The organism is Paenibacillus sp. MER 180 (assembly GCF_023713665.1).
In the GTDB taxonomy this organism is placed as follows: Bacteria; Bacillota; Bacilli; order Paenibacillales; family Paenibacillaceae; genus Paenibacillus_B; species Paenibacillus_B suaedae.
Window position 1 is genome coordinate 1 of the sequence record NZ_JAMAVT010000013.1, and the last position, 115,343, is coordinate 115,343.

102 protein-coding genes and 3 pseudogenes (1 of these 105 running past the window's edge) are annotated in these 115,343 nt (G+C 44.0%); 44 read left to right on the forward strand and 61 right to left on the reverse strand.

Annotated features, from left to right (window positions below; all coding sequences use genetic code 11):
• Positions 1 to 204: 204 nt before the first annotated feature.
• Positions 205 to 927: a tRNA (guanosine(46)-N7)-methyltransferase TrmB gene (gene trmB, locus M3661_RS20125; protein WP_065290378.1), complete on the reverse strand. Its 723-nt coding sequence runs from the start codon at positions 925 to 927 to the stop codon at positions 205 to 207.
• Positions 928 to 1,159: 232 nt separating this feature from the next.
• Here trmB and mnmL point away from each other — a divergent pair, with 232 nt between their 5' ends.
• The 5 genes and pseudogenes from mnmL (at position 1,160) to M3661_RS20150 (ending at position 4,575) form a co-directional block, all read left to right on the forward strand.
• The gene (mnmL, locus tag M3661_RS20130) at positions 1,160 to 2,128 is read left to right on the forward strand and encodes a tRNA modification radical SAM protein MnmL/YtqA (RefSeq protein WP_251487973.1); all 969 of its coding nucleotides are present in this window, start codon (positions 1,160 to 1,162) and stop codon (positions 2,126 to 2,128) included.
• Between the two features lies 1 nt (position 2,129).
• The gene (gene mnmM, locus M3661_RS20135) at positions 2,130 to 2,717 is read left to right on the forward strand and encodes a tRNA 5-(aminomethyl)-2-thiouridylate-methyltransferase MnmM (RefSeq protein WP_065290376.1); all 588 of its coding nucleotides are present in this window, start codon (positions 2,130 to 2,132) and stop codon (positions 2,715 to 2,717) included.
• Positions 2,705 to 2,935: pseudogene (locus M3661_RS20140) on the forward strand (VOC family protein); the annotation flags it as partial. The gene mnmM and the pseudogene M3661_RS20140, both read left to right, overlap by 13 nt.
• A gap of 21 nt (positions 2,936 to 2,956) precedes the next feature.
• Positions 2,957 to 3,925 carry a type I phosphomannose isomerase catalytic subunit gene (locus M3661_RS20145; RefSeq protein ID WP_251487977.1) on the forward strand — a complete coding sequence of 323 codons (969 nt, stop codon included), beginning with the start codon at positions 2,957 to 2,959 and terminating at the stop codon, positions 3,923 to 3,925.
• 137 nt (positions 3,926 to 4,062) lie between these two features.
• Positions 4,063 to 4,575 (forward strand): aminoacyl-tRNA deacylase, encoded by a 513-nt coding sequence (locus M3661_RS20150; RefSeq protein WP_251487980.1) that lies wholly within the window; start codon positions 4,063 to 4,065, stop codon positions 4,573 to 4,575.
• A gap of 55 nt (positions 4,576 to 4,630) precedes the next feature.
• On the opposite strand, the gene M3661_RS20155 is transcribed toward M3661_RS20150, so the two are convergent.
• The gene (locus M3661_RS20155) at positions 4,631 to 6,484 is read right to left on the reverse strand and encodes a helix-turn-helix transcriptional regulator (protein WP_251487983.1); all 1,854 of its coding nucleotides are present in this window, start codon (positions 6,482 to 6,484) and stop codon (positions 4,631 to 4,633) included.
• Positions 6,485 to 6,670: 186 nt separating this feature from the next.
• On the opposite strand from M3661_RS20155, the gene M3661_RS20160 reads away from it, so the two are divergent.
• On the forward strand, positions 6,671 to 7,501 hold the full coding sequence (locus M3661_RS20160; RefSeq protein WP_065290372.1) for a type II CAAX endopeptidase family protein: 831 nt from the start codon (positions 6,671 to 6,673) through the stop codon (positions 7,499 to 7,501).
• Positions 7,502 to 7,695: 194 nt separating this feature from the next.
• Here M3661_RS20160 and M3661_RS20165 read toward each other — a convergent pair whose 3' ends face one another.
• A complete protein-coding gene (locus M3661_RS20165; protein WP_065290371.1) occupies positions 7,696 to 8,004 on the reverse strand; it encodes an ArsR/SmtB family transcription factor in 309 nt (102 codons plus the stop codon).
• A gap of 207 nt (positions 8,005 to 8,211) precedes the next feature.
• Between M3661_RS20165 and M3661_RS20170 the strand changes: the two genes are divergently transcribed.
• From M3661_RS20170 to M3661_RS20195, 6 genes are all read left to right on the forward strand, one after another.
• On the forward strand, positions 8,212 to 9,438 hold the full coding sequence (locus M3661_RS20170; RefSeq protein WP_065290370.1) for an MFS transporter: 1,227 nt from the start codon (positions 8,212 to 8,214) through the stop codon (positions 9,436 to 9,438).
• A gap of 162 nt (positions 9,439 to 9,600) precedes the next feature.
• Complete coding sequence (locus M3661_RS20175) at positions 9,601 to 10,275, forward strand: response regulator transcription factor (RefSeq protein WP_065290369.1); 675 nt, start codon at positions 9,601 to 9,603, stop codon at positions 10,273 to 10,275.
• Complete coding sequence (locus M3661_RS20180) at positions 10,272 to 11,690, forward strand: sensor histidine kinase (RefSeq protein WP_251487986.1); 1,419 nt, start codon at positions 10,272 to 10,274, stop codon at positions 11,688 to 11,690. Before M3661_RS20175 ends, M3661_RS20180 begins: the two co-directional genes overlap by 4 nt.
• A 319-nt stretch (positions 11,691 to 12,009) precedes the next feature.
• Positions 12,010 to 12,921 (forward strand): ABC transporter ATP-binding protein, encoded by a 912-nt coding sequence (locus tag M3661_RS20185; protein ID WP_251487988.1) that lies wholly within the window; start codon positions 12,010 to 12,012, stop codon positions 12,919 to 12,921.
• Positions 12,921 to 13,634 (forward strand): ABC transporter permease, encoded by a 714-nt coding sequence (locus tag M3661_RS20190; RefSeq protein WP_251487991.1) that lies wholly within the window; start codon positions 12,921 to 12,923, stop codon positions 13,632 to 13,634. The genes M3661_RS20185 and M3661_RS20190 overlap by 1 nt, the downstream gene beginning before the upstream one ends.
• Position 13,635: 1 nt before the next feature.
• Entirely contained in the window at positions 13,636 to 14,367 is a 732-nt protein-coding gene (locus M3661_RS20195; RefSeq protein WP_251487994.1) for an ABC transporter permease, read from the forward strand.
• 111 nt (positions 14,368 to 14,478) lie between these two features.
• Here the strand turns inward: M3661_RS20195 and M3661_RS20200 are convergent, their stop codons facing one another.
• The 5 genes from M3661_RS20200 to recQ all read right to left on the reverse strand — a co-directional run bounded on the left by M3661_RS20200 (position 14,479) and on the right by recQ (position 20,168).
• Entirely contained in the window at positions 14,479 to 15,423 is a 945-nt protein-coding gene (locus M3661_RS20200) for a DUF2167 domain-containing protein (protein WP_251488271.1), read from the reverse strand.
• A gap of 257 nt (positions 15,424 to 15,680) precedes the next feature.
• Positions 15,681 to 17,489, reverse strand: a complete 1,809-nt coding sequence (locus M3661_RS20205; protein ID WP_065290365.1) for a B12-binding domain-containing radical SAM protein — start codon at positions 17,487 to 17,489, stop codon at positions 15,681 to 15,683.
• 200 nt (positions 17,490 to 17,689) lie between these two features.
• Complete coding sequence (locus tag M3661_RS20210) at positions 17,690 to 17,881, reverse strand: hypothetical protein (RefSeq protein ID WP_251487997.1); 192 nt, start codon at positions 17,879 to 17,881, stop codon at positions 17,690 to 17,692.
• A 29-nt stretch (positions 17,882 to 17,910) separates the two neighbouring features.
• Positions 17,911 to 18,273 (reverse strand): chaperone CsaA, encoded by a 363-nt coding sequence (gene csaA / locus M3661_RS20215; protein WP_251488273.1) that lies wholly within the window; start codon positions 18,271 to 18,273, stop codon positions 17,911 to 17,913.
• A 77-nt stretch (positions 18,274 to 18,350) separates the two neighbouring features.
• Complete coding sequence (gene recQ, locus M3661_RS20220) at positions 18,351 to 20,168, reverse strand: DNA helicase RecQ (RefSeq protein ID WP_251488000.1); 1,818 nt, start codon at positions 20,166 to 20,168, stop codon at positions 18,351 to 18,353.
• A gap of 270 nt (positions 20,169 to 20,438) precedes the next feature.
• Between recQ and M3661_RS20225 the strand changes: the two genes are divergently transcribed.
• The gene (locus M3661_RS20225) at positions 20,439 to 21,467 is read left to right on the forward strand and encodes an RluA family pseudouridine synthase (RefSeq protein ID WP_251488003.1); all 1,029 of its coding nucleotides are present in this window, start codon (positions 20,439 to 20,441) and stop codon (positions 21,465 to 21,467) included.
• A 256-nt stretch (positions 21,468 to 21,723) separates the two neighbouring features.
• On the opposite strand, the gene M3661_RS20230 is transcribed toward M3661_RS20225, so the two are convergent.
• Positions 21,724 to 22,194: a GNAT family N-acetyltransferase gene (locus M3661_RS20230; RefSeq protein WP_251488005.1), complete on the reverse strand. Its 471-nt coding sequence runs from the start codon at positions 22,192 to 22,194 to the stop codon at positions 21,724 to 21,726.
• A gap of 167 nt (positions 22,195 to 22,361) precedes the next feature.
• Between M3661_RS20230 and M3661_RS20235 the strand changes: the two genes are divergently transcribed.
• The 6 genes from M3661_RS20235 to M3661_RS20260 all read left to right on the forward strand — a co-directional run bounded on the left by M3661_RS20235 (position 22,362) and on the right by M3661_RS20260 (position 28,604).
• Positions 22,362 to 23,405 carry a hypothetical protein gene (locus tag M3661_RS20235; protein WP_251488008.1) on the forward strand — a complete coding sequence of 348 codons (1,044 nt, stop codon included), beginning with the start codon at positions 22,362 to 22,364 and terminating at the stop codon, positions 23,403 to 23,405.
• 94 nt (positions 23,406 to 23,499) lie between these two features.
• A complete protein-coding gene (locus M3661_RS20240) occupies positions 23,500 to 24,033 on the forward strand; it encodes an RNA polymerase sigma factor (protein WP_021254433.1) in 534 nt (177 codons plus the stop codon).
• Positions 24,033 to 25,442, forward strand: coding sequence for a DUF4179 domain-containing protein (locus M3661_RS20245; RefSeq protein ID WP_251488011.1), 1,410 nt, complete (start codon positions 24,033 to 24,035; stop codon positions 25,440 to 25,442). The genes M3661_RS20240 and M3661_RS20245 overlap by 1 nt, the downstream gene beginning before the upstream one ends.
• Positions 25,443 to 25,572: 130 nt before the next feature.
• The gene (locus M3661_RS20250) at positions 25,573 to 25,785 is read left to right on the forward strand and encodes a hypothetical protein (RefSeq protein ID WP_021254431.1); all 213 of its coding nucleotides are present in this window, start codon (positions 25,573 to 25,575) and stop codon (positions 25,783 to 25,785) included.
• Between the two features lie 176 nt (positions 25,786 to 25,961).
• Positions 25,962 to 27,194 carry an aminopeptidase gene (locus M3661_RS20255; protein WP_251488013.1) on the forward strand — a complete coding sequence of 411 codons (1,233 nt, stop codon included), beginning with the start codon at positions 25,962 to 25,964 and terminating at the stop codon, positions 27,192 to 27,194.
• A gap of 231 nt (positions 27,195 to 27,425) precedes the next feature.
• The gene (locus tag M3661_RS20260; RefSeq protein WP_251488016.1) at positions 27,426 to 28,604 is read left to right on the forward strand and encodes an MFS transporter; all 1,179 of its coding nucleotides are present in this window, start codon (positions 27,426 to 27,428) and stop codon (positions 28,602 to 28,604) included.
• 157 nt (positions 28,605 to 28,761) lie between these two features.
• On the opposite strand, the pseudogene M3661_RS20265 reads toward M3661_RS20260, so the two are convergent.
• From M3661_RS20265 to M3661_RS20285, 5 genes and pseudogenes are all read right to left on the reverse strand, one after another.
• A pseudogene (locus M3661_RS20265) lies at positions 28,762 to 29,318 on the reverse strand (MarR family winged helix-turn-helix transcriptional regulator).
• Between the two features lie 60 nt (positions 29,319 to 29,378).
• Positions 29,379 to 30,518 (reverse strand): toxic anion resistance protein, encoded by a 1,140-nt coding sequence (locus M3661_RS20270; protein WP_065290356.1) that lies wholly within the window; start codon positions 30,516 to 30,518, stop codon positions 29,379 to 29,381.
• Positions 30,519 to 30,541: 23 nt separating this feature from the next.
• Positions 30,542 to 32,227: a vWA domain-containing protein gene (locus M3661_RS20275; protein WP_251488019.1), complete on the reverse strand. Its 1,686-nt coding sequence runs from the start codon at positions 32,225 to 32,227 to the stop codon at positions 30,542 to 30,544.
• A gap of 12 nt (positions 32,228 to 32,239) precedes the next feature.
• Positions 32,240 to 32,980 (reverse strand): hypothetical protein, encoded by a 741-nt coding sequence (locus M3661_RS20280; protein ID WP_251488022.1) that lies wholly within the window; start codon positions 32,978 to 32,980, stop codon positions 32,240 to 32,242.
• Positions 32,981 to 33,032: 52 nt separating this feature from the next.
• Positions 33,033 to 33,617, reverse strand: coding sequence for a helix-turn-helix domain-containing protein (locus M3661_RS20285; protein ID WP_072727265.1), 585 nt, complete (start codon positions 33,615 to 33,617; stop codon positions 33,033 to 33,035).
• Positions 33,618 to 33,897: 280 nt separating this feature from the next.
• On the opposite strand from M3661_RS20285, the gene M3661_RS20290 reads away from it, so the two are divergent.
• Positions 33,898 to 34,719, forward strand: coding sequence for an AraC family transcriptional regulator (locus M3661_RS20290; RefSeq protein WP_251488024.1), 822 nt, complete (start codon positions 33,898 to 33,900; stop codon positions 34,717 to 34,719).
• On the opposite strand, the gene M3661_RS20295 is transcribed toward M3661_RS20290, so the two are convergent.
• Both M3661_RS20295 and M3661_RS20300 read right to left on the reverse strand, forming a co-directional pair.
• On the reverse strand, positions 34,660 to 35,901 hold the full coding sequence (locus M3661_RS20295; RefSeq protein WP_251488027.1) for an MFS transporter: 1,242 nt from the start codon (positions 35,899 to 35,901) through the stop codon (positions 34,660 to 34,662). The two genes, M3661_RS20290 and M3661_RS20295, sit on opposite strands and share 60 nt — an antisense overlap.
• A gap of 201 nt (positions 35,902 to 36,102) precedes the next feature.
• The gene (locus M3661_RS20300; protein ID WP_251488030.1) at positions 36,103 to 38,394 is read right to left on the reverse strand and encodes a hypothetical protein; all 2,292 of its coding nucleotides are present in this window, start codon (positions 38,392 to 38,394) and stop codon (positions 36,103 to 36,105) included.
• A gap of 345 nt (positions 38,395 to 38,739) precedes the next feature.
• Between M3661_RS20300 and M3661_RS20305 the strand changes: the two genes are divergently transcribed.
• The 5 genes from M3661_RS20305 (at position 38,740) to M3661_RS20325 (ending at position 42,030) form a co-directional block, all read left to right on the forward strand.
• Positions 38,740 to 39,009: a YciI family protein gene (locus tag M3661_RS20305; RefSeq protein WP_251488033.1), complete on the forward strand. Its 270-nt coding sequence runs from the start codon at positions 38,740 to 38,742 to the stop codon at positions 39,007 to 39,009.
• A 98-nt stretch (positions 39,010 to 39,107) separates the two neighbouring features.
• A complete protein-coding gene (locus tag M3661_RS20310) occupies positions 39,108 to 39,737 on the forward strand; it encodes a DJ-1/PfpI family protein (RefSeq protein WP_251488035.1) in 630 nt (209 codons plus the stop codon).
• The gene (locus tag M3661_RS20315; protein WP_251488037.1) at positions 39,734 to 40,672 is read left to right on the forward strand and encodes a helix-turn-helix transcriptional regulator; all 939 of its coding nucleotides are present in this window, start codon (positions 39,734 to 39,736) and stop codon (positions 40,670 to 40,672) included. Before M3661_RS20310 ends, M3661_RS20315 begins: the two co-directional genes overlap by 4 nt.
• Positions 40,673 to 40,747: 75 nt before the next feature.
• Entirely contained in the window at positions 40,748 to 41,512 is a 765-nt protein-coding gene (locus M3661_RS20320; protein WP_251488039.1) for an effector binding domain-containing protein, read from the forward strand.
• Positions 41,513 to 41,550: 38 nt separating this feature from the next.
• Positions 41,551 to 42,030, forward strand: a complete 480-nt coding sequence (locus tag M3661_RS20325) for a DinB family protein (protein ID WP_251488041.1) — start codon at positions 41,551 to 41,553, stop codon at positions 42,028 to 42,030.
• 92 nt (positions 42,031 to 42,122) lie between these two features.
• Here the strand turns inward: M3661_RS20325 and M3661_RS20330 are convergent, their stop codons facing one another.
• Both M3661_RS20330 and M3661_RS20335 read right to left on the reverse strand, forming a co-directional pair.
• Positions 42,123 to 43,613 carry an erythromycin esterase family protein gene (locus tag M3661_RS20330; protein ID WP_251488043.1) on the reverse strand — a complete coding sequence of 497 codons (1,491 nt, stop codon included), beginning with the start codon at positions 43,611 to 43,613 and terminating at the stop codon, positions 42,123 to 42,125.
• Positions 43,614 to 43,959: 346 nt separating this feature from the next.
• Positions 43,960 to 44,271 carry an HflX GTPase family protein gene (locus M3661_RS20335; RefSeq protein ID WP_251488045.1) on the reverse strand — a complete coding sequence of 104 codons (312 nt, stop codon included), beginning with the start codon at positions 44,269 to 44,271 and terminating at the stop codon, positions 43,960 to 43,962.
• 341 nt (positions 44,272 to 44,612) lie between these two features.
• Between M3661_RS20335 and M3661_RS20340 the strand changes: the two genes are divergently transcribed.
• The 6 genes from M3661_RS20340 (at position 44,613) to M3661_RS20365 (ending at position 50,306) form a co-directional block, all read left to right on the forward strand.
• Positions 44,613 to 45,014 carry a gluzincin family metallopeptidase gene (locus M3661_RS20340; protein ID WP_065294398.1) on the forward strand — a complete coding sequence of 134 codons (402 nt, stop codon included), beginning with the start codon at positions 44,613 to 44,615 and terminating at the stop codon, positions 45,012 to 45,014.
• Positions 45,015 to 45,074: 60 nt separating this feature from the next.
• Positions 45,075 to 46,031: a hypothetical protein gene (locus tag M3661_RS20345; protein ID WP_251488047.1), complete on the forward strand. Its 957-nt coding sequence runs from the start codon at positions 45,075 to 45,077 to the stop codon at positions 46,029 to 46,031.
• A gap of 5 nt (positions 46,032 to 46,036) precedes the next feature.
• On the forward strand, positions 46,037 to 47,155 hold the full coding sequence (locus tag M3661_RS20350; protein ID WP_251488050.1) for an ABC transporter permease: 1,119 nt from the start codon (positions 46,037 to 46,039) through the stop codon (positions 47,153 to 47,155).
• Positions 47,156 to 47,355: 200 nt separating this feature from the next.
• A complete protein-coding gene (locus M3661_RS20355; RefSeq protein ID WP_251488053.1) occupies positions 47,356 to 48,315 on the forward strand; it encodes an ABC transporter permease family protein in 960 nt (319 codons plus the stop codon).
• Between the two features lies 1 nt (position 48,316).
• Positions 48,317 to 48,985, forward strand: a complete 669-nt coding sequence (locus M3661_RS20360; protein WP_065294423.1) for an ABC transporter ATP-binding protein — start codon at positions 48,317 to 48,319, stop codon at positions 48,983 to 48,985.
• Between the two features lie 7 nt (positions 48,986 to 48,992).
• Positions 48,993 to 50,306 (forward strand): ABC transporter substrate-binding protein, encoded by a 1,314-nt coding sequence (locus M3661_RS20365; RefSeq protein WP_251488055.1) that lies wholly within the window; start codon positions 48,993 to 48,995, stop codon positions 50,304 to 50,306.
• Between the two features lie 78 nt (positions 50,307 to 50,384).
• Here M3661_RS20365 and hflX read toward each other — a convergent pair whose 3' ends face one another.
• The 4 genes from hflX to M3661_RS20385 all read right to left on the reverse strand — a co-directional run bounded on the left by hflX (position 50,385) and on the right by M3661_RS20385 (position 54,321).
• Entirely contained in the window at positions 50,385 to 51,656 is a 1,272-nt protein-coding gene (hflX, locus tag M3661_RS20370) for a GTPase HflX (protein WP_251488058.1), read from the reverse strand.
• Between the two features lie 729 nt (positions 51,657 to 52,385).
• Positions 52,386 to 52,844 carry a hypothetical protein gene (locus M3661_RS20375; RefSeq protein ID WP_251488060.1) on the reverse strand — a complete coding sequence of 153 codons (459 nt, stop codon included), beginning with the start codon at positions 52,842 to 52,844 and terminating at the stop codon, positions 52,386 to 52,388.
• A gap of 216 nt (positions 52,845 to 53,060) precedes the next feature.
• Positions 53,061 to 53,645: a TetR/AcrR family transcriptional regulator gene (locus M3661_RS20380; protein WP_251488062.1), complete on the reverse strand. Its 585-nt coding sequence runs from the start codon at positions 53,643 to 53,645 to the stop codon at positions 53,061 to 53,063.
• 52 nt (positions 53,646 to 53,697) lie between these two features.
• The gene (locus tag M3661_RS20385; RefSeq protein ID WP_251488064.1) at positions 53,698 to 54,321 is read right to left on the reverse strand and encodes a hypothetical protein; all 624 of its coding nucleotides are present in this window, start codon (positions 54,319 to 54,321) and stop codon (positions 53,698 to 53,700) included.
• A gap of 272 nt (positions 54,322 to 54,593) precedes the next feature.
• On the opposite strand from M3661_RS20385, the gene M3661_RS20390 reads away from it, so the two are divergent.
• On the forward strand, positions 54,594 to 55,565 hold the full coding sequence (locus M3661_RS20390) for a hypothetical protein (RefSeq protein WP_251488065.1): 972 nt from the start codon (positions 54,594 to 54,596) through the stop codon (positions 55,563 to 55,565).
• A 90-nt stretch (positions 55,566 to 55,655) separates the two neighbouring features.
• On the opposite strand, the gene M3661_RS20395 is transcribed toward M3661_RS20390, so the two are convergent.
• The 5 genes from M3661_RS20395 to M3661_RS20415 all read right to left on the reverse strand — a co-directional run bounded on the left by M3661_RS20395 (position 55,656) and on the right by M3661_RS20415 (position 61,865).
• Positions 55,656 to 55,907 carry a transposase gene (locus tag M3661_RS20395; protein WP_251488076.1) on the reverse strand — a complete coding sequence of 84 codons (252 nt, stop codon included), beginning with the start codon at positions 55,905 to 55,907 and terminating at the stop codon, positions 55,656 to 55,658.
• Between the two features lie 43 nt (positions 55,908 to 55,950).
• Positions 55,951 to 56,850 (reverse strand): DUF6531 domain-containing protein, encoded by a 900-nt coding sequence (locus M3661_RS20400; protein ID WP_251488088.1) that lies wholly within the window; start codon positions 56,848 to 56,850, stop codon positions 55,951 to 55,953.
• Positions 56,851 to 56,930: 80 nt separating this feature from the next.
• Positions 56,931 to 58,568, reverse strand: coding sequence for a hypothetical protein (locus M3661_RS20405; protein WP_251488095.1), 1,638 nt, complete (start codon positions 58,566 to 58,568; stop codon positions 56,931 to 56,933).
• Positions 58,569 to 58,796: 228 nt separating this feature from the next.
• Positions 58,797 to 60,104, reverse strand: a complete 1,308-nt coding sequence (locus M3661_RS20410) for a hypothetical protein (protein ID WP_251488097.1) — start codon at positions 60,102 to 60,104, stop codon at positions 58,797 to 58,799.
• 204 nt (positions 60,105 to 60,308) lie between these two features.
• Positions 60,309 to 61,865, reverse strand: coding sequence for a carbohydrate binding domain-containing protein (locus M3661_RS20415; protein ID WP_251488100.1), 1,557 nt, complete (start codon positions 61,863 to 61,865; stop codon positions 60,309 to 60,311).
• 186 nt (positions 61,866 to 62,051) lie between these two features.
• Here M3661_RS20415 and M3661_RS20420 point away from each other — a divergent pair, with 186 nt between their 5' ends.
• Positions 62,052 to 63,479, forward strand: a complete 1,428-nt coding sequence (locus M3661_RS20420) for an NBR1-Ig-like domain-containing protein (protein ID WP_251488104.1) — start codon at positions 62,052 to 62,054, stop codon at positions 63,477 to 63,479.
• A 229-nt stretch (positions 63,480 to 63,708) separates the two neighbouring features.
• On the opposite strand, the gene M3661_RS20425 is transcribed toward M3661_RS20420, so the two are convergent.
• From M3661_RS20425 to M3661_RS20465, 9 genes and pseudogenes are all read right to left on the reverse strand, one after another.
• On the reverse strand, positions 63,709 to 64,716 hold the full coding sequence (locus tag M3661_RS20425) for a hypothetical protein (RefSeq protein ID WP_251488107.1): 1,008 nt from the start codon (positions 64,714 to 64,716) through the stop codon (positions 63,709 to 63,711).
• Positions 64,664 to 65,392 carry an RHS repeat domain-containing protein gene (locus M3661_RS20430; RefSeq protein ID WP_251488110.1) on the reverse strand — a complete coding sequence of 243 codons (729 nt, stop codon included), beginning with the start codon at positions 65,390 to 65,392 and terminating at the stop codon, positions 64,664 to 64,666. Before M3661_RS20430 ends, M3661_RS20425 begins: the two co-directional genes overlap by 53 nt.
• Positions 65,393 to 65,765: 373 nt before the next feature.
• Positions 65,766 to 66,596 (reverse strand): RHS repeat domain-containing protein, encoded by an 831-nt coding sequence (locus tag M3661_RS20435; RefSeq protein WP_251488114.1) that lies wholly within the window; start codon positions 66,594 to 66,596, stop codon positions 65,766 to 65,768.
• Positions 66,597 to 66,822: 226 nt separating this feature from the next.
• Entirely contained in the window at positions 66,823 to 67,698 is an 876-nt protein-coding gene (locus M3661_RS20440) for a hypothetical protein (RefSeq protein ID WP_251488117.1), read from the reverse strand.
• 715 nt (positions 67,699 to 68,413) lie between these two features.
• Positions 68,414 to 68,686 carry an RHS repeat protein gene (locus M3661_RS20445; RefSeq protein ID WP_028531764.1) on the reverse strand — a complete coding sequence of 91 codons (273 nt, stop codon included), beginning with the start codon at positions 68,684 to 68,686 and terminating at the stop codon, positions 68,414 to 68,416.
• A gap of 561 nt (positions 68,687 to 69,247) precedes the next feature.
• Positions 69,248 to 69,787: a hypothetical protein gene (locus tag M3661_RS20450; RefSeq protein WP_028531763.1), complete on the reverse strand. Its 540-nt coding sequence runs from the start codon at positions 69,785 to 69,787 to the stop codon at positions 69,248 to 69,250.
• 6 nt (positions 69,788 to 69,793) lie between these two features.
• A pseudogene (locus tag M3661_RS20455) lies at positions 69,794 to 70,825 on the reverse strand (polymorphic toxin-type HINT domain-containing protein); the annotation flags it as partial.
• 75 nt (positions 70,826 to 70,900) lie between these two features.
• Positions 70,901 to 72,136, reverse strand: coding sequence for an IS110 family RNA-guided transposase (locus tag M3661_RS20460; RefSeq protein WP_251488120.1), 1,236 nt, complete (start codon positions 72,134 to 72,136; stop codon positions 70,901 to 70,903).
• 233 nt (positions 72,137 to 72,369) lie between these two features.
• Positions 72,370 to 73,146 carry a recombinase family protein gene (locus tag M3661_RS20465; RefSeq protein ID WP_251488123.1) on the reverse strand — a complete coding sequence of 259 codons (777 nt, stop codon included), beginning with the start codon at positions 73,144 to 73,146 and terminating at the stop codon, positions 72,370 to 72,372.
• Positions 73,147 to 73,304: 158 nt separating this feature from the next.
• On the opposite strand from M3661_RS20465, the gene M3661_RS20470 reads away from it, so the two are divergent.
• A complete protein-coding gene (locus M3661_RS20470) occupies positions 73,305 to 73,508 on the forward strand; it encodes a helix-turn-helix domain-containing protein (RefSeq protein ID WP_171420091.1) in 204 nt (67 codons plus the stop codon).
• 10 nt (positions 73,509 to 73,518) lie between these two features.
• On the opposite strand, the gene M3661_RS20475 is transcribed toward M3661_RS20470, so the two are convergent.
• The 4 genes from M3661_RS20475 to M3661_RS20490 form a co-directional block, all read right to left on the reverse strand.
• The gene (locus M3661_RS20475; RefSeq protein ID WP_251488125.1) at positions 73,519 to 74,364 is read right to left on the reverse strand and encodes a replication initiation factor family protein; all 846 of its coding nucleotides are present in this window, start codon (positions 74,362 to 74,364) and stop codon (positions 73,519 to 73,521) included.
• 1,082 nt (positions 74,365 to 75,446) lie between these two features.
• A complete protein-coding gene (locus M3661_RS20480) occupies positions 75,447 to 76,127 on the reverse strand; it encodes an RHS repeat-associated core domain-containing protein (RefSeq protein WP_251488127.1) in 681 nt (226 codons plus the stop codon).
• Positions 76,128 to 76,235: 108 nt separating this feature from the next.
• Positions 76,236 to 77,471 carry an IS110 family RNA-guided transposase gene (locus M3661_RS20485; protein ID WP_251488129.1) on the reverse strand — a complete coding sequence of 412 codons (1,236 nt, stop codon included), beginning with the start codon at positions 77,469 to 77,471 and terminating at the stop codon, positions 76,236 to 76,238.
• A gap of 228 nt (positions 77,472 to 77,699) precedes the next feature.
• Positions 77,700 to 78,476, reverse strand: coding sequence for a recombinase family protein (locus tag M3661_RS20490; protein ID WP_251488131.1), 777 nt, complete (start codon positions 78,474 to 78,476; stop codon positions 77,700 to 77,702).
• Positions 78,477 to 78,662: 186 nt separating this feature from the next.
• Here M3661_RS20490 and M3661_RS20495 point away from each other — a divergent pair, with 186 nt between their 5' ends.
• Positions 78,663 to 78,872 (forward strand): helix-turn-helix domain-containing protein, encoded by a 210-nt coding sequence (locus M3661_RS20495; RefSeq protein WP_021259370.1) that lies wholly within the window; start codon positions 78,663 to 78,665, stop codon positions 78,870 to 78,872.
• Between the two features lie 253 nt (positions 78,873 to 79,125).
• On the opposite strand, the gene M3661_RS20500 is transcribed toward M3661_RS20495, so the two are convergent.
• The 6 genes from M3661_RS20500 to M3661_RS20525 form a co-directional block, all read right to left on the reverse strand.
• Positions 79,126 to 80,031 carry a hypothetical protein gene (locus tag M3661_RS20500; protein WP_251488133.1) on the reverse strand — a complete coding sequence of 302 codons (906 nt, stop codon included), beginning with the start codon at positions 80,029 to 80,031 and terminating at the stop codon, positions 79,126 to 79,128.
• Positions 80,032 to 80,106: 75 nt separating this feature from the next.
• Positions 80,107 to 80,730 (reverse strand): helix-turn-helix domain-containing protein, encoded by a 624-nt coding sequence (locus M3661_RS20505; protein ID WP_251488136.1) that lies wholly within the window; start codon positions 80,728 to 80,730, stop codon positions 80,107 to 80,109.
• Between the two features lie 174 nt (positions 80,731 to 80,904).
• Complete coding sequence (locus M3661_RS20510) at positions 80,905 to 81,390, reverse strand: hypothetical protein (RefSeq protein ID WP_251488138.1); 486 nt, start codon at positions 81,388 to 81,390, stop codon at positions 80,905 to 80,907.
• 4 nt (positions 81,391 to 81,394) lie between these two features.
• Complete coding sequence (locus M3661_RS20515) at positions 81,395 to 82,015, reverse strand: M91 family zinc metallopeptidase (RefSeq protein WP_251488141.1); 621 nt, start codon at positions 82,013 to 82,015, stop codon at positions 81,395 to 81,397.
• A gap of 179 nt (positions 82,016 to 82,194) precedes the next feature.
• On the reverse strand, positions 82,195 to 83,430 hold the full coding sequence (locus M3661_RS20520) for an IS110 family RNA-guided transposase (RefSeq protein ID WP_251488144.1): 1,236 nt from the start codon (positions 83,428 to 83,430) through the stop codon (positions 82,195 to 82,197).
• 232 nt (positions 83,431 to 83,662) lie between these two features.
• A complete protein-coding gene (locus tag M3661_RS20525) occupies positions 83,663 to 84,439 on the reverse strand; it encodes a recombinase family protein (RefSeq protein WP_251488147.1) in 777 nt (258 codons plus the stop codon).
• A 168-nt stretch (positions 84,440 to 84,607) separates the two neighbouring features.
• On the opposite strand from M3661_RS20525, the gene M3661_RS20530 reads away from it, so the two are divergent.
• A complete protein-coding gene (locus tag M3661_RS20530; RefSeq protein ID WP_251488151.1) occupies positions 84,608 to 84,823 on the forward strand; it encodes a helix-turn-helix domain-containing protein in 216 nt (71 codons plus the stop codon).
• Positions 84,824 to 84,829: 6 nt separating this feature from the next.
• Here the strand turns inward: M3661_RS20530 and M3661_RS20535 are convergent, their stop codons facing one another.
• From M3661_RS20535 to M3661_RS20555, 5 genes are all read right to left on the reverse strand, one after another.
• Positions 84,830 to 85,675: a replication initiation factor family protein gene (locus M3661_RS20535; protein WP_251488154.1), complete on the reverse strand. Its 846-nt coding sequence runs from the start codon at positions 85,673 to 85,675 to the stop codon at positions 84,830 to 84,832.
• 817 nt (positions 85,676 to 86,492) lie between these two features.
• Entirely contained in the window at positions 86,493 to 91,550 is a 5,058-nt protein-coding gene (locus M3661_RS20540) for an RHS repeat domain-containing protein (protein WP_251488155.1), read from the reverse strand.
• 255 nt (positions 91,551 to 91,805) lie between these two features.
• Positions 91,806 to 92,048, reverse strand: coding sequence for a hypothetical protein (locus tag M3661_RS20545; protein ID WP_251488159.1), 243 nt, complete (start codon positions 92,046 to 92,048; stop codon positions 91,806 to 91,808).
• Between the two features lie 262 nt (positions 92,049 to 92,310).
• Positions 92,311 to 93,369 (reverse strand): LamG domain-containing protein, encoded by a 1,059-nt coding sequence (locus M3661_RS30530; RefSeq protein ID WP_311279602.1) that lies wholly within the window; start codon positions 93,367 to 93,369, stop codon positions 92,311 to 92,313.
• A 242-nt stretch (positions 93,370 to 93,611) separates the two neighbouring features.
• Entirely contained in the window at positions 93,612 to 94,922 is a 1,311-nt protein-coding gene (locus tag M3661_RS20555) for a GBS Bsp-like repeat-containing protein (RefSeq protein ID WP_251488162.1), read from the reverse strand.
• Between the two features lie 324 nt (positions 94,923 to 95,246).
• On the opposite strand from M3661_RS20555, the gene M3661_RS20560 reads away from it, so the two are divergent.
• Entirely contained in the window at positions 95,247 to 96,905 is a 1,659-nt protein-coding gene (locus tag M3661_RS20560; protein WP_251488165.1) for a hypothetical protein, read from the forward strand.
• A 482-nt stretch (positions 96,906 to 97,387) separates the two neighbouring features.
• Here M3661_RS20560 and M3661_RS20565 read toward each other — a convergent pair whose 3' ends face one another.
• A complete protein-coding gene (locus tag M3661_RS20565) occupies positions 97,388 to 97,933 on the reverse strand; it encodes a hypothetical protein (RefSeq protein WP_251488169.1) in 546 nt (181 codons plus the stop codon).
• A gap of 286 nt (positions 97,934 to 98,219) precedes the next feature.
• Between M3661_RS20565 and M3661_RS20570 the strand changes: the two genes are divergently transcribed.
• Together M3661_RS20570 and M3661_RS20575 are read left to right on the forward strand one after the other, a co-directional pair.
• Positions 98,220 to 99,134 carry a polysaccharide deacetylase family protein gene (locus tag M3661_RS20570; RefSeq protein ID WP_065293957.1) on the forward strand — a complete coding sequence of 305 codons (915 nt, stop codon included), beginning with the start codon at positions 98,220 to 98,222 and terminating at the stop codon, positions 99,132 to 99,134.
• A gap of 22 nt (positions 99,135 to 99,156) precedes the next feature.
• On the forward strand, positions 99,157 to 100,443 hold the full coding sequence (locus M3661_RS20575) for an MFS transporter (protein WP_251488172.1): 1,287 nt from the start codon (positions 99,157 to 99,159) through the stop codon (positions 100,441 to 100,443).
• Between the two features lie 130 nt (positions 100,444 to 100,573).
• On the opposite strand, the gene M3661_RS20580 is transcribed toward M3661_RS20575, so the two are convergent.
• The gene (locus M3661_RS20580; RefSeq protein ID WP_021257581.1) at positions 100,574 to 100,891 is read right to left on the reverse strand and encodes a MazG nucleotide pyrophosphohydrolase domain-containing protein; all 318 of its coding nucleotides are present in this window, start codon (positions 100,889 to 100,891) and stop codon (positions 100,574 to 100,576) included.
• 73 nt (positions 100,892 to 100,964) lie between these two features.
• Here M3661_RS20580 and M3661_RS20585 point away from each other — a divergent pair, with 73 nt between their 5' ends.
• From M3661_RS20585 to M3661_RS20600, 4 genes are all read left to right on the forward strand, one after another.
• Positions 100,965 to 101,558, forward strand: a complete 594-nt coding sequence (locus tag M3661_RS20585; RefSeq protein WP_044355891.1) for an LOG family protein — start codon at positions 100,965 to 100,967, stop codon at positions 101,556 to 101,558.
• Between the two features lie 337 nt (positions 101,559 to 101,895).
• A complete protein-coding gene (locus tag M3661_RS20590) occupies positions 101,896 to 102,306 on the forward strand; it encodes a YjdF family protein (protein ID WP_065293955.1) in 411 nt (136 codons plus the stop codon).
• Between the two features lie 218 nt (positions 102,307 to 102,524).
• Positions 102,525 to 103,094: an RNA polymerase sigma factor gene (locus M3661_RS20595; RefSeq protein ID WP_065293954.1), complete on the forward strand. Its 570-nt coding sequence runs from the start codon at positions 102,525 to 102,527 to the stop codon at positions 103,092 to 103,094.
• Positions 103,069 to 104,712 carry a DUF4179 domain-containing protein gene (locus M3661_RS20600; protein WP_251488175.1) on the forward strand — a complete coding sequence of 548 codons (1,644 nt, stop codon included), beginning with the start codon at positions 103,069 to 103,071 and terminating at the stop codon, positions 104,710 to 104,712. The genes M3661_RS20595 and M3661_RS20600 overlap by 26 nt, the downstream gene beginning before the upstream one ends.
• Before the next feature lie 279 nt (positions 104,713 to 104,991).
• On the opposite strand, the gene M3661_RS20605 is transcribed toward M3661_RS20600, so the two are convergent.
• The gene (locus tag M3661_RS20605; protein ID WP_285853150.1) at positions 104,992 to 106,740 is read right to left on the reverse strand and encodes a protoglobin domain-containing protein; all 1,749 of its coding nucleotides are present in this window, start codon (positions 106,738 to 106,740) and stop codon (positions 104,992 to 104,994) included.
• Between the two features lie 209 nt (positions 106,741 to 106,949).
• Between M3661_RS20605 and M3661_RS20610 the strand changes: the two genes are divergently transcribed.
• On the forward strand, positions 106,950 to 108,575 hold the full coding sequence (locus M3661_RS20610) for a gluzincin family metallopeptidase (RefSeq protein WP_251488179.1): 1,626 nt from the start codon (positions 106,950 to 106,952) through the stop codon (positions 108,573 to 108,575).
• Between the two features lie 173 nt (positions 108,576 to 108,748).
• On the opposite strand, the gene M3661_RS20615 is transcribed toward M3661_RS20610, so the two are convergent.
• The 7 genes from M3661_RS20615 to M3661_RS20645 form a co-directional block, all read right to left on the reverse strand.
• Entirely contained in the window at positions 108,749 to 109,825 is a 1,077-nt protein-coding gene (locus tag M3661_RS20615) for a hypothetical protein (protein ID WP_251488182.1), read from the reverse strand.
• A 77-nt stretch (positions 109,826 to 109,902) separates the two neighbouring features.
• A complete protein-coding gene (locus M3661_RS20620) occupies positions 109,903 to 110,742 on the reverse strand; it encodes an ABC transporter permease (protein ID WP_251488184.1) in 840 nt (279 codons plus the stop codon).
• Between the two features lie 7 nt (positions 110,743 to 110,749).
• Positions 110,750 to 111,736 carry an ABC transporter permease gene (locus tag M3661_RS20625; RefSeq protein WP_251488187.1) on the reverse strand — a complete coding sequence of 329 codons (987 nt, stop codon included), beginning with the start codon at positions 111,734 to 111,736 and terminating at the stop codon, positions 110,750 to 110,752.
• Positions 111,693 to 112,748, reverse strand: coding sequence for an ABC transporter ATP-binding protein (locus M3661_RS20630; protein ID WP_065292387.1), 1,056 nt, complete (start codon positions 112,746 to 112,748; stop codon positions 111,693 to 111,695). Before M3661_RS20630 ends, M3661_RS20625 begins: the two co-directional genes overlap by 44 nt.
• Before the next feature lie 27 nt (positions 112,749 to 112,775).
• On the reverse strand, positions 112,776 to 113,951 hold the full coding sequence (locus M3661_RS20635) for a radical SAM protein (RefSeq protein ID WP_065292386.1): 1,176 nt from the start codon (positions 113,949 to 113,951) through the stop codon (positions 112,776 to 112,778).
• Positions 113,948 to 115,141, reverse strand: coding sequence for a hypothetical protein (locus tag M3661_RS20640; RefSeq protein WP_397376538.1), 1,194 nt, complete (start codon positions 115,139 to 115,141; stop codon positions 113,948 to 113,950). Before M3661_RS20640 ends, M3661_RS20635 begins: the two co-directional genes overlap by 4 nt.
• A gap of 31 nt (positions 115,142 to 115,172) precedes the next feature.
• On the reverse strand, positions 115,173 to 115,343 hold the end of the coding sequence (locus tag M3661_RS20645) for an ATP-grasp domain-containing protein (protein ID WP_251488190.1). The gene runs 1,290 nt beyond the window's last position; the window shows 171 of its 1,461 coding nt (coding positions 1,291-1,461); the start codon falls outside the window, past its right edge; it ends in the stop codon at positions 115,173 to 115,175.

A 115,343-nucleotide genomic window follows, 5' to 3' on the forward strand; every position in this document is an offset into this window, starting at 1 on the left:
GCTATTGCATCACATTTACGCTATCTTGAATAGAGGCCAGCCTTACCAAACATAAAACTTATTCAATTCTAAAAAACTCCACGGCAATGGAGTTTTTTTGCCATGCTTAAAAACCAGTATATCAGTAGTTCATTAAATAACCAAGGGATAGCTTGACAAACATTAGCTGGTTTTTGATCTTCCATATATGATTTCGACCCGGAATTAACGGGATGCGTAAGGCTCTTTGTGAGACAAGGAAGAGCGGTACTGCTTGTACGCCTGATCCCCAACGAGCACCTCGACACGATGAATATTCATGCCTTTGCCCATAAATTTCTCTTCGTACTCTGTCATAACATGCTCTTCATTGATGCCATCACGATGCAGGTTCAAGGAGATATTCCGCATTTGAAGCCCCATCTCTGCGAAGGAGTTCAAGGAAAACTCGAACAAGGTCTCTGAATCCGTTTTGAAATGGATCTCACCTGTCTTGCTCAATGCATAACGATACTTCTCAACAAGACGCGAATGAGTCAAGCGACGGCGTGCGTGCTTCTTCTTCGGCCACGGATCACTGAAGTTCAAGTATACGCGCTCAAGTTCGCCTTCTGCAAAAATTTGCTCCAAAAATTCGACATTCGCGCGCACCAGTCTCAGGTTGGACGCTTCCTGCATTCCTGCTTCTTCTCGAAATAAGCGAGCCTTCTCACATCCGCGAGCGATCAACTCATCGTACATATCCACACCGATGAAGTTGATGTCTGGGTACTTCAAGCTCATCTTACTGATGAACTGCCCTTTTCCCATTCCCAGCTCAACATATATGGGGCGGTCATTTCCGAACGCCTCACTCCATTTGCCCTTCAACTGCTCCGGCTCAAGCACGACCAAGTCGGTTTGCTCTGCAAGCAGCTCTTTTGCTCCTCTTTTGCCACGTAAGCGCATGTGTGCTTTCCTCCATACTGATTATGCTCCAAGCCCTTATTGTGCATGACAAGCGATAAAAAGTAAAGACGGCGATGCAGGCAAATAAGAACAACAGAGCTTGCCCGCTGTCTTCGCTTTTACGGCCAAATCTGCTACAATAATACAACGGGATTGTTATCGATAAGCATCCGTTATGGATGGTTCACGTTTTGCATAACAATCAACTTACACTGCAATTGAAAGGGCTTGTATGCCATTGGACGGCTTAATACACACACAATCGACTTCCCCCCTCTTGTGGGGAGACAAGCGGTTTCATACATGGAATTATGAGATGCGCGAGCAATTCGGAGAAAAGGTATTCAAAGTGATGCTCGACGCTGGGTTTACCTGTCCGAATCGGGACGGAAGCATTGCGATCGGCGGCTGTACGTTCTGCAGCTCGCGTGGTTCTGGAGATTTCGCTGGTCGTCGGCGCGACGATCTGGTCACTCAATTCAACACCATTCGAGATAGACAACATGCGAAATGGCCAAATGCCAAATATATCGGCTATTTTCAAGCTTATACGAATACGTATGCACCAGTGGACGTATTGCGAGATTACTTCGAAGTCATTCTTGAGCAGCCTGGTGTCGTCGGCTTGTCCATTGCGACACGGCCTGACTGTTTGCCGGACGATGTTGTCGAATACTTGGCAGAGCTTAATAAGCGCACGTATTTATGGATCGAGATGGGACTTCAGACGATTCATGAATCGACGTCTCAACTTATTAACCGCGCACATGATACAGCATGCTACATCGAAGCCGTAGAGAAGCTCCGCAAGCATAATATTCGCGTCTGCACCCACATCATCTACGGACTACCGCAAGAGACGCACAGTATGATGCTCGAGACGGCCCAAGCTGTCGCTCAGATGAATGTGCAAGGCATTAAGCTTCATCTGCTTCATCTCATGCGCAAGACCCCGATGGTGAAGCAATATGAAGCTGGATTGCTGCGCTTCCTGGAGATGGATGAGTATATCAAGCTTATCGTCGATTCGCTTGAAATGCTTCCTCCGGAGATGATCGTCCACCGCGTGACAGGTGACGCACCGGGGGACTTAATAATTGGACCGATGTGGAGCATGAGAAAATGGGAAGTGCTCAATGGCATCGATGCGGAGCTGAAACGGCGCAACACATGGCAGGGCAAGTATTGGAGGGAGTCATAAGATGGGATTTCTTTCCGTACTCGGCTATGCACAGCAAGTGGTGAAGGAGCGCGTGCAGCCCGGTGAACGCGTCATTGATGCAACGATGGGAACAGGTGTAGATACCTTATTTCTCGCCCGCCTAACTGGATCGCGCGGCTCAGTAGCCGCCTTCGATGTCCAGGAAGAAGCGCTTGAGCTGACTCGTAAGCGGCTTCATCGTGAGCTGGGCGAAGACGAATACGCACATGTCAGCTTGCTTCAGGCAAGCCATCATGCCATGAATGAAGTGCTAGGCGAAGAATGGTTCGGTACAACCGCTGCCATCATGTTCAATCTTGGGTATCTGCCTACGAATGAGGCAGACAAGCGCATTATGACCGTCCCTGAGACGACACTTACAGCACTCGACAACGGTTTATCTATGCTGCGTCCTGGCGGAGTGCTTAGTATTGTACTCTATCCCGGACATAGCGGCGGCGATGATGAGGCCGAGCAAGTGCGAGCTTGGGCGGAGTCTCTTCCAGCTCGTCTTGGGCAAGCCGTTATTTATCGAATGCTGCAGCGTCCAGATGCACCTTATGTCATTGCGGTAGAGAAACGAAAATAACAGAAGGTTATTCTGGAAGCTTAACGGAAGAAGGCAGGGTTCACCATATCGCCTTCACTGTTGACGATATAGGGGCTGAGTTGGCTCGAATGAAGAGCCTGCCTCAAGTTGAGCTTATTGATGAAGAACTGGTTACCTTGCCGAACGGCAGCCGCTATTTTTTCTTTAAGGGTCCGGACGGCGAGAGACTTGAGTTTTTCCAATCAACTAGATACTAGACAACTCGGGAGTGAGAGAACATGACAAGACCTTATCCATTGAAGTTTCAGCCAGAATTTAAAGAACGCGTATGGGGCGGCCGTGCTCTGACGCAATTCGGATTGGATTTGCCAGAAGGACATATCGGTGAAGGTTGGATGATCGGTGATCATCCGAACGGTACGACGAAGGTCGTAAACGGTGAACTGGCTGGACTTGGCTTGGACGAAGTACGTGAACAATACGGCAAGGAATGGTTCGGCTCCAAGGGCTTCTCTGAGAAGAACGGCCGATTCCCACTGCTTATCAAGCTGTTGGACTGCAATGATGATCTCTCTGTTCAGGTACACCCTACTGACACGTATGAAGGTCTGCCGCAAGGCGAACTGGGCAAGACAGAGATGTGGTATGTGCTGGACGCGAAGCCAGGTGCGAAAATCATTTACGGCTTGAAGGAAGGCATTGATCGCGCAGCAATGGCAGAAGCGATCGAAGATGGCCGCATTATGGAGGTTCTCCAAGAAGTATCCGTACAGGCCGGAGATACCTTCTACATTCCAGCTGGTACTGTTCATGCATTGTGTGCAGGTGTTGTAGTCGCTGAGATCCAACAGAACTCCGATACGACTTATCGCTTGTACGACTACAATCGTCCAGGTCTCGACGGCAAGCCGCGTGAGCTGCACATTGAGGATTCCTTGAATGTCATCGCGTACGAAGGTGCGGGCGCAACTCGCATGTCTACAAATGGCGCTGTCGCTAACGAGTGGCTGGTGCTCGCGGAGTCTCCGTACTTCCGTGTAGAAAAAGGCATCGTTGAGAAGCCATGGGCACTCGCAACAACAGAAGAGAGCTTCGTCATTCTTGTTATATGCGAAGGAACAGGCACACTTACAACTGCTGACGAGCAGATCGCTTTCAAAGCAGGCGAATGCTTCCTGCTTCCTGCCAACCTTGGTGAATATACGCTTGATGGCAACTGCACTGTATTGCGCTCTGTTGCTCCTTAATGCGCGCATGATTGACTCGGCATCCGATTCCTTTCGGGAAGACCGGATGCCTTTTTATTAGCAAGCAACCTACACCTAGACTTACACGTTCGCTTGCATTTATACGAGCTCTTTTTCTTTTGAATGGAGGGACAGAGATGAATACGAACAAGGAATATCTAGAAAATCAGCAACCACCGCAGTCAACAGATGAATATGATAACAAGCTTATTTCCTATCTCCGCGCGAATCAAATGGCTGCTGAACATCTGCGTCTACATACACTGTGCCATTCCGTTGAGGATGCTGCTCAAGCGGTGCAAGCCGATAAAGCTGATTTTGTTAAAAATGTCTGCATGATCGATGGTGAAGGTCACTTACTTGTAGCCATCGTCAAGGGCGAAGACCGTGCAAGCACCAGCAGAGTTGGCAAGGCACTGCTTATTCCTCCTCCACGCTTGGCGCTCGAGCAAGAAATGCTTCAGCTTGCTGGATATCCTGCCGGCGGGATTCCTTCCTTTGGCTTCACAGCCACATTTCTTATCGATCCGAAAGTTCTGGAACAGGAATTCGTATATACCGGCGGGGGCTCCCCCTATTCACTGACGCGAATCTCTGTTCAAGAAATGATGCGTGTCAATCAAGCCATTGTAGCAAGAGTACGGAAATAACCGTGCCAATACACAAATAAGCGCCTAGTGTGTTCACTAAGCGCTTTCTCTCTATTCATACAAGACGTGCTTTCCGTGCTGCATTCGCGGCAGACATTCGATCGTTTACTCCCATCTTGGCATATAGGCTTGAGATATGATTGCGGATCGTTCCTTCGGACAAATAGAGAATCTGAGCAATTTCACGGTATTTCTTTCCTTGCGCCAAATAATAGAGCACCTGCTTCTCACGTTCAGTTAAGCCGAATGGATCTTCACTGCTTTCCATGCATGGCCCCATACTCCCTGCCACTTCACTTCGGGCCTCAGCGTGATCCATTTGCAATAATTGATCGGTCATCAATCGTGCGATCGGCTGCGCTAGGAGCGTTCCCCCTTGATGTACAAGACGGACGCTGGCAAGCAGCTCCTTCGGATGCATGGACTTTAGCAGATACGCTTCCGCTCCCGCATCAATCGCTTGTACGGCATAATCTGATTCCTCAATCGTTGTCAGCAGAATGATCTTCACATCCGGCCATCGCTCCTTAATCACACGAACAGCAGCCAAGCCATCCATTCGCGGCATTCGAATATCCATGAGCACGACATCAGGATGCTCGCGCTCCATATATTCAACCGCTTCCTTCCCATCCACTGCTGCACCTATGACATAGACATCATCTTCTTGGCTAAATAAATAGCACAAACTCTCACAAAAGAGCTGCTCATCATCAGCAATGAGCAAGCGGATCGGCTGATCGCCCTCTATTGGCAACTTACGCGGAACCTTGCATACAATTTCCATGCCGTTCCCTAATGAAGTACGCACCATTAAGTGCCCACCATAAGCATGCAGGCGATCCTGCATTGATGACAGGCCATAGCCAAAGGTTAGCTTCTCATTGCCTAACCCATTGTCCCGAATCGATAAGCATACTTCTGTCTCGTCATAGACAAGGTTAACCTCGATAGATGATGCTCTACCATGACGCACTGCATTTGTAGCGGCTTCCTGCACACAACGCTCTAATACCATACGGTGTGCATAAGGAACAGAATAGTTGATGCCTTCTGTTTTGAGATTACATGCAATACCAGTTTGATTGCAAAGCGTGTCCAGCAAGTGCTTCAATACCTCATCCAAGGTTCGCTCCACTTCTTCAGAAGGAGCGATATCATGAATGTGATGTCGGATTTTTTCAAAGCTGCTCCGTGCGTGTACAATCACACTCTCAAGCCTATTCTTTGCTTGTTCAGGATCATCCTCCATCAGAACCTTAACAGATTCCAACCCCATAACAATCGATGCATGGGAATGGCCTAATGTATCATGCAATTCGCCAGCTACGCGATTGCGCTCCTCCTGAACGGTAAGCCGCTCCACTTGCTCCGCATATTGACGAATAATATTGAATTGATGCTCATTCTCTTGAAGCAGCTGCTTCATTCTTCGTTGCGAATGCAGGAACACATGAAAGCCAACACCGATCCCGAACAATATTACATGATTAACAGACGAGTCCAAAGACTGAAGCCAAGTTAATTTGCCGCTCCATAAGCCAATGAAGGGAAAAAGTCCGACGATCGAACCTCCCCACCATACATTCTTCCTTGACGTCATAAATCCAATGAGAAGTGCGGGCAGCACCATATTGTCGAGATACACAGGCATCGACAAATGCATGGAAATGTTAATGCCTCCCGACAAAATTATTTCCGAGGCAATAAATTTCGACGGGTGAATGCTGCCAGGTCTCCAGAACCACAAAGGCAGCGCAGAACACAATATAAACGGTACGATTGTACGTCCGGTATGAACCGTACTAAAGTCCGGTGATATGGCAATATAAACTGCCCCTGATACAATCCAGAGAATGTATAAGCCCATCAGAGCTGCGTCGATCCAATGCCATTGTCGTTTCTCCATTCACTTGCCTCTTTCCATGTAAGCAACATACTTCTCTAATCGCTCAGCCAGATATATTTATGGCATCTTCTACATCCAAGATAGGATATTCATATGACGGTATTTTCAGATGTTCCTCACTGGGAGCACCATCCTTATTGTAATATGATAGGCCCGTGAAAAAAAGCGAAACCGGAGGAATGCAGCATGTTTTCTAATTTACACAGCCATACAAAAGCACTGATTTACACAGCAATCGTCTTCATTCTTGCTATAGGCGTCAGTATCGTTCCGAACACCAATTCCTTACTGTATATGCTGACTCCAACTGCGGCTGCCTTAATTATGCTCCTATTAGTAACGAGGGATGGTCGATCGCGTTCCGGTTGGGCCGCGCTTGGATTACGAAAATGCGGGTTCAAATGGTGGTTCCTATGTACCACTGTTCCAGCTGTTATTGTAGCCCTAAGCTATGGATTCGCCTGGGGAGTTGGTGCCCTAGTCATTGATGTCCCCCCCACCTATGCAGGCTATGATTGGACGGCCTTCCCGATCGTTGTCGCGATACAATTTGTCAGCGCAGTAGTTACGAGCTCACTTGGTGAAGAACTTGGCTGGAGAGGTTATTTGCTTCCGCTTCTTGTAAACTGCTTGGGAGAGAGAAGTGCGTTATTCGCCACCGGCCTGATTCATGGTCTATGGCATATCCCGATTATATTGATGTCTCCCATCTACCACCAAGATCAAAATCCGTTTCTCGCATGCCTATTCATTGTGGTATCCTGCCTGTTCCTAGGCCCTGTCATCGGATATATTCGATTGCGTTCATCCAGCGTATGGTCAGCTTCTATATTCCATTCGGCACATAATGTAATGTGGAGTGTTCTGCGCGGCATTGCGGTTCCGACTTCAGGCATTGCTCTATATGTAGCAGGAGACAACAGCATCGTTGTCATTCTCTGTTATATGCTGCTTACGGTATGGGGCATGAAGCGCTTTCGCCACCAAGATGCCGATGTTCGACCCATAAACACATAAAAAACTGAACATTGATGTTCCAAGAGAGTAGTAACAAGAGAGTTCGTCTGACAGATAAGCAAAGACGCCTCCAGAACCACAGTAATTGTGGGGATGGAAGCGTCTTTTTTTTCGCATTTGCATACCCATGCGGAGCTCCGTTCTTCAACTTTGACACTTTACAAGGCCCTTCCTCTGTTTGCCGAACTATGACGTCATATCTCCTTGGTTTGGGTCAGGATTACTTGCATTAAACCAGGAAAGCGCGCTTCGAGCTCATCCTTGCGCAAACAGATGAATCGCTGTGTTCCCTCCATTCTAGTTCGAATAATACCAGCTTCACGCAGTACTTTGAAATGATGGGACATGGTAGACTTGGACAGTGATAAATCGAATCCTCCGCAGGTTTGCTCTGGAATGCTCATCAATTGCAGCACGATACTCATTCGAATCGGCTCGCTGAGCGCATAGAACACTTGCGAAAGTTCAATATGTTCGATATCGGGATGAAATAATGTTCTCATGTCATTATTGTACCGAAATGATTGACATCATTCAATAGTTCGATTACACTCGAACTATTGAACAAAGGTGCGCACCTTCATAATCAGTGAATCTTGCCTATATTCACTATCATTTGTAACCTATGAATCATCTCGTTTAAAGACGATCCCTTGTGTCTGTGTCATTGCCGCATGAGATCGCGTATTCATTACAGGAGGCCAGTTACAATGAGCAACACGATGAATCAACCACATGCCGCATCATCATCCCGTACTATTATGTCTTTATTCTTTGCCACGATGTTCATCATTGGTACAGATACCTTTATCGTATCTCCTATGCTGCCAACACTACGAGAAGTTCTGCATATCTCTGTCGTACAATCAGGATGGCTTATTTCTGCTTATGCACTCGGATACGCCCTTTTCGCCCTAATCGCCGGACCGCTATCCGACAGACTGGATCGCAAGTCTTGTCTCCTCGGAGGGATGCTGGGATTCTCTCTGTTCACAGCACTATGTGGTTCAACAACAAGCTTCTCCCTCTTATTCACCTACCGCGCCTTGGCGGGAATTAGCGCGGCAATCGCCTCGCCGCAAATATGGGCATCCATCCCTCAATTAGTAGCACCGCACAAGATCGTAAAAGCGATGGGCGCCGCAACTGCTGGCCTAGCCGTCTCGCAATGTCTCGGCGTACCTCTTGGCAGCCTGCTTGCCGCGAGCAGTTGGAGACTGCCCTTCTATGCCATCGGAGTAACTGCGCTGCTCATTACCATCATATTGGCGCTAAAGCTCCCTTCTATCCCACCAGCGACGAAACAACGAAGTTCACTGAGCTCTCTTGGACGACAATATCGCGCTCTTTTCTCGCGCCGCAGCACCACCTTTGCTTTTCTCGGGTATTTTCTATATCAGCTAGGTACTTTTTCTACCTTCTCCTATCTGGGAAATTGGCTCGCTGATGACTTTTCTCTTACTGTACAGCAAACGGGACTATTCATCCTTGGCTTTGGGATCGGCAATTTGTTCGGCAGTATTCTCGTCTCGAAGGTGGAACGTACGCTCGGCATTCGACGAACCGTTACATATTCACTCCTTGGCATGATTGCGATGTATGTGATCGTCATGACCAGCCATCTTCTTGCATTCATTAGTATCGCTTATACGCTTATCGCCTTGTGCGGCGGCATGCTGTTCCCTCTCTTAATGGGAACTCTTCAGAAGGATCAACCGAATGCACGTGGAACCGTATCCGCGCTTGCAAACAGCACAATGTATTTTGCAACGATGCTTGGATCCGTTCTAGCTGGTGTCCTCTATGCACGCGTCGCGGGGTTTGCTTCCATCGTAGTTGTTACGATGCTGTGCTATACAGCATCCCTGTTCATCTTCCGCAGCCTGCTGCACAGCCCGCCACCGATCAATAGTCAGGCGGCCATTCAGCAGAAGTAGATTCGGCCGGCCACCTATTCGGTACTAGCAGCGAGGGCTGATGTAATCTAGTATGAACTACACGGCTATCGTCCAACTATTGCATTCTTTCTCTATCATCTGGTTTCATATGAGCTATAATGTTCAATGACACGAAGACACGATAGGGAGAGATCGTTCATAATGAGTCAACGGCTATTATACATAGAAGATGACAAAGAAATAGGAACATGGACCAGCAGTTATTTGCAAGATAAAGGCTATCAGGTAATGTGGCTGCTGTCCGGTGAACATGCACTGGTGCACGCACCTGATAGCGATCTGATCATACTTGATGTGATGCTTCCAGGATTGGACGGCTTTACGGTGGGACAGCGTCTGAAACGCGAATACCCAAGTACGCCCATCTTGCTGCTGTCAGCCCGCACGTCTATTGACGACAAGCTGCAGGGGCTGCAATTCGCCGATGACTACGTAACGAAGCCTTTCCATCCGGATGAGCTTGCTGCAAGAGTGGAGGTACTGCTGCGGCGCTTCGAGAAGCAGTCCCCTGCTTCCATCGAGTTGAAGCATCTGCGCATATCCCTGCACGATAATCACATTGTGCATGCCTTGACCGGTGAAGAAATCACACTTACCGGCAAGCAGCATCATATATTTGCCTTCATGCTGCGTCATGCCAATCAGATCTTAACGAAGGAACAAATTTATGAAAGCGTCTGGGGCGAACCCTACATGGAGGGCGATAAGACACTCATGGTTCATATTCGGCATCTGCGGGAGAAAATCGAAAACGATCCTAGCCAGCCGGAAATTATTGAGACGATTCGCGGCATCGGATATCGGGTGAAGCTATGAATTCCCGTATTCCACTGCGCAAATCACTGCTGATCCGGTATTTGACGCTTGTATTTGTCGCTCTCATGATCTGGCCGATTATTTTTCCATTAACCTCTACGATTCTGTATTATGTATCTCTCTTGCAGAATGGAGGGGAACCCGTCGAGAATCGTTATGCGGTAGCGGCTAAGTTAGAAGAGCGGTGGCACCAAGAAGCTGCTCAATTCAAGCAAGCCGATCGGGCTGCGATTGAACAGAGACTGCATGAGCTGAAGAAAGAGTACCCGGAGGCCAAATTATTCTGGGTCGATAACAGCGGTACTACTCGCCTTCAGCTTCCTGTACAGCCCAGCCTGCCAGCACAATGGAATGCTGGTGATGCCATTACCTTTATGAAGAAGAGCTACGATGGAGATCCGTTCACCGTCGTAGCTTTTATCGGGCAGGATCCGAAGCAGGGATTCATGGTTATGCAAATTGCTCGAAATTTGATGGTATCGGATAGACAGGGATACAGCACAACACACGCTCTTATCATCATCGCCCTCGTGTTTGTACTATTTACAGTTGCCTCTTGGTGGTTCTTCTATAGACTTCGGGGTCGGCTTGTGCGGTTAGGCAAGGCGATGGTTCCCGATAACGCCAATGGCTTGCCTTCGCCAATTGAGATAACGAAGTGGGATGAAATTGGTCAATTGGAGCATACCTTCAACCAAATGATCAAGCAGCTCACCTCCAGCCGTCAACGGGAACAAGAGGAAGAAACTCTGCGCAAGGAACTGATCGCTAATTTGTCCCATGATCTTCGAACACCGCTAACCACGATTCGAGGACATGCCCATTCACTCCAACGAGAGCCATTGTCTGAGCAAGGTCAACAGTCGCTTGTTCTTATCGATAAGAAGGTCAATGATTTGGGACAGCTTGTTGATAATTTATTGGCGTACACGCTGCTGTCTGCTCACAAGTATTCGCTGAAGATGGAAGCAACGGATATGCTGCGGCTTGTCCGAACTTCTGCGGCGAGCTGGTACCCGATTTGGGAGAAAGAAGGCTTTGTGATTCATATTGAGCTCCCGGAGCAGCCCGTTACTTGGAGGGTCGATTCACAGTGGATGACGCGCATCCTCGATAATTTATTTCAAAATATTGTGCGCCATGCCGCAGAAGGGCGATATATCGGGATTGCGATTCATGCGCATGGAGAGAAGACTGCAATTGTGATTGAGGATCACGGACCCGGTATGAGCGCTGCGTCCACAAGTAAAGGCGTTGGCCTTGGGCTGACGATTGTCGAGTTGATGACCGCAGAAATGCAGCTACAATGGCAAGTAACGAGCAGCCCAGAAGGGACAAGGATGAGGATAGAGCCGATGAAGGCAATAGCGTATCAAACTAAAGGACAAACTAAAGGGAACTCAATGAAATTATGAAATCCAATGACAATGAATTCATTGAAATCAATATACTATAAATTCTATAAACTCAATAAATCCTAGGAACCATAAGAATCAAATGAACCCAACACGTTAACGAAGACCATATTAAAGACTCCCACTGCGGAAAGCCGAACTAACCGAAAGTATCCTTATGAATAAATGTACATCCCCTACTACGCCCATGGACGCAAACATGTTCATGGGCTTCATCTTCTCCTTTTTTAAACAGATCCTTTCTTAAACAGAATTTAAACAAGCAGACGCTTTTGTTTTAACCTTCGACCTGTATCGTTAACTGACGAGGTGATATACATTGAGTGAAACAATCATTCAAACCGAAGGGTTGACGAAAACATATGGCGACCGCCGAGCAGTTGATCAGCTTCGGCTTACGATTAAACGCGGGGATATATACGGCTTCCTTGGCCCGAACGGCGCAGGCAAGACAACGACGATCCGCATGCTGCTTGGACTTATTCGCCCCACGAAGGGCAACATTCAAATATTCAACAAGAACTTGCACTCCCATCGGCTGGAAATCTTGCGCAAGGTCGGATCGCTGGTTGAATATCCATCGTACTATGCTCATCTGACTGGTCGGGACAACCTAGAGGCCATACGCAGAATTATCGATGTGCCGAAGTCGCGGATCGATGAAGTGCTTACCATCGTTCGTCTCACAAACGATGCCAATCGCCCAGTTAAGGGGTATTCGCTTGGCATGAAGCAGCGGCTTGGCATCGCCGCAGCTATGCTGGGCAGTCCAGAGCTGCTCATCTTGGATGAGCCGACCAATGGCCTTGATCCCTCTGGGATTCTGGAAATTAGAGAGCTGATTAAGAGCCTTCCCCATCAGCACGGCATTACGGTTCTTGTATCCAGCCATCTATTGAGTGAGATTGAACAGATGGCTACGCGCGTAGGCATTATTCAGCATGGACGTATGGTCTTTCAGGATTCCATCAGCGTATTGCAGGATCAGGCGCAGCATCGTATTCGATTCGCGGTCTCGAATCCTGTCAAGGCAGCGAATCTGCTCGCTGCATCTGGATGTGCTGTAGAGCAGCAGGAAGGAAGCGTCTTGATGAACTACATGCCAGACAGTCAGGTCGCCTCCCTCGTTGATCTGCTCGTCCATAACCAACTGTCCGTGTATCGAGTAGAAGAACAGCGGCAGTCGCTGGAAGAGATCTTCCTCTCAATGACTGGAGAGGGGAACAATTGATGATCGGGAAGCTGCTTTCATCTGACTTTGTAAAAATACGCCATACGTGGATATGGCTGCTCATTGTCCTAGGGCCTGTCGGCGTCATCAGCCTTCAGGCGATCAATTACAGCTTGCGCTACGACTACCTCGTATCGAAGCTGAAGGATCAAGTATGGATCGGCCTACTCAGCGACATTAAAATGCTGGCGGTTCTCGCCCTATTATTTGGCGTTACACTCGTGACATCCTTGATCGCAAGTATCGAGCATCGCCAGCGATCATGGAAGCAGCTGCTTGCGCTTCCCGTGTCTCGATTCAGTGTATTCTCATCCAAATATATTCTGAGCTTGTTCATGATGTTCACTGCATCGCTGCTGCTTGCTGTCGGATCAGTTCTGCTCGGTCTGCTTCTCGGCTTCGGTACAGACATCCCTTGGTTCCTGCTGCTCAAGAACAGCTTCTATCCGTTCTTAGCGGCTATGCCCATACTCGCACTGCAGCTATGGTTATCTACCGTTATCAGCAACCAAGCCATTCCACTTACTTGCGGAATTCTAGGCACGATCGTATCCGTGTATTCGATTAGAATGCCGGATTGGATGCCGTACAAGTGGCCGCTGCTTGTAAATGAAGCCAATATTCCAGAGTACTCCGTCATCGCAGGTATCTTGATCGGCTTCGTCGTCTTTCTGTTCAGCCTTGTTCACTTCATTAGAAGGGATGTGGATTGATGTGGCAACATGGCTGCGATTATTTCAATCTGAACGTTTAAAGTTGGGCAAGTCCCATATTGGACTGCTTACCCTGATCAGTCCTCTACTGGCCATGCTCGTCGGCCTATTCATTTCTGAGCAGCAGCCGCCCGAAATCCAGTGGCTCTATTTATGGTCGACGATGTCAATCGCGCACGCGATGTTGTTCTTACCGCTGTTGGCTGGCGTGTTCTCTGCATTTATATGCCGGTACGAGCACGCGGGAGGCGGTTGGAAACAAATGCTTTCCTTGCCTGTGTCCCGCTCCAGCCTATACTTGGCGAAATTCGCCCATGTTACACTGCTGCTGGGACTAACACAAGTACTGTTCCTGCTAGGTGCAATTGCTGTCGGCTTATTAAAAGGATATACAGCACCTATCCCTTGGACTGAACTTCTGAGAGCCTTCTCCAATGGCTGGCTGGCTACATTGCCTGTTGCCGCGCTTCAGCTGTTCGTGTCCGTATCATGGTCAAGCTTCGCGGCTCCGCTTGCTATTAACGTGATGCTGACACTGCCGAATATGCTCATCGTCAATTCGGAAAAGTACGGCCCATGGTATCCTTGGGCACAGCCTGCACTCGCGATGAACGGCGTGGAGAAATACGGGGCATTCAATGTCTCGCTCGGCACTCTTTTGTTCGTCATTGTCGGTGGATTCCTGCTCTTTCTACTTAGTGGTCTTATTTATTTCAACCGCAAAGACATGTAGCTTTATGAAGACATCCTGCATCTTGTAAATACGTAGAAAAAAAGAGGCAGATAGACATCATTGTCTAGTCTGCCTCTTTCCATATAGGATACGGTCCTGTTCATTTTGAATTTATGACATTGGCGGCTGTTGAGATGGAGGCTGCTGCGAGGACTGCTGAGAAGCCGATTGTTCATCACCTGCAGCAGATTGCACTTCCTCTTCTTCCTGCTCCTTGTTGCGCTTCTTGCCTGTTAAGAGCTTCCACAAGCCAGCAATGACAGCCACAATAACGATCCAGGACTTTTTGAACAAGCCGAGCGCCAATGCGATTAATCCAACTTTTTTGGCAACGGCAACACCCGCTCCGCCAAGGATAAGTCCAGCCAAGCCATACTCCGCCACCTTATCCGTCGATTCATTGAAATCCTCATAGCGCTTGCCTTCTTTGATTTTCAGCGTAGACAAGACCAGATCATTCATTTCCTTACGCGATGCTTCTACCTTTTTGGGATCACAGACCAAGATCGCCGACACATAACCCTCTCGCGTCAATATACGCTCGTTATAATTGACCATTGAGGCATTGTCTTTATCATGCAATAATAGCGACCATACAACTCTACGTGCTGTTTCATCATATTTAGGAGCTACGTCCCAACCATCCACGAACAGATGATTTTCAGGGGTCATTTCTTTATTTGCTTCTTCTTGTCCGTCTTTATAACTTTGCAGCAGTTCATCTGCATCGATCTCATTTTTGTCACTATCTTTGATATGTCCCGAATCGGAATACTCAAAATACAAAACCCAGCGGCCGTCTTCTGGCATGACTGTACCAATTTCAGATCCGGAAGGCTTGCCTCCGTTTCTCGTAATCATGGCTTTTGTTTGTGAGCCATTTATGTATTCCATTCCTTTTTTCAAAGTCACGGTCGCAATGCCTTGATCAAGCTCTACCGCCTGTCCCGCACCAACAATGTAGTTCGCAGTTCCCTCAGCATGCGCTGGCATCGATCCCGTCATAAGAAGTGCAGCACATCCCATTATGACAGCTGTTTTTTTGAACCATTTCATCACAATCTTTTACCTCCTAGAATATCTCTCTATTTTTCTCTCGACAAACTATACCGGAAGAAGGAATGTATGAAAATAAGTACATATGCCCACATTTTGATTATACAAAGTGACAACCCGTAATTTTCATGAGACTTTTGGTATGTTTTTCATTTCCAAATCCTACCCCATCCTATTTTATTTTTGCTGATAGGACTAGACGAGAAGAGATAAAAAAAGCAATCTTAGGTCTAATACCTAAGATTGCTACTAAAGTCCTATTCAACAATAACCATCATAGATTGGTTCACCGTAAACAGCAACGGTTTTTCATCATCTGTCTGCTGATACAAGAAAATGCCGTACACTTCATCTGTTAACCCCTCATCGGTTGTCTCGAAACCATGTTCCGTATGTTGGAACATTCCGAGTGAACGGCTGCGAACAACTGCCTCAAGCGGGATCATCTCTACAACAGCGTGCTTATGAAGCTCCTTCTCCGAAAGACCTAGAGCTGCGAATTGCTCAGTCACAAGCTCAGCCTGTCCTGCCGCCCATTGCAGAACGCGCGAAGCCTCCTCTTTCTGAAGCTGTTTGTTCCACCATACTTTGCGCGGCTTATACTTCTGGTTCATGAAGTAGTCGAGCTTCATTAATCCCAATGCCACATGCGGCTTTTTGAGTCCGTGCGCAGTTAAAAAGGCATGCAGTCTTACGAACAAATCCTCTAATTGATGTCCAATCTTCTGCCAGCCATTTGCTTCCCAGAAGTCGCCGAATGCTTGGAAGAAATCAAACGGTGAGTCGAATTCGGTATGCATCAAATACTCCATCGTCCGATCCATGCGATGTGCGTTCCAGTACTTTTCCAGTACGTCTTCCAGACGCTTCAATCGCACGACATCACGGAACGGGAGCGCATCATTCGACAGCATTTCGTATGGTGCATGATCCATGAAGACATAGCCGTACTTCTCAGCATCCAGACGAAGTCCTGTACCACGCAGCATCTTCAAGAATCCGAGCTGCAACTCCTCCGGACGCAGTGCAAATACATCGTTGAATGTTTTGCGGAATGTATCGTAATCCTCAAGCGGCAGCCCTGCAATCAGATCCAAGTGCTGATCGATCTTGCCGCTGTCCTTCACCTTCATTACGGTTCGGGTCAGCTTCGTGAAGTTCTGGCGCCGCTTCACAAGCTCATTCGTTGGATCGTTCGTCGATTGGACGCCGATCTCAAAGCGGAATACGCCGGGTGGTGCATGCTCAGCCAAGTAATCAAGCACCTCTGGGCGCATAATGTCCGCCGTGATCTCAAATTGGAATACACAGCCGCGATGGTTCTCAATGAGGAACTGGAACATCTCCATTGCGTAATCGCGCTTGATGTTGAACGTCCGATCGACGAACTTAATGAGCTTCGCCCCATTATCGATCAAGTACAAGATATCTGCCTTCGTTCGTTCAATATCGAAATAGCGAACGCCAACCTCGATACTGGATAAGCAAAATTGGCAGCTGAACGGACAACCGCGGCTTGTCTCGAAGTAGACAACACGCTTGCCGAGGCTCGGAATGTCTTCCGCAAAGCGGTGGGGGGATGGAATTTCATTCAAGTCCAGCTTCGGCCGTGGCGGATTGATAACGACCTCGCCCTGCTTGTTCCGATACGCCACCCCGAATACGAAATGATACTTCCCTTCGCCTTCGATCTCCCGCAGCAAATGAAGCAGCGTCTCTTCTCCCTCACCCATAACGATGAAGTCAACATCCGACAGCCGCTCCATCCATTCCTTCGTGTCATAGGACACCTCGGGGCCACCAAGTACGATGCGGATCTCCGGCCGCACCTTGCGCAGCATGTTGACGACCTTAATCGTTTCCTCAATGTTCCATATATAACAGGAGAACCCGATCACATCCGGCTCTCGCTGGTACAGATCCGAGACGATATTCATCACCGGATCCTTAATTGTATATTCGGCAATGTCGACATCGAACTCGCCTTCGCAATGCGCCTTCAAGCAGCGTATTGCCAGCGAGGTATGAATATATTTAGCATTTAATGTTGCAAGTACGACTTTCATCTAAACCTTCCTCTCATCAGACACTACCTTAAAGCGACCGAGCTGCTCGATCAGCCTCTACCATTATAACCAAAGTAAAGGCAGATCTCGACACGCATCCAAGAAACCACCTTGAACAGAAAAGCAAGCTGCGGGCAGCTTGCTTTATTCTGTGTCAATGCAATCGAAAACGGATTATCGAATCATGCCGCCACTATAGCTCAGCTCGTAAACTCTACGATCTCCCTTGGCCAAAGGAAATATCCCGATATACGTAGGTCCCCACTGCGGCATTCCAACTGCACGGAGCCAGGTAATATCGGTTGTACAGATGTGTTATTGTCCGCTGCAGCATACGTGCGCTGCTTTGCATCTACTAAAAAGTGCGCAAGCTCTTGATCATTACTCAACATCGTGTACCTCTTCCTCGTAATCAATCACACTATGCAATTGGTGTGCCGTTTGGAATGATCTCATCTGTATTTAGTAGAACAACATCGCCTTCTCCAGGCACACCACCTAATACGAGCACTTCAGAATCGAAGCCGGCGATACGGCGCGGCGGGAAATTCACAATAGCAACGATCTGTCTTCCTAACAACTTGTCCGGCGTATAACGAGCCGTGATTTGCGCGCTTGAGCGCTTCGTTCCGAGCGGCCCGAAATCGATTGACAGCTTAATCGCGGGCTTGCGCGCCTTATCAAACGGTTCCGCCTCCACGATCGTTCCAACACGTATATCAAGTTTCATAAAGTCCTGAATGCTTGCTTCATCCTTGATTTGTTCCAAATTCAACTCGTGCATCATGCTTCAGCTCCTTATTCATCGCTACCCATTCGTCGTTCCCATAGCCCATTCGTCTATATCTGCAATCCCTAACCCTATTCCATATCGTAGCGACCCGCTTCTTCTTCCCGCTGCTGGAAAAATTCAAGGAACGGCATGCCGAACTGCTTCAGCTTCGTTTCCCCTACCCCTTTAATACGGAGCATGCCCGCTTCGGTCGTCGGCTGCAACTCCGCCAATTCCCGCAGCGTGCTGTCATTAAACACAATGTAAGGTGGTACTCCAGCTTGGCTTGCCAATTCGCGCCGAATGAGACGCAGCTGCTCAAATATCGTCTCATCAATGGCAGTGCCCGCCTTCGGTTTCAACGACTTCGCTACCCGCTGTTCAACAGTCCGCTTGCCCTTCAATACATCCGCTGCCAGCGGCAGCAGCCGCACGACCGGATACTGCCCTTCGCTAAGCTGCAAGTACCCCTCGGCTATAAGAACATAGATGAGATCCGAAATTTCCTTCTCCGCCAAATGCCGCATTTCGCCATGCGTAGGCAGCTTCTCAAATCCATACTGCATGACCTTCTTGTTGCGCGACCCCTTCAGTACGGAAGCGACCATAGATACGCCGAACCGCTCACGCATCCGATAAATGCAAGAGAAGATTTTCTGCGCTTCAATCGTGATGTCAATCGATTCACGCTCGTCCTTGCAGTTGCCGCATACGCCGCATGGCTGCTCGCCTTCTTCTCCAAAATAACGAACCATATAATTTTGCAGACAGCCGGTCGTATAGCAATAATCGATCATGACTTGCAGCTTCTTATATTCATGCGCCTTCCGTTCTGGAGTCGCCTCGCTTTGTTCGATGAAGAACTTCTGCGTCAATATATCCTGCGGATGGAACAATAGCACACATTCGCTCGGCTCGCTATCGCGTCCCGCGCGTCCTGCCTCCTGCACATAGGCTTCCATATGCTTCGGCATGTTGTAATGCAGCACGTACCGTACGTTGGATTTGTCGATGCCCATACCGAACGCGTTCGTCGCTGCAATGACACGCACATCATCATAGAGGAAGGCTTCCTGCATCTTCGCCCGCTCCTCATCTTCAAGTCCAGCATGATAGCGGCCAGCGGCAATACCTGCACGTCTCAGCATGTCATAGATGTCCTCGACTTCCTTCCGCGTCGACGCATAAATAATGCCTGATTCGCTCGACCGCTGCCGGACATAATCAAGCGTGAACGCCTTCCGCTCCTCGCCGCGCAGCACCGTAAACGCCAAGTTATCCCGCTTGAATCCCGTAACGACAAGCTCGGGTTCCAGCAGTTCCAAGGAATGAATGAGATCCTCCGTTACTTCCGGCGTCGCGGTTGCGGTAAATGCCGCCACAATCGGACGTTCGCGGCCACTCTGCACAAGTTCCTGAATGAAAGGTGCGATTGTCCGATAGCTTGGACGAAAATCATGTCCCCATTGCGAGACGCAGTGGGCTTCATCTACCGCAACCATCGATATCGGAATGGATTTCGCGCGTTCCCGGAACCATTCTGTCTCTAACCGCTCCGGCGCTACATAGAGCAGCTTAATGCGTCCTTCCTGCGCCTGCCACATGAGACGGCCCGCTTCCCCCATCTCAAGCGTGCTATTGATGAATCCAGCCTTGACCCCCAAGCTGTGCAGCGCATCCACCTGATCCTTCATTAATGAAATAAGCGGCGAGATCACCAGCGTTACCCCAGGCAGCAGCATTGCTGGAATCTGATAACAAATTGACTTTCCCCCGCCGGTTGGCATAATTCCCACCGTGTCCTTGCCTTCGGCAAGATGTTCAATAATTTTCCGTTGTCCATCGCGGAAGCCATCGTAGCCATATACTCGCTGTAATGCGCTTCGCGCTTGGTCCATTGTAAACATGTACGTAGACTCCTTTTCCCCGTTCCCTTGCGGCAACCCGTTGTTCCTGTCCTTCATTATAACATGAGCTTTTCCTATGAGGTAATAGCTTCCACTTCACGGTTACCTGCCCATATGTACGCCGTTTCGCCTATTCTGAATAGAATCTGCCCGAACTTTCTGCTATAGTGATAGCATTCCATATAACATGTCCTACAGCGCGCCATCAGCGCCATTTATGAAGCGCACTGTTCTGTATAGAGTTGTCACTCAATCAAGGAGGTCTTACGAATGCGTAAGCGAGAGAACCATAAACCGAGAAAAGGCCCGCAGAAGAATCAACCGGCGAAAGCTTACCAATCCGCCAAACCAGTCAAACCAACTAAGCCAACTAAACCGACCCATCATACACCGCCGAAGGCTCGCGAATATACGGTTCAGGAACCGGCCGAATTGCTCAGCTTCTTATTAAATACGGTGGAAAATATGGGGCGAAACTCCATCAAATCCGCACTTGCCCGCGGTCAAGTTTCTGTCAACGGACAAGCCGTAACAGCCTATAATCATCCGCTCCAGCCTGGACAAGTTGTAAGCTTGTCGAAGGAGAAAATCGTTGAAGCTCCTCCATTTGTAGGTTTGTCGATACTTCATGAGGACGACGATATCATCGTCATTCATAAGGAGGCCGGATTGTTGTCTATTGCCTCCGAGCATGAGAAGGAATTGACTGCCTACCACCAGTTGACGACGCATGTCCGCTTGCAGCATCCGAGCAACCGGATATTTGTCGTACATCGTCTCGATCGGGATACGTCCGGCGTCATGATGTTCGCTAAGAAGGAAGACATCAAGCAGCAACTGCAAAATAATTGGAAAGAAATCGTACAGGAACGATCCTATGTTGCGCTAGTTGAAGGCAAGGTTCGCCAGCCGGAAGGTACAATTTCCTCCTGGCTGAAGGAAATGAAAACATTAAAAATGTATTCCAGTCCGTATCAGAACGATGGCCAGCATGCGGTTACGCACTATAAAACATTGGAAGCCAACAGCGCTTACTCCCTGCTGGAGGTTCATCTCGAAACGGGGCGCAAAAATCAGATTCGCGTTCACATGGAGGATCTCGGTCATCCGATCGTAGGTGACAAGAAGTACGGCGCCAAATCAAGAGGATTGGGACGACTAGGTCTGCATGCGCGCATCCTGGCATTCACTCATCCAACTTCAGGCAAGCCAATGCGATTCGATACAGGCATTCCGAAGCCATTTTCCCGCTTATTGCAACAGGACGGCTCTGGTCCAGTCAGAAAAGATCGCCGCTAAATTTTCTCAAATTAGATTACGATACGATATCGCAGACGAACAAACACAAATAGCCGTTCTCCTTACATATAAGGGATCGGCTATTTTCTTTCCTATATAGTCGGAGCCCCCAATCTCTAACCCTTCAGCAGCGCGTCTCATACCTCACCATGCCTTATGCCTGCACATTGCGGCCCCTACCATAACAACCTTCTGAGCGACATAAGAACAGTCAGAAGATTGGGCATCAGGCTTTCTTCTCTTCTGTTGACCTGATTTACAATCGCTTGCTCATCTTGTAATTCACCAAGTCAACCCCTCTGCGCTGCACCGTCTGAGCTTGAAGGATGCAGAACCCGTGCCGCTTAAAGAAGGGAACGGCCGTAATACTTGCATCTGTTCTCATTTCGGACAGCCCCAGTCTCCTCGCTTCCTGCTCCAGCTTGGACAACAATGCCGTTGCAACACCTTGCTTCTGAACATCCTTATGAACATAGAGCCGATCCAAATACCCGCCAGCATCCATATCGCTAAATCCGACCAATTCACCGTCCCGAATCGCTACATACGTCATATGCTGGCTTAACGACTCTGCCCAGAGAGCCAGCTTCTCTTCCTGTTCATCGTCAGGCGCCCAGGCTTGTAACTGTGCAGCGGTATAATCTTTTGCGTTCACGGTATGTACCGTATCGAAAAATAAGTCGACAATCTGCGCGATATCCTCTATTTCAAATGATCGTATATGCATAATATTCCTGCCCCCTTCCGTTACAAGTCTACCAAAAATAAACGCACCCATTCGTTCATCTATATTCTATTATAAAATCATTTTTTTATTTCTCGTGAACCTCCTCTCCACTTCGAGCCATCTAATGGGTACATCAACCAAAACCAATCGATTTAGGAGGATTCAATATGAAATCTCATAAACTCATGCTCGCTGCTATCACTGCAAGCTTGCTCATCACAAGCCTTCCAGCTAACTTCACGCTTCATACCGCATATGCGGCGGAACAGCAAACAAACAAAGCTCCAAAAAAAGCGGCAATCGAAGCATCGGCCTTGGACAAGCTTGATCCCGCAATGCACGAAAAAGCAAAGAAGGCTCTGCAGGAGCTAGCTCCAAAAAGAACGATGGAACTAGCTGCTTTGCACAACGGTACCGAGGCTGGCTATGAATATCTTGGAGAGGATAGGCTGTTAATCGAAGACAAAGACAATCGGGCGCGCGTCATGATCGGCAAGGCAAAGGGCGATATTTTAGCATGCGAAATCAACTTCACATGGCAAGAGCTCGATACTTCGCTTCAGTCCGTTATCCAAAAAGCAATGAAAAGTTTGGATGCACAACAGAAATTCAAGATTACGCAAATTACTCGTGTTAAAACCGATACAGACATGAACCATTGGACATTCAACGGCAGCAATATTTCAGGCGTGATTGATGCAGTCACAGGCAAAGCAACGTACGTGTCAACGGATTATGACTTGGCGAAAATCGATTCAAAGTGGAGCGCGTTAGCCAAGAAAACAATTCAATCCCTGTCAGCAGACAAAAACAAGCAGCTTCGCAATTTCGTCCAAGTATACATAGGCATGGAAGCAGAAAACCAAAAAACAGCCTCTTTCTCCGATGAAAGCGGCCGTTATCTGGTCAAAGTCAATGCTGCTACAGGCAAGCTGACGTCCTTTGTCAACTATAAGGATTTTATCCATTATGCCTCAGAAGAAGCGCGCAAGAAGGCATTCGCCAAGCCTTTTTATACGAGTGACAAAGCCATTGCTGCGGCTGCTCCAATGGTCAAGCAATATTTCGGCCTAGACTTGAAAGGCTACCAGGTTCACGTCAAGCAAGAACAGTATACATTCACGAAACAAGGAAAGCCGAGCGTCTATGGTAAGATCAATGGAAAAGGAAAGTTCTGGAGCATGTCCCTTACTGCTCCAACAGCATCCTGAACAAATGAATTAAGCATAGGGATTGCGTCTCGGCCTCTATCGCACACCATGATACGGGTCTTGGCGCCCACTATAAATAAAGGAGATCACCACTGTGCAGCAGCCAGAACAACTCGCAGCACGAGCTTGCAAGGGGGACAAGGAAGCATTTGGCACACTTATTCGCGCCTATGAAGCCCCCCTATACAGAGTGGCCAAGTCAATTGTACATTCCGATGAAGATTGTGCAGATGCCATACAAGAAGCCGTGCTTAAAGCATATCGTTCCATCCATTCGCTGCGCGAGCCGAAATATTTCAAAACCTGGCTCGTTCGCATCCTTGTGAATGAATGCCGAACATTGCTGCGAAAGAAAAAACAAACCGTACCCTTCGTTGAACTGCAGCACTCGAAGGCCGAAGCTAGCGAGTACGAACATATCGAAACACTGGAAGTCGTCAACGCGTTGGAAGAAGACCTGCGAATCGTTGTAACACTGTTCTATATTGAGGATTTGCCGCTTAAGGAGGTAGCCGATATGCTGGATCAGCCTGTTGGCACCGTGAAGTCTCGCCTGTTCCGCGCCAGAAACAAGCTGGCGGACATGCTTCATATCTCACGTGAGAATGGAAAGGAGCTAATGATTTAATGGATTCGAATATCGACAAACAAATCCGTACGCACCTAACCGGCAATCTCAGCTCTGAAATCCCTGAGCTCGTGAAATCGCGATTAGAGCAAACACTGCAATTGCTGGAGACGGAACCCATGCCGATACAGCATCGGACTCATTCCCGCCATCGGAAAGCTTGGTTCGTTGCGGCCGCAGTCGTGCTCGCAATCGGGGGAACATTAGCTTCCGGATTCATTTCACCCGCTATGGCTGAAACGCTCAGAAAGGTGCCGTTCATCGGACAAATCTTTGAGGCACTCGGCGATAACGCCTTGCAGGATGCGAATCGGAAAGGATTGTCCCTTCCCGTCAATCTGAGCGCAACGGATCAAGGCATTACGCTGACCATTACCGAGGTGTTGTATGACGGCATGGAAATTAAGCTTGGCATACAGGAAAGCTCGACGAGCAAGCTTCCTATTATTTTGGATCGGTCGGACAGATATGAAATTGTGAAGAGCAAGACTCAGGAGGATCCAGCACATGCGCTGGATATTTGGCACCATGCTGGGTCAAATGTGCGCTCGGAAACCTCCACGCAAAACATCGGAATATTATCGTTCGAATCGATGCTCGGTACGGAACCGGATCGAGACGCCAAAATATCGAAAGAATTCCCGCTGCCGATCACGATTAAGAAGGTCGGAGATGTGGAAGGAAACTGGAAGTTCCAAATTCCCGTCAAATGGAATGCGTCCCTGACGAAAAAAATTCCTATTAATAAGACCAACAAGGCGCCTGACGGCATTGGCTCCATCACGCTTCAGTCCGTCGTTACTTCGCCGCTAGGAACCGAGATTCGATTCAAGGCCGCAGAAGCCTCCCCATCGACTTCTTCTAGCTGGAGCGGATTCAACAGCGACTATATGGTTGTGGATGAGAACGGATATATTATTTCATCTGCAGGCGGTCATGGCGGGCCAGGCAATCAAATGCAATCGAATATTGTAGAAATGAAACATACGAAAAAGTATGATCCAATACCCGAGCGCTCCAAGACGCTCATATTCAAGCCCTATAAATCGGGAAGACGGTATGGCGATACAGCGATCACGCTGAATCCAAGTGCGCTTCCACTGACGCTGCAGCAGGGAGAGGTTGGCTCCGTTACGGTGAACAGCATGGCATTCGAAGAGGACAGAGTCATTATTCAATATGATGTGAACGGCAACGACCCTGTAGGCCAGAAACTTGCCATGGAGTTCATCCAAGACGGAAAACGAGTATTTAGCGACAATTCCAAGCTGCTGCGTGTGAACAACAGCGTATATTCGTACGTTGGCGAATATCCGTTCCAAAAAGACATGCCCATTAAGCTGTATTCAAGCAAGCTGCGCAAAGCGACCTTTTATAAGGAGCTTGAATTCCAAGTCCCGTTACGGTAAAATCCGATAAAGTACAATTGAGAAGTAAGTTTCGACAACTCCTACTGTTCATTTCAGCATGAATCGTTCATAATGAGGATGAGATGGAGTCAACATCTTACCGATCTATTTGCCGCACGGGGGTGATACGATGACTGAGCACATGGAGAACCAGGGTAATGCTGAAGCAACGGAGAGCAAGAAAGTAAGCTTGGCGGATGCCGCGAAGCGCATGCTGCAGCAGAAGAAGCAAGCCCAAGGGAAATCGCAAGGCGTGCACAAGCATCAGGAATCTGGCCAACCAACAATGAAGAGCCAGAATACGAAGAAGATTAACAATCAACGCAAGCGTATGGGTGTGTAAGCCTATAGAGGGGGGAATCTCAGAATTCATGTTCTGAGGTTCAGCCCCTTTTTCATGCTACAGCCTACTGGCTATTGCGCCAGAAACTTTGCTGCAACCCCTCCAATAATGGTATATTGAGAACATACTGAGGAATGACTTCAGATTTTGAATTCAAGGAACAGAGGTGGCTACCCATGGTAAATTTCGAGCAACAATTAGAAAAGTATGCTGAACTTATCGTAAAGGTCGGCGTCAACGTACAAAAGGATCAGGATGTATTCGTTAACAGTTCTATCGAAGTCGCTCCACTTGCCCGCCTCGTTGCCAGCAAGGCATATGAAGCAGGCGCACGCAACGTACATATCGATTGGTCGGATGAGGCTACAACTCGCTTGAAATTCGAGAAGGCATCAGACGACGTGTTCACTCAATTCCCGGAATGGGAAGCATTGAAGCGCAATACCTTCGTGGATAAAGGTGCTGCATTCATCTCTATCGTCTCCTCCAGCCCAGACTTGCTGAAGGGTGTGGATCCACAGCGGATCGGCAATAACCAAAAGGCATCTGGACAAGCACTGGAGCACTTCCGCCGCTGCGTTCAAGCGAACAAAGTAAGCTGGACAGTTGTTGCAGCTTCTTCCCGCGATTGGGCAGCCAAAGTATTCCCTGGCGTTGCTGTAGAAGAAGCAGTTGAGAAGCTGTGGGAAGCGATCTTCCAATCCATCCGTCTGAACTCCGACAACCCGGTTCAAGCTTGGACGGAACATAACGAAACATTGCATAAGAAAGTTGAAGTATTGAACAGCAAGCATTTCCACAAGCTGCACTACACAGCTCCTGGAACGGACTTGACAATCGAATTGCCTGAGAAACATCTGTGGGTAGGCGCAGGCAGCGTCAACGAGAAAGACGTGCCATTCATGGCGAATATGCCAACAGAAGAAGTATTCACGGTGCCTCATAAGCTGGGCGTAAACGGCTATGTATCCAGCACGAAGCCACTTAGCTATGGCGGCAACCTGATCGACAACTTCAAGATCACGTTCGAAAATGGCCGTATCGTGAAGGTAGAGGCTGAACAAGGACAAGAAATCCTGCAGCAGCTCGTCGACACAGACGAAGGCTCGCACTTCTTGGGTGAAGTGGCGCTTGTGCCGCATCAATCCCCAATCTCGGAATCGAACATCTTGTTCTACAACACGTTGTTCGATGAGAATGCATCCAACCACTTGGCTATCGGAAGCGGCTATGCATTCAACGTAGAAGGCGGAACGAAGATGTCTCAGGAAGAGCTGGAAGAGAGCGGCGTTAACCGCAGTATTACGCACGTGGACTTCATGATCGGCTCTGCGGATATGGACATTGACGGCATTCAAAAGGATGGCACAACAGAGCCAATCTTCCGCAAGGGTAACTGGGCAATCTAAATGTCTGCTTAGGCAGCCGTGCAACGATACGTGAAGCAAAAATGTATATCCAATATACACAGAGCAGTAGAAGCATCCCGCTTCTACCGCTCTTTTTTATCGCAATAACGTATTGCTCTCCCCGCTCTACTGCTCCATAATGGGAGAATAAGACAGAAGCAAGAGCGGAAGCGCGCAAGCCCCCTCCTCTCTCGCTCTGAATCTATTTCAGAATCCGTGGTGTCCTCCTCCATGCGCATATGGCACGATTTCAAGCTATTCCTGCGAATAAAAGGCGCTCTGCATCTCGTCCTTACCTTGTTCCTGTACGGCATTGGCATGGGTATTCTAGCCCCCATGAACGCGATTTATTTGCGGGAATCATTAGGGCTTGGCAAGGTAGAGATTGCGTCTATTTTTGCAATATCCCTATTTCTGAATATGGTGCTTACGATTGGTGTCGGCATTGTTAGCGATTCCATGAAACACAAGAAGACGATTCCTCTGCTCGCGTCTGTCGTCTGTATGATCGGCCTCGTCATCTATATGAATGCAGACAGCTATGCACAGGCGCTGATCGGGATGGCTCTCGCCACTGCTCCTTCCGGCATGATTATGGGACAGCTGTTCGCGATGGCTCGGAATCATGTCACACGGCTTGCTCCCGATATTGTAGAGATGGCGCAAATCTGGATGCGCGCCACGTACAGCGTCGGATTCTTTACCGGGCTGCTCGTCGGAGCCAACCTGTACTTGCTGGCGACCTTCCACGGTGTACTGTGGGGCAATCTTGCAGGATACGCCTCCTTGTTCCTGCTGCTCTTGTTCTATAAGGAGATTACGCTCGATTCGTCAATTGCATCCGCCAAAGCAGGCGAGCCCTTCTCCCTCATCATGCTCTTTGCCATTCTGCTCCTATCGTGTGCGGATGCCATACGCGGCTTGTATTTGCCGCTTGTGGTGAACGAGCAATTCGGCGATCCGCGATTGATGTCCTTCATATGGAGCATACAAGCCGTATTCGAGCTCCTGTTCATGACCATGGCAGGCTATTGGGCAGCCAAGTATGGCAGCAAACCCATTATCATGCTCGGGGGCTTATTCGCTCTCATCACCTATATTGCTTACAGCACGAGCGATTCCTTGACGGTGTTTTTCCTCATGCAGCCTTTATACTCTTTCTTCGTTTCGGTTCTGTACGGCGTAGCAATGGGCTACGTACAGCGCATGTTTATACATAAAGCAGGCTTTGGCGCAAGTTTGTACGTATTCATTTCGCAAACAGCCTCCTTAATCGGCTATTTCCTGCCGCTCTTCATAGATGGTGTCACGCCGCAAATCTTCTGGATTCCGGCTGCGCTTATCGTTGCTTCCATGGGATTGATGACAAGAGCGCTATACGTGGGGAGGCAGCAACAGCTGTCTGCTTAAGCGGAAGGAAATTGAAGAAGCTTGGCATCATTGATACTATTTTCCATCACTATATAAATAAAAACCGGAAATAAAAATGAATATTGGTAAGAGAAGATACGATAAGAGATTAACGGAATGAATTGTAATTAGATTATCTAACTATATGAATAAAAAATTATCTTCCTGCTCCTAGTCGCTTTTCCATGTTTGTATTAAGCTTAACGAGCACTTTTTTAACAACGCCTGCTCCTCTTTATCTAGTTCTTCAACAAGAGATGCACAAGTAGACCAAAATGTAGGCAGCACTTCCTTCACAAACCTACTCCCTTCGGAGCTGATACGAACGTGGGTCATGCGCCCGTCCTTGGCATAGGGTTCCCGAATGATCCAATTTCTTTTTTCCAACCAGTTCAATAATGCCGTAACGGAGGATCGGCGAATCCCTAATCGATCGGCAAGGGATGAAGGCGTGACGAGATCCTGCCCTTCATGCAGTGATAATAGTAATAACAGATCCAGCTTGCTTTCGGTAATGTCGAAAGCGGATAATTGAATATCCATCAGATCCAAGGTATTATCTCCGAGCCAAAGCATAATAAGTCCTAAAGACGCTGATTCCCGATCCGTATCGGGAGAAGCTGTACGATCCATTAATTCTAAATAAGGTGAAGTTCCAAGCCTGGGCAACTGTTGTTCTGTCGGATACTCCTTGGCGGGCTTTCTGTTCGGCAACACAAAAAGACTGCCTACCGGCAGTCTTTCGTATTTGCATCATCACTTATATATGCATAATTACAAGCCGAGCTTCTGTCCACGTTCCCAGCGCTGAATCTGTTTCTCGCCGTTGTCAGCAAGCTCCCGGAACTGGTCGATTGTATCGCGCATCTTAGGCAGGGCTTCCTGCTTGTAGGAGCTAATCGAATCCAAAGCAGACAGAACATCCGTAAAAGCCTGCTTCAAAGTTTCCGCAGAAATATTCGTTTGCAGCGACTGCTTATGAATTTGAACGCCTTGGTCTTTCAGCATGCGAGAAGTACCCGCAATCAACTCGTTTGTCGTTTGATTCAACAATTCAATTTTCTGTAGCACAATCTTCTGATTATACAAGGCACTGGCTACGGTAACCGCAATCTTCAGTGCAGAGATCGTAACGTTCTTCGCCCGGTCGACACCGCGAATCAACTCTTTATTATTGCGGATAACAACCTCCATCGCCATAATCCCCTGTTGGTTGACGACCATCATCTGCTGCATATCCATGACACGCTGACGAAGCGGGAACAGAACTTCTTCCGTAATGAACCGAATCTTCTCCGGATCTTCATTGCGGGATTGCGCTGCTTCAATCTGTGATTGAATCGAGTCATCCATCAAGGAGCCCAGCTCGATTTCTTTCTTCAGCTTCTTAGTCAAATCACGCAAGGCAAGCTGTTCAATTTCGAGGGTCGTGTTGTCATTTTTCAAGGTAACTTTCCCTTTATCCAATGAAGTTACGATTTCCGCAATCATGGTATCTGCCTTCTGATACTTCAAGAAATACGTACGAAGCGGATTGAACAGCTTCCCTAGAAACCCAGTTTTCGTAAAGTCAATGACGCTCGGATCGAGATCCTTCAGCTGCTGATGCAGCTCGACCAATCCCTTCGCAACCGGGCCCCCTTCGTCCCCTTTTTTCGATAAATCGCCTACGGAAACCTGCAAGGCATTGTTCTTCGTCGAAGAGGAACGCATAGTGTTCATGCCGAAACTGTCTATCGATTGCAGAATATCCTTTCGATTCTCTAAGGAATCCAGATCTAAATTCATAATTGCTGCCACATTCGAATCCGCTTGTGCTTGAAGCTTCGCAACTTCCTCAGGAACTGGTTTTACCTCTTGCTCAATTTCCTTTTGAATTTCTTCCGGACTTGCAACTTCCATCGTAAATGACATTGGAATCCCCCTTTAGACTCATGCTACATTTGCACGTTGAACAGGTTTGCGATTTTATAGACTACATCATCGGTATCTGCATTAATGCTCGCTGCCTCGTTAATGCTGGAGATGCTCTGCAGCGCTTGAATATCCGCATTATAGCCGATAGTGTAAATCGGAACTTTAAACGTTTCGATAAGCTCCTTAATGTCCTTAAGCGAGTGGCCGCGATTCGTCTCGCCATCACTCAGCACGAAGATCATCGGCTTGATGTTCGGATTGACGGCCTTCTCTTCTTGCAGCATTTTCAAGGCAACAATAATCCCGTCGAAGGTAGCCGTGCCGCCATCTGCTTGAAGGCTGTTGACCGCACCAACGAACAAGGAGCGCTGCGTGGTGTCGTACTTCTTGATCGGCAAATTAATCGTGACATCATTCGAATAGGATACGAGACCGATACTGTTGTCTTTCCCTAAATTCTTTTGTCCTTTAAGCAGCGATTCCTTCAGTCGATTCAACGGTTCCCCCGCCATGCTTCCCGATACGTCTGTAACAAAGACAGCCGCGATTGGCTTGCCCCCATTTTTCTTGTCTTTCCACAATTTCTGTGCGGAGGCCAACAAGCTGCCTTTCACAACGGGCATTTCCGATTTATAATTATAGAGCTCATTGAAACCTTTTTGTTGAGCCTTCTTCTGATATTTCTCCTGCAACGCGAATTCTGCGAACTTCTTGACGATGTCCAATTTCCCTTTCGGCAGGTTCCCAATCGCATACAACGGATTGTCATGTCTAATTCCGAATGGTGTGAACACGTACTCATTTTTCAGCTCATCCGTATTGATGTACGTTTGATACTCCAGTACAAACCCATCCAGCACACCCGACTTCGCTGCATCACGCATTTGCGTCGTTGTCGAAGCGAGAAACGGGATATTTTCTTGGAATTTCTCAAATCCTTGAACTGCTTTATCACTTAACAAATTCGACTTATCGAATGTACTGAGTGCCGTTACTAGAAAATTAATTCCTGTAGAACTGGAGAATGGATCCGTATATCCCATACTGAACTCATTGTTCGAGATGGCTTCCGTCACCGTTTTGACATTTACCGCTCCGTATGAAGAGATGAGTGCATCATGCTTGGATTTTGAGATCACAATGCCTGGAACATTGCCCGCGAGTCGCTTGCTGATAAGCTCCGTCTTTACGCCGCTTGCTTTGATCATCTCGCCAAACAGCTCATTTGAAGGTGTATAGGCATCAGGCATATATTTGCCGGATCGGATATAATCCGCAGCTGTACCGGAAGCAATATTGCGAATCTTCACAGAGGCAGGCTTCCCGTTCACTTGGATCTTCGCATTATTGAACTCGGTTGCCACATCCGCCAGCCAGCTGTCCATGCCTGTGCCGCCTTTTTCCGTTGACGTGAAGATCTCAACAAATTGATTCGTCGTATTCTTCACTGTAATCGGGAACTTCGATATATCCGGCAGGGTATCGCCCACATCGGCTGGACTAATATCGATCTGACCTTTTACCGGAGCTTCGGTCGACACAGATACGTTCGCATAGAGTTTATTCAACTGCTTGGCCGCATCTTCTGTTGTAACCTGTGATTTGCTTTTCCCTAGGTTGGAGGTCAATGTCACCCCTACATAGATGAGGATAAATACGAAAATTAAAGCAAAGACAGATATCACTAACTTCTTCTTTCCCGCCATTCGCTGCACCTCTCACGCTTTATAGTATTTGGTTTGCTTGATTAATGCGTCCAATTCCTGCATGCATGCTAATTGTTCAATATCCTCAGGCTCCACATTGTCCAAGCTGGATATCTCAAGCAGAAGCCGATCCAACTTGACTAAGATCTCTTCATTATTCGTAAGAGCGTTTTTCATAGATGTGAGGTAATCGTTATATACTTTTGCTTTCTTCTGGGATAGTTCAATAGATAGGCCCGACATCTTGCGATTGACAACCCGGTCGAATTCAGTCTCGTCAAATACACTAAGTATGTTCAGGATATTTCGAATGTTTTGGTAGAATAAGTTCTCCACATCAAGTGCAACGGACGCGAACTTAGAGAAGCTTATTTCCGACTCGTTAAATCTCTGCTTCAGTACTTGGAAAAACGTACTCTTCCGCTTCTGCATCCGTTCCATCTGTTCCAGCCCAATGCGGATCTCTTCTTCAATACCCTTGGTTTCTCGATATTGGGACAGGCGTTCTACATACTCTTCATGCGTTCTAATTTCTTTCACAGGTATGACAACAGGCTTCTTGAACAAGAACTGATAGATTCCATTAATGAGAATCCATGCACTGGCTACAAGCAAGGTAATCCCCGTTGCTGTGGAGAGAGCGCTCGCTCCGATCTGCACGCCTAAGAAGCCTGGTGAGAGTACGAGGATATTTACAGCAGCTACCACTAGCATTAGACCTAGTAGCTTGATCACATTTGTGTTGGACAACATTCCATCCTCCTCTGCAAATCGTATAGGAACAAGTTACGTGTACGCTGGTGTATTAGATTTCAAATGCCTTACGATGGCGCCGTGCAATAGTCGATAAGGAGTTGTGATGTGTGTCATGAATGTCATCAGATTGTTCTAGAATGATTCCTTCTTGAACGAAATACGTATGGATCTCCATCCACTGGTTTTTCATCACTGCATTGTATCTACGTTGCATTCCAGAAAAAGTAACAAGCAAAATGCCATCCGATTTGCGAATCTCGTGTGGATAGAACTCGCCGCGTTCCAAGGCTTTGCGAATGGTCGCTCCCCCGCCATCAATCCCCCACAGCCGAGCTGCTTCCGATAATCCGAATACTTCATTGACACTGATCCCATTCGGCGAGTAAGAAGAAAGAGGCCCTTGAATCATCGCAAGTCCGGCTGCATCAAAACGCTGCTTATGCCTATGCAGGCATTCCCCATGATCATCATATGCCGTTACGGAAATGACTACTTCCCCATCATGTTCTAAGAATCTGCGAACCATGTGCAATTCCGTTAATGCTGTGTGCTGATCTCCAGCAGGAAATATGGATGCAGGCCACAGTCTTTCTCCATTCGGCAAAATGACCTGAAAACATGTTAGTTGCCCCATACATTCCTCCACGAATGTTCCAAGTTATGGTTCAATATTAAGAAAATAATACCATCGTCACGAGGTCGTGACAATGCAAATATTGGATGACAATGGCCTATAAGGAAGAAGTGCTTACCTATTTAATATATGAATCTAAGACTAAAGTCAGCATATCTTACTCAAGAAAGAACAAAACCCTCTACGAATAATAATCGTAGAAGGTTCGCTATTTGAAACCATAATCGGATTTGACATGGTAAACTATAATGTAAATTTCAGTATAGTGATGGTGATGTAATTGTCTATCATTTTACAAGCTACACAGGGTTTGTTACTGTCCACAAATCAAAAAAAATGCGAAAGCAAATGGCGAAATGACTGTTCTTATAAGCTTATCTATTCTATAAAAGGATCTATGTATTACCAGACCGAGAGAAGCGACATTTTCTTATCTAAAAATGAATTTATTCTTTTTAACCCGAATGAGTTGCATAGGCAAATTTCAGTGGATAATCATAAATTTTTAATAGAACTTGATCCACAATTTTTCAATCAACTGACGTCTGATATTTCATGTATTAAAGACAATATTTCTTTTGCTCTTACTGTTCAAAAACATCCATTAATCCAGAAATGGGTCCATTTTATAAATGATTATGTACAAATAGAAGAAGGTAACGAAAGTCATTCAGTAGAGTTATTTTTAGACCATAGCTTCACTCAGTTAGCATTAATAATATGTAAAGTTATGGTTGGTACACATTCGTCTGACATTAACATACAGCCATTTAAAGAAATTCACCCTGCACTATACAAAACAATGAACGTTATAAAAGAAGACTTCCAACATGCCTGGAGCCTAGATGAAATGGCAGGAATTTTAGATATAAGCAAATTTCAATTTGCCCATCTTTTTAAGGAGTACATTGGAATTTCGCCCTTTTCGTGGCTTCAACTATATCGCATTATCAGAAGTCAAGACATGCTTATCCATACCAAGAAATCGATTGTAGATATTTCATATAGTTGTGGATTTTCTTCCATCTCTGTTTATAATCAGCTATTTAAACGTCTCTACGGAATCACGCCTAGTTTTTTTCGAAGGAAATATGCGAAATAAATAGACAAACGAGCCGATAACCATCATACTTCCACAAAAAACAAAAATATACCGAATTTCCACAAGAGAGGATAGTGCGCCAAACAAGCTCAACGAGAGCACATTAGAACCATATAAGAGAACTGCATTGAAACTAAACGCTCTGCCTAATTTATTGACTGGTATCCATGTTTGAATAAGATAAACCCGTGCTAAACCAGAAATAGGAAGCCCAATAGCTGCGATCAGTATACCAATAAAATAGGTTGACAGATGAGTTGCAAATCCGAATACAAGGATACCAACACCCCATACAATAGAACCGATTAGATAAGTCGTGAGGGTCAGCTTTTTCCAAAGAAAAGGGATGACGATATTAACTGTAATCACACCAGCACCATACCACCCCATTAGAAGAGTGTAAAGCTGCTCACCATTATTTTGGGTTTCCAGTAGTTGTAACAATAATCCGACCTGCCATACCCAAGTATGAAAGAACACAATCAAAAAAGTTACAAACAACAATGTTCTGATCGTATATTCACCTTTTACCCAGTTAAAGAAATCTTTTATAGAGTTAAAAATACCATCAGTTTTATTCAACAAGTTGTCTGCAGCATCGTTATTATCTTTCCAATGAAGTTTTAAGATGAAAAATGCACTGATTAAATACGTTAAGGCATCAATTGTGAAGAAATGAATGATTTGTCCTGAATGTAACAGACCAATACTAAATATTGGCCCAAGCATTTGTACACCTCTTGTCACAATATCAAATAAGCTATTTGTAGCTGTTCGATCTTCTACAGAAGTAATGAGAGGCAACACAGCTCTGTAAGCTGGATTATAAAAGCATCCTAGACTTTGAATTAGGAAACTCACAACGATTAAATGCCAAAATCCTAAGAGATTCATTTGATAAATAAAGACCAATGAAAGAATAATAGGTACTCGTATAATGTCTATCCACAGTAATAAACGTTTTTTGTTTACGGAGTCAGCAATTACTCCGCCAGCTAGTCCGAATAAAAGGTATGGAGCAGCTTGTGTAATAGCCATAACTGTGGTCAGAATGCTGGATTGTGTTCGTTCATACGATAAAAAAAGGAAAGCAAGTCCTGTAATAACATTTCCTAATTGAGAAATCCCTGCTCCCGCCAAATAGAACAAAATCATTCGATTCTTCAGTACACTGCTATACACTGTCATCACCTCATTTAAAAAGTTACAGTGTATCCTTCTCTTCTTCTATCTTCATCTTGCTGCATTTTCTGTCAATATTCACTTACCTCAGCAATAAAATATAGTACGAGCAGATACGTTCTACCCTGGATGCTAGATATAAAAACAGATAAAAAAGGTCAACCAGAAATATCTGGCTGACCATATATTAAGCTACATAAATCAATTCGCCTTGGCATGTGCAATGATTTGATCTTGATTATTCCACAAGAGGTGACGCAAATTGGATTTGGATCCCTCGATGAAATAGAACGGAATCTGGTTCTGCTTCGCGATCTCCACACAGTCCCAGTATGCTTGATGCGAAGTTGCCGTAAGCAATAAGAACAGTGCGGACGAACGCTTCAGATCATGGAATATCCGCTTCGGATTTTTCCCATTCTCATGTACGAGAGTAGCCCCCGTCTCCGCCACTACCTCTTCGAACCATTTCTTCAATCCACCGACAATCGTAATCTGGTGGCCTTCTAGGAATGGCTCTGGCTTCTCATATTCCTTCTTCGCTTGTGCCTTCGCAGCACGTGCGACACTCTGAACTGCTGCGCCGCTGCTCGCTGTACGCTTCGCTTCCAGTTCGGAGATGGGCTGCGCCCGATATAAGCGGGACAGGCGCGCTACTTGCTTCCCAATCTCTACGTTAAATGAGCAAGGGTCCCCATCCTTCGGTGTACGAATGGCCACATCCCGTTCATGCAGCGGGAAGCGGTGCTGCGGGTCATTCAGATCGACGCAATACCAGGTAAAATGCTCTCCAAGGTGCACATAGCCATCATATTGAACAATGGAGCTGTTACTGTCATCCCCTTGAAGCAGCAGTTCAATCTCGTATTGCGTTGGATCATGCTGCTTCGGACGGCACAATACTCCTGCTTCGTGCTGCAATTGATGCTGCAGGACAAGACTTTCGGTAATATTAAACGTCTGTCCCGTCTCCAATACAATATACCCGCCATGATCACGACGGAAGAACGTCCCATTCAGCCCGCCCTCGTCAGTTACAGACAAGCCATCAGGGTAGGAGCCTTCTTCCAATGCCGCAAAGGGTTCTGCATACTCGCTGCCTTCACTTCGCTCCAGAACCGCAGTGCCGCTGCTTTCTAATGCGCAAGCCGATTCTGCGTACGGCATTGAATCATGGTGCTGCCGTGCATGTACACTTGCAGAACGCTCCTCGCATTCTTCCTGCTGAGCCAATTCCGAATGTTCACGAATGGAACCGCTTCGTTCAGCAGGATGCTCATTCCGTCTCTCGATGAATTGCTCAAGCTCATCAATGAGCGCAAGAGACTCTCGTATCTTCTGTCTTCCATCCTTGCCGGATTGGACGACCGTATTGCGAGCCGCATGAACGGTGTCTTCCACATCGGTATACAGCAATTGAATGATATCCTGAATAGAGGAAGTTAACGACTTGGGACGAAGTACCTCAACTGTCGCAGCAGCAGCGGATTTCTTGGCTTGTACAACCTGCCTGTTCAATTCATCGTTGTCCGCCCTTAGCGCGTTCACCTGTCTGCGCAGTTGGTTCAGCTTCTCCTCATGTCCAAGCAGCTCACTGCGTACGGACTGCATCTGTTCTTCTCTCGCGGCTAGCTCCTGCTGCATCAGCTCGGATTCCTTCTGCAGCTTGCTGCGCTCCTGACGAATCACTCGTAGCTCTTCGTTGCGCTGCGCAAGAATTGATTCCAGCTCTTGAATATGTAAGTCCTTATCCTGCTGTACTTGTCCGCTCTCCTGCTGAACAAGCTGAAGCTGAGCATCGATATCAGTCAATTGGCGATTCAGCCGATGAATCTGCTTCTCCGTCTTCCCCAGCGACAGTTCAGCCTGCTTGCGCAAATGCGTCTCATGGTTCAATTTCTTCTTCAATTCAATGATTCGCTGCTCCAATTCAAGTGAAGGTTCTGTGGATTCCACAGACGGCTCCACTTCTGCAGGCAATGAGGTGGACTCATCTGTCAAATGCAGGACGGTATTGCTGGAGCCTTCCGAGCTTCTACCCTCGCTCTCCAGTTCCTCCATGGACTGCTTCCACAACGCTTCCTGCTCTGTACGGCCTGGATGGAAATAAAGCGACCAATAATAATGCCAAAATCCATGTTCAGCAATAATTGCTTCACGACGTGCAAGGAACGATTCAAGAGTATTCTCCTCTTCCTCTTCTAGAACGATCATAAGCTGCTTTATCAACGAGGTAATCAGTGTATATTTACGATTAAAATGATCTTGTCTGGATTTTACGTATTTGCGTATCTCTTTAATAAATAAAATAGTGGGCATGCTTTTTGAGGTGCGAACCGAGGGTAAATGCAAATCTACCGCCATTTCTCGCCTTGCCGCACCCGACATTTCCTTAAACAGAGCTACTAACTTATCCATTGATATAGTCTGTGTCAGCTCTTCTTCTATAAAGTCTTTGTACTTTTGTACTTCTTCTGCTATTTCAGTTCGCATTGAAAACCCTCCCATGGATAAAAATCAAGATGTCTATCATCTGCCGTTCATTGAACTCGATGCAGTCCCTAAGAAGAGTTGTCATTTAAATTAGGATCTCTTAGAATACAGGTACTATTACTATAATTTATATCATAGAGAACATAGATTTCAACTGCTCTCACAAGAAAAGTAATCGCCCTTTTCCGCACTGCAACCGCCTTTTTCATCACATGCTGTCGATTTGTATTCCTTGACGTCAATTGAATGGTTTTTTCGTCGAAATATAGAAACTCTTCCGCGTGCTCGTCCATTTGATATAATGGATTCAAGAACGACTAAGGGACTAGGAGAGGAGTAACTAACATGGCTTATTTTGCAGCAATCTTGGAAATGCAGGATGAGAGTAAAAACTTGACGTATCGTCCACATCACTTGGAGTACTTGGAACAGCTCGGCAACGAGGGAAAGGTATTCGCCAAGGGGCCGTTCGGAGATGGCTCTGGGGGTATGGTCATTTATATTGCAGACAATGTGGAAGAAGCTAAGCAATTGGCTGAGAATGATCCCTATGTGCAAGAAGGCGTACGCAAGCTGGATTTGCGCGAATGGAAGCTGCAGCTCGTTCAGGCATAAACCGCTTCAGGATTCGCTTGCTGTACGAATCGCAATCATGCCCCACTGGGTTGTCCCGGTCGGGCATGTTCTTCTATAAGGGAAGGAGATGAACCCAAATGAATCAACAATGGAATGTAGGAATTGTATTATTCGATGATGTTGAGGTGCTGGACTTCGCAGGCCCTTTCGAGGTGCTGTCAGTTACAACCTATCCCGATCAAAATCCTGATACGACTGCGTTGAAGCCATTTCAAGTACGCACGGTATCGGCGCATGGCACTATGATTACCGCACGCAACGGACTGAAGGTCATTCCTGACTTCAGCTTCTCCAATGCGCCGCATTTTGATATTGTCATCGTCCCCGGAGGGCTGGGAGCAAGAAAACGGGAACTCCATAATCCCCATATGATCAAATGGATTCAGGATCGAATGCAGGCTGTCGATTTTATGACCTCGGTATGCACAGGAGCGCTGCTGCTTGCAGAGGCAGGTCTTCTGGATGGCAAGCGAGCTACGACGCACTGGGCCAGTTATGATTGGTTAGCGGATCAGTATCCAGCGGTTGAAGTCGTGCGAGACGTGAAGTATGTTGCAGATGGCTCCATCGTGTCATCCGGCGGGATTTCCGCTGGCATCCATATGGCGTTCTCCCTTGTCCAGCAGCTTCTTGGAGTAGAAGTCGCCCGAACAACTGCAAAAGTTATGGAATACGACATTCAGTTCGAGCCAAGCAGCGCAACATGAAGATCGACCGTTTACTATCTATTGTCATTCTCCTCATCAACCGCAAGATGGTACAGGCCAAGGATTTGGCTGACCGCTTCGAGGTATCGGTGAGGACGATCTATCGAGACATCGATACCATCAATCAGGCCGGCATTCCAGTCGTCACCTATCAGGGAGCAGGAGGAGGCATTGGCCTAGCAGAAGGCTACCGCCTCGATCGGAACCTGTTGACCAACGATGAGCTGGTCGCCATTGTTACTGCGCTCCAGAGCATCTCCTCCACCCATCCAAGCAGCGACAATGAGCTGCTGGTGGAGAAGCTGAGCAGTATCGTACCACCTGCCGATTCGGCACAGTTCCAATTGAGGACGCAGCAATTCATCGTCGACTTCTCCAATTGGGGCAGCAACGGTGTTCAGGAGCAGAAGCTGATGGTGCTGAAGGATGCGATTGAGCAGCAGCAGGCGGTTACCTTCACGTATTGCAATGCAGGCGGGAAGGTATCCTGCCGAACGGTAGAGCCCTATACGCTGGTGCTGAAGCACAAGCGTTGGTACCTGTATGCGTACTGTACGCTGCGTGCCCAATTTCGCTTGTTCAAGCTGTTCCGAATGAAGGATTTGCTGGTTGAAGACAAGTTTTTCGTCCGCCAAGAGGTCTCGATTCACGATCTCCCATGGGAGCAGGAATGGCATGCGCCGGAACGAACCGAGAGAATCGTCCTGCGCTTCGATCCAGAGGTACGCCATTTGGCCGAAGAATGGTTTGGCGTAGAGGATCTGCAAGAGGATGAAGCAGGGGCGCTTGTCGCATCCGTTCCATTTCCCGTAGATAATTGGCTGTATGGCTTTATTTTAAGCTTTGGGCAGCATGTCGAAGTGCTTGAACCGCTTCACATTCGTAACCAGATTGAACAGATTGCTTCTCGTATTGTTGAAAAATATAAAAAGTAAACTGGGAACCTGACAGAGAGTTGTCAGGTTCTCCTCTTTATAATGAGGCTATCAACGATACAGGAGTGATCAATAATGAGTCAATTGATATGCCAAAGCTGTGGAATGCCGTTAGCACAAGAGAACCAGTTCGGAACAGATAAGAACAATAAGCTTGTACAAGAGTATTGTATTCATTGCTATAAGGACGGGGCGTTCACGAATCCAGATCTCACCCTCGAAGAGATGATCGACATCTGCGTACCATTTATGGTACAGGACGGAATGGAAGAAGCCGCTGCCCGCAATATGATGCAGCAATTCCTGCCGAACTTGAAGCGCTGGAGCATCGCGAACGGGGATGAAGCAGCTTCTTACCAGCCGATCCGAATCGTAGAACTGGATACGATGAAGCTCGCCGGTATTGCTGCGCGTACGACGAATGCTAATGAAATGAGCGGCAATGGCAAGCTGGGTCCACTGTGGGGACAGTTCTGGTCAGAGCAGATTGCTGCACAGATTCCGAATTCTACAGATCCTGGAACAATATACGGCTGCTACAGTGACTATGAGAATGGGGCTATGGGCGAGTACACGACGCTGATCGGAGCTGCAATCGATCGGGATGCAGAGGTTCCTAGCGGATTGGAAGTTGTTGAAGTACCGGCAGCCAAATATGCCGTATTCACGACTGAACGCGGCCCTGTTACTGAGGTTGTTGCCCGTGCATGGCAGTCTATCTGGAAATGGTCACTTACCTCTGGCGAAGAGCGCACCTTTACTGGAGATTTCGAGCGTTATGATGAGCGTTGCACCAATCCAGAGGATGCACAGGTTGATATCTATATTGCGATCCGTTAAGGTTCGGCCTATCAAATCGATAACTGGAGGCTTCGATTATGATCACGTTAAATGAACAAACGCTTCTACGATATAAGCAATTTACAGATTGGACGGATACCTTGTATCACATCGATGAGCGCATCTGGTCACAACCAATTGCAGAGGGGAAAGCAACCGTAGCAGAGATCATCTCGCATCTAATAAATTGGGACAAGCACCTGCTATTTACCGTCATCCCTGCGATCCGGAATGGAGAAGGAATGGTCTTTCCTGATTTTGACCCATTTAACAAGATTGCTTATGATTATGCGAATTCAGGAGTTCCCCAAGCACAGCTTCTCGACGAATTCAAGCAATCTCGTCATCAACTCGTTGAAGCCCTATTAGCTGATCCTGACCTGACTGCCAAGCAGGTTGCCGCGAACGGTGCAGCAACCTGTCCATATACAGGCATCCCTTACTCTTTGCTGTATGTCATTCATGAATTCAACGATCACGACAATCATCACAAGAAACAAATTGAAGCGGTATTATGACAAATACAGCATGACACTTCCGGATTGTAACAATGCAGTAAGATGACAAAACGCCCATTCAATGGGCGTTTTCGTTTGATTACATAACCGTTCTAGGGTTGAACTGTACTTGGCAAATAGGTGGGCATCTTTACTTGCTTGATCATCAGCACGCCATCGAAATGTCGTCTAAGTTCCAATGGCATCGGCATCATCACCTGATAAGATGCAATCGACCTCTCGAACATCCATGAATTTCCCCGCTCATTTTCCCGATATCGCAAATCCATGAATACATATGGCTGTCCGGCAGCTGTAAGAATATCCTCCATCGATCCAGGAATCATCGGTGTCAAGTGAATCGGCTCCCTCGTATTCTCGGCTGCTTGCCCTTTGCCCATAAATAGACCGATAATATAGCTCTCCTTTTTCAGTGCTTCAGGCATAAGCTCACCCATACTCTTCGGCATCGAGTAGATAAGAGACTGGGCCTTGCTGATATGACCGTTATGTCCCCATACGATGATTTTTTCTTCCGGATATATATCAGTAGCCAACCATGCCAAATTGCTAGCCATGGCCCGATCCCGCCATTCCATAATGGACTGTGTTCCGCTATAATCGCCTTGCTCCGTTAATCGATTAGACTCGATGCTTAGTTCATTGAACTCCTGAATAACCCGAATGCGATCCTGAAGTGCGCGCTGCATCAGCTTGACGATATGCAGCTCATTGGGATACTCCCGCTGCAATGCGTCTGCATTGTCCGCTACAGCTTGCAGCAGTTCTTCGTACACCTTCATTAACACCGGCTTCGCCTTGCGATACCCGTTCAGATCCGTACTCATTCTCCATTTCTGAAGCTCTTGCTCCGCTTGTGACGCCCTATTCTTCAATGACTTGTTCGGTATCCAATCTGCATCCTGAAATAGCGAAGACTGCACCTGAATATCGAAGCCCGCAAGCCGCAGCGGAGCATCGTTTGCGTGTGTTGCCTTCATATAGTCGAACAGCGGCTTCGTCTCTTCCGTCCACCATACGCCAAATATAGATCGCTTCATCGTCTGCTGTGCCGCATTCTTATTCACTTGTCCCTGAGCAATTGCAGCATCGCCCAACCCACTCTCAAAGGCAACGATATTGTACCCAAGCGTCTGATGCAAATATTGAATCATTCGCGTTTTGGCCAAACTGAATTCAGCAACTCCATGCGAATTTTCGCCCAAATATACGATGCGCTTGTCAGCCAGCAGCGGAATTAGCATATCAAGATCGCTCATTTTATCTTGTACAATAGCCCCACCGTTCGGAGACCATTGTTCCGGTTGTATAGTGTTCCAAGCATAAGCATGATCTGCTGCCCAGCACTTCCATTCAGATAGTGCGGCTTGATAATTTCTTGCCGTCTCTTCTTGCTGTTTATGCACCGTCTCCACCGCAGTCCCTTTTATCGATAGGGAAGTATGTATCTCCGCTTTCTCCGCTTCTCCATGTACAGGCCCCTCCGCCATCACTACCGGATCATATGCAGACGAAAGCACCGTCAAGGTAATCAGTAAACCGAAGAAGCGTCGACGCCTTAAGTTATATTCGTGTCTCTTCACGGACTTCAGCTCCTTCCAATCCTCATGAAATCAATTCTCTGCTTGTGCTAATCATACTGAATCCGTTCCCTGACTTCTTGACAATTTGTGCTCTCTTTCCAATATTTCAAGGGGATATCAAACATAATTATGAGCCTGAAGTTCGGAAAAATTATGATTGTATATATCGGTTTGTAAAAGGAATCTACACGAAGCAGACAGGCGAACCTACCGTTTTCCCCACAAAAAATCCCCTCCGGTCTCCAACGTTTAAGTCCATCTTACTAGATGTCTTTTTTACGTTGTCTACCATGAGGGGATAATACCACAATAGTTGTCTGTGAGGCGGCTGCCCTTCCTGATTTAGTTAGGATTGCTGGACATATTGAGCGAACTTCTGATAATCGCTCTGCTTGCATTCCAGAACAAGCTTCGTGCCCTGCTCCTCATATTCAGTCGCAAGTACATGTGCATGCTCGTTCAAGTAAGAAACATGCTGTCCTTTGTGATAGGGAATGAGCATCTCACACTTCACGTAATTGCGGAACACCTTGCCGCGAATCGCCGTGACAAGCTCATCCAGCCCCTGCGTGCCCTTGGCCGAAATATACAGGGAATTGTCCTGCGATTCTGGGATTTCGCCATTCTTCAAATCGATCTTGTTGTAAGCATAAATCATCGGAATCTCCTCGATCCCAATTGGTTCTTTTCATAACAAACTTATTTTCTTCTGGATAGCGACAAAATATCAACCTCTTAAACCGGTAGCATTAGTACAAGAATAGAACAAAGAAAATATAGAGAAACTCCTGAACATTATTTGTTATCAATTTTCTCTTAATATTTCAAGCGTCTTCACGAATATTTATCTTAATAGTAGTATATGGTAAATTATTAAACACAAAAAACTAGTAACAGGAGTTGACACCCTCAACATAGTATATTATCCTAATATTTGGAATTCATTAATTATTTTCTCACCCTAGACTCCAATTAGAAATCAATAAGGAGATGTATAGGATGAACAAGAAATTAGTTACCGTATTAACTTCAGTATTTTGTTTTTCACTGATGTCAGTGACTGCTTTTGCAGACACAACAACTCAAAGCTCTCTCGGAAAGTACACTGTAAAGGGTGAATTGAGTGTATCAAATCCAATTTACGCAAATCCATCAGCTTATGCAAAAACCTGGGTTCATGAAGGAGTCTCCTTGTACTCCCTTGAAGCAAAAGTCACCGTAGTTAATAGCGATAAGACCAGCGTTTCTAAAACAAAAAGTGGAGAATCAACAGATAAAGTCCAGACTGATAGTCAATATGCAAATACCTTTTCATCAAGTGATGTAAAATTTTACGGCAGTCATAAGGTTCAAGATAAGAATGTAGGCACTTGGCAGGATGGTACTGATTACAAGTTCTAATATATGTTGCAACTCTCAGGAGAATCTACACTCCTGAGAGTTGGTTTATACGGAGGAATTATGAATTATAAAGTCCGACTCATAATATTCATTTTTCTAGTAGTTATGCTGACTTCCTGTTCCCGCATCACAGATATGGATGTTCAATATTCCAAAGTAACCGACAACCAACTCGGATATGGTATTCAGATATTAAACACTAATAATGAAATAATAAAAGAATTTAAACATGAAGTTAGTGAAAACTTCGACTTTAAGGTCAGATTTTACAATAGATCCGGTCATCCAAATCAATTCAAATTGATTATGTTACTAAATTATTTAGAAATAGATTATACTTCTACTGATAAACTATTTAACAATAATGAGTATTTTTTTCTTGAAAATGATGCAGACATTGTAATTCCTTTGTCAATCCCTGTTACTTACAAAAACCATTCATTCGCTCCATTAATAGTGTCAGTGGTTGCTGGACCACAAAAACATGCTGGTGACTTAGGTGATACTTCTGATTTTTATGGAGTTAGCCAAAGAATTGATTTAACTCAACAAGATAATATGTTGAAACCGTTCGAATCGAAATCTATAAAATATTCAAGTAATACACGTGTCCTTATCTCTAAAGACCCTTCCAATGTATATGAAGGTATATTAATCAATCAAGACAATTACTCTGAAAATGAGTTTTTTAGACTCCCTCCAAATGAACTAAAAACAAAACCAAATGAAAATGTCAAACTGAATGTAAGGGTAAATGGTCTCGCAAAAGATTATCTAGCTTTTTTCTTATTAAATTGGAAACAAATCGAAGTTAACGAGAATGAAAATTGGTGGTATTTAAGAAATCCAGAGGGAGATACAGCATATAAAGAAATAACGATTAAAGCACCAGAGCAACCAGGGAAATATGAAATTAGTGCATACTTGGTATCTAACCCTTGGCTTATTAGAGACGACGATAACAATGTTTCTTTCACTATAGACACTTCTTTTAGATTTACATTACATGTGGAGTGATTTATATGATCAATAGGTATTTAAAAAATATTATTTACAATAAAGGACCTGTTGCTTTGATAATGTTAGGCTTTATTATTAGCGCCACCGTAATCATTACTGGATTAAATATTAAAGATGGAATCAAAAACAAACTTTTAGAAACATCATATGGTCCAATTGAAAATATAAATTATACACATGTTAATTTTTCAAAAATGAAATATGAATTTATTAAACCAACTCTATTAAAATTATCAACTATCGGCGCAGAGTTTGCAGAAATACACGTAGGCCTAGATAATGGATTAATTGGGACTGAACAGAATAAACATGTTCTAATCGCTGTGAACTACAAGGAATATCCTGAATGGAAGCTTCCTTTGCTTTCAGGAAATATTATTAGTCCAAGCGATATTCGCGACCAAAAAAAGTACATAATGATCGGACGTAATATATATAACAAATTTTCCAAACAAATCACCAACAACTCCCTCCTTATAAATGGATTGGAGTATAAAATAATCGGTGTTATTGGCAAAAAAGACAAGCAAACTGCATGGGATGATAGTATTTATTTACCAATTTCAAGCTTACCAGACAAATTTCTATTCACTCAACCAACTTATAATGTTTTGATAAAAACCAATGGCACTTCTCCATCAAAAGTAACTGAACTGATTCAGCAATATGCCTCGAAGACTCCTAATATAACTATTAATGTTTCAAACATAGCTGTAAATTCTCAATATCAAAATAGTATTTATGGAGTATTAATTGTTGGCGGAACAATACTTTTAGTAGCTATACTAAATCTCATTAATCTATCTTCTTTTTGGTTGTACGAACGACATCGTGAGTTTTCCCTGAAGATGATTTTAGGAGCCACAAAAGGTAAAATTATCTTGGAAGTTATATGTGAATTATTCATTATGACTGTTGCCTCTGTATCAATTGCTTTACTTCCTGGATTGGCTTTCAGCAAAGCATTGGTATATATTTTTGATATTGATTCTATTATTTTGTCTCTCTCGAACATCTTATCAACTTTCCTTCTTCTTTTTCTTAGTACTGTAATTAGTGTAATATGGCCGTTAAAAACAATTATAACCCCTGATTTTTCTAGAATCACCCGAATGAGATGACGTAAGAAGGTGAATAATTCATGAACCTAAAATATCTATATAAATACAATATACAATATAAAGGTCGATGGTTTTTCGTAATGTTGCAACTCATTATAAGTATCACATTTATTAATTGGGGGGTACATTCGTATATAAGCAGTTATAAATTATATAAGAATGTGCTCTATATATCTCAACACAATGATGTTCGAATTTTTGTGAATAATGAAAATGAATCTAAATTACGCTCATTCTATGACTTTATTCAAGACCTGCCGGAAGTAACTTCTATTGCCACATATCTCAATAGAACAAATTATATTCCTGAACTTAAAACCGACACTGAGCTCTTTTTTGTTAGTAATGAACTTTTATCCAAATACCACTTAGAGCCTTTTCAAAGTTCAACAGACATATACATTAGTGAAAATCTTAATAATACAAACTTACAAAAATTGAATCTCCCTATCGCTGATGATAAAAAACAAACTGTAATACATCGTGAATTCAATATCAAAAAAAACCTTTCTTCAAACATAATTCTATGGAACGGAGGAACAACTTCACTTCAAGGAGCGATTTATGACAAGCAAAACTTCATAATTGCTCCAATCCAAAACGAACAGCTTAATGGAAAAAAATATATCGAAAGAATGTCCTATAACTCTATTATTACCTTACAAAAAAACTCTTCATTCGAACAATTTAATTCAAAAGTCAACGAATATCTTTCATTAAATAATATTTCAGCTAAAGTTTATACTATAGAGCAAATGATTGACCAAATAAAAAAACAAAACTCAACACTTATTTTTATTTCTATCTCATTAGGAATTATATTAACATGTCTTTCCATGATCGGATTTATCGGAATCATTTTTATGTCAATAAAAAAAAGGCTAACTGATTTAGCTATTTTGTATATACATGGCTCAAGTATTTCAAAATTATTACTTTCTTTATTTTTTGAGTTCACATGTCAGCTCATTATTGCTTCATCTATTTCCTATTTTATTTCTTATTTGTTAACTCATCTGATAAACGATACACCAATATCTCTTTTAACGTTTGGGATTTCATCCTCTTTGTTCTTCATTATTGGAATAATCATTACATTTTTTATTAGAAACAAATTATCTCGTACAGAATTAATTCGCAGCATTAAAGAGGTGTATTAATGTGGAGAAACTAATAATCGATAGTATTTCAAAAAGTTTCAATAAAAGAGAAAAAAGAAATATACTGGATGGAATAAATTTCAAAATCACAAAAGGGGAAATGATTGCAATTACCGGACCGTCGGGTTCAGGAAAATCTACATTACTTAATATAATTGGTTGCATAGATTTCCCTGATGAAGGCTCTATTTACGTAGATAATATTGATGTCAAAAGCCTGTCAATGAAAGAAATAGCTCTACTACGAAATCAAACATTCGGATATGTATTTCAAAATTTCTTACTACTGCCTCAATATACCGTATACGAAAACATTGAATTGCCTCTTTATTACCGAAAAACAAACAAAAAAACACAAAAAAAGGATATAATGGAAACAATACAATATCTGGGTTTATCTGCACTTTATAATAAGTATCCTTCCGAGTTATCTGGAGGACAACAACAAAGAGTTGCTATTGGTCGTGCCTTAGTTGGAAAACCGGATATCATACTTGCGGATGAACCTACGGGCTCACTTGATCAGGAAAACGGTAAAATGGTGCTTAATTACCTAAAAGACTTAAATTCAAAAGGCAGTTCTATCATTATTGTAACACATGATCACTTTATCGCTAATCAATGTAATCGTATCATAAATCTTGTAGACGGAAAAATCAAAGACATATAGAAAGTGAGTGAGGAAAATAAGAAAAATAGTTATCATTTCACTTTTGATAAGTACTTTGTTATTAGGATGTAGTCAAAATAAAGAAGTTAAAAATGACGAAAAATTAATCATTGGGCTAGTTTTTGGAGACACAAATAATGAAGAATTCCAACGTAGATTTGTAGAACCATTTTTAATTTTACACCCAAATGTTGATATAAAAGTCGTATCTGCGATAACAGAAGATCCAGCGACTCATAACCCTAACGGCCCTTATCAAAATGTCGTAAATTTACTAACAGGTACTGAGCCGGTTGATTTATTATTTATGGATTCCTCATTATATCAAATACTGTCTCAACAAAATCAACTTAAGGAGTTATCTCCCTTTATCAATAAGGATAAGTTTGATATTAATTCTGCTAAAACTTCAGTTATTGATTACTTGAAACAACTTGGAAACGGAAATTTATATGGCCTATCTCCTTCCTTTCAAACAAAGGCTGTTTTTTATAACAAAATGTTGTTCCAAAAAGCTAATCTTGAACCTCCTCATGATTTAATGACTTGGGAGCAATTATTTCAAAAAGCAGAACTATTATCTTTACAACTAAAAGAGGATAATATTTATGGAATAAGCTTTGACAGATACAACGACTCTAACTATTTCAATATTATAAACAACTATTTATCCAGTTTAAATGTGAGAATGTATGATATAAACCAAAAGAAAATGACAGTTGCAACTGATACTTGGAAGGAAAGCTTCCAGCTAATTGATTCATTATTCCAAAAGAACATTACGCCAATAAAATCTGAAGGAGAAGACCTATTTCTTAACAATAAAGTTGGAATAATCATAGAAAACTATAATTATTTTAATTCACTAAAAAAACAAATGCCCAGCAATTTTGACATAGTTACTTATCCAATTCATACCGGATCTCCTCATGTAGGAAGTGAAATTACTTTTAGCAACATTATCGCCATTAATGCCAATGCTAACAATACTGAAGTAGCATGGGAATATCTCAAGTTTATTCACAGCCAAAAATGGGCAAAATCAAATAAAGACATACCTAGTGAATTATTTACATTTTATAATCACAAGGAAGATACCGTATATAATATCGATGCTTTCTATAAGTTGCAATCTTCTATATCAGCAAATTATCAAATGGACTTATACAATAATTTCAAAATAATTAATGATATTAGAATGATAATCACCGAAGGGAACAAACAAATAGAATCTGCAAGGAATAAAGAAAAATCAATCACAGAAGCACTTAACGAATGGGAAGGTTCAGGAAATGAATTATTGAATAGAAATACTAACTAATTTTTTCTATTCTAAATAATTTTGATCTTCTTGCAAAGTCACTTCGCCTCCTATTCGAAGTGACTTTGCATTTAATCACTACTTTTTCACATATTGAGCGAACTTCTGATAATCGCTCTGCTTGCATTCCAGAACAAGCTTCGTGCCCTGCTCCTCATATTCAGTAGCAAGTACATGCGCATGCTCGTTCAAGTAAGAGACATGCTGTCCTTCGTGATAGGGAATGAGCATCTCACACTTCACGTAATTGCGGAACACTTTGCCGCGAATCGCCGTGACAAGCTCATCTAGCCCCTGCTTGCCCTTGGCCGAAATATACAAGGAATTGTCCTGCGATTCCGGTATTTCTCCATCCTTCATGTCGATCTTGTTGAAAGCATAAATCATCGGAATATCCTCGATCCCAATTGCCTTCAGCGTCTCATTCGTAATGTGAATGTGCTGCTCATACTCCGGATTGGAGAAGTCAACAACATGCACGAGCAGGTCGGCTTCTCTCACTTCCTCCAGCGTAGAGCGGAATGCCTTCACAAGATGATGCGGCAGTCTGCTGACGAAGCCAACCGTGTCGGTCAGGAGGAATTCCTTCTTATCCTCCAGCTCAATGTTGCGGACAGACGTTTCCAACGTTGCGAACAGCATATCCTTTTCAAATACGAATTTGTCCTTCGATCCCGTAAACTTCTCTACCAGTGCATTCATGACTGTGGACTTGCCCGCATTCGTGTAGCCGACAAGCGATACGACAGGGATCTCAGTCTTCTTCCGCTTCTTGCGTTGAATTTGGCGATGCGCTACGAGCGTTTCCAGCTCCCTGCTCATGGCTGTAATTTTCTCTTCAATCCGACGGCGATCCAGCTCAAGCTTTGTTTCACCCACGCCCTTGTTCTTCGTACCGATACCGCCGCTCTGGCGGCCAAGTGATTCACGCAAGCCAACAAGACGCGGTAGCATATACTGCAGCTCTGCCACCTCGACCTGAAGCTGCGCCTCACGAGTCTTCGCGCGCTGTCCGAAGATGTCCAGAATGAGCAGCGTCCGATCCACGACCTTGCAGTCCAGATCGGCTTCCAGATTGCGCAGCTGCGAAGGCGACAGCTCATCATTGAAAATAACAAGATTGGCTTCTTGCTGCTTCAGCATGATCGTAATTTCCTGTATCTTGCCTGTGCCGATGTAATGCGATGTATTGATGCGGCTCAGATTCTGCGTCACTGTCCCGACTACTTCCACATCACATGCGCTCGCCAAGTTCGCCAGTTCCTCCATCGAATATGCAAAGTCTGGCTGATGATTCATATTCACGCCGACCAGTACGGCCTTTTGCGCTTCGATTGTTAGTTGTTCCATAAAGTTATTCCTCCATGTTTCTGTTTATTTTGTTCCTATCATGCTTGGTTCTCATACAACTTGATGCACAAAAAAAGCACAGGCATCCCGCCAGTGCTTGGAGTAATCGTATCAATACTGGATCGCAACCTTCTTCATCCTATTACACATAGGATCCTTGAGGCTAATTAGATCGAACTCCCTCCTTGATAGGGGCGATTCAATCCAATTGGAACAACCCAATGGCCAACTGTACAGTCTGAAGCTATACCGCTGTTCGCAGTTAACGCTGCCAGCATCCACTGATGCGCACATCTGTATTCGCATTATCAGACACATACACCCCAATTGCCCCGAACCTGATAACACGATCAGGAACAAGCAAATACATGCGACGACAATGCTCAAAGAGACATAATTCTCTCCTTAAATAGCGGCAGGCAGACACGTACAATGGGCACAACAAAAGAGGGTAGGCACGATCCCTCCCTCTTCTGTCGCCAACCATCATATTAGGTTCCGTAGCAACAAGGCAGACCAATCCCGATTACTCTGCACACAGGCAGAGCTAATGAGCACTATTCAGTTAGTGACACATGCGTTCAATCGGATTCTTCCGAAGCGGAAGTTAGCTGCCTTATTTACCACTGTGAACCCTCCGTTCTGTCAAAGTTATCCTCATCCTAACACAGCCAAAGTATTGAAGCAAGTAGTTATCTGCACAAATCTTATTCTCCTAGATTCATACAACTAACTAGAGCTAAGGACAAAGGCATCGAAATCGATAGAAAAATCGGATTTATTCTCGTAATACATGCTGTATGTACCAGGCGATAGCGTAATGGACGGAGTGCTAAAAGTTCCGTTGACACTAACCGGGACAAAGCTGCCGTTATTATTATTGTGCAGGATGAAGTGTGAAGAGATCGGTTTTCCATTGTTCGAGCTATCGGATGGGCTTTGGAACACGCGGAACGTAATCGTATATGTCGTATTGAGCGTGAAGGTTCCCTCTACCTTTCTCATCGTGCCTTCTTTATTCAGGTTCCGATGCCAAAAACGATAAATTACATTATCTGAAGCAGTCTGTTCCTGAGAGACCGATGGGGTCGATCCGTGAATTGCATCGTAACTCGTCTGGGCAAAGGCAGTCTGAGAAAGCATCGCAACACACGAGATCGCAAGCAACAACGCAAATGCTCTTTTCAATTGTATCCACTCCATTTCAATTCATTTTTGTAACAATATAACAATATTGTTTTGTTACAGAAAGTATTCCTGTAATACAATGATTTACATTTCAAAAACGAATGTAAAGTTCCTTAACTGGCTACAAACAAAAACACAGGCCTCCCGCCTGTGCTCTGAGTAATCGCTATATGTCGGTATATGGTGAAGCAAGTAATTATATGTACAAAATAATCGTCAGTGCTTCGACGTGCCTGCTACATTTCCATACATGACAATGGTTAGTACCATGTCGAAAATTTCTGAAAACCGGTAGCGGCTCTCAGCCAGGTAATCCATATCGGTCAGCGATTCGATCGCTGCAAAGATGATATGTGCCACAACGCCTTGATCGATATTCTTTCGAAAATAGCCTTGCTCAGCACCGTCCTCTAATACCTTCACCAAATGATTAATAATGACGTGCTTGCGCAAATTCTGAAATTTCTCATATAAAACGGGCACGCTGTGCTTTATATCCTCGATCGCAGATCGCTCAATACCGTTTAATCGTTCAACCATCAAGGTCATAAAGGTACGCAGCTTCTCTTCGGGTTCCTGCTTGCTCGCAAGCAGCTCATGAATGTCTGCCTCAATTTCTTGAAATAGCTTCTCGATCACGATTTCCAGCAAATCGTACTTCGAATCGAAGTAGCGGTACAGCGTAGCCTTGCTCATGCCAATCCCCTGAACGAGATCGTCAACGGATAAATTGGAGTACCCGTGCCGAAAGAACTGGGGTGCAGCATGCGTTAACAGTCTCGCTTCCGTCTTTTTGCTCATGTCAAGTTCCTTCCGAAATGATAATGATCAAATGATATGAATTAATTTCATTCTAAACAAGGGCAGCAATTAACGCAATCGGAAGCAGGATGACATAAGGAATGATCAGGAACAGGGTCACCTTCCAGTCCCCCGTCAATCTTCGCAGCAGGAGCGGTGCAAGGAGCCAATACAACTGAGCGGTGTACAAGCCTGGAAAATATTCGCCGAAATAAAGGCTCCAAGTGGTGTGTGCGATGGCATTGCCGAGCGCTCCATAAGCTGTAAAGAACAAAACGGGAATAAGAAGAACGGGCTTACGCCGGACAAAGGCAAAGATAGCGGCAAGAGCGAAACAGGAATAGGAGATCATGTTCAACACAACAAAAAATTGCGCGGTATAGGGTTCTCCACCATAAATAAGAGGAAAGCGGGTTGAAAATCCGGTAGAGAATTCTTCGGAAAAATGGATGAACTGCCAAGCCAGTACGCCGAAGTATAGTGGCAGGATTTGCAAGGGTTCAATGCATTCGATTTTCCTCCTGTATAACGTAATAAAAATCGAGTATGCAAATACGATCCCAAGAGCAAATGTGACGATCAGCTCATACCCGGAACTTAGATAGCAGAAGAGCAAAAACAGGAAAGCAGACAGAACTGTGGCGACTACAAAGTCTTTTTTCTGAATCCAAACCATGCAAATCCCTCCCTATTTTGAAACTAATTATACTAATATAGTTTCATATTATCATTTTAGGTTATGAAAAATGAGCTGTCAATTGTATCTTGCCAGTATAATTCAGCAGGATTTTTTGCCCTAGACAATAACGCTAAATTAATGAGATTTTGTATTTACAATATACACAATAGAAATTAATACAAATCTTTTCTGTTTAATGCTTTAGATTTTATCTACAATGGAGCTATTCATAGAATAATAACAACTATTTCAACTAAAAGGAGTCGCACATGAAACATACTTTAAAATATGGAAGTGCTTTTCTATCACTTTTACTTATGTTCGTTTTCTGTAGCCATCAACTAGCATTGGCTGGAGAAGTAAAATACAAATATGATTCAACGGGGAAAGTAAAACTGGTTAAACAAGGAGATCACCAGTATGAGTATCATTACGACGGCAACGGAAATTTGTTAAAAAAAACAAAGCAAACAGCAGTTAATTTGTTGGAAAATGGAGATTTTGAATATTACTCAGGTAGCTTGGGGCTAGCGGATAGTCGGGGAAATTATGAGCAAGACGGAGTTATCGGAACCTACGGGATTGAGGAGAACAAAGTAATGGCTGGCAAGCGTGCTCAAAGGTTGGACGCCTCCTCTTTAAACGGCAAAAGCATGAGCCTCATGCAGACGGTAGCTGTCGAGCAAGGTAAAAATTACGTTCTTCATAGCCATATTAATGTCGAAAAGATTTCCAATGCTAAAGTAAATCTAACTCTTGGGTTTTACGATGCCAATGGTAAAGTCGTTGGGTGGCCCGCTAGCGGCAGTATTAATGATGATACGAAAGGCGAGTTCTTCGTTCTGTCTACGAACGGAGTCGTTCCTCAGGGAGCCGTCAGAGCTGCCGTTCAAGTCAACATCATTGGCTCAAATGGTACAGGCTCAGCTTCGGTCGTTGTCGATGGCATGCATTTGACTTATTCAACTGAACCTAATCTCTTGGCCAATAGCGGATTTGAGAGCTACACAGGTTCAACTGGATTGGCAGATGGCTGGTGGAATTTTGCGGAAGACGGAGTTATCGGAACCTATGGGATTGAGGAGAACAAAGTAATGGCTGGCAAACGTGCTCAAAGGATGGACGCCTCCTCTTTAAACGGCAAAAGCATGAGCCTCATGCAGACGGTTGCTGTCGAGCAAGGTAAAAATTACGTTCTCCATAGCCATATTAAAGTGAAAAGATTTCTAATGCTAAAGTGAATCTAACTCTTGGGTTTTACGATGCCAATGGTAAAGTCGTTGGGTGGCCCGCTAGCGGCAGTATTAAAGGGAAAAATGGTTACTTTTATTTTACGGCCAGGGGAGTAGGTTCGGATTATAGAAGCGATAAAGGGTGGATGCAATAAGTTCATTTTCTTCTGGAGAGCGGTTGTCCTTCTCTGAGAAGGAACCTGTTTGGTGGGCTTGTTTAATCCAGCGATCCAATGCAGATGCACTCAACTCATACTCACTTACAATGTCTGCTCTTGATTTCCCATTCTCGTATAGCTCAACCATCTGTTTCTTGAAATCATCTGTAAATGTTCGTCTTATTCTTGGCATAGTAGATCCGCTCCTTGTTATGATGTGTTAATTCTACTAGCCCTTAATTTTTCTGTCCAACTAAGTGTAGCCGATCTACTAAAGCAAATGTTCCACGCTGCGGAAGGTATAAATATTGTTGGCCTTCGGATAGTTTCAGATAAGGAATATCCCACATCCACCCCTTGCCTAGTGGCGAACGATCATCTTCCTCTAGCTTGCGGGTAGACTGTTTATAAGTTCTTTCATTGTAGTAGATATCATCTTTACCACGCGAACTATCATACACACGACGCAATTCGAAGTCCAAACCATTCGGTCCAGGAAGAACGAGATCAGTTTGCTCTACATGCAGAGAACCGTCGACTGTCGAAATATTCTCGCCAACGCTCCCGACTGAATACGGTGCGTGATCGAACTTCAACTCTCTTTGCTTCAATGCAAAGCTATCATAGCTCGAAGACGATGACAGGGATCGCTTGGAGCGACGAAATTTAGGAATCTCATACACAGAGTCCGTGACGCTTGTTTCCTTAACATCCCCGTCACTCTCCACTTTCGACAAATAATCATACACACTTGTCGTTACTGTAGTCGTATCATACACGCTTGTCGTTACTGAAGGCTGCTGTTCTGCAACATGAGGATACAAGCGGTTCATATATTGCTCGTACGAGCCTCCGCGCTGTTTCTCCAGCAGCCCCTCATAGATATGGTGCAGTAGGTATCCTTTCGTTACTTCTCCGTATACCCAATCACCATCAACTTGAAATTTTTCAGCTACTGAGGAAACTGTAATAATATCTTGCGGATCAAGATCCTTAGGCTGTTGGCTGTACACAGCATCCGTAACTGAAAGATTTGATAGCTCAGTATCGGATGACATCACTTCTTGTGCAGAAGTAAGTGGTATGCTCGTAAACGCTAAAATAAATGTTAAAATTAGTGATATGTACTTTTTCACGGTTTTTCTCCTGTTCAATTAAGTATTTTGCTTATATGTATCAAAAAACACCTCAATTAGATGAATAGAGATTACATCATTCACTTTCTCTTTTCACGCCTAATTAAGTTGCCATTTTCATCATAGTAATGATAAATGATTCTACCGTCTGGATATGTTATCGTTTCCATCTTGTTGCCGGCATCGTATGAATATATCGTCGCATGTGCTTCAGTATCATAATGGATGGATATCGTCCAATTCGTACTATCGCATTGATTAGTACCGTTCGTATTAATTACAAAATATAAAACCCCGCCTTCGCTTATCGGCAGTACGATATCATGATCCACTCCAGCATCATTGTTATAATCCAGCTTCGCCTGCCAAACGGGAGTGAAGCCGTTTAAAATGGTTGCTTTGACACCATCGCCACATGCTGTATTACTTTTGGCTGCATGTCCGCTCACACGCACCGAGCCTGACTTTGGAGCCACCCATTTTCGGACGGAATCAGACTTATCGGGATGCTGCATATTATGTGTAATGATCGAAAACGGATATTTTCCTCTCCACAGTTTTTCGCTAGAGTCCCATTCCATATCCTCATATTTGGAGTCTTCCAATTCTTGATAATACCAATTAGACTGCCCTTGTGCCGGACTAAATCCAGAAACGGATGAGTAAGTTAGATCAGCATTTGGTACCATATAAGTGATATGCGAATCCCATGATGTACCGTCACAATCCGCATTGTCATTCGAAGCTACTAGAAAACGCAACTTATCATCTGCATGAACGGTCATATCATGTTGGACTTGGAGGCCTTCTGCATCATCAAATCGAACAGGCGCCGACCATACGACTTTGTTGTTTTTCTGAATGGATGCAATGATTCCATTTCCGCACTTCGTGTTCTCCTTGGCCACCTTTCCCGAAATTCGGATCAGTCCGGATTCCGGTGCGGTCCAAGTTCGTACAGAGCTTAGATCGGTTGGATGATGAAAAGAACGGCCAATGAGCGAATATCGATTCCCCCCCTTCCACACCTCCTCCTTCCCATCCCAATTTAGAAAGGAAAAAGTCCCCTCCTTACCCTCTTCATAATACCAATTGTTCTGTCCTTGAACGCCACTAAATCCTTCAGACGCAGAATAGGCTAATGAAGTGTTCGCGTCTAGATAAGTGATGCTTGGATCCCAATAGGTACCGTCACAATAATTGTTCTGTTCTCCCTTATTCACGATAAAGTAAAGTGCTTCACCAGAATTCATATGCGTCTCGTAGTTTGTCGTTACCCCATGAATCTCGTTATACTCGATATAGGTCGTCCAAAGTAATCTCGTATTTTTCCGAATCTCTACTCTTACGCCATCCCCACATCCGGGATTACTCTTTGCTACGCGTCCATTTATTCGAATCAAACCACTCTTGGGAGCTACCCATTTCCTTACAACATCTGTTTCATCTGGATGATGAACATTTGCTGCAATCATCGTAAAAGGATGACTCCCCCTCCATAGTCGTTCAGATTCATTCCACTTCAAATCAACATACTGTTTCCCATTCCATTCCTGATAAAACCATTGATTCTCCCCTTGAATGGAACTGTAGTCTTTACTAGATACATATGTATTTTTGTCTTGTTGAGCAAAGATGCTGTTCTCGCTATAAATAAAAATAAGAATGAAGAATGCAAGCATTATCGTAATTTTGATATATGCCCCTTTTGAGCGCAAAATAATCCTGAACCCTCCTTTTTTATACGATTAATACCTGATTATAAAGGAATCTAAAAGAACTCTAATATTGGTTCCTATATGCCCATAGATTCATATAATAGCATTATTTTCCCTGCTGCACATTTATTATTTATTAGCATTAATTTGTGAAAAATGGACGTTTGATGACCCTTTCATCTGTAATGCCGACAACTTAAATTATGTTTTTAGCAGTATCTACAGTAACTATTCTTTCACTATCTTTCTCTGTACTTGATTGCCATTGGCATCATACTCTATTTCAGCAATCTTTCCATTTGGATAGATGATTCGCTTTACTTCATTACTTTGATTATATTCATAATGAACAAGATTAAGATTTCCTTGAGTGTTAAGTAGTCGTAGCTTTACCTGATCTATGTCCAAATAAGCCCCAACTTCTCCACCCACCGCAAACCGGATACGAATGGATGCAACATTCGGCTGAACAACAAACCGAGTATAATGTGCTTTCCAATTCCAAGCTCCATTTCCATATACGTTATGAATTTCCCCTACGTTATTCCCTTGTGCGTCTGCTTGGATAATACTTACTGAAGCTTGTCCTTCAGGCAAATAATATCTTAAGTAGGAACTAAATTCATAAGCTGATCCTCCAAGAACAGGAATAGGATCCGATAAAACATACATAAAAGATTCCTTGTCGTTTAATCCATTGAATAATCGATAATGGTATTTCCCATCTACAGGTTCATATGGGGCTATTGTAGCAAATGGATTCGTGCTGGTACCGTTCCTCCATACTGTCTCCCAAAAATCAGGTAAATTGTTAGAATTCTCGTCTTTCTCAAATCCCTCGTTAATATCAAGCTGAGTTAACTCGACCTTATCAACATCCAAATAAGCACCGACTTCGCCACCAACTCCAAATCGGATGCGCATAGACTTGGTGTCTGGATTTAGAATAAAGCTATTGTTTTTTTCATTCCATTTCCACCCGCCGTTATTGTAAGTGTAATGAATTTCCCCATTGTTATTCCCTTGTGCGTCTGCTTGGATAATACTCATCTCAGCTCGTCCCACAGGCAAATAATATCTTAGAAATGCTTTAATTGTATAAGCTGATCCACCCGTAACAGGAATCTGATCAGATAGCACATACTGATAAGATTGTGCATCGTCGTCCCCATTGTATAACCTATAATGAAGTTTACCCTGTACTGGTTCGTATGGAGCTAATACTGCGTAAGAATTCGAACTTTCCCCGTTTCGCCAAACAACTTCCCAAAAATCAGGCAACTGATTATGGTTGGAATCCCTCTCGAAATCACCATTTATGTCAACCATATTAGAATATGAACTACTGTTTACCTGATTAGCAACAGTCCCCAAAGCCATTGCAACTTTTGTACTTTCATACGTACCTCGTTCAAAGTTTTCTTGAGTCACAAGCATTTTCTCTGTGAGACTAGCACTAGCGGTGCTTGAAATCAGAAAGAAACTTAACATTATCGTCACTATACCCATTAAATAACTTTTGAAAGGTAGCTTCACAACATTTCCCCCTTATCTGGCCTAATTATTTAGTATATTTCCTATCAGGCCCCTTTTACAGTTATTATTTACCGTATTTAAATAAATAGGACTGAATCGACTCTACTCTTTCAATTTTTTTACTATTTCATTTACAATGACATTCCCTAATGATCGAGTTTCCAAAAACCTTTATCTCATTCATCTTGATATAATCACTTCTTACTATATATGGTAGTTAATTTCTGTTCTACGCCTCAGATTATTTCCATTTGAATCATAATCATAATAAATGGTATGAATAGGAGTGGCTTGTACCTTTAATCTTCCATTCGGATCATATTGATACGGCAATATATCGATGCGGATATCATCTATTGATATCGCACCTCCCTCTCTTATCCCCCATATCAAATAATAGTTTTCTTTCTCACCTGTGGTAAACACAACCGTCTTTTCGTTTGTCTCCCCTTTCTGCCCATTCCAGGTTGTCCAACCCGTATCTGCAGCAACCTCGTAATTGGTACTACGTGCCAAAAAGTAATAAAACCCATGAGACGGTTCTATCGTTTTGTATGTAAAGGTCACCGAGTAAGTAGTATTTCTATCAAATCGAATGTATGACGGTGAAGAATAAGAAAATTCCAGCCAGTCAGCCGTGTGTGGAGCAGCAAGATAAGCTGAATAAGCGCCGCTAATTACTTTATCTGGATCACTCGTAATCGTCCCGGCTCCAGACCAATATCGTGTGCCATCGAACGTCCCTCTTTCAAAGGATTCTGACTTCTTTTTGATATAAATATCATCTATGGACAATGACCCGCCCCAGCGAATTCCCCAAATCAAGTAATAATTATCTTTATTTCCTGTCGTAAATACGAAAGTCTTCGTACCTTGTTCCCCTGTCTTCGCACTCCAGCCCTTCCAGCCTGTATCAGCTGTAACATCATTATTTGTGCCTCGTGCAAGAAAATAATAGGCTCCATTATTGTTCACATCTGGGGCTTCTACAGCTTTATAGGAGAATGTAACTTCATAGGTAGTATTTTTCTCGAATTTAATTTGGTTCGGATCTGTATAAGCAAATTCACTCCATTCCTGTTCCTTCGGCGATGTAAGGTATGCTGAATATTTTCCACTAACGACTTTCGATGGATCATTCGTTATAGTGCCAGAAGAGGCCTGAAACATAGTTCCATCAAAGGTTCCACGTTCAAAGGATTCGCTAACTTTCCTCACAGATATATCGTCAATAGACAACTCTCCTCCAAGGTGAATCCCCCAGATTAAGTAATAGTTGTTCTTATTTCCTGTCGTAAATACAAATGTCTTTGTTCCTTTATCTCCTGTTTTTGCATTCCAAACTGTCCACCCAGTATCCGCTGCAACATCATTATCTGAGCTTCGAGCTAGAAAATAATATATTCCTTGATTTTGAGGATCAGGTGCTTTTACAGCTTTATATGAAAATGTAACGGCATATGTAGTATTCTTCTCAAATTTAACTTGCTGCATGTCCGTATATGTAAACTCACTCCATTCCACACTAGGTGGTGATGACAGGTATGCAGAATACTTACCATTAACGACTTTATCAGCATCACTCGTAATTTTACCTGAAGCTGCTGTAAATTTAGTGCCTGTATACACCCCTCTCTCAAAATCTTCTTTCATTATAAAATTTTTTTCAATGAAACTTGCATGTGCAGTAGATAACATAGTGAAGAGACAAAATATTGCAGTCACATAAATCATAAGTTTTCCTTTTGATGCGAAGTACACTACAATTCCTCCTATACATAAAGTGATTTCGTCCAGACAAATATAGTAGCTCGTCCCCATTGTAATTGGAAGTAATTTATTACCACTAATAATTTGAAACAAATGGTTGCACTAACATATTCAATCTGTAAAATTTAGTCATGTGCATTTAAAATAAACAGAGTTCAACTTATCTAGGGGGTAATGATGATTAGATCTATAAAGTTATTATTTGCATTCCTACTATTATTTATTGTTCTCGTCCCGACAGTTGCCGCAGACAACGGATCAACGCGGTTTATTAACAACACCTTCGAGAGTCACGATAATGATAGCCTTGGAATGGTGACTGCATACAGTGCCAATGTCGGAGGTTATTATTCAGCAATTCCTCCAGAAGCCTCTACTGTGAATGGCGAACTGGGGATCCAGCCTCATAGTGGAGTTGGATATTACCGCGTCGCTGGTCAAGACAAGAGCAATTCGGAGAACAGCTTCATTTACTTCAAGCTATATACGAATTTGAACTTAAGTATCCACGAAGGAATGAAATTATCCTATTGGGTCTATCACTACCAGTATACACAAAGTAAAAGAATGGCGATTGATCTCGTGTTCGAAGATGGGTCTACTTTGCGAGATAGCGGCATTACAGATACAAGAGGGCAGCGAATGCACCCTGCATTTCGGAATGATCCATTAAATCAGTGGGTTCAAGTCGAGGTCGATTTATCTCCACACACAGGAAAAACAATTAAGGAAGTACTTGTCGCCTATGACGACCACGAGGCTTCGGAGACCGGGTATTTCAGAAGCTACTTTGACGATCTCAGCATTGCACCTGCTCAAGAATTAAGCGCCAAGATTGTCTCGAATACCATTCCAGATACAATGATCCCAGGCTCTTCGCAAGAGGTTTCTGTTACGGTCAAGAACACAGGCAAGAAGGAATGGTCGGAAGCAGCGTCCGTTCGCCTCGGGGCGGTTGGCGATAGTGATCCATTTGCCATTGGCAGACACGTCATTCCTAACGGCAGCACCGTAAAATACGGTGATACCGTGACGTTTACCTTCAATATGGTCGCTCCGGCATATGAAGGAGTATTGATCACCGACTGGCGAATGGTTCAGGATGGTGTCGCATGGTTTGGCGATATGATTAAAAAGGAAGTCAAAGTAGCTCATATCCCTAAGCCCTCTATTGCAAATCATAATTATACATATAACTCGGCAAATCAGTTGCTTGATTTACTGCATACAGATTACCGAATCGAATATGCCTATGACTCCAATGGGAACCTGCTAAAAAAAATGAAAACAAATAACTTGCTTCCGAACGCAAGCTTCGAGCAGGGAACTTATTTTTGGAATTTTAGCCCGACTATGGCCATCTCAACTCATTTGTCGCACGAAGGCTCACATAGCATTCGCTTTCACTCGGATACGCCCATACTTGGTACGTCCAGCGACAGCTACTTCATTCCGGTTAAACCAGATACTGAGTATGAGCTTCGAGCTAATATTTACAACAACTTGAAGCAAGGAAGCTTCTATGTGGACACCTATGAATTCGACAATCAAAACATCGGTGTATATGATGGGGATGCAGAATTGGTTTCTCAGCAAGGACAGTAGGGACAAGCTTCTGTTAAGATACGCACAAAGCCGAATACGACGAAGATCATTGTAAGGGTAGTAGCCGATTCGGATGCTGTCGGAGAGGCTTATGCCGATGCGATTTCACTTGTTAAGAAGTAATCTTGAACAACAGTATTGTCACAAAAACATGAAGAAGGATGGTACACGACCATCCTTCTTTTTCTTGATTTTATTGCAATGCTTATCTTCCATATATCTCTTGTTTTTACTTTATGCGTTGAAAAATGACGGAGTCTACAGTTACTTTCCCGGAGGCTTTGTCTTCTGATGCTAAGAGATTAAAATGGACTCTAGCTCGCACCGTATGAGCTGGTGGCTCTACTTGTACCTGAACACTCTTCCAGCTCGTATTGTCACTGTACTCGAATGGCGTTTCATTTCCTATAAAATTATTATTAACGTCAAAATAGTGCATAAAGATCTGAACTTTGGCTTTGCTTAGATTTGCAATCGCAATTTGACTGCTTAGGCTATAGGGTTGTCCACCCGTTACTGCTACGTCTTGGAAGAACGTATGCATACCGTCTTTAGGTATGTTGGAGATTACCATTTGCTGCGCTTGCTTCCCACTAGACACTGGTGAATTGACTACTCGGTAATTGGCTTTTACCCCTGCTGATTCCCAATTCCCCCAGCCGTCTGCGACCCCACTCGTTCTTGTATTCATCTCAAATCCGGGATTGATGAGCAAATTGCTCTGCTCCCCTTTTTGGAATGTCACGGAGTCCACCGTTAGGGTTCCTGATCCATCGTTGTCTAATGCTATAATAGTAAAATGAAGTCTGGCTCGTACTGCCTTGGCTATAGGCCGCACCTGTTCATTAATGCTTAACCAGCCCGTGTTCCCACTATATTCAAATGGCGTTTCATTCCCTATAAAATTATTGTTGATGTCAAAATAATGCATAATGACCTGAACTTTGGCTTTGCTTAGATGTTCTGTCGCAATTTGACCACTTAATGTGTAAGGTTGACCACCTGTTACGGCTACGTCTTGGAAGAACGTATGCATTCCATCTTTAGGTATATTAGATATAGCCATTTGCTGCGCTTGTTTCCCACTTGACACCGGGGAGGTAACTACTCGGTAATTGGCTGGTACCCCTGCAGATTCCCAATTGCCCCAGCCATCTGCAACCCCACTCGTTCTTGTATTTGTCTCAAATCCGGGATTGATGAGTAAATTGCTCCGCTCCCCTTTTTGGAATGTCACGGAGCGTTAGGGTTCCTGATCCATCGTTGTCTAAGGCTATAATAGTAAAATGAAGTCTGGCTCGCACTGTCTTGGCCACAGGTCGCACCTGTTCATTTATACTCAGCCAGCTTGCGTCTCCTCCATATTCAAATACCGTCTCGCTTCCGATAAAACTATTATTATTATCAAAATAATGCATGTTCTTCACGATTAATTTTGCTTTGTTTAGGTTGGTTATTGCGATTTGACTGCTTAATGTATAGAGTTGACCATCACTTACTGATATGTCTTGAAAAAAATTAGCCCCTCCATCTTTCTGCATGTTGGAAATTTTCATTTGTTGAGCATGCTTACCACTAGATACGGGAGCAGTGACAACTTGGTAATTGGCTTTTACTCCTGCAGATTTCCAATCTCCCCAGTTATCTGCGACTCCATTCTTTCCCGTATAGATTTCAAATCCGGAGTTCATTAACATATTGAAGTTTTTCTGTAGTAGATTTCCATTCACGTCATATTGATATTCTACAACGGTTCCATCCGCTAGCTTCGTATTTACTAGCCGCCCGGAACTATCATAAACATTTACTGCCGTTTTCTCTGCGGCAAATCCTTTAGTTTGACTGAATGTTAGCAATGTAAGACTTATTAGAACTAGCACGAGCATGAATTTCGATGGTCTAAAACTACTCATATTCTACATTCCCCTTTTCCCAATTGTAAAACCGATATAGTATTCGTAGTCCTCTAAGCATCATATTCTTGATGAAAATAACATTTGAATAATACTTAATAAATTCGGTTCCCCCTGTTTAATTACAATACACCAAAATAAATTGTCATTTTTAATGGCTTTCATTATATCCTCTATTTGTATAGTATGCTTAGTGCTGTCTTATTTGGTTGACCACAGTATGGTATTATCTCTCTCAGTTATTAAAGATTCAAGAACAAAAACAACCAATTTAAGAGTTACCTATAGCAAAGAGGCCCACGAGTCCATGAGCCTTCTTTGTTTCTATAAGTTAGTTGTTCTGTTCATCAAGTACACTGGAGTCCATATCCCATTATTCCATATCTATAACCCTTAATATATTTCCGTTCTTATCGTAACGATAGTATTTGTTCCTGCCATCAGCCCCGATCCACTGCATCAAGCGACCATTTTTATCATACACGTATTCATCCAAAACCCTTGTTTTGTTTACTTTAATGCCTTTCAATTCAACAGGATGTTTTCCATACCAGTAAACTCTGAATTCCAGTGCGTGCCCCGGATGTTCATTTCTGAATTGAACATTTAAATCTTGAAAATGATTGATAATAAACTGCCCTTGATATACATCCTTCTGCTGAATAATCTCTCCTGTATCAGCATCGTATATGTCAAGCCTTACGACAGGATCTTTGCTATCACTGCTATTCTTTAATTTCATCGACCAAGTGCTTATCCATGTCCCGATTTCCATACCTTTTTCATAGGGCCCGAAACTCATATATCCTGATTGATCCTGTTGAGGCTCCACAACCCATGCATTCTCAATAAGCTTTCCTGTTCTATGCCCCATTGCCGGATCAGACATATTCCACACTTTCCCGAATGAACTTGGATACGTTCCCTTCATTTGAAGGTTCCTCATTTTGATAAATGCATTGCCATACCAATAGGTCCGGAACTCCAATCGGTGACTCGGGTTTACTTGGACGAATCTCAAATTAAAACTTTTATATTCATACGGACGCTCAAATTCTTGCCGTCCGATTTCACGGAAGGATAGGATCTCATTTGCATCAACATCAAACACCTCTAAACGAACTACTTTTGCGTTATCTGCCGAATGATTGTCGATCATTAATGGCCAATTGATTTCCCATGTTCCTACAGGTACATCCTTCACGTAGGGTCCAAAAGTCAGAAATCCTTCGCTGTCTTGCTGCGTATTCGCTGACCAGCCCTCTTCATCTAATCTACCAGTTCCGTGCCCAATCACAGGCTCTGATAAACTCCATGTTTTCTTATAGACTATATTTGTAGATTTGCCTATGGATATATCTTTGGCCGTAACCTTGGCTACCCCGTACCAGTAAATCCGGAACTCTAATCGGCAATCCGTTGATATATTGTCAAATGGAATTTCGAAAATACTGCGTTACATTAGAATAGAGGAATTGCTGCCTCGTCACTTCCCGTGACGATAAAATCTCATCTGCATCGGGATCATAGACTTCCAAGCGAACTATTTTCGCATTATCCGCAGAGTTGTTATCGATTATCAATGGGAAGCTTACCTTCCATGCTCCTAGCGGGAGATTCTTCACATAAGGTCCAAAGCTTAAAAAACCTTCCTTATCCTGCTGCATATTGGCTGACCAACCCTCTCCATCTGCTCTGCCAATTCTGTGACCGAGTGCAGGATCGGACATCTTCCATGATTTTATAAAATCCAATTTTGCTGCTTGATGGACAGCCACATGATTCACTTGAAGTGTGGTTTCTCCATACCAGAAAACCCTAAATTCCAATCGTTGTTTTGGTTTTGTTTTCATAAACTTCAAGTAAAAATCCTGATAGCCATGAGATTTAGAAAATTGATAGCCTGTAAGCTCTTGAAAAGCCAATACCTCATTAGAATCAGGATCATAAACTTCCAACCGAGCAATTTTAGAGGAAGCATTTATACTACTGGACACCTTCATAGACCACGTTGCAGTCCATTCTCCTATATCGAGATCATCTACATAAGGTCCAAAAACTAAAAATCCGGGCTTATCTTCTGGAGGTATAGCTATCCAATCATCTCCTTGTGCTTTACCCGTACGATGTCCGATATTCGGAGAAAGCATTCCCCATTTTCTAACTTTATCACTCGTTGAACCTAACTCAATATTTAGTTTAGAAGACTCTTTGGCATCTGCTGAATGCTGTATTAGCGAAGCCAGCGCGACCAACAAACAAATACAAACAATACATTTTACGATCATATGAATATGACGCAGCATTAATAGCAACCATCCTTATTTGTGATTTAATTAAACTTCTACTCTCAACTCTACAGGGCAGCCAAGAAAGTAAAAGAGCCATCTTCCTGCTAGATTATCGGAATAGCTGTCTACGTAAGTAGCGGAAGAATTCGTAAAAACAGCATACAAAGAATACATGCTCCAACCATTAATATGTAATCAAGTTTTGGGGCGCGCTATTCCCTGAAGATGCTGTCATTTATTTTAGGATTAAGAATGAGCTTTCCAATGCTCAACCAACCCAGATTCCTTGCCTGAAATCACCTTATATATGTTAGCCTGCACTTCAGATGGTGAAAGCCTGTAATTCCAAATTCTCATCTCACCAAGCTTGCCGCTAAATCGATATAGACTCTTATCGCTGTTTTCTGATATGAACGCTGACGTCGTCGCTGCAACAGAATAGGACGTATTTCCTTTAACTGCGGCTAAATTTTGCTTACTCCGTTAATGTATAATCATTATCAACCGCGTTAGGTATACCGTTATAGAAAGTTGCAGCTACGTGCACCTAACGATTACGTAATGTGGCCGAAGATATGCCTATAATGTTGCTTTCACCAGTGTTAAAATATCCGTCTGCAAACCAAAGTGCATAATGGGTATTCCATGAAAACGGCATGACAGAATTAGTTCCATCCCATTTCATCCAAAACTCCACCGTATTTTTAGCACCTGATGTTTGGTATACAGATCAATTCTGCATCATGCTCTGATCACTCCCCTTAAAATGGAGAGTAGATAACTTATGCGTTATGTTCCCGTTGTTGTCATAAACGAAGTCTATACTTTGTCCAGCAGTGGATTGAGCATCATTTAACCGTCCAGCCCCATCATATGAATACTTACTTTCAACATTTGCAGCAGAAGCTTGGACGTTACCAATCTGTAATACCATACCGCAAATAAATAAGATTGCACACATCATCAAAATGATGCGTTTATTCTGCCTTGCTAACCAATTCATTCTTATTCTCACCTTTCTAATCCAACCTCCCAAGCTATTTATTGCTACTCTATTACGTATCACCATATTGCACCAGTTAATATATGTTATTTCAAACGTATATACAAAGACTCCTTTCAACAATCGAATTCGCGCTCTCTCTTTGGAGTTTAATTAGTAATGGTTGATTCCGGCAACAACCATTACCAGATTGTCTGCTCACTATAGTAGTCGGACTATGTACCCCTTAAGTTGCGATATTCTCTTTCTCGCCCTCCTATCAACTTGGAAGGACTGTTCGTTTCGATTTTATTTACAATCTCAATTTATTTCGGAGAAAATGTGAAATAGCGAAGGTATGGTATTTACATCAAAACACGGTGGCATCTGGTGATTTTGGAGTTATGACAATGAAAGAGGTTTGTCATAAAGGGGGATATTATTAAACACTTTATACGTGCGTACAACCATATTGGAAAAATATCATACGGTTCTTTCGGGACATGCCGCCCAATTCATTCGGCAGGGGATGGGGGTAAAAGAAAGACCTTGAAGGCGTTCCCCCTCAAGGTCTATAAATATCTATTGGCTTACTTTTTCGAGCATTGACTGTAATTGAACTAATCTTTGGCTCATACTTATGAAAGGGTTTATTTGGGCTAAGTCTGAAATAAATTTCTTCGTATTAATAATCACCTCTTCGATAAACTCCTCCCTTTTGACTGTAATGTCTCTCCATTCGGGATAAACTCGATTCTCTAAAGGCTTGGTAATGACATACTCACTAATGAAGCTGTCCGACTGAATCACACTCACAAGCAAGTCATTATCAGCAGAAATAAACTCAAGCCATGTATTGTAAGATTCTGTGTCCTTTATCGCTACATACTTCGTATCATCTATTAGCAGACATACTTCTAATAAATTTGATAACCAAGTTGAAATAATGTCAAAACCCTCTTCACCCTCTGCCAGTTCCCTATCATGGCAATAACCATAATCAACTGAATGTAGGTTTAACTGAAAGAAGCCCTCAATTCCCCCTTCCTTTTCAATTTGCTCTAAGTTCATTTTTTTCCAGTGACTCTCATCAACAATAATTCGGTATTTTATCTCAAACAAATTTGATTACCTCCCGAAATCAGCCGGAGTTAACTTATGTTGACCAAATGCTGTATCAAATTTCCCATCCTTGAAGAAAATTTGAATGGTCTCACCCTTATATGAGTAATTATAGTAACCATTTGTGAATCCCTTACTAATTGCTTCATTCGCGCCGTTTTGAACACCAGTTATAATATCTTCCTTAGTCCAACTAGCGTTAAAGAATGAGTTTTTATTCAACTCTGCTGCTAGTGCTTTATCCGAAAGATGCGGTACTTGGTTGGCAAAATCGCTCGCAATATGCTTTCCGATGTGTTGGATATTATTACTACTTAAAGTAAAACCACAATTAATGTTGTGAACCCAAATCCCTAAACTGCTTACAAAGTAAGTATGGAAATCAGCAACTGTAAAGTTGTACACCTTTACTTTTTCATCATGATGTACAATTTCAATGTTTTCAATCTTTAGATGGTTTCCGTTACTTTGTACTAATTCATCTCCCACCTTCAAATCAATAGCAAGAACCCAACCCTTGCCTTCAACCCAAAATGGGTGATTATTAGTTGTCTCAATTAATTGATTGCCCACCGACAGCTTGTAGGTAGTATCTTTCTCGTTACGATGAAGGGCAACAACTTCCTTGTAAGCCTGTTCACCTGTCTCTTCATCCTTGGCGAGAACCTTATCTCCGACTTCAATGTCTTCGATATTCTTCTCCCCTTCGTCTGTTAATACCTTCGTCCCTGCAGTAAAGCAATTGCACTTTGCAAGTGCTTTTGTAACTTTACTAACTTTGGTTCCTGCTTTAATTATTTTTGCCGGAGGAAATAATCCCAACAACACAAGTCCCTTATCTGCTAATGAGCTATTAGGATCCAACATGGTATTTACATCATCTAGTACAAAGAAATTAGCGCCTTCAACTGCCAATGTTTTACCTGCCATCGGTATCCCAATATGTCCACTCGGATCTACGTATTTCAACGGATTATTCGATACATACGTATACAAATTTAAACTCAGCGGATTCTTGATTTCCCCTTCATACGTATCCTAGTTAATAAAGCGTACTATATTCAATAAAAAGGACGGTAACCGTTTTCCAATCACCGCCCAACATTAGTTATATCAACTTGCTTGTTTAATGGGTACTTCTGGAATTGTGTAGACTGCTTTATTCTTCATTAAGCAATAGATGACGTTAACCAGTTTACGCATTATACATACAATGGCTTGCTGCTTAGTCTTTCCTGCCGCCATTTTCTGCTCATAGTAATGGTAGAAGTAAGGATTACGCGGCTCTCGTTTCCCACGTGTGACTGCTATCTGTCGAATAGCAAGCGCTTTAATGATATCGTGAAGTTCACGATTGCCTTGCTTGCTCTTATAATTACGATGCTTGTCCCCTGATCCAACTGAAATCGGTGCAACCCCCGCGAATCGCGCAAGTTTGTCTGGATTAGAGAAACGATGAATATTACCTATCTCAGCCACCAATTCTGCCGCTGTTACAACATCTATCCCTGTCATAGATTCCAATTGAAAACCCAGTTCCTTCATAACGTCTTCAATCTCTTGTTCGATCCGAGTCAACTCTTTCTTATAGAAACGTATATTCCGTACCAGCCGTTTCACTATGAAATCCCGTTTATCTTGAAAATCCCGATATGCATCTCCGTCCTCAGCAATAAGATGGAGTATTTGCTCTGCTTTCTTGATCGATAGTCCATTATTGCTTAACTCTCGAAGGTATTTCGCTAGTTCCTCCGCCCCGACACCTGATAAATGCCTTGATGAGGGGTACTTGTGCCAGAATGCTAACGCCGTCTTTCCATCTACTTCAGAAAAGAACTTCTTATAACTTGGGTAATGGTATCCAAGCTGCTGATGAAGACGTTTCACTATTCCGGACAGGTTTTTAGCTTGCCATTTACGCTGAGTAACTAGCTGACTTATTGCCCAATATAAATCTACGGGCTTGGCATCTGGTAAATTCGGAAGTTCATCTCTTAATACCTTAGCCACACATTCCGCATCCCATGAATCAGATTTCTGAACGGTAACATGGCTCTTACGCCTTGCATTTGCTAGTTTGGCATTGACCTCTTTCACCCAACACCCTTTTTCATTCAGGTAAACAGCTAACGCTCTGCCGTATCCGCCCACATCTTCCAAACCATATACAACTGATAGCCCATTCTTCGTATATTTTTTTAATTTCTTCTCAAGCTGTGAAAATGCGGAAGGCTTGTTATCAAACTTGATTTCATCTAGCTTCTGATTCCAACAATCGATGATAACTGCTGTATGATGCTGTTTGTGCAGGTCTACGCCCACGTAAACAAGCTTATCTGGTTGAATCATTACTCTGTTCGCTCCTTATATGAATTGAATTTTATTGAATGATTACAGATAGATTAGAACTGCATAAGACCAAGTAAGCAATATATAGAGAATCGTATGCACAAAGTTCCAACCCATACGTAACCACCCAATTTGGATGGCTTACAGCATGTCTGTAAATCAGGTCGCATCCTCAGTTCGAGCGGACAAGCCGCAAAGATACGCTAGCGAATTCTGATTCCTTCTATGCTTCGTTAAATGATTGCTTGGTGCAACCCTACAGCTTCAATATCTCCGTAACGGTACAAACCTTGATACAATTCCTTGCGGTCTAGTATCCGCTTCACTTGTACTTTCGTAAAACATTTACCTTGTTTCGTGGTGTAGCCTTCCAGATTCAATTGTGATGCTAATTTAGACAATGACCAAGATTCATACTGATCTCGCAAGTCGAAGAGCCTTCTAACAACTTGAGCCTGCTTATCATGGACTTCTATGCTTTTATGTCCTTTACGGGCTTTGTAACCATATGCCGCCCGTCCTCCTGCATATCCTCCTTGCTGTGCTTTCTTGTTACGTCCTCTACTCAGCTTTAGAGCTATTTCAAGTCGTTGATATTGGTCAAGTAATTCCATTAACCCATTAATCAGAAAATCATTAGGATCTTTCTTATGTATAGAATAAGTCGGCTGCTCAATGCTCTTCACATCTACGCCAAACTTCTTAAATTCACGATGAACCAACACTTTTACAATGTCAGACCGCCATAAACGGCTTGTATTGAGGACAACCACAGCGTCATAGGTTTGGGTAGCTAAGGCAGATAACATGCTCTGAAATCCAATTCTGTCCACTTCAAGAGCATCCTCATCCACCTTTGCCCCACTGATACCTTCATCTGTAAAGATGTCCTGCAAGTTCCATCCTTGCTCCTGACAATAAGAGCGGATTTCATCTTGTTGATACGTTAAACTGTAGCCATCCTTGGCCTGTCCGCTTGTTGAAACCCTGACGTAACCGATGACATTCATGCTGTTTCCTCCCTGCCCGTTACGATAATTGAGATTATTGTAACGCTTAGTAGATACAATCACATTATATATCTACTAAGCGATACATTCAATAACTTTCATCATCGTTTATTTCTTCGTATAATAAAAGTAGATTGTCCGAAGAAAGAAGGTTAAACATGCCTGTAGTTGTTAAGCTAAAAGATATCCTTGCAGAAAGGAACATGTCACAGCGTGAACTAGCCAGACTTACAGGGCTAAGACCTAACACGATTAGCCATTTATGTTCAAATGAAGTTGACAGAGTTCATCTAAGCACTTTTGAAGTTATCTGTAAGACACTCGATATACAACTTCATGAATTAATTGTCATGGAGGATTAATCCAATTAGATTACGCTACTGGTACTTTACTCACAACACCAACTAGTATTGCACATGGTATTGCAATCGCATTTTCCCATTGCTCCGCCGCAACGCTATCAAAGTCAAGAGTAGGACGTGTCCTCATTTCTTTTTCGATTTCCCTACGATAATATCCAGTGACTTGTCGTTGCTCAAGGTCACCGTTCATTATTCCATTAATTCTTTCGAGTAATTTGGGTTTAAGCTTCTCAAGTGAAACCAGATGAGAGCACAAATAGTACTTGTTAAACGAGGGAGGATACTGAACCAACATGTGGAGCGGTATCTTCTCCGTAGGAGCGTAAACAATTTCAAACCTCGTTAATTCTCCCGATATTTTCTTCCCTTGCTTCTCTGCTTTCTCTAATTTCTTATCGTAAACTCTACAATATCCTGCGACTTGCCGTTGATGCCTCTGATTGGAATATCGAGTCCCCTTCCAAGTGTGCATGTTCCGCCCTGTTAGAGATAATGTAAACAATTCAGTTATAGGTAACGGAATATCGAATGCTACATCGCATCGAACAAACAAAACATCACGGCATACTTTTCTCAAAGGCAACAGCCATGACTTGAAATGAACTAAACTTTCAGGATGACATTCAATTCTTAATACGTTCTTTCTTGACTTAGGAACAAAGGCAAGCTGATAAGAAATGTGTAAGTAATGACCTCCATCCCTCACATGTAAATGATATTTAAACCCTTTCTCCTGCAAATTGAACCTAGCATTAAAATGGGTACGTAAAGTTGAGTGAAATTGGTTGAAGAAATCCCAAAATACATCCGTAAAATCTACTACAATTCGATCAATTGAAACTTTTATGTCTTTCATATTCAGCCCCCAACCCGAAATTTTTTAACGAATTTCGGACTATATTAGAGGGCAAGGTGGCTAGCCTTCACATTGCCTTACCTGTTCTATGTTAACTGGCACGTTACCAAATTGTTCTTACAGAATAAACATCGCTACATATATCCAGATATTTGTTAAACAAAATGATATTTTTTGTTGTTACTCCACACCCTAGTAGTCGGACTATGTATCTTCAAAGTTGCGATATTCCCTTTCTCGCCCTCACTATTAGTTTGTAAGGACTGTTCATTGCAATTTTATTTACAGCATCAATACATTTCGGAAAAACTATGAAAAAGCGAAGGTAAGGTATTTGCATCAAAACACGGTGGTATCTGATGATTTCGGAGTTATGACAATGAAGGAGGCTTGTCATAAAAGGGGATATTATTCAACACTTATATGTGCGCACAACCGTATAAGAAAAATATCATACGGGGTTGATGAGGGTTAGGTTCTTTTGGGACATGCCGCCCGACTCATTCGACACTGGGTGGGGCATCCACCAAAGAAAAAACCACAATACTATAGCAAGCCGCATTGTGGTTAAACAAAATTCTTACTATATAGAGTTTAATTTAAAAATTTATTTACAGCCTTGATCATCACTATAACTGTCTATATCATCTGTACCTTTTTTTAATTTATATAACTTTGGGGTAACAAAATAAGATAAAAATACAAATAACAAAATAAAAATTACTGTGATTATGAACAATAGAAACCTAGTAACAACGATACTGTTTACTTCATCCATAATGTATTTTTCTAGTTTATCACCGTAGAAAGCATCCAGATAATAACTCAAAAATATACCAGTAATAAAACTAGTGTAAAAATAAACTTGTCTTTTCCAAGGCCATACATACAATTGTGAACATTTACATTTATGCGCCTTCCATTGACCACTAAAAATTAGCCATTTCAATGGAATCGGATTATTACATTGAAAGCATCTTAATTTTCGCAATTAGATAATCTATCCTCCTCTCATTTATCGTTTTATAATTTAGATTCAATTGTAGTGACATTTAGTTCTTTCTCTATGAAGTTTTTGATGTTTACTTGAAGTAGTGCTTGTGCTCTATTTTACCTGACGGGGCAATATCAATCATAAACATAGAGCGTACACCTCCCTTTTTATTGTAGAGCCAGAATACTTCTCTATTAAATGTGCCCGACTCTGTCTTTGGTGTAAATTCAGTTATCCCTGAATGTTCTGTTGCAGCCAGAGTAGTAGCCACCCAGAGACCCGCTTTTACCCCACCCGTAGTGATACCTAAAACAGTGTTAACATAAAATCCCGAAAGGAAGTTTTCAACCTTAGCTTCTGATTCTGACTTTTCAAATGAGTACCTAACCGCTTTAAATGAAGCACCCATCTTCTCATAAAATTCAGCACGCTCGGCATACATATTTCCATTTACTATTTTATTTTCATCATAGTAAAATCTTTGCGTGTTTCCAGTAATACTTATATCGGCATACTTTCTGAATATTGACTTATAAATAACTTGAGTATCTTTTGACACAAGATAATGTGGCATTGTATTACTGTAGACTGTTTCATTTTTCGAAATACCATTGGCAAATTTAAAGGTCACATTATATCCTATGGTTTCCTTTCCATGAACAATTGTTCCCCCGAAATCACTAACAAAATCAGAAACTCTACCATACTCATGACCTGTTGGATCACTATAGATCAGAGGATTATTTGCCACATACGTATACAAATTCAAACTCAGCGGATTCTTGATTTCCCCTTCATACGTATCCTAGTTTATAAAACGGAACTTAGAATAAAGAAGGTGGCAACTGGCTCTCTCAACCAATTACCACCAATTATATCATCCTACTTGCACTCTCGGAATCGTTGGCATCTCATAAGCTGATTTCTTCTTCATCATGGCGTAGATGATATTAATCAGCTTCCTCATGATACATATAATGGCTTGCTGCTTTGTTTTCCCCTCGGACATCCGCTGTAAATAGTAAGCATGAAAATAGGGATTCCTCGGCACTCTTTTAGTGCGAGTAACGGCGATCTGACGGATAGCAAGGCTTTTGATGATGTCATGCAACTCTCGGTTTCCTTGCTTACTTTTATAGTTGCGCGACTTATTTCCTGAACCAACCATTACTGGAGCAACACCAGCAAAACGAGCCAGCTTATCCGCTGTTGGAAAACGATGAATATCACCAATCTCTGCCACAAGTTCCGCTGCTGTCACAATATCTATCCCTGTCATGGATTCAAGTTGGAAGCCAAGCTGTCCCATCAACTGCTCGATTTCAACTTCAACCCTAGCAATCTCTTTCTTGAAAAAGCTAGCTGACCTCACCTGACTGACCACAACCGAATCACGTGAATCTTGAAAGTCACGATACGTATCACCATCAACGGAAATAAGAGATAATATTTGACCAGCCTTCTTATGGGAAAGCCCATTATTGCTATGGCTTCGCAGAAACTCAGCTAATTTTTCCTCTGACAAGTCATTCAATTTGTGCGGTGAAGGATATGCTTCCCAGAAGGCTAACGCCGTTTTACCATCAACTTCAGAGAAGAACTTCTTATAGCTTGGATATGGGTAACTAATCTGTTGATGTAGTTTCTTTACCGTTGCTGTCAGGCTTTTGGCAAACCATTTCCGCTGCGTGACAAGCTGACTAATCGCCCAGTACAAATCGATCGGCTTAGCATCAGGTAATCGCTCCACTTCATCTCTCAATACCTTTGCAACACATTCAGCGTCCCAACTGTCAGACTTCTGAACCGTCACATGGCTCTGTCTTCTAGCATTTGCTAGTTTGGCATTGACCTCTTTCACCCAGCATTGATTTTCTTTAAGATAGACAGCCAACCCTCTGCCGTAACCTCCTACATCCTCAAGCCCATAGACAACCGACAATCCTTTTTTGGCATACTTCCTAACTTCCTTAACGAGCAAGGGAAATGCAGACGGCTTATTATCGAATTTAATTTCTCCTAACTTTTTGCTCCAACAGTCAATAATGACGGCTGTATGATGCTGTTTATGTAGGTCAACTCCTACATAAACAAGATTCTGCTGCTCAATCATTTTCCTCCGCTCCCTCTGTATTTGAATTGTTACTAATGAGTTTGATTCCAGTTCAATCAAGACTCGTTGCTACTCAGACACTTGCTCCGTATGTATCAGCCCATTAGTAACCACTCAAACGAGTGGCTAGAACAACAATGGTTAAATAAGTTTGCATCCTCAGTTCGAGCGGTCACTGCCGCAAAGACACGTTAGCAATATCTCATTTATCTTCAATGCGTTCCTTGACTAAATAATTGCTTGATGCACTCCATCTGCTTCGATCTGTCCGTAACGATACTTTCCCTGATAAAATGCTTTACGGTCTAGGATTCGCTTCACCTGTACCTTGGTGAACATCCTTCCTTGCTCCGTAGAGAACCCTTCTTCATTCAATTTCTCAGCTAATGCCGATAATGACCATGTAGGATACTGCTCTTTAATACAGAATAATCGTTGAACAATGGCTGCTTGCTTCTCGTCAATAACGATTTTCTTTGAACCTCGTTTCCCCTTATAACCAAAAGGAATACCGCCACCTGCAAACTTGCCTTCAGATGCTTTCTTATTTCGCCCTCTACCTAATTTCATTGAGATTTCTAATCGCTGGTATGCATCCAACAATTCCATAAGACCGTTAATCAAAAAGTCTGATGGGTCTTTCTTAAATATGCTGTATGTTGGCTGCTCGATGCTTTGGATGTCAATGTTGTGCCTTTTCAATTCACGATGAACAAGCACTTTAACTAGATCACTTCGCCACAATCGGCTAGTGTTTAGAACAACCACGTAATCAACCTTATTGCTAGCTATGAACGACATCATATCTTGAAAACCCTCACGTTCGACTTCTAAGGCTTCTTCATCCACCTTCGCACCACTTATGCCTTCATCGGTAAAGACATTAACCAGATGCCATCCTTGTCGTTCACAATAGGCTTTGATCTCATCTTGCTGGTAAGACAGGCTGTAGCCATCCTTCGCTTGTCCTTGTGTACTAACCCGAGCATAACCTATGACATTCATTGGATTACCTCCCTGTTAACCCTAGCGTTACACGAATTAGAATTAATGTTACGCTAAAGAGTTATACTCTTAAAAGTATATAACCATATTGTATTACCTTTAAGCGTATATATCAATGCTAGGGGGGATAGAATATGATATAGTACGGTTAAGAGTATGATGTATTTAGTGGAGGATTACATTCCCATGAAATTAAAAATTAGATTGAAAGAAATTCTAGCCGAAAAAGGGATTTCTCAGCGGCAATTATCTTTACAGATGAATATTCGACATGCAACGATTAATCATCTATGTTCCGACTCTGTTGATCGGGTTTATATCCGAACGTTAGAAGCCGTTTGTGAAGCTTTAGACATTTCGATTCATGAACTAATTGTTGAAGATCAGGAAGCATAGACATTTAAAAATTCATCCATAGTCGGTCGCTGGATGTGCTATGCCCTTTTCTCCAATTCATTTCAAGCCTTTGGGTATAAACCATCCCCCCGATAACAGTTATCGTGATGGTAAACATTTTTTTATGTAGTGGATTGATTTCTCTTAGTTTTCACGTACAATTATAATTATGTTATTTTTATTTCATCCATCATCATGGACTTTTTATCGTTATCGGCAAAATAACGTGTCCCTGTCTGAGAGGATGTGTTTCCTAGCTGTTTATAGCTAATGGACTTAGGCAGTTCCCTTTGGGAATTGTCATTTTTTTTGCCGTGCTCTTGCGGATGGCATAGGTTGACGGTTTATATATCTGCCTTAGCGTTGATTCATCAAACATGCGTTGCAGCATTTGGAAGCCAAGCATGGTTTCGATCTTGGATATGTTCTCTTTGTTTTCCATCAACCAAGATAAACCTATGTTACTAGCTTCTGCTGGATATTCGATCTGACCAAGCACCTTGTCTGTCATGTAGTTAAAGAATGGCTTGGCAATCAATTCAATGGCTTTCCTTGTAGTTGCATACTTTTTCATGTCGCTATCGCTCGGATTGACTTCAAGTCGCAATATCCCCTTGGCACGCTCGATAATGTCACTTGACTCCTTAGCTTTCGTAACTTGCTTATGCTTGTCATAGAACATGATTCTACTACTCTTATTCCAATATTCTACAGTCTGATCTTGGTTGTACATAGTCGTTTTCTTATAGGCTAACTGCTGTTTGCTGAGTAACCTCACGTAATCACCAACATTCTTACCAACTTGAAAATTCCAGCAAACATCACATCGACTGACCGTCCATTCGGAATGTGGAATATGAATATGAAATAACTGGTGTATTCTTTCTTGTAATCTATCGAAGAATAGTGATATATCTTCTTCTTCCAACATAGTTACATTGTCTCCATAAAGGAACTTGGGAATGGAGACTTGGATATGTAGGGTTTGACTACTCTCGATATATTTTATATATGGAATTTGTTTATCGTAAATCGTATAACTTGTATTTAACGCACCTGTTTCCTTGCTCAAAAATGTAACAGCGTTGCCCTTAAGCTGATTCAATGTGCCTGAATCAATGGCAACGGGTCTTACTTTCAATCTTACGGTGTCAAACATATGTAACCTTCTTTCTATTTTTAAGATAATCTAGAATCTTGGATGTAATTAGATATGTTATAAGAATGGGCGACATTAGTCCTCTTTCGGCTGAAACTTGTTTTTATGCTTCTGATAGAACACTTCTACATCGTCCAAGAAGCCATTCTCGATCAATTGCTTGTACTTAGGCTTGTAACCTCCAAACATACTGTTTCGTTGAGCTAAGTGATACACCAAGGCTTTCATCATCTCTGCTTCTTGCTTTCCTTGACACAGAAGCTTAACGACATCTTGGAAGACTTCAGAATTTTCACCATACTCGTCTTCATTAATAACTTTTCGAATGCTGTCTATTAACTTGGTTTCTTTGCTTTCCTCAAGATAGTCAATAATTCCCTTGTTCTGAGATATAACCTCTGATGTGGTGAACTCTTCACCATTTTCATCAATGCGAGATACCATAACCTCATCAAATACATCCATTCTTCGGAAGTATTGAATCTGAATATCGATCTTTTCGGATTCAGTAAGCTCCTTCTGAAACAGATCAAACTCCTTGATTCCAAAAAGATCAGATAACCGCGCTAAACGCTGCTGCGGTATCTTCCTTCTGCCCTTAATCCAATCTTGAAACGTCTGCTTAGATACTCCAACTTTCTCGGCAACTGTCTTATACTCCATTTTCCATGTATCTGATATAAATTGTAGTCCAACCATCTCATCACCGCCATACCAAGTATGCCTTACAGGAATATTATATTATTGCATACCAAGTATGTCAACAACAAAAAAAACCACATGGAGCTATTACACTCGCATGTGGTAGGAGAAATAAGTACATATTTAATCAGTTAATGTTTAAATATTGAAGGAGATACTGAGCTCTGCGAATTACGACCACCCATGCAGATCTACGGTAATTGGTGACAATAAAATTAGTTGATTAACTAATACATCTAAATCCTCTGACTCATTACCATAGTAGTTCAAATCCATTATTTTTCCTTTGTAATAGATGGACACATCCCACCCATCTGCAATTAATTTTTTTGTGATATTATCGCTCGTTTCTTCGATTCTGTTTGCTGCGTCGAGTAGAACCTTTGATTCTTCAGCAGTCAATTCCCTTTTTTTAGTATCAATTACTTTTCTTAAGTGAAAATCAGACGTTTGATTCTTCCGAACACCCTTTGATACCTCGAGCGTTTTATCTGACCTTACTACAAACAAGTATGTTTCATCGAGTACTGCTGTAGGATATATTGAAATTTTCATTATTACATCATCAACATCTTTCGAAGTATTCCTTAAAAAAAATAATCCTATCAAAAGACATACGATAATCAAAACTAACCCAAAAAGCATATTCTTTTTCACTAGACTAATATGCTCCTCTCAAAGGTAATCCATGCTCTGCTCTTATTTTGTTTTCAGTTATATCACCATTTCTTACATATCTTAACCCGGTAGTGGCTAATTCCTCTTTCCGTATCGTCTGTCTTTTCCTCCAAGTATCCGTATATTTCATCCCCATAAAACTACCTGCTTTTTTATCAATCTGATAAATATAAGTACCCATCGTTTTATAATCGTATTGCGCTCCACGCATTGCTCGATCAGCATGAATCAATTCATGAGCTAAACCAACATAAGAAGGCCGTTTTTGTCCACTAACATTTCCAGTTACAGGGTCTGTAGTTTGTATAGTGGGATTAGATTTAGGATTAAAATAGACTGTTGCATCACTTCCTACTCCATTTGTGGCATTCTTATCATTATCGTTTACCTCGTAGTTCCCTTCTTTTGTTTGAACCACTATTGTAGTCGTATTGTCATCAAGCATCATTCTTGCAAGCAGCTTATTGCCTTGTTCATAACGGAGATTACCCATATCTCCTAGTTCGCCAATCAAAACTTGACCATCTTTAATCGTTAGTTTATGGTCAGTTAATTGTTGTAAGTGTGCTAATATAATCTGCTGATCATTTTCAGATCCAGACACCCTTATTATATGACCACTTGGATCAGTGTACCTCAACGGATTATTATGCACATAAGTATATCCATTCTGACTCAGCGGATTCTTAATATCCCCTTCATACGTATCCTAGTTAATAAAGCGTACTATATTCAATAAAAAGGACGGCGACCGTCTTCTAATCACCGCCCAACATTAGTATATCAACTTGCTTGTTTAATGGGTACTTCTGGAATCGTGTATACCGCTTTGGTCTTCATTAAGTAATAGATAACGTTTACCAGTTTACGCATAATGCACACAATGGCTTGCTGCTTAGTCTTTCCTGTCGCCATTTTCTGCTCATAGTAAAAGTAGAAGTAAGGATTACGCGGCTCTCGTTTCCCACGTGTGACTGCTATCTGTCGAATAGCAAGAGCTTTAATGATATCGTGAAGTTCACGATTGCCTTGCTTGCTCTTATAATTCCGATGCTTGTCTCCTGATCCAACTGAAATTGGTGCAACCCCCGCAAACCGCGCAAGTTTGTCTGGGTTAGAGAAACGATGAATATCACCTATCTCCGCTACCAATTCTGCCGCTGTTACAACATCTATCCCTGTCATAGATTCCAATTGCAAACCCAGTTCCTTCATGACGCCTTCAATCTCTTGTTCGATCCGAGTCAGCTCTTTCTTATAAAAACGTATACTCCGTACAAGTCGCTTTACAAGGAAATCCCGTTTATCTTGAAAATCCCGATATGTATCGCCGTCCTCAGCAATAAGATGGAGTATTTGCTCTGCTTTCTTGATCGATAAACCATTATTGCTTAACTTTCGAAGGTACTTCGCCAGTTCCTCCGTCACGACACCTGATAAGTGCCTTGATGAGGGGTACTTGTGCCAGAAAGCTAACGCTGTCTTTCCATCTATCTCAGAAAAGAACTTCTTATAACTTGGGTAATGGTATCCAAGCTGCTGATGAAGACGTTTCACTATTCCGGACAGGTTTTTAGCTTGCCATTTACGCTGAGTGACTAGCTGACTTATTGCCCAATATAAATCTACAGGCTTGGCATCTGGTAAATTCGGCAGTTCATCTCTTAATACCTTAGCCACACATTCCGCATCCCATGAATCAGATTTCTGAACGGTAACATGGCTCTTACGCCTTGCATTAGCTAGTTTGGCATTGACCTCTTTCACCCAACATCCTTTTTCATTCAGGTAAACAGCTAACGCTCTGCCGTATCCGCCCACATCTTCCAAACCATATACAACTGATAGCCCGTTCTTCATATATTTTTTTAATTTCTTCTCAAGCTGCGAAAATGCGGAAGGCTTGTTATAAAACTTGATTTCACCTAGCTTCTGATTCCAACAATCGATGATAACCGCTGTGTGATGCTGTTTATGCAGGTCTACGCCCACGTAAACAAGCTTATCTGGCTGTATCATTACTCTGTTCGCTCCTTATTGAATTGAATTTTATTGAATGGTTACAGATAGGTTAGAACTGATATGACCAAGTAAGCAATACATAGAGAATCGTATGCACAAAGTTCCAACCCATACGTAACCACCCAATTTGGATGGCTTACAGCATGTCTGTTAATCAGGTCGCATCCTCAGTTCGAGCGGACAAGCCGCAAAGATACGCTAGCGAATTCTGATTCCTTCCAATGCTTCGTTAAATGATTGCTTGGTGCAGCCCTACAGCTTCAATATCTCCGTAACGGTACATGCCTTGATACAATTCCTTGCGGTCTAGTATCCGCTTCACTTGTACTTTCGTAAAACATTTACCTTGTTGCGTGGTGTAGCCTTCCAGATTCAATTGTGATGCTAATTCAGACAGTGACCAAGACTCATACCGCTCTCGCAAGTCAAAGAGCCTTCTAACAACTTGAGCCTGCTTGTCATGGACTTCTATACTTTTATGTCCTTTACGAGCTTTGTAACCATATGCCGCCCGTCCTCCTGCATATCCTCCTTGCTGTGCTTTCTTATTACGTCCTCTACTTAGCTTTAGAGCTATTTCAAGTCGTTGATATTGGTCAAGTAATTCCATTAATCCATTAATCAGAAAATCATTTGGATCTTTCTTATGTATAGAATAAGTCGGCTGCTCAATGCTCTTCACATCTACACCAAACTTTTTGAACTCACGATGAACCAACACTTTTACAATGTCAGACCGCCATAAACGGCTTGTATTGAGGACAACCACAGCATCATAGTTTTGGGTGGATAAGGCAGATAACATGCTCTGAAAGCCAATTCTGTCCACTTCAAGAGCATCTTCATCCACTTTCGCCCCACTGATACCTTCATCAGTAAAGATGTCCTGCAAGTTCCATCCTTGCTCCTGACAATAAGAGCGGATTTCATCTTGTTGGTACGTTAAACTGTAGCCATCCTTGGCTTGTCCGCTTGTTGAAACCCTGACGTAACCGATTACATTCATGCTGTTTCCCCCTCGTCCGTTACGATAATCACAATTTTTGTAACGGTATTCCGTATCATCTCTTTATTATAGTACGGTATACCGTTGCACACAATAGATTTCAAGTGATATTATGATTAGAATACTACTCAATCGTAACGGTAACGCGATTATAAGGAAGGGATAGTTATGCCAATTCGATTACGACTTAGAGATATTCTTAAAGAAAAAGGTATCAGCCAACGCGAACTTGCTCGTAGAATGGAAATCCGCCCAAGTACGGTCAGCCATCTATGTTCCGATAAAGTTAACGCCGCTTACTTCGATACCTTGGAGTTGATTTGTAAGACCTTAGACGTCCAATTGCATGAACTGATTATTATGGAAGATGATGAAGATCAATAATGTCTATTATGCAACTGGAACTTTGCTGACAACGCCGCCCAGTATTGCACATGGTAGTGTTATAGCATCCTCCCATTGCTCCGCCGCTGTATTATCAAAATCAAGCATTGGGCGTTTCCTCATTTCATCCGCTATTTTCCTACGGTAATATCCTGTTATTTGACGTTGTTCTAATTCACCACTCATCAACCCTATTACTTTTTGATGTAGTTTCGGTTTCAACTGTTCCGGTGATATCAGATGAGCACACAGATAATACTCGTTGAACAAAGGTGGATACTGAACCAAAAGATGAAGTGGTATCTTCTCTTTCGGAGCATACACGATTTCGAACCTCGTCAACTCTCCTTTGATTATCTCCCCGTGATTTTCCTTTAGTTCCAACCTTTTATCATAAACTCTACAATACCCTGCGTTTTGCCGTTGATGCCTCTGATTGGAATATCGAGTCCCCTTCCAAGTGTGCATGTTCCGCCCTGTTAGAGATAATGTAAACAATTCAGTTATAGGCAACGGAATATCGAATGCTACATCGCATCGAACAAACAAAACCTCACGGCATACTTTTCTCAAAGGCAACAGCCATGACTTGAAATGAACTATACTATCAGGATGACATTCAATTCTTAATACGTTTTTTCTTGACTTAGGAACAAAGGCAAGTTGATAAGAAATGTGTAAGTAATGACTTCCATCCTTCACATGTAAATGATATTTAAACCCTTTCTCCTGCACATTGAACCTAGCATTAAAATGGGTACGTAAAGTTGAGTGAAATTGGTTGAAGAAATCCCAAAATACATCCGTAAAATCAACTACAATTCGGTCAATTGAAACTTGTATGTCTTCCATACTCAGCCCCCAACCCGAAATTTTTTTAACGAATTTCGGACTATATTAGAGGGCAAGGTGGCTAGCCTTCACATTGCCTTACCTATTCTATGTTAACTGGCACGTTACCAAATTGTTCTTACAGAATAAACATCGCTACATATATCCAGATAGTTGTTAAGCAAAATGATATTTTTTGTTGTTAATCCACACCCTAATAGTCGGACTATGTATCTTCAAAGTTGCGATATTCCCTTTCTCACCCTCCCTATCAGTTTGGAAGGTCTGTTCATTGCAATTTTATTTACAGCATCAATACATTTCGGAAAAACTGTGAAAAAGCGAAGGTAAGGTATTTGCATCAAAACACGGTGGTATCTGATGATTTCGGGGTTATGACAATAAAGGAGGTTTGTCATAAAGGGGGATATTATTCAACACTTATATGTGCGCACAACCGTATAAGAAAAATATCATACGGGGTTGATGAGGGTTAGGTTTTTTCGAGACATGCCACCCAATTCATTCAGCACTGGGTGGGGTCAAAGAAAAAACCTTGAAGGGACTAAAAATCCCAACAAGGTCTTAATTTCATCATACACCTTACTTGTCAAAATCATTTAACCAGTTTTCAACTTAGTTCATTACCAAGTCAGCTATAATTATTATTATACCTATTGGTAATGTAATGAATCCTCCAACTCTAACTGCTTCTCGTGTCTTAACACCGAATGGTTTCATGCTCAAAATTATATCCGGGATAGTAATTTGAAGCAGTGAATAAATCACAGCTACAATCCCAATTAATGATAATGGACTCATTAAGCACCCCTTTCTTCTACCACCCTTTTCCTCCAATCATATCTAACCACTCTTGAGCACTAGGAGCACCCACATACGATGGTAATATTGCACCTTTTTTTCCTAGATTGAATGGTAAGTCCCAAGTTGCTGAATATTCCTTTTCCCCTGAGATTGGCAATAGATATATTTCAGCAGCAGCTCCAATCCCCCCCCCAACAGAGAATTCCAAATATTTCATATCTGATTTAAGGCTAGCCTCGCCGAGAAAAAAGGCTCCATAAGAAGCACCTGCATTTCCTGTCCAACTATTCATTTTCCCCGTTGAATCGTTAGTTTGTGAAAATCCTCCTGTTAAAGATATGTTTGCTCCTCCTTGACCATAAGTTGAGATATAATACAATTTAATTTTATCATCTTTGATTTCTGCACCTAGTTTTCCTCCAATAGCAAGAGATGCCCCCGCTTCTGCCTTAATATATGCAGAAATACCAACAAACTGAGTTTTCCTTATTCGTTCAGCCCATGAGTGCATACTGTTTTGATAACTTTTCCACGTATCTACACTGTTACAGCCCTTACATAACATTCCCGTTCCTTTGCCTGATTTTATTGCTGAAATCTGTTGTTGGGCATATGCCCAGTTATTTTTTGCTTGTGAAATTAACTTGGCTGCTTCATCTGCATCTTTTGGCATCGATAATGTCGCACCGAAACTATCTTTAATATGTCCACTTGGATCTAACCATCTCAATGGATTATTTTCTACATACGTATACAGATTCAAACTCAGCGGACTCTTAATATCCCCTTCATACGTATCCTCATTAATAAACCGCCCTACACTTGGATCATACCATCTTGCGCGCAAATATTGCAGATTCGTTGCTGCGTCCCAATATTCGCCCGAGTAACGGAAAATGTTCGGAACCTGTTCCTCTTGTACCAATGGATTGCCCCAGATATCGTACGTATAGCGGTTCAATACATTGCCTTGTGCATCCCGAATCTCCGTAATGTCGCCGTGTCCGTTGGATACGTAATATTGCATACCTTGTCCTGGAACCTGACGAGCCAGTAGCTTGCCGTAATCGTCATGGACATACGATGCTGTAATCGTGATGCTGCCGTTCCCTTCCACCTTGCCTTCGGCTACGATTTTCGCCCGATCATCGTAGTAGTAACGGGTCGTTACGCCGCCTTCGGCGCGCTCCACCATCAGGTTATCCCCGTTGTAGCGGTAGCTGACAGCTTTGCCATCTTCTGTTGTCACTTGGGTCAGACGGTTGCGGCTGTCGTAAGTATAGCTTGCCCCCTTGATGTTCGGTACCTGATCGCTTTGCAGGGTGCTGCGGTTATCCCGCTGGTCATACGAATATGCCTCATTGAACTGACTTGATGTCTTGATTCGGTTCAGCGGATCGTAGCTGAACTGGAAGAACGCCCCGTTATCATTCTTCGCTATGATGTTGCGATTGTTATCATAGGTATAGCTGTAGTTTCCAAACAACGCATCTCCTTGCTTCTGCTGGATGCCCGTCCTGTTCATTCCATCATAGGAATAGACTTCATTCAGTCCGCTCGAAGACTTCAAATCAGCAATCCGATAGGAGTCATCATACGAATATTCAAATCGAGCCAGCTCTCCTCCGGTGCCATCCATTACTCTCATGCTCCTTGGCACTGAAATCGAGAAAAGTCGCTCCGTCTGACTTGCTAGGCGGTAGGCGCCCGACGCTATAGCTTGCTCTTCGCGCAATCCCCGCTTCTCATAATTGAATGACAACACCGTCTTGTCCGGATACGTAATGGATTCGAGTTCGCCCGATGGGTAATACGCATAGCTTGTTGTCCCTGTCTGATCCGTCATTGTCGTCCGTTTGCCTGTCGCGTCATAGCTATACGAAACTCTTTCGTCCGGCGCTACGACGGCCGTCAGGAAGCCCCGGCTATTGTATTCGAACTGTTGGATCTGTCCCTTCCGATCAATGCTTTTGATCACGCTGCCGTTGCCGTCATAATAGAAGCGTTTGCCTTGCTTGTTCGGATCGGTTTGCTCCAGCAGACGGCCGATGCCGTCATACCGCTTCTGCACGGTATTTCCGTCCGCATACTTGACTTCGACCATATCACCCGACAGATTATACCGATACCGCGTCGTCTTCCCTTCAGCATCCGTAACGGCGATCAATCGTCCCAGTACATCATACTCGTATTTCGTCACATTATGGTTTCCGTCGTAAGCTACCTTAACGTTCCCCGCATAGTCATATTCATAGCGAGCTAACAAAACTTCTTGACCCGACGACTTGATTTCTTCCTTCTTGATGACTCTACCCATAATGTCGTACGTTTCACGCATTCCATTATTTTCTCCGTCGAAGGTTGTCTTGGTGTTTGCCGCATCGTTATAGACAACGCGGTTCGATCTGGAACCAAATTTCTCCTTAATAATCCGATCCCAGGCGTCATACTCGTATTGAATCACGGATCCGTTAAAGTCCCCTTTGCGAATCAGCCGGCCGTTCTCATCATACGTGTGCTGAGCCATGCCTCGCCCATTCGTTTCAGCAATCAGGTTGCCGAGCGGATCGAAATGTTTCTCGATTTGCAGCCCGTTCGGATTGGTAATGAACATCTTATTGTTCTGATCATCATATACGACGGTCGTCTTCGTTCCGTCGGGATGAATTTCGGCGGTAATTCGTCCCAGCTTGTCATACGTATAGGAGGTCTGGTTTCCGTTACCGTCTGTATATTTCGTTGGAAGCCCGCTCTCCGGAATATATTCCATCTGACTTTTGACGAGTTCATTCTTGCCCTCTACGTTCTTTACCTCTACGGCTTGTTCGCTTAGATACATGCTCTTGAATTTAGGGCTGAAGTCTTGATAAATAGTCGTTTCCCCGACATCTCCCTTAATCCGAATCTTAATCGGGTTGCCGGCATAGTCATACTCATAGTTCAATTGTTGGACAATTTCGCCTCGATCATTTTTGGAAACGGCCTGCTTCAATCCCCCGCGATATCGATCGTATTCATATTCAGAGCTCAGCGTCATTCCCTGATCCATCGGCACACTACTACTCTTCATGCGGAACAGCTTATTCTCTACTACGTCTCTGTACTCATAACGGCTTGTTATGCCGATCGGATTCGTTTCCGAAGTCAGTTGTCCCCAATAATCATACTCACGCGTAGTAATACGAGGCGCAGATGCATATCCCTCTTGATAATGCGTCTCTTCAATCCGGGTCGGATTCGGATTCCTTCGGAATCTGTCATATGCATAATTGAACACCTGTCTATCATTTGTCTGTAGATCCTTAACTTCCGTTTTTGTGTTATAGATTGCCGAAGGTTTATCGTACGCAACAAACTGCTTCTCGTACGTATAGGTTGTCGTTTTGTATTTATCGTACACATCCACAGAAAACCTAAAATCCTGCTCGATGTACTTTCCTCCATCACCAATCCCCGCTCTATCTTTCACGTTACTATGATCCATTGTATATTTAAGGGTCATTTCATTCTTTTGTGTATATTGGGATGAACTATAGTAACTGCGGCGAGATTTATATCGCACCACACGTTCCTCCGCGAAATCTCCGATTTTCCGTTTAATCGCGCCATCAAATCCGTATTCCGTAATGGCTTTGGTCGGATGCTCTATTACGCCAAGTGCGATAACCTCGTTCTCTCCCCAATTTACCCTGTATGCTTCAGATCCTTCAGGTATTTCTGAATACGAGCTGACTAAATTAAAAAATAAGGGCTTCCATACGCCATAATCATACTTGGTCGAGCGACCCATTGGATCGATCACTTCTGTTAAAATATCCTGCTCCCGGTACAGATAATCGTTCTTTATTTTTTTGACTCTTTCTTTCTTATAGATCACCCTTCGATCTCCGCTTTGAATAGTAACCGTATGATTTCCATTGTAGGAAATATTCATTTCGTTCTTGCCTTGGTAGTCTCTGGTCGAGCTTTTGATCTGATGCAGAACCCACCCTATGTCCGGCTGATACTTGTATGAGAATTGAATATAGTTTCCATCTGTGTCTTCGATGAAGATAAGATTGCCTATATGATTAAAATATTGGCTGACTCCAGTCGTCTTATTGAGAAGCTCATAAGAGGCTCGCTCATCGGACTGCAATAACTTATTTGACTCCATAAAGACCAAATCGCCGAGCGGATATCCTACCAAACGATCATCTTCCAGCCCGTATGTACCAACACCCGAAATATAAATGTAGCGATAGTTGTTGACCCGCTTTATAAACGAAATATCCCAAATCCATCCCTTACCGAGATGAAATATTTCTTCCTCCTGAGTCGCCTGTGTACTGTTTCTACCGTTTTCGTTTACATAGATATCATCTTTCGCCAAAGAACTGTCATAAATTCTCCGCAGCGCAAAATTCATGCCGTTCGATCCAGGCATAACCATATCCGTGACTTCCACACGCAAGGATCCGTCTACAGGAGAAATATGATCGCTAACGGATCCGACGGAGTAAGGCGCTTGATCCAGCCGGATTGGACGATTGCGTAGTGCTTTCTCATCGTATAGATTATTGCTAAGGAAAGCTAACGATCGCTTCTCCCGTAATCCATACACTTGATCCGTCACCGACGGGCTCTCTTTCCCATAGACCTGTTCCGTTACGCTGGCTTGGTATACAGCCTCTGATACACTCTTCATTTGTTCTTGATGCTCAATTATCGGATCTGGAGCAGGCTTCGGATAGGTGCTGGTCATGAATTGCTCATAGTCTCTTCCCTGCTGCTTTGCTTTCAATCCTTGATAGATTTGATGAAGCTCGTAGCCCTTGAATAGTTCCTCCGTCACCCAATCCCTGGTCACGCCAAAGGTTTCAGTTAAGGAGGTAATCGTAATAAGCTCGTTTGGGTTTAAATCCGTGAATGTTGCGTGCGGACCATATACGCTATCATACACACTTGTAGTTACCGATGGATGATTTTCCTTGTTTGGAATATCAATCGATAACCTATCTTCTGCCGATATCAATGGTATGCTGGTGAACAATAAAGCAAATGCGAGAATGATTGACAACCATTTTTTCAAAATATATCTCTCCTTATCAATTTCTAATTCATTCTTTTCAATCTAGTATTAGCAACATATACCTTTCCTTTTCCATTCGTGCCTGTTTCACTTAGGTGAAAATGTACCCGAACAAGTGCCGCATTAGGAGGAGGAGTAAATTGTCCCTGCAATCTTGTCCAGTCCATAGATGTATTCACATGGGCAGGTGTATCTGCTCCAACTAGCTTATAATTTGGATCAAAATAATGTAGAGCAAATGATAACGACGAATGGTTAAGTCATCTTTCTAGCATCAATCATTTGAGAAGATTGCCCCGGCCTCGGCCCTACATCTGTGCGATATACATTTCCTTCGCTTCCTTCTGATTTCCATACCGACCAGCCAGCTGCATTCGATTCTCTTGCATGAATATCTTGAAATGACGAATTATAAAACAGATCAGTCGCAGTGCCTTGAATCTTCTTCAGCGCATCTAAATAGATAGTTCCGTAGCCATTACTGGAAGATTCCTGCAAGTAAAATGAATCCTCGCAATCGCTGCACCTGTTGGTAGCGTTAATTCCCCGGTAAATGTAAACCAACTAGATGGGGTTCCATATGTAAAAGAGGTCTTTGCACCAACCAAATTGTAATTAGGATCAAAATAATGAATAGCTACGCAGAAGCCTGCGTTGTTCATTCGCTCGATTAGCAATCTACCACTCACACTATATTTTTGGTTTGGAAAGTGGGGATATGATTTTACCCTTCATCAATCCACCTCCCTATCTCATATCGTTAATACACATAGATTAAATTGGAGCCGATGGCTGGCGTTTTGTACATTTCACTTTCAATTTCGATTGGATTTAATGCCCGATTCCAGACTTTCAACTCTGCTATATTTCCGTGAAATTGATATTGGGTATCATTATTCCAACCAGAGAAGTAAGCACTATCTGCAACATTTCTATTAGAGGCAGTCCCTATCTTCGCAAGAGTCTGTCTAACGCCATTGATGTACAACTCATTTTTGTATATATCTCCATTCGTGAATATTGCAGATACGTGAACCCACTTATTTACTAGCGGATCAGATGAGGTTCCATACAAGTCTCCATTGCCTGTATTGAAGCCAAATAATCGATCATTAAAGTACAAGTCGTAAGAACTATTCGCCCAGCTAAAAGGCATTTCGATTTGGTTCCCGTCCCACTTCATCCAAAATTGAACGGTTGTCTGTGCACCTTGGGTCGAATCCACTTGAATTCCTGATAATTTCATTTGTTGGAATCCGTTGAACTTCAATGATTGAACAGGTTCATCTCTTAGCTTCCATTCTCCTACCAAATCTGCTAGTGCTACAGGATTTTTCGAAAATACACTGCTGGAAATTTCGGTTTGTGTTAGCGCCCGCTTCCAGATTTTAAGATCAGATATTTGTCCTTTGAAGCGATAATCCTCACTCTTTGCCCAGCCAGAAATAGTCGCATGATCTGACACAGATTTAACCAATGATTGGCCGTAATGTTGTAACGATTGCTTTGTTCCATTTACATAGATTTCACTTTTTGTAATGTCCCCGTTATTAAATATGGCTGTAATTTGAACCCATTTGTTCGCGATACTCTCGGCTGGAAATCCAAATAAGTCCCCATTCTCCGTATTGAAACCAAACACATTGCTGTTAAGCCAAAGTGTATACCCAGAATGCCAGCTAAATGGCATCAAATTGTCTTGACCCGTCCAGTACATCCAAAATTGAACGGTTGTCTTCGCATTATTAGCACTGCTAACTCCCTTGGCATTGATTGCAACTTTTTCTTTTCCTGTAAACGTCTTTTTCTCGGTGGGAATTTAGCCACTTTCTGCAACATTTACAGCAGATTTTCGAATCAAGTTCCCATTTGCGTCATATTCATAAATGACATTGTTCCCTGCATAACTCGTACCCGCTGACAGCATTGTTACAAGAAATATTAGTAGTGATAATAGTATCTTTTTCATATGATTCCTTCCTCATCCGAATCTCATTGTTTTATGCTGCTCGTACGATTCCCGTTTTGATCGAAATCATATATAAAAATACTTATGAGTACTCAATCTATTACCTGAACATGCACCCATGCTACAGCCATCATATTCCCGTATTGATCAACCGTGTAGACATGCGTAATGTAAGTACCTGATTCATTATTATGTTTGCTGAAGGGAATTCGGATTTTCCATACACCCGGCTTTACTTTTTCTCCTTTCACCCACGGATTTTCAAGATCATCCTGACCATTATGATCCGTCCATGTTGGAAATCTGACTTCATTAATGCTATTAGGGATTCCTTCTACTAAAATTTCATATGCACCGTCGCTTTTCTTCACCTCTTGCGGAGCTCTAAGTTGAACGTTATTACCGCGAACCGTAACGATAAAACCATCTACAAACTTCCCATCCGCATAGACATGGGTAATATAGCTTCCAGCCTCCTGATTATGCTCACTATAAAGTACAGTTGCTTTCCATACTCCATTCGCTACTTTACTTCCCTCAATCCACTTCAAATCATCCTGACCGTTGTGATCAGTCCACGTTGGGAATTGAACCTTCTGAGTATTATGATCCAAACCATAGATGGTGATATCGTAAGATACACTTGGTAGATTCGTCTCGATCGGATACTGAGTTCCACCCGTCACATTTACCTCTGCTCCGCCAAGCATCATGTTGTTTCCGTATTTGTCAAAGCTATAAATATGCGTGATATACTTCCCTGTCTCATAATTATGCTTCTTGAATGGAATCGTTATTTTCCATGTGCCATTGCCTTGATTGACTCCTCTAATCCAAGGTTGCTCCAGATCGTCTTGGCCATTTGCCTCTGTCCAAGTTGGAAACCTAACTTCATTCACATTTTCGCCTACGCCATCTATGTAAATATCGTATGACTCGTCCTTCAATGATGCTTTTTGTGGACTGCGCACTTTCACGTTCATGCCCACATTAACGATTGTCGCTGCAACCATACGATCCCCATCATAAATATGAGTAATATAAGAGCCTGTTTCCATACCGTGATTTTTGAAAAATACAGTCGCCTTCCATACTCCGTCTGACACCTTCGTTCCCTTGATCCACTCCGTATCATCCTGGCCATTATGCTCTGTCCATGTAGGGAAATAGATCTGTTCAGCGTTACTTCGTATCCCTCTTATATAGATCTCATAGGAATGAGCCGATAAATTAATTGTCGGTTGTATCGACAGGTTTACTTTTTTCCGATTCGTTTGGTTTCCGTTAGAATCATAAATGTAAGACATATAAGTTCCGTCTGATAGAAAAGCAGCGATCAATTTTCCGTCAGAATCATATATGTAATCGTTCTTCTTCGCATCAGTCGACAAATTAATAAACACAAGCTGTGATTCCTGTTTCCCTTCTTGCGCAAGCGCTTTCTCACCTCTAAAAATGTTTGCCCCAACCATAAGAACAAACATTATGGTTATGCAGAAGAGTAGTTTCTTGGCATCCTTCACATATACCCCTACCTTATCTTTGATATATTCTATATTTACTATATCTACTGACCTACACAATTTTACAGACATTAATTTACATAATTATTAATTAGCGGGTATTATTTTGGAGTATTTTGCAACATCGTGTTTCTTTTTATCACCACTTGGAAGCGTTTCTATGTATACTATGCTCATATATTCATCATTGGAGGTTCAAAGTGAATGAAAAAACTGTTTTGCATATTACTTTTGCTATTTGGATGGGCTCCTGCAACAATTACTTCAGCCTTTGCTTCAGAGATAACAGAATTTGAATATGATGCCAATAACAAATTAGTGAAAACGATTTCTAACGACACCCAAACAAAATATGAGTACGATAAGAATGGAAATATGATTGGCAAGAAAATAATTAAAAATGCAGTAACGATTCCTAAGAATCTAGTACGCAACCCTTATTTCAAGGAAACGATGGAAACCGGCGAGGCGAGAGATTGGAGAACTGAAACATGGGGTGCAGCAAGCAGCAGCTTCTCTATTGTAAAGTTTGAAAATAAAAATTTACAAAAAATAACTGGTGAGGGTATCGTCAACAACGGTATTGTTGCCGTTAGTCAGATCATCGATGTCGCCGCAGACAGAGAATTTGTTACAAATGCTACATTAAACGTAGAACAGTTAAATCAAGCGAAGGTTCAATTGTACATAGATTTCATTAGTGCTGACGGAAGCTATGTTGGAGCCAACGTCACGGAATGGGATCAGCTTACAAATGGTGGATTTATCACTCTGACAAATCATGGCCGAGTTCCTGCTTCAGCAAAAAAAGCAGTCGTATACACCATTCTTCGTGCAACCAATGACCAAGGTTCAGGAATCATTAATGTAGATTCCATCCGATTTGCATATAGCTTTGATCACAATCAAGTATCTAATCCTTCATTCCATTCTAATCTTGGCTCTGAGTTAGCAGACGATTGGAGAAAGACGGTATGGAGTACAGGCAAATCACTCTTCGAAACCGTTCGATTCGAGAACAACCCTGTCCAGAAGATTTCTGCATCAGAAATGGGAGTCAATGACATGGTTGCTGTTAGTCAAACGATAAAAGTGGAGGAAGATCGAGACTTTTCGATTAGCGGATTATTCCAAGTTGAGCAATTGAAAGGCAGTAAGGTTCAATTGTATTTGGACTTTATGGATGATAAAGGCCAATTTATAGGTGCCAATATTACAGAGTATGAATACCCAACACATGGACAATTTATCATTCTTTCGAATTCAGGGACAACCCCTGCAAATGCCCAGAAAGTAGTCGTTTATGCAATCATTCGAGGTTTGACAAATCAGTCATCCGGCAGCATGTATGTCGACTCCATTCACTTCCAATATTCAAGTGAACGAAATTTATTATCTAATCCTGAATTTATGATTTATCCCGATCAAGATGAAGTCGGCGATGCTTGGAATAAAGCGTCATGGTTAGTTGAGAATAACGATTTTCAACTCAAGCGTATGAATCAACAACATGCTCAAAGTATTTCGGGTTCCGGGATTCAAACAAACGGCGCACTAAGCATTTTCCAAAATGTAAAAGTCGATCCAGCGAGAAATTTTGAAGTTAGTGGAACGATTCATGTAAAGCACTTGGAACGCGCTAAAGTGCAGTTATATATCGATTTTATGGATGTTAATAACCAATTTATCAGGGCAAACATTACCGAACAATCTCAACCAACTACAGATTTTGTAACGTTGAGAAATAACGGGCAAGTCCCGCAAGGGGCTGTACGCGCTCATGTATACGTAATTATTCGAGGAACCGATAATCAGGCATCTGGCAGTATAGACATTAAAAAGCTAGTATTCAAATACAACTAGCGATATTCTTTATTTAAATAAGAGAAGTCCAGCCTAAATGGTCGGACTTCTCATTTGATTTTACTCCATCCACTTTTTAATTAGATTTCCCATCGTTTTCGAACAAACACTTTATTTTTTGGATATTTTTTATATCGTTCTATTGAAATCTCTCCACCATGTCGAATCCCCAACATTAAATAATGATCACTATGCGAGCCTGTAGTAAACGTTCATTTGGTGAGGAAATGCCTAGCGCTGAATATTTCCCTGTTATTACTGTAGCTGAATCGTTGGTTATCCTTCCAATATTTCTATATCCCGCAACAAAGTCAGAAGCTAAAAAAGCTTTCAAACAAAAAAAAGGCATGGCATCAGGTACAATGCATGCCTTAACGTTCATTTGGACGCGGTATTGCTATAGCCATTAATTTCATGTTCATTATAGATTACATCTTTCCTTAACGTAAGTACCATTGTTTTTAAAATAAACCTGTCGATAACTACACCAGCTCCCTCAGCCAATAAGACAAGAACTCCCGAATACGTTCATCCCTCTCAGATTGCAGCACTCGCCGGAACATCCAGCGTACCCGCTCTCTTACCGTCCGATCCCGCTTCGCACACAACCCTAGTAAATCGATACAATGCAGCCGCTCAGCCGCGCGCCCATTCTCAAGCAGGTGGGCATATACAGCAGTTCCTCGGGCAACTTCCCGCTTGCAAGCATCTGCCAGACGCGGATTTCCGTACTCCAACTCAAGATCTGCTGGCTCGCCGGAAGCAATGAGAACAAGCAGTTCCAACATGTACGGGCGTGCCGTCTCCGTCGTATTCTGAATCATGCTTAGCAAGCAAATTGCCGTCGGTACAGCCACCTCGTACAGGGCGCCCTGCACAACCACAATTGCTTCTATCGATGCACTGGCCAGCTCCGCTTCTGCTGTTGTCGAAGCATCCTTCAACTGAAGGAGAGCCTCAGGCAGTCGTTCAACTGCTTCTGCCCCCCGATATGTCGTCCAAGGTATGCGAATGATATCCCATGTCATCGTTCAGCCCTCCTTCATGGATGCCATCTCACCTATGATTAACATATTAGAGCTGCCTCCGAATCAGAAGCATATCTGCGTAATCGAAGGATGCCCCTAAGCGATAACAGCTAGCTCTATTGTACTTCCCACCTCTCATCGCGCATGGGAAATCGATACTCCCGTTAGTAAACCATCATTATATCTGAGCGCAAGTGCAAGTTGCCGCCGATTCTCGAATATATTTAGTTGCATAAACACGAATCGATTCATGCGCATCGATCAATCACACATGGAGGCGAAGGCCATGAACGTCATGAGAGCTTTGGGGTATGAGGAAACCGATCGTCTGCTCATCATTAATGCCGACGACTTCGGTATGTGTCATGCAACGAACATGGGGATTATGCAGCTGCTTGAGGAGGGATCGATCTGTTCCACCTCCATCATGATGCCATGCGGCTGGGCCAAGGAAGCAGCGAAGTGGAGTGCCGCTCATCCAGAGCTGGACATCGGGGTACACCTCACCTTCACGAGCGAGTGGGAAGGGTATAAATGGTCGGCGATGAACCGCTCACGAGACATCTCCACCCTGCTCACCGAGGAGGGCTACTTCCCTGAGGATTGTCTGACCGTCGAGCATCTCGCCGATCCTGAGCAAATTCGCTGTGAGATGATTAGTCAAATTGAAGCGGCAAGACGTATTGGCATCAATATTACGCATGCAGATAACCACATGGGCAGCTTATACGGAATCGCGTCGGGACGGGATTTCCTTGACGTAGTATTTGATGTATGTGCAGCGTATGGACTGCCGTTCCGCATGCCAAGACGTATTGGCGGCATGAAGCTGAATCCAGAGCTCGAGAAGATGGCGAAGAGGCGGATCGATCTGGCAGATGCCAAAGGGGTTGTCATTCTGGACACACTGCTCGGGCTCCCTTATGAACGGATTCCAGGAGAGACGTACGCTCAGGTCAAAGCCAAGGCGGAAGCACTCCTACGCGGTCTTCTTCCCGGTATTACCGAGATGTACCTCCACCCCTCCATCGTATCTGATGAATTAAAGGCCATTACACCGCATTGGGAGAAGCGCGGCATGGAATGGAGATTATTCCGCGATCCAGACATCAGGCGTATCATTGCAGAAGAAGGTATTCAGCTCATTCGCTGGCGAGACTTGCGGGATGTACAGCGCGGCCAGCTCCCACCGCTTATGTAGGAACAAGAAGGAGGGTCATACAATGAGCATTGCGATATCCCCTGCACGCAAAGCTGCCTTCGCTTCAGGAAATATTTCTGCCAACTTATTGGCCCAAATGTTCGCAGCCTATATTGTCTATTATTACGTCGACATCCTTGGCGTCCGACCAGGTCTCATCGGCATAGCAATGGTGATCCATGGACTCGTCGGCGCCTTTCTCAATCCATTATTCGGCTATATGTCCGATCGGTTTCGTACGAGGTGGGGCCGGCGCATTCCCTACATGGCATTTGGAACGATACCGCTCGCGGCTGTATTTACACTCATCTGGTTCCCACTTGCTTCCGGTAACGGGCTGTTCTGGTACTTCCTTGTGCTCGTGCTGCTGTACGATATTCTGTATGTACTCGTCATCCTCAATTATTCAGCGTTGTTCCCGGAAATGTTCGTTACGATGAAGGAGCGAGCATCTGCCTCTTCGTGGAAGCAAATGTTCGGCATACTGGGAATGATTGGAGGGGTAGCAGCACCACCGCTAGTCTATACCGAATACGGGTGGGGGGCTATGGGGCTTACCTTCGGAATCATATCCGCTATATTTCTGGCTGTGATGATCTGGGGCTCGAAGGAGAATGAGCAGGCATCTGCTCGCTCAATCGGGTTATGGAAAGCTATTGCGTATACGTTCTCTAACCGTTCTTTTGTCGCCTATGTACTGGGCGGTTTCTTCGTGCAATTGACCTTTGCTCTTCTGACCGCGGCGATTCCGTTCTTCACCAAATATGCACTGCACGCAAATGAAAGCGCCAACACAATTATGCTTGGGCTGGTCTTCGTTACTGCGATCCCGTTCGTGTACGTATGGGCGCATTGGACGAAACGCTACGGACCGCGCAGTACGATGATTGCTGCCATCGTATGCTATATGTTTGCCTTAGCTCCACTTCTGTTCGTCTCATCGGAACTCAGTGCCTATATAGCAGGCGCATTCATCGGGTTCAGCCTTGCTGGACTTATCATCCTACTCGACATTCTCCTCTCTGAGGTCATCGACGAGGACGAGCGCACGACAGGGGCACGACGCGAAGGTATGTATTTCGGCATGAATGGATTTATTATTCGGTTCGGCGTCTCCCTGCAAGCCATTATTATGAGCACCGTACTCGAATCCAGCGGCTATGTTGCCAATAGCGCGCAGCAGCCTGACGCAGCCATATTGGGGATTAGACTGATGCTGGCAGGCATCCCAATCGTTGCACTCGTATTCGCCATCATTTGCTTTGTTATCTATCCGATTCGCAGCTCGCCGCAACGGGATGGATCTTAGCAATTTACACTTTAGACTCTTAGCTTTGCTTTTCGCACTCAGCACTCAGCACTCAGCACTTTGCTCTTGCTCTTGCTCTTGCTCTTGCTCTTACCTTGCCGATAGTTCTCCCTGGTGTTTCCTTACCGAATCAACCGCCGAAACGCTTCGTCAGCTTGTCCATATGGGCTTGTGCAATCTCACTCAAGTCGATGTCATACTTCTCCGACAGCACAATGACATTCGCCAGCACATCACCGAGCTCTTCCACCAGTTCTTGACGCAGTTCATCGCGGCTGCGCTCCCCTTCATCTGGACGGTCACGGCCAATTTCCAGCGCCCGAACAACACGTGCAACCTCTCCCACTTCCTCCATGAGGAAGCCGACGCGAATAAAGGAATTATATTGCGACCATTCCCGCTTCTGATAAAATTGCTGCACCCACTGTTGAAATGGTTTCATCTCCATTGTAAATTAACTTCCTTTCCTAACCAATGATGTCTATACTTAATGAAGTATACCAGATGAGGAGGCATTACTCGTGAAAAGATTATGTGTGTATTCCGGATCCAACTTGGGGACGCACCCCAACTTCGCCTCTAGCGCGCAAGCTCTAGGCCGTGTACTTGCTGAGAAGAACATTGAACTTGTATACGGTGGCTCCAAAGTCGGTCTCATGGGCGAAGTAGCCAATGAAGTGCTGCGCCTTGGCGGCAAGGTAACAGGCGTTATGCCGCGCGGATTGTTCCGAGGTGAAGTTGTACATACCAACTTGACTGAGCTCATTGAAGTAAAAGATATGCATGAACGCAAAAAAACGATGATCGATCTGTCTGACGGATTTATCTCGCTGCCAGGCGGATTCGGAACATTTGAAGAGCTGTTCGAGGTCATTAGCTGGGCGCAAATCGGCATTCATCAGAAGCCAATTGGCGTACTGAATGTGGAAGGCTATTTCACACCTATGCTGGAAATGGTTCGGCACTCCATCCAAGCAGGATTTGTTAAGCAAGAGCATGAATTGCTCATCCTTGCTTCTGCTGACCCTGCAGAGCTCGTTGAGAAGCTGCTTCAATATACACCGCCGGTATTCGGCAACAAATGGAGCCAGCTGGATTCTGAATCCGATAAATAGCTTCTGACTTTTCAACCTTGTCTAACATGATATACGCGAAAAATAGGTAACGCATCAACTCGTACAACTCATCATCCATGTTCATCTGTGGAAGCTCCAACGCGAGCTCCTCCACAGATCGGATGTGGTTCCCCCCATCTAAAGTTCATTCCTACCTGCTTATTTCGATGACAATTTCATCTTGGGAACTCCGTTCAATTGCGATATACTCAGGTAAGAGTGTAAAAACACGGTTTTCGGTTGGTAGTCCGAACGTTCCGGCATGAAAATGTTCGGGATCAGTAACCTTCCCCCCTTGGGATGTCCCTCACTCTTTATGACAAAGGGGGAATAGAGTGTGAAGTTAACCGTATTTTTTGAAGGTCCGTTCTGGATCGGCGTCGTCGAGGACACTGTCCATGGGCGTCTGAAGGCTTGCCGCCATGTATTTGGAGCAGAGCCAAAGGATGCAGAAGTGCTTGAATTCGTGGAAGTATTCATGATGCCGCTAATGGAACGGATCACGCAAACTGCTGTGAGCGCCCAAGAGCCGCTGCGCCGCATCAATCCGAAGCGGCTGGCAAGACGTGCCGCAATGGAAATGAAGCAGCGCGGCATATCGACGCAATCCCAGGAAGCTCTGCGTCTTGACTACGAGAGCAGAAAGAAGGAGCGCGTATGCCGCTCTCGGGAAGAACGCGAAGCCTTGCAGGAGAAAAAACGGAGCATTCGCATTCACAAGCGGAAAGAAAAGCATAGAGGCAGATAATCTGCTGCTATGACGCAATCGCCCCGCTCAGCACTACTGTGCCGGGGCGATTGTTGTTCATGAACGCAACGTGTCAGAAGAAAATAATTGATGAGGGAGGACTCCGGTTCTCCTTTTTTTTCGTGAAATTCGCAAAAAATCTTTCTTGCTACGATGAGAAGTTGCAAGTGATAGGCTCGTCTATATCTATGAACAGACAACGACAAAGGAGGAGAGCCATGGGCTGCACCGAGTCAGACAAAGACATCATCGAGCAAATTCTTGCAGGCAGGCAGGACTTATACGCGATTCTAGTCAACAAGTACAAACAGCGAATCTACGGCCTGCTACGAGGGATGGGAGCGACTCATGAAGATGCCAAGGATATTGCGCAGGAGGCATTTATTAAGGCATACCGCAAGCTGGCGGATCATGATCGAAGCAGAAGCTTCGCGTCATGGTTATATACCATTGTTGTTCGTACCTATCAGGATCGATTCAAACGCAAGCAGCTTGCAGTGGTCGAATGGGAACAAGAATCCTTGCTGGACGAGGCCACACCGGAAATGCTGTATCTGCGAACAGAATCCCAGCGGCATATACGGCAGTTCATTCAGCAATTGCCCCCAACGCAGCGAATGGTCATCCTGCTGCGCTATACGAATGAGTGCACCTACGAAGAAATAGGCGAGATCACGAATCTGTCCAAGCATCAAGTGAAAAATGCGCTATATCGAGCTAAACAATCACTTAAGAAACTCATCGAACAAGGAGGGAGCCAGTATGTCAGAGAATTGCCTCACGCATGAACAGATGGAGGGGTTGATCGTGAATCGGCAGCTTGGTTCCGTCATGGATCATATCGAGAAGTGCACGCGCTGCCAGCATCTCTTGGAGGCATGCATGGAGGAACAGAGTGACATGCATCAAGCTCTTTATCCGGACAAGCTGGATGACTCCTTCACGGATCTCATCATGGCCGCCATTGAAGCAGATAATAATCGATTTGATGGCAATATAGGCGAAAAGGAGCCAAGCTTTGAACACATGGCTACTCCAGTGCCTACACGAAAAAAACGTTCGCGCAAGAAGTGGATCGCGTCAGTTATTTTTCTGTTTCTCGTCATTTCCAACGTCCTTACACAACCAACGGTAGCGAATTGGATGAGATCGATGCTAGGTATGACTGCGGATGTAGGATTAACACAAGCTGAAAAGCTTGGTATTCATCGCTTTGTTAATGTTGCCGTAAGAGATAAGGGCATAACGCTGGAGGTAAAAGAACTTGCGGTGGATACAACCAGGCTTGTTATTGCGCTTCGCGTAGTTGGGCCTTATGGGGTTGATCTGAATAATTTGTTCAGAACGGACACAATTGATGTGTTGGACAGCAACGGAAAGTCAATCGTTGATCCGAATGCAACGGGCAGAATCGAAAACAGAAAAGATAAATGGTGGTGGGATGAATATCTGGTGATCGACATGGGGCTAAAGGAGACCACTGCTGGCGATCATATCACGATTCGGGGGAATGTTGATCATTTTGATTTCGAAAGATGGGATTGGCGCGTAAACGGGAATTGGAGCTTTGAAATAGGCATGGATATGAGGTCGGCAAGAGAACAAATGAAAATGATTCCGTTAGAAGGGGAGTACGTTGCGCCAGATGGTACTCGAATTAAGCCTACGCGAATGATTCATCATGCGAGTGCTTTCCAAATTGAATTTAGGAGCCAACTACCTTCTAATGCTGCTCCACCTAATGAAGGATTAGGCGGAAATTATTATCATGAAATAGGATTCTATTTGCAAGAACCGAGTGGTCGGAAAATTGCGAGTAGTGATTACTATAGAGACAAATCTTCAAGCAAGCCAGCAGCATTCCCGCTGCGTACAAGCTGCAATATCGAGGAAAGTAAAAAAGTCGTAACCTGTATCTACACATTTGGTCAGCTCTCGGAGCTGCCCGAGCAAGCTGAACTCGTAATCGACAATTATCATTACCCTATTTATACGAATGATTCGATATCGCTCGAAGTCAAAGACCTGCAATCCAATCCAGCAGTCTTTAAAACAAGGGGTGATGAAATTCGCATAGGCGGGGTAAATGGAATTCGTGATTCGTTTGTCAGTAAGGCAGAAGGGATAAAGCCCTCACTATGGCTGAAGGCATCGGGACGGTACTCTAATGAAAAATCTGGTGATCAGTGGACAGCTCGTGATGAACATGGGCATGAATTTACAGTATACCTGCTTGGAAGCTATGGGGAATCGGAAGATGCGTACCGAAAATATTCTGGTGAAATGGTAATTGGTGGGTTGGATCATATTCCTAAGAAATTGACGATTACCCGTACAGCGACAGATATGAGGTACCAAAACATCAATTGGTCGATGAAGCTGCCAAATTTAAGCCGTAATCTCTAGAGGGTCGAACAAATCATATAATTTGCCAATCCAATCTACTTTTTCATTCAATATCTTCAAGCATAAAAAAATCGGGTCAGGCATACACCGTGTCGAATCGCATGGTGTTGCCTAACCCGATTTTACATTTACGATTACAATATATGTTCATTTATTCATTAGTTATATACAACGTAATTCCACCCGCGAGAATCCAGCCGCATCCCCGTTCAGTTCCTCTTCATCTTATATTTACGAGACAATCCAAACCGAAATCTGCTTACATCTCATTCCCACCGATTAGGCATGTTGCTTTGCAGGGCGGCGCTCCAGCTGAGTTCTCAGCTCATCCAACTGTGCCAACAGCTGCTGCGAGATCTCATTCATTCGCCGATAGGATACTGTCGCTGCATCGCGGTTGCCATTATCCATCTGACGAGCAGCTTCGCCTGCCAAGCGATGAAGCATCTCATGCTGCCCCACCATCTCCTTGAACAGTGGAAGATGGGCCACTGGCGAATCGCTTCGCTGCTGCTCTGTTGCAATCCATTTGCCAAGCCGGCATTGATGGAAGTCCTCCATGACAGCAGGATCACTCTCATCGAAGCCGAGAAGCCGATTATACGTGCACCATTTCCATAGTAGATGATCGGTTTTCATAATTCGAATCCATTGTGCATCATCGATATGACGGAACCATTCAAGCGATTGCTTGCGCAATGTCTCAACCGATTGACTGGTTGTATAGAGATGCTGACCGGTAGCCTTGGCCATAGACATCATTTCTTCTGTATTCTTCACAATGCCAGTCATGCTGGCTGTAATTTCTTGTGTAGCATCCGCTTGTTGTTCGACAATGGAAGCGATTGCATCCTCCGAAGAACCTACCTCTTCCACCGACAGCATCATACGATCCAACTGCTCGAAAGCGCTTTTATTTTTATGATGCTGGATATCCATTTGCTCCGACATATCCCGAGTCCGCGCTTGCACCGCTGTAGCCATGCCTTGAATGCTCTCAATGACATCATACACATCATGAACGGCCTGCTTCGTTTGATCAGACAGTTTGCGAACTTCCCCAGCCACGACAGCGAAGCCGCGTCCTTCTTCCCCAGCACGGGCTGCTTCGATCGAAGCGTTCAGCGCGAGCAGTTGTGTCTCTCCAGCGACCGTGTCGATTAACTGCACGACGTCCGTTAACTTCTGCATGGAACGCTGTAATTGGTCAAAGCGAGTGCGTGTATCTAAGAACAAATCATTCATCTTCTCGAAGCCTTCGATCGTCTCTTCAACAATCTTCCGATTCTCCTGAAGCGCCGCTATCATATTCACCGTATTCGTAGCAGAATCTGCCGTCTGCACGGACACCTCTTCAATGGAAGCTGTCAATTGCTCGGTAGCAGCCTGAATGTCCAAAACATCTTGAAGGGATCGCTCAGCAGCGATCAACAGTGTGTGCAGTCCATCAGACTGAATTAACATTTCCATAATGTCGCTATTGTTGTCCATCAGGCGATATTCCGTTGCAGACTGATAGGATTCCAATACAATTTGGGCATCCAGCATCACAATCCGGTGAAGCGCCATTAAGATCGCAGAAGCATCATTTGAACGGAAATCATTCACGATGATGGGAACCAAGTACTCATATACGCGCAAGAACGAGGCAATGAACCATTCCGGCTCTAATTGTATGCGGCTGTGTACCTGCCCAATTCGCTCTCTCATTCGCACGTATTCTGCATCGAATGAGACCTGAGGGATCGATTGCAAATAGGCGATAAACGTTCCCTTGAGCCTTGCCCTAGTACTGTGCTGATCAATCATTCGCTTCATTTCTGGCAATCCGAACAGTAAATCATAGTGGCGGTCTGTGATCGCTTCTGCGTACTTTTCCATGTAGGGAGCCAAACGACGCAGACATTCGGCATCTTTCGATGTGATTTGTAAGAAATTCATCTTTGTTCGTAGGGAATCCAATACAACAATATCGGATTCGGTTATCGAGTGAGGTAACATCGGTTTTCGGAGAATCACCGAATTCATCCCTTTCTCTCTCTAGTAGGTTGTTGATGTTTCCATAATTAATAGAATGCATATCCCCCTAAGTAATAGTACCATATCATTGATCATGACAAAACTGTAAGCTAACGTAAGTCAAATCAATAGATATGCTCCCTATAAATCTACTACAATGGAGTTAACATACAATTATGAACAACCTTACCTATTTATCGGCGGAAGGAGGGCCACCTATGAGCAACACATCGCGATTCCAACCGCGTCCAACACGATGGAAACTAGCTGTTACCTTGCTTGTCATCTGCCTGATGGCGCAGCTGCTAGCTGGGTGTGCGTGGGGCGGCAAGAGTGAGGGCAGGGCGAAGAAGGAGAATGCCTCCACCTCACCGATTCAGTATCAGATAAATGCCAATTGGAATGAGCAGACCCGAACGATACAATCGCAGGCCGTCGTTACGATTCGCAACGTATTCAATCGCAACCTTAATGAGCTAGTCTTCCATTGGTTTGCCGACAGCTACCGCAAGCCAGAGACGATGCCTGTTCAATTCAAGCAGCGCAACGAACAAATTCGCAATCAATCTCCTCAGGATGATGCCCATAACAGTCAAAGCATTGATGATCGGTTCTTCGGGGGAATAACGACGAAGAAAGTAACGACTTTAGAGGGCAAAGCACTGCAATTTAAGCATGCAAACCAATCGATGACGGTCACGCTTAACAAGGGGCTTGCTCCTAATGAGAGCGTATCGATTCGCATTCATTATGAAGTCCAAGTCCCGTATGGCGCACAGCGGTTATCCTATACAGATGATTATGTTGGCGGTACTTACTGGACGCCGCAGCTAGCCGTCTTCGATTCGATTCAAGGAGGTTGGAACCGGGTTCCGAACAATCCGAAATATAAGAGTGATTTCTTCTATGCTGCGGATTACGATGTAAGCTTGAATATGCCTGCCTCATGGAATGTGGCGATGACGGGCAGCTTGATTGATCAGCGTGTGGAGAATGAGAGGAAGATTGTTCATTCGAACGTGCAGAATGTCCGTCATTTCGGCTTCTACGCAAGCCCGAAATATATAGAGACGAAGGTCGATCTGCCTAGTGGCGGACAACTGTCTGTATTCACCTTCGAGCAGCCGGACGAGGAACAGATGAAGAAATATATAGCAGCGCTGCAGGATGCAATCGGATTCTATTCCGATAAGATTGGAATGCTGCCAATCAAGCATTGGAAATTCGCCGAAGCCCCATTCCCCGAAATGACGGACAGCTTAAACGAAGTAATCTTGTTCAACCGTCTCGGTGCAGCGGGTAATGAGCAAGGTGTGCTGTCACAGGATGTTCTGCGATCGATTGCCAAGCAATGGTTCTCACTTGCTATCGGACATAATGCGCTTACTGAAGGATTTTTGGAAGAAGGATTATCTGAATTCGCAGCTCAATACTATCGTCACGAACAGGAGGGAGCACCTTGGGCGATGTCGATATGGAACGGACAGTATCCAAATTTATCGCTGGATACATGGAAGGATCCAGATGCTGGAGCCCTCGTCATCCCATCCGAGCAATGGCCAGCCGTACTGTTCCAGAAGCAGGTAACGACTCCCGCGTTCCATGTTGGCCAATATTCTGAGCTGCTCTACCGCGTCAAGGGCGCTGCCCTAATGGTGCAATGGGTACAGAAGGCAGGCACCGAGGCACTGGACATCGTCTGGCACAAGTATTTCCAACGCTACAACGGACGGATGGCTACCATAGACGGATTTACGAATCTGATTGGCAGCACACTTGGAGATGCAAGAAAGTCAAACATGCAGGAACTGCTGTCGATGACAAATCCGAAGCCGCTTGCGTAAGTGGGTTTATCGAAGAATGATGGTAGAACACTCTGAAATCATCCTTATTCTATCAATGAATTAAGGGGCAGCAAATGCTGCCCCTTTTGCATGCTTATTGGTCGTCTGGGACTTGGACTCAACTGCTTGGATTGCCCCTCCGTCATCCTGCATTCATAAGCGGATATTCTGTTCTATCTCCGAAGCTGGGCCTCTCGTCCAAGCTCTACATGACCGCTTGCGAGCCACTCTTGCTCAAGTCTGTACAAATCCGTGCACATCCGATGAACGACCTGGCCATCCACACGACCGCTTTGAGCAGCCATTAAGAACACGTTCTTCAACTTATCCGCCCTGCGGGCAATGTTTCGCAGCAGCCGTACCCAAGGATGTTCACTTGACACCAAGGTCTCTGCGAAGCAAGAGTAAGCATAACGGGAACCTGCAAGAAATTTGAACGCATGAGAATGACAGTCGTACAACTCCGTCCATTTCGGGAAGAAATCCGGCTCCGGCTGATTCACCGTCCGGCTGATCATGTCATAGAACGTTGCATCGTCATGAAGCCCTCGCTGCCGCTCTAGGAAACGCTCCATGATCTGCCCCTTATCCGCTGAGTCATTCCGCTCGGGCCGACGTACAAGGAATACCTGTCTATCTTCTAGATGTACATACGGACTATCTACCATTCGACGGAAATCAGTCTCAGATACGAATCCTTCGAATTCGGGATAAGTATCACGCACCCAGTAACCTGCCCCGGCTGTGCAATCGGCCAGCTCAGAGTCTAGGCTAGACGTGCTGGATAGACCCTGAACCCACACCGAATGCACCGATTCTGGATGCCCGTAGAATCCTGGCTTCACATATGGCGACTCACCGCATACGATCCAGAGAAAGGCCGCTTGTTCTGAATAGTCGACGTCTTGCAAAATGGTATCAGCATCTTCATATGTCGCATACTGCACTTCATCATAGGCGACTCCGATTAGCCCCAGTTCAGACGGAACAAGGCACGGGGATTCATACAGCCATGGAAGCTTCTTATTTACATATAAGTGCTCATAAACCGAGCGCGTGCTCTCCCACGCATTGTAATACAACAGCTCAACAGGAACTCCCCACTCCTGAAGCGCAATCGATACTTGGACATTCCGACAATCGAGAAAGCCTTGTTCATAGCGCTGTCTTTCTTTCACTTGCATCTGTGCCTGTGCCCGTTCATGTTCTTGTTCTTGTTCTTGTTCTTGTTCTTGTTCTTGTTCAGCCATTTGAATTCACCGTCCTTCAGTACTTCCGTCCCTAATGTTCGTGTTCTTCCTACCTTCCATATAACTCCGTTCCTTATCTAGCTTCCAGCGCTGCTATATCCAACTACAGCCCGCTTCCAGCACCATCTCGTTGTGAGAAGCAGCAGGAGCGGTGCTGCAATAGCCCACACAATATCCCATGCGGCCAGCTCATGAAGCACAAACTTCGGAGCATAGTTGCTAATTAGAAAAATCGGAATCACGTACACGCCGATACGCTGCAGCCAACGTGGGAAAATATCTAAAGGCATATTGTTCGCGTCCCAAATCGAATGAGCAATCTCGGTCACTGCGCCAGTCTGAACGAAACGGAACGCAAGCAGCGCAGGCAGCAGCATGATGCCATACGTGACAAGCAGCGCAGATAACAACAAGGCGAAGAAGCCGAAGATATTGCCATCCAGCGGCAGATTCGCGCGATGCCAGCCGATGCCGATCATAACCGCACCGGCGATGACATTCGGGATAGGCAGACCAATATCGACATAACGCAGCGACACAAAAAATTGCAGCGATATCGGCTTCGTCAACATCAGATCAAGCGTCCCGTCGCGCACATATTGCTGCAGCCGAATGAAATTCACATAGAAAAGTCCCATGTAGAGCCCTGTCATCATCGTATAAGTGCCAATGAACAGCAGAATATGATCTGGTGTCAAGCTTCCGATATGCAGATCGGTCTGATACACAATTAGAATATATAACGCCTTGGCACAGAGGAAGGCAATCTCCACAGCGATGCCCATCCAGAAGTTGAACCGATATTCCATGCTTGCAGCGAGGCAATTTTTCACGAACACGCCGTATAAACGCAAGTAACTTCTCGCACTGTCAGTCCAAGAACGACACCAAGATAACGAGTACCAGCTTGTTCTCATCCCATCTTCAACCTCCCAGCCCGATGTACCGCTTAAGCCCGGCTCGCCAAGCGAGATGTGCTGCTCCTGCAAGCAGAGCAATCCAGCCGCACTGGATAAGCAGTCCCGTTAACGCTTCTCCCTCGCTCAATCGACCGTTCAGCACATTGACCGGGAAGTAAATGGTGTACTTGAACGGGAGCAAATTGAACCATCCATTGAGCGTATCGCCGAATACCTCAAGCGGTACGATGCCGCCGCTTAGAATTTGCACAAGTAGACCTGTGATCACGAAGAAGTACGAGATCTCTGCAAGACGAAACGCTAAGGCGCATATGGCGTAGGAGAGTAGAAACTGTACAGCTACCGCAAGCAAAAGCGCAGCAGCAAATAAGGCGATGCGGCTTGAAGACAGCACAGCATGACCATAACGGGAAGCGGCGAACAGCACGGCTGCAACTAAGCCGAGCAGGATACTGTCCGTCACGACGCGGCTCCCTGCATAAGCTGATACCCGATACCAGAAGTAACTAATGGGGCGAATTAAATAAGCGTTCAGCCCGCCGCTCTTAATGTCTTCGGCGATTGTGTGTTCCAGCTGTGTCATAACGAACTTCGCAATAAGACCGGATAGAATCGTGTACATGATCATTTGTCCGTAGTCATATCCGTAAAGTGTGTGCTGCTCCGAATTGCGGTACACCGCGCTCCATATCAGGGACTGAATGCCGATCGGAAAGAAGAGACTGATAAGTCCAATGACGAATTGGAACCTATATTCGAGCGAAGATTGAAATCCGATCCCGAAGGCGGCAGCATACTTGCCGTATTTCCTCCGATTGGATGTAGATTCCGCCCTATCCTCGCTCCGTTGATTAGGATCGCCCTCATTAGGTTTATCCTGGCTATGCTCATCCTGGCTATGCTCATTCTGACTATGTTCTTCCTGTCTGCACTCATCCTGATTACGGTTATCCTTCTGCTGCATGTCGTTCTGCTCCGGAAGCTTCCCCATCCGTTTCTTCCCCTTCTCGTTCTGCACATTTTGCTTCATATAGTTGTTCGATGACTTCCTCGATTGGAACATCCTCGACCGTCCAATCCTCAACGAGATCATGATCCAGCAGCAATCGTGCCAGCGGCTTCACCTCATCCGCTGCCACTTCCAATTCAGCCGACATTCCTTGATGCTCCCGCACCTCGGCAAGAAGACGAACAAGTTCTTGCAGCTGCTCAGGCGGAACGAATGCAGTAAATCGTACTTTCATTCGCTTGCGCCGTCCGAATGATCCGCTCATCCGCGCAAGCGCCCCGTCATAGGCAATTTCTCCGCTATGAATCACGAGCGCCCTGCTGCATACATGCTCGATGTCACGCATGTAATGACTTGTTAAGAGGATTGTCGCTTTCTTCTCCTCCTTGTAGGCCTTTAGGAACTGGCGAACATTTTGTTGTGCGGCAAAATCGAGGCCGAGCGTAGGTTCGTCAAGAAACAGCAATTGGGGGCGATGAATTAGCGCTGCAATCATCTCCATTTTCATCCGTTCACCTAGCGATAATCGCCGCACCTGCACACCCAGCAAATGCGTAACGTCCAGCATTTCAGCAAGCTCATCCAACGTTTTGCGGTACTCCAGATCGTCCACGCCATAGATACATTTGTTCAAATAAATCGATTCATTCGCCGGCAAATCCCACCATAGCTGACTCTTCTGCCCCATGACAATCGCGAAGCGGCGCTTGAACGCTTGCTGGCGCTCCCACGGCACGTAGCCGAGTACACGTGCTTCCCCATCCGTTGGGTGCAAGATACCAGTCAACATCTTCAACGTAGTGGTCTTTCCCGCCCCATTCGGACCAATGAATCCGACCGCTTCTCCCTGCTCAATCTCAAATGAAATTGAAGAAACAGCATGACGGTACAACTGTTCCCGATGAAATAGATTCCGAATGGAATGTTTAAGACCGTTCTGCTTGCGGTAATAGGTGAATGTCTTGCTTAATCCTCTGACCGTAATCGCACTCATGGGAGTCCTTCCCCTTCCCGTCAGCGTTTAAGCGCCATTATTATACAGGAGCACGCACTTCGAGCATACCGGCGTTAATCCACAGGACAATACTTCGCGCTGCTTGTTGTAGCTCTCTCCGTGGAAGACTTCTTTCAAACTGGATTCCCGCAAGTCCGCAATTGTGAATTCCGGGAAGAACTTGCATGGATTCACCTTGCCGTTAGGCAGCACATCCATGCGCGTAGATAAGGCCAGACATTCCTTCCGGCGCATGCCCGGACGCTCGGTGCCGAGAATGAACTCTCGCACCTCGTCCGCTTCTAATGCAGGTTGAAAACGAATGCGATTATTCCAGACGCGTGAACGCAATTTCTCCATCTCCGCAAGCAGCGGCTCTAAGTTCTCCGGCGACAAATGATACGTGAACGAATGCCAGCTCTTCTTCATCGGATCGTGGGCCGCTTCCAGCCACCCGAAATGCTCGGCAAAGTACGAATCCATTCGCTCTGCAACAGCCTCCGGAATATACCATGGGAAAACAAAATAGACAGAATTGACCCCCACTTCTTCGAAATATTCCATGAACTCATATAGTCGAGTTACCATCGCGTCATTGATCGTCAGGCTGATCGATACATCCCCCTTGAACTCACCCGAGCGCTTCTTATCCAGCAACAGCTGTATAGCCGCCGTTACCTTCTGGAAGATCCCTCGTCCGCGAATCGCATCATTCTCCTCCTCGAATCCTTCCAGACTAGCCAGCAGTGTGACACCCTCCGGCAGCTTGAGCAGCGAATCCAGCTTCTGCTCGACCAGCACCGCATTTGTGCAGATCGTCGCAATTCGAGGATCTGCCGCCAGCAGCTCGCACAGTTCATCCAGCTTCGAGTACATGAGCGGCTCGCCGCCCCACAGGAACATGCGCGAGCGGTAAGGTCTCGTTTCTTCAAATATTTTCTCGACTAACGAGAATTCGATTTCTCTCCGTGCTTCCTGACGCTCGAATTCATGATGGTAACCGTCGGGATTCCACTCGAAGCAGTGCTTGCAGCGCAAGTTGCAGCCATTGTTCAATTTAATGCCGATATCCCTTGGCAGATCGAAGGCAAAGGATGGATCCTCCTTCAGACCTCGGCTTCCCGTGCTCATATTATGAAGCGTCTGCTTCAAGGAACGGAACTCTGTCCGCGTTAACGTCGCACTTGTCTTCGGTTGCGTCATGTATACATCCCTCCGAAATCAGATAGTGAAAGCGTTTGGCTTTTTAAATTACAGTGCAGCTCATACAGCATTTCCCAAGAACAATCCGCCTCTAGCCAGCGGTCATAGGAAATGCCGAAGCCGAGCTGTTCCCATAGCTCTGCATTTGCCCGTTCGTGTTCGCCGAATGGCTCAAGATAAATTAATGGGGTGGCGGATGACAACGAATCGATGAGTGTTCCGCCACCAGGCTTGCTGACGATGGCCAAGCTGTTTCGAATCACCTCATACAGCAGCGGCCCGTTCGTGCCCCGTTCGTAGGTGAGCGGTTCATTCCGTTTCCATTCAGCCATTGGCGGATAAGCTGTATCAATTCGATTGGTTAGAGTGGTTAGAGTGGTTAGAGTGGTTAGAGTGGTTTGAGCAGTTTGAGTGGCTTGAGCAGCCTGCATAGTCCGATCATACGACAGTGATTCCTCCAGCCACGGGTGCCAATTTGGATCGGCCATATAGATTCGGTCGCACGGCAGCGCATCTAGCACTTCCTCTGAATGGTATGCCACGATGGCAAGTGAGTAATGGCGCTGGATATTCGCAATCTTGCTCCGATAAGTACCGATCCCCCAGCCACCTCCGTGCACGACAATCCGTCTCTCGCGCTCTGGATAGGGAACGAAATCTGCATCCGACATGGTCAACTTGGCATGAAGTTCGCTTGTACCCTCTCTCCCCAGTCTGTACAGCCAATGATGGCGATAGCGGGGGTATACATCTTCATATGGACGGTAGGACGGCGTATCGACTGCATCCAGTCGTAAGAACTCTGCGCGTATTGGCTCAGGATGCATCATCTTCTCATATCGCTGCAGAACAGGTATCCAGAACCCTGTAACAGCAAGGAAGACCGACCTTCCCTCATCTCTCCATCGCTGAAGCAGATTGGCTACGGCCCCTTCATCCAGCGTCAGACCAATATCTCGCGCCATTCGGGTTCCCATCTTAGCTGCCTCGAAGCTATTGTGAAAAAGCTGCTTCGTGCGAATCATATTGCGGCGTGTCTCCTCAGGGAAGAGGCGCTCCAGCACTTCAGCTTCTGCTGGAATCCCGCGCCGTCTAAGTTGCTCTACAAGTCGAATCCCCGGTACATAAGCACCGAGTGAATTTCCCGAGGTAAGAATGGTAATGGGTGAAGTATTTAGCAGTGTGAACACCTACTTTGCGATCGATGCTGTTCCATCTTATCTATGAATAAATCCGGTAGCCGAATGCCAAAAGCGCTTGATGAAGCTGACTGCCTAACGCCTCACTCTCGGCAGCATTATCCGCAACAAGTGACACATACCAGCGTCCTGAGCGGTTCTGAACGGTTGGTGAGAAGAGAGTATTCGCAGACAACGGCATCACGCCCGTGCG

Coding starts and splice junctions, on each gene's coding strand:
- trmB (WP_065290378.1), bottom strand. CDS start 927: ATGCGCTTACGTGGCAAAAGAGGAGCAAAAGAGCTGCTTGCAGAGCAA.
- mnmL (WP_251487973.1), top strand. CDS start 1,160: ATGCCATTGGACGGCTTAATACACACACAATCGACTTCCCCCCTCTTG.
- mnmM (WP_065290376.1), top strand. CDS start 2,130: ATGGGATTTCTTTCCGTACTCGGCTATGCACAGCAAGTGGTGAAGGAG.
- M3661_RS20145 (WP_251487977.1), top strand. CDS start 2,957: ATGACAAGACCTTATCCATTGAAGTTTCAGCCAGAATTTAAAGAACGC.
- M3661_RS20150 (WP_251487980.1), top strand. CDS start 4,063: ATGAATACGAACAAGGAATATCTAGAAAATCAGCAACCACCGCAGTCA.
- M3661_RS20155 (WP_251487983.1), bottom strand. CDS start 6,484: ATGGAGAAACGACAATGGCATTGGATCGACGCAGCTCTGATGGGCTTA.
- M3661_RS20160 (WP_065290372.1), top strand. CDS start 6,671: ATGTTTTCTAATTTACACAGCCATACAAAAGCACTGATTTACACAGCA.
- M3661_RS20165 (WP_065290371.1), bottom strand. CDS start 8,004: ATGAGAACATTATTTCATCCCGATATCGAACATATTGAACTTTCGCAA.
- M3661_RS20170 (WP_065290370.1), top strand. CDS start 8,212: ATGAGCAACACGATGAATCAACCACATGCCGCATCATCATCCCGTACT.
- M3661_RS20175 (WP_065290369.1), top strand. CDS start 9,601: ATGAGTCAACGGCTATTATACATAGAAGATGACAAAGAAATAGGAACA.
- M3661_RS20180 (WP_251487986.1), top strand. CDS start 10,272: ATGAATTCCCGTATTCCACTGCGCAAATCACTGCTGATCCGGTATTTG.
- M3661_RS20190 (WP_251487991.1), top strand. CDS start 12,921: ATGATCGGGAAGCTGCTTTCATCTGACTTTGTAAAAATACGCCATACG.
- M3661_RS20200 (WP_251488271.1), bottom strand. CDS start 15,423: ATGAAATGGTTCAAAAAAACAGCTGTCATAATGGGATGTGCTGCACTT.
- M3661_RS20205 (WP_065290365.1), bottom strand. CDS start 17,489: ATGAAAGTCGTACTTGCAACATTAAATGCTAAATATATTCATACCTCG.
- M3661_RS20210 (WP_251487997.1), bottom strand. CDS start 17,881: ATGTTGAGTAATGATCAAGAGCTTGCGCACTTTTTAGTAGATGCAAAG.
- csaA (WP_251488273.1), bottom strand. CDS start 18,273: ATGCACGAGTTGAATTTGGAACAAATCAAGGATGAAGCAAGCATTCAG.
- recQ (WP_251488000.1), bottom strand. CDS start 20,168: ATGTTTACAATGGACCAAGCGCGAAGCGCATTACAGCGAGTATATGGC.
- M3661_RS20225 (WP_251488003.1), top strand. CDS start 20,439: ATGCGTAAGCGAGAGAACCATAAACCGAGAAAAGGCCCGCAGAAGAAT.
- M3661_RS20230 (WP_251488005.1), bottom strand. CDS start 22,194: ATGCATATACGATCATTTGAAATAGAGGATATCGCGCAGATTGTCGAC.
- M3661_RS20235 (WP_251488008.1), top strand. CDS start 22,362: ATGAAATCTCATAAACTCATGCTCGCTGCTATCACTGCAAGCTTGCTC.
- M3661_RS20245 (WP_251488011.1), top strand. CDS start 24,033: ATGGATTCGAATATCGACAAACAAATCCGTACGCACCTAACCGGCAAT.
- M3661_RS20250 (WP_021254431.1), top strand. CDS start 25,573: ATGACTGAGCACATGGAGAACCAGGGTAATGCTGAAGCAACGGAGAGC.
- M3661_RS20255 (WP_251488013.1), top strand. CDS start 25,962: ATGGTAAATTTCGAGCAACAATTAGAAAAGTATGCTGAACTTATCGTA.
- M3661_RS20260 (WP_251488016.1), top strand. CDS start 27,426: ATGCGCATATGGCACGATTTCAAGCTATTCCTGCGAATAAAAGGCGCT.
- M3661_RS20270 (WP_065290356.1), bottom strand. CDS start 30,518: ATGTCATTTACGATGGAAGTTGCAAGTCCGGAAGAAATTCAAAAGGAA.
- M3661_RS20275 (WP_251488019.1), bottom strand. CDS start 32,227: ATGGCGGGAAAGAAGAAGTTAGTGATATCTGTCTTTGCTTTAATTTTC.
- M3661_RS20280 (WP_251488022.1), bottom strand. CDS start 32,980: ATGTTGTCCAACACAAATGTGATCAAGCTACTAGGTCTAATGCTAGTG.
- M3661_RS20285 (WP_072727265.1), bottom strand. CDS start 33,617: ATGGGGCAACTAACATGTTTTCAGGTCATTTTGCCGAATGGAGAAAGA.
- M3661_RS20300 (WP_251488030.1), bottom strand. CDS start 38,394: ATGCGAACTGAAATAGCAGAAGAAGTACAAAAGTACAAAGACTTTATA.
- M3661_RS20305 (WP_251488033.1), top strand. CDS start 38,740: ATGGCTTATTTTGCAGCAATCTTGGAAATGCAGGATGAGAGTAAAAAC.
- M3661_RS20310 (WP_251488035.1), top strand. CDS start 39,108: ATGAATCAACAATGGAATGTAGGAATTGTATTATTCGATGATGTTGAG.
- M3661_RS20315 (WP_251488037.1), top strand. CDS start 39,734: ATGAAGATCGACCGTTTACTATCTATTGTCATTCTCCTCATCAACCGC.
- M3661_RS20320 (WP_251488039.1), top strand. CDS start 40,748: ATGAGTCAATTGATATGCCAAAGCTGTGGAATGCCGTTAGCACAAGAG.
- M3661_RS20325 (WP_251488041.1), top strand. CDS start 41,551: ATGATCACGTTAAATGAACAAACGCTTCTACGATATAAGCAATTTACA.
- M3661_RS20335 (WP_251488045.1), bottom strand. CDS start 44,271: ATGATTTATGCTTACAACAAGATCGATTTGAAGAATGGCGAAATCCCA.
- M3661_RS20340 (WP_065294398.1), top strand. CDS start 44,613: ATGAACAAGAAATTAGTTACCGTATTAACTTCAGTATTTTGTTTTTCA.
- M3661_RS20345 (WP_251488047.1), top strand. CDS start 45,075: ATGAATTATAAAGTCCGACTCATAATATTCATTTTTCTAGTAGTTATG.
- M3661_RS20350 (WP_251488050.1), top strand. CDS start 46,037: ATGATCAATAGGTATTTAAAAAATATTATTTACAATAAAGGACCTGTT.
- hflX (WP_251488058.1), bottom strand. CDS start 51,656: ATGGAACAACTAACAATCGAAGCGCAAAAGGCCGTACTGGTCGGCGTG.
- M3661_RS20380 (WP_251488062.1), bottom strand. CDS start 53,645: ATGAGCAAAAAGACGGAAGCGAGACTGTTAACGCATGCTGCACCCCAG.
- M3661_RS20385 (WP_251488064.1), bottom strand. CDS start 54,321: ATGGTTTGGATTCAGAAAAAAGACTTTGTAGTCGCCACAGTTCTGTCT.
- M3661_RS20390 (WP_251488065.1), top strand. CDS start 54,594: ATGAAACATACTTTAAAATATGGAAGTGCTTTTCTATCACTTTTACTT.
- M3661_RS20395 (WP_251488076.1), bottom strand. CDS start 55,907: ATGCCAAGAATAAGACGAACATTTACAGATGATTTCAAGAAACAGATG.
- M3661_RS20420 (WP_251488104.1), top strand. CDS start 62,052: ATGATTAGATCTATAAAGTTATTATTTGCATTCCTACTATTATTTATT.
- M3661_RS20430 (WP_251488110.1), bottom strand. CDS start 65,392: ATGAGTAGTTTTAGACCATCGAAATTCATGCTCGTGCTAGTTCTAATA.
- M3661_RS20440 (WP_251488117.1), bottom strand. CDS start 67,698: ATGCTGCGTCATATTCATATGATCGTAAAATGTATTGTTTGTATTTGT.
- M3661_RS20445 (WP_028531764.1), bottom strand. CDS start 68,686: ATGAATTGGTTAGCAAGGCAGAATAAACGCATCATTTTGATGATGTGT.
- M3661_RS20460 (WP_251488120.1), bottom strand. CDS start 72,136: ATGATTCAACCAGATAAGCTTGTTTACGTGGGCGTAGACCTGCACAAA.
- M3661_RS20465 (WP_251488123.1), bottom strand. CDS start 73,146: ATGAATGTCATCGGTTACGTCAGGGTTTCAACAAGCGGACAGGCCAAG.
- M3661_RS20470 (WP_171420091.1), top strand. CDS start 73,305: ATGCCTGTAGTTGTTAAGCTAAAAGATATCCTTGCAGAAAGGAACATG.
- M3661_RS20475 (WP_251488125.1), bottom strand. CDS start 74,364: ATGAAAGACATAAAAGTTTCAATTGATCGAATTGTAGTAGATTTTACG.
- M3661_RS20485 (WP_251488129.1), bottom strand. CDS start 77,471: ATGATTGAGCAGCAGAATCTTGTTTATGTAGGAGTTGACCTACATAAA.
- M3661_RS20490 (WP_251488131.1), bottom strand. CDS start 78,476: ATGAATGTCATAGGTTATGCTCGGGTTAGTACACAAGGACAAGCGAAG.
- M3661_RS20495 (WP_021259370.1), top strand. CDS start 78,663: ATGAAATTAAAAATTAGATTGAAAGAAATTCTAGCCGAAAAAGGGATT.
- M3661_RS20500 (WP_251488133.1), bottom strand. CDS start 80,031: ATGTTTGACACCGTAAGATTGAAAGTAAGACCCGTTGCCATTGATTCA.
- M3661_RS20505 (WP_251488136.1), bottom strand. CDS start 80,730: ATGGTTGGACTACAATTTATATCAGATACATGGAAAATGGAGTATAAG.
- M3661_RS20520 (WP_251488144.1), bottom strand. CDS start 83,430: ATGATACAGCCAGATAAGCTTGTTTACGTGGGCGTAGACCTGCATAAA.
- M3661_RS20525 (WP_251488147.1), bottom strand. CDS start 84,439: ATGAATGTAATCGGTTACGTCAGGGTTTCAACAAGCGGACAAGCCAAG.
- M3661_RS20530 (WP_251488151.1), top strand. CDS start 84,608: ATGCCAATTCGATTACGACTTAGAGATATTCTTAAAGAAAAAGGTATC.
- M3661_RS20535 (WP_251488154.1), bottom strand. CDS start 85,675: ATGGAAGACATACAAGTTTCAATTGACCGAATTGTAGTTGATTTTACG.
- M3661_RS20560 (WP_251488165.1), top strand. CDS start 95,247: ATGAAAAAACTGTTTTGCATATTACTTTTGCTATTTGGATGGGCTCCT.
- M3661_RS20565 (WP_251488169.1), bottom strand. CDS start 97,933: ATGACATGGGATATCATTCGCATACCTTGGACGACATATCGGGGGGCA.
- M3661_RS20570 (WP_065293957.1), top strand. CDS start 98,220: ATGAACGTCATGAGAGCTTTGGGGTATGAGGAAACCGATCGTCTGCTC.
- M3661_RS20575 (WP_251488172.1), top strand. CDS start 99,157: ATGAGCATTGCGATATCCCCTGCACGCAAAGCTGCCTTCGCTTCAGGA.
- M3661_RS20580 (WP_021257581.1), bottom strand. CDS start 100,891: ATGGAGATGAAACCATTTCAACAGTGGGTGCAGCAATTTTATCAGAAG.
- M3661_RS20595 (WP_065293954.1), top strand. CDS start 102,525: ATGGGCTGCACCGAGTCAGACAAAGACATCATCGAGCAAATTCTTGCA.
- M3661_RS20600 (WP_251488175.1), top strand. CDS start 103,069: ATGTCAGAGAATTGCCTCACGCATGAACAGATGGAGGGGTTGATCGTG.
- M3661_RS20605 (WP_285853150.1), bottom strand. CDS start 106,740: ATGAATTCGGTGATTCTCCGAAAACCGATGTTACCTCACTCGATAACC.
- M3661_RS20610 (WP_251488179.1), top strand. CDS start 106,950: ATGAGCAACACATCGCGATTCCAACCGCGTCCAACACGATGGAAACTA.
- M3661_RS20615 (WP_251488182.1), bottom strand. CDS start 109,825: ATGGCTGAACAAGAACAAGAACAAGAACAAGAACAAGAACAAGAACAT.
- M3661_RS20620 (WP_251488184.1), bottom strand. CDS start 110,742: ATGAGAACAAGCTGGTACTCGTTATCTTGGTGTCGTTCTTGGACTGAC.
- M3661_RS20625 (WP_251488187.1), bottom strand. CDS start 111,736: ATGGGGAAGCTTCCGGAGCAGAACGACATGCAGCAGAAGGATAACCGT.
- M3661_RS20630 (WP_065292387.1), bottom strand. CDS start 112,748: ATGAGTGCGATTACGGTCAGAGGATTAAGCAAGACATTCACCTATTAC.
- M3661_RS20635 (WP_065292386.1), bottom strand. CDS start 113,951: ATGACGCAACCGAAGACAAGTGCGACGTTAACGCGGACAGAGTTCCGT.